This window comes from Ruegeria sp. K7 (genome assembly GCF_056531785.1).
Genome location: NZ_JBQFMJ010000011.1, coordinates 54,493 through 167,395, shown reverse-complemented (window position 1 = coordinate 167,395; position 112,903 = coordinate 54,493). Strand labels below are relative to the sequence as shown.

Below are 112,903 nucleotides of genomic sequence, written 5' to 3'. Positions count from 1 at the left end.
AGCATCAGAAACTCAAGAACCGACGCCATGAAATCCGGCTCGCCAGCGCGGGCGCGCAGATCGCCGACCGATGCACCGGTCGAACCCAGAAACACCGGTAGAAGTTCCTCGTTACCGACAAGCCAAGTCAGCACATTCAGCGCCAAAGTTTCCGCCGAATTGCCGGAGATTGCCATATTCAAGCCTCGGATCAGAACTTGGAAAGGGTTTGTTAACCAGACTCATAAACACTTTGGCAGCACATGCAATCAACGGTGAACGAAAATGTCCGTGCAAGGAACTATCCTTGTCCTAGACGGGGCCTCGACCAATCGCATCATGCTGAAGGTTCAGCTGACTGCGGCATGGTATCACGTCGTTCAGGGTGAGAAGCTTGAGGGGCTGACACCCCTATTGCGCCGTGTGCGGCCGGATCTGGTGCTGACGGCGCTCGCGCTGGCAGATGGAACCGCCGCAGATGTAAAGCGGTTGATTCAGAACATTCCGGATCTTGGAGACATCCCCGTGGTTGCCATCGCCCCGCAGAATGACAAGGCGGCCCGACTTGAGGCGCTGTCTGCCGGGCTGGACGACGTACTGGCCCATCCGTTCAAGGACAATTTTCTGATGGCGCGGGTTCGCAGCCTGCTGCGCATGCACGCGGACGTGCAGGACCTTCAGTTCAAGGAAGATACGCTTCCCATCGGCTTTGCCGAACCTCCCGCCACATTGATCGCACCAACCGCGCCATCGCGGGTCGCAATTCTGGCCCCGTCCCACCGCATAGGTGCGTCGTGGTGCCGGGCTCTGCAGCAGCAGACGCATCATTGCCTTTCCAAACACACCCAATCCAACCTGAAAGACATCCTGTCAGGGCCTGTTCCGGATGCAATTGTCGTGGACCTGAACACCGCGCCCTCTTCCCTCAACGTTCTGGCAGACCTGAGATCGCGCAGCGCCACACGACACACCGTCCTGATCGGCGTTCTGGACAAAGAACACGCGCCCAATGCAGCCGAAGCGCTGGATCGTGGGGCCGACGCAGTTTGCCTGGGCGACTTCTGCGCACGTGAGATTGCGCTGCGACTGGACAGTCTGATTGCCCGCAAGTCCCGCACCGATCAGATGCGCGCCTCATTGCGTCGCGGACTTGCTGACTCATGGGTCGACCCGCTGACAGGTCTAAACAACCGCCGGTTTGCGATGCAGGCCGTTGGCCATATCGTCCGGCAATCCCGGCACACCGGCCGTGGGTGCGCTCTGATGCTGGCCGACCTTGATCGCTTCAAGGCAATCAATGACCGGTATGGTCATGCCGCCGGAGATCATGTTCTGACCGAAGCGGCCAGACGCATGCGAAACGCGCTTGGCCCCCGCGGCTTTGTCGCCCGTTTCGGAGGTGAGGAGTTTATGATCGGGGTGCCTGACGCGACCAATGCGCAGGCATTGAACCTGGCAGATGCGATGTGCAGATCGATCCGCGAAAGGCCCTTTTCGCTGCCGGACCAGAACGGGTTCACCCAAGTCACGACCAGCATTGGCCTGAACGTGTTTCGGCCCCCTTACCCGCAATATCAAACCGAACACGCGCTTCTGGACAGTTTGATCAAATCCGCAGACAAAGCTCTTTATGCTGCGAAAAAAGCCGGTCGCAACCAGATCAGCACCCGGCAAAGCGCGGCGTAACACCGGTTTCAGCGCGCTTTAGTCCTTTTTCTTGTGCCAATGCCGACCGCGTTTTGTCACCTCGTCCAGCCGGTCGGCATACACTGCCCGTTCTGCATCGCTCATTGCGATGACACGCGCCAGCCACTGCCCTTGCAGGGCACCCTGCAATTTCGCCGAAGCCCGCGCCTGCTGCGTCAGCAAAACCTCGACGGCGGCCGGATCGAATGGCACGGTTCGCAAGGCCTGGCTGAGAGCTGCGAAATCCTTTGACCTGTGCTGCGATCCCTCTTTGCGCAAACCGGACAGGTCCGACCGCATCGCAGTTCGCTCTGATTTGGGCAATGCCCGGTAAAGGGCCGATCCGAACCCCGGCGGCGCCTTGGCATGATCGCTGCCCTTGACCCTCATGAAGGTCCCCAAAGCGACACCGACAATCAGCAAGTTAAGGGCCAGGGACGCAGCCAGAAGTATCGGCATCCAACGGCGTTTTGGCTTGGGTGTTTCGCTCATTCCGTATCCTCCAGGAACACTGCATCCAGGTCCGCCACTTCATAGGTTGCGTCCTGCGAGAACAGATACGTCGCCGGGTCCGGCAGAAAGGCCGGAGCCGAGAACCCGATCCAGACACCCGCCGCACTGGCCGCGACCAGCCCGCCAAGGCCCTGCCAACCACCGATACCGTCCAGAAGGCGTTGCCACGTGCTGCGCTCCGGCGGGACAGGTTTGGCAAGCCGATCCAGTCGAACTTGTTCTGCGTCCGTCATAATCCGAACCGCCAGATCGTCCGGCAGGTGTCGACGCCCGGCTCTGGCCTGCGCAAACAGTTGATTCAGCTCGGTATCATCATCAGCCATCGTCATACCCCAGTTCGTCCCGACGCCCGGCAAGATATCCCGCCAAGGCGCGTTTTCCGCGTGCCGTCAGGCTTTCGACCGCTTCTACAGATATGCCCATGATCCCGGCAATCTCGGGGTTGGGCAGCTCTTCGATATGCCGCATTACAACTGCCTGTCGCTGCCGTTCGGGCAGATGAGACAGGGCGGATTGCAGCGCGTCTTTTCGGGCCTCGTCCTGCATGCGTTCAACCACGCTTGCGCTGGCATCCTCGGGATCGACACCTTCGGCCAGCCTGTCAGGCTGTTTCTTGCGGCGCAAGTCAACGCACAGGTTCAGGACCACGCGATACAGCCACGTTGAAACCTTTGCCTGCCCCGGCATCCAATCCGGCGCCATCTGCCAAAGGCGCATCATCGCGTCCTGCGTGACATCTTCGGCTTCGGCTCGGTTGCCCAGCATCCGCAGGGCGACGGAAAAACAGCGCGGGCCAAGCCGGTCGGTCAAAACACGCGCCGCCGCTGCGTCGCCGGCGGCAAACCGCTCCAGCAACGCATCGTCACCGATTGCGTCCGCGGCGCAAGTCCCGCCGCGAACGTCTTGCGTTGAGGAGGTCAGATCCTCCATCCCGCATCAGCTGTCGTCAGAGTCTGCCTTGCCACGCTTCTTGTGGTGCCGACCCATTCTGCCTTTTGCATCCGCAAATTCCTGCTCCGAGATCGTTCCGTCATCATTCGCATCGATCCGGTCAAACATCTTGTCAGCCCGGCGCGGTTTCGGCAACTCATCCGTGGTCAGGAAACCATCGTTATTGGCATCGTGTTCTTCAAACATACTTGCAATGCGGTCGCTGGTCTTTTTCTGCACTGCCGCCTGCATCTCTTCGACGCTCAACTGGCCGTCCCCGTTGGCATCCGCATCGGTAAATCGCTGATTGCGATGGGCCAGCATTTCGTCTTTCGTAACCTGCCCGTCACCATTCGCATCCAGTTCCTGAAACGACACCGGTTCCCGGTTTTTCGACCCTGCGGCCAAAGCCGTTGTGCCTGTAATCGCAACTGCCGCAACAACAATTGCCGAAATGAACTTTGCGCTGTGCATGTCGTGTTTCCTTTTTTCGCGCGACCCCATTGCCGCTGCTTATGGTCTTAAAACGGGACAGCCGCAGATTTCCGTCGCAGGAAACCAAAAAATTTTTCAGACCATTTTTCGCCGGATGCGGTCATTGCGACGCACCCCCCTTTCAAGCAGACCCAAAGATGCGCAATATATGCGACATTCGAATGCGCGAGTTTTCATCATGACGGATCATACGATCGACACCACAACTCCTCAGGATCGTGAGACCTGGCCCGCACTGGTCAAAGGCTTTCGTTGCCGTTGCCCGAAATGCGGACAAGGCAAGCTGCTGCACAGCTACCTCAAGGTCAACGACAACTGCAGCAATTGCGGGCAGGAACTGCACCACCACCGGGCGGATGACGGCCCTGCATACCTGACCATTCTGATTGTAGGCCACTTGCTCGCGCCCGCGCTGCACGTCTCATATGTGCACTGGCGCCCTGATCCGCTGACGATGGCCCTGGTTTTCGCCATTGGCTGTACGGTTCTGACCCTTGCCTTGCTGCCCAGGATGAAGGGGGCCGTCGTGGCCTATCAGTGGGCGCGGCGGATGCATGGGTTCGAACGGGCCCGGTGACGGACAGGCATGACCACAGACAAAACTGCAATTCGCAACGCGGCAACCGTAATTGTCCTGCGGGACAGAATGACCGAGCCGTCAATTCTGATGGGCCAGCGTGGGGCCAAAGCGGCTTTCATGCCAAACAAGTTCGTTTTTCCTGGCGGTGCAGTCGATGCCGCGGATGGTGATGTTCCGCTTGCCACGCCGCTGACTTCAAAGTGCCACGGCCGTCTGGCCGAGCGGGCAGAGACAAATTTGCAGAATGCGCTGGCTTCCGCCGCGATCCGCGAGTTGTGGGAAGAAACCGGCCTGATCCTGGGGCAACCGGGCACCTGGCCGGGAGACATCCCTGAAGACTGGCAGGGCTTTGCCGAGATGGGTTTTCGGCCCTCTGCGCAAGGCCTGCAGTTCGTGTTTCGCGCACTGACGCCGCCGGGCCGCCCCCGTCGCTTTGATGCGCGGTTCTTTCTGGTTGATGCCGATGAGGTACAAGGCGATCTGGACGATTTCAGCCATGCCTCGGACGAGCTGTCGCACCTGCAATGGGTCAGGCTGGATCAGGCGCGTGATTTTGACCTGCCCTTCATCACCGAAGTTGTTCTGGCCGAGATCGCTGCACGGGTCGCGGACACATCACCCCCGGCCTCTGTGCCGTTTTTCCTGAACAATGAAGAGGCCAGCCTGTTTCTGCGTCTCAAGGGCTATCCCATGCCCGAAGCAGACTGACCCCTCCGCTTATTTCATCCGGCTGATGACAACGGTAACTTCGGGCTTTTTCCCGATCTCAGTTTTTGTGCTCTGACGTACGATCCGTCGCATCGCTTCTTCCAGCTTGTCATCATCGCGCAGGGTTTTGGCCTCGGCCCGCATCAGGAACTGGTTCAGATCCTCCTCCAGCACCTCGACCAGCGCCGCGCGTGACGACCCAAGCTCCGGCAGGCCCATGGTGTCACACCAGGGCTCGCCCAGCGGTTCATCTTCTTCATCCAGAATAACCGTCACAGTCACGTGGCCATTCAGCGCCATGCGAATCCGGTCTCGCACAACCCCATCCAGCGCGCCAATCTTGACGGTTCCGTCCAGATAGGTTCGACCGGTTTCCACGTAGTCCGCAACCTCGGGCGTATCCCCGGTCAAGTCCAGCATGGTCCCGTTCACGGCCAGCATACCGGTTCGGCCGCCCGCCTCGGCCAGTTTCGCATGTTCGCGCAGATGCCGGTGTTCACCGTGCATCGGGATGACCATCTTTGGGTTCATCAACTCGTGCACCCGCTCAAGGTCAGGGCGGTTGGCGTGGCCTGAAACGTGATACAGACCCGAACTGTCGTCCACCACGTCCACGCCCTTTTCGCTCAGCTGGTTCATGATGAAAATCACCCCCCGCTCGTTGCCGGGAATGGTTTTGGAGGAAAACAGAAACAGGTCGCCGTCTTTCAACTCAAGTCCGCGATACTTGCCACGCGCCAGCTGTGCGCTTGCGGCGCGGCGTTCACCCTGGCTGCCGGTCACGATCAGCATCAGGTTCTGACGCGGCATATCCACCGCCTCTTCGGCGCTGACGACGCGGGGAAAGTCCGAAAGGATGCCGGTTTCCGTCGCGGCCTCGATCATGCGGCGCATGGCGCGCCCCAGCAGAACAACAGACCGGCCGGCCCGTTGACCGGCCTCGGCCAGGGTTTTGACCCGCGCGACGTTTGAGGCGAATGTGGTCGCGACGACCATTCCGTCGGCCTCTTCGAACAGTCGTGTGATTTCGGGCCCGACTTCACTTTCCGAGCGTCCAGGATGGGACGAGAACACGTTTGTACTGTCACAGACCAGCGCCTTGACGCCGGGATTGGCTACTTCGGCCCACAGATCGGGATCGAAGGCTTCGCCGACAACAGGGTTGGCATCCAGTTTGAAATCGCCCGTATGCACGATCCGGCCAGCCGGGGTGTCGATCACAAGCGCCGCACTTTCGGGGATGGAGTGTGAGACCGGCAAAAATCCGACCGTAAACGGACCCACCTGAATCTGTTCGGGCCAGGCAGACGCTGTGCGCACCGCGTCCTCCGGATGGCCGTATTCCTCCATCTTGCGGCGCGCGATATTGGCGGTGAAGACCCGCGCATAGATCGGCGCGTTCAGCGCGTCATAACAATGCGCAACCGCGCCGACATGGTCTTCGTGCGCGTGGGTCACAAATACCGCGTCCAGCCGGTCCGCACGTTCCCGCAGCCATGAGATATCGGCATGGATCAGGTCAACGCCCGGGGTGGTATCCATATCCGGAAACGTCACGCCCAGATCCACAAGGATCAGCCGTTCCTGTCCCGGTTTGCCATACCCGTAGACATAGGAGTTCATGCCAATCTCGCCCGCGCCGCCCAGCGGCAAATAGATCAATCTTTCGCTGCTCATGCCGAGCCGTTTTCCTTGTTGTAGCGATGTATCACGGTCAGACCGTGCATCGTCAGATCATCCTCGATTGCGTCGAACCCCACGTCGGCCTGATCGAACAGAGGCGCAAGCCCACCGGTTCCAACGACTTTCATCGGCATTCCGTATTCAGCCTTGATCCGGGAAATCAGCCCTTCGATCAATCCGGAATAGCCCCAATACACGCCGGACTGGATACAGCCAACCGTATTTGTCCCGATCACTTTTTCCGGACGTGTTATGTCGATATGCGGCAATGCCGCCGCGCCCTGATGCAATGCCTCAAGACTCAGGTTCACACCGGGGGCGATGATGCCGCCGACATAGGCACCATCTGCGGCCACCACGTCGAAATTGGTCGCAGTGCCGAAGTCCACCACAACGACATTGCCGCCATGCCGATCAAAGGCACCGACGGCATTCGCCAGCCTGTCCGGCCCCGGAACCGTCCCCTCATCCACGCGTGGGGGCACGGGCAGCAGACAGTCCGGCCGGCCCACGACCAGCGGGCGGCAATCAAAGAAACGGTCCGCAAAAACCCGCAGGTTGAACACCACACGCGGTACGGTCGAAGCGATGATGACATCGGTGATTTCCGCTTCGATCCCATAGTGTTTCACCAAGGTCGAGTACCAGGTGAAATACGCATCAGCCGTACGGGCGTGATGGGTCGATGTGCGCAGGGTGCACAGGAACTTCTCGCCATCCCAGATCGAGAAAACGGTATTCGTGTTGCCGCAGTCGATAGCCAGAAGCATGTACGCCTCCCTCAGAAAAACACATCGGCCGCAGGAATGCTCACCCGGCCTTTCGCGGTGTTTAAGACAAGGTTTCCTGTCGCGTCTACAGTTTCGAAGGTTCCAACCGTTTCTGACGCTGCGGTCCGGGCGGTAATAACCTCGCCCAACCGGGCCGCACGGGACAGCCATGCCTTTCGGATCGGATCAAACCCAAATGTGGCGAACTGCGTCTCGTACCGCGCATAGGCAGAGGCAAGTTCCGTCAGGAAATCTTCGGGCGACACCTGCGCCCCTGTTTCCGACAACAACGATACGGGCCGAACAGCGCCCGGTTCGACCATATCCACCCCCGGAGCTTCGGCCAGGTTGACGCCAATACCGATCGCCAGGTGCGACACCTCGCGCCCGTGGCCGGTGCTTTCCAGCAATATGCCGGCCAGTTTACCGCCGTTCAGCAGAACGTCATTGGGCCATTTCAACGACAAACCGGTCGCCCGGCCTGAAACAGCGACGCATGCATCGAACAGGGCCAGAGCAGCCACAAAGCTCCGCAGGGCGGATTGTTCCGGGTTGCCGTGTGGGCGCATCAGCAAGGTCGCCGCCAGATTACCTTTCGGATTGGCCCAAACCCGTCCCCGTCTGCCCCGCGCCGCCGTCTGGCGATGGGCCATGATCCAGACAGGTCCCTGCGCAGTCGGAGCGATCCGGGCCGCTTCGTTCAGGGTGCTGTCCACCTCCTGCACAACATGCAGGCCGTATCCGGCGGGCCACCCGCTCATGTCAAAAAGGCCCGGTCACAAGACCGAGCCTCCTGAATGTTGCGAAAGGGAAGATCAGTTGACAAGTGTCGCCGCCGCAGCCGCAGCCGCCCCCTCGATCCCGAACTGGTAGAACACGCCGATCAGCATGAGTGCCGCCGACCCTATCAGAGCGACCCACAGAACCGGTGTGGAATGTGTCTCGATCGGTTCTTCATTCTCTTCACCGAAGTACATGTAGAACACGATCCGCAGATAATAGAAGGCACCAATGACCGAAGCGATGGCCGACACAATGACCAACCCGGTCAACCCCGCGCCGACACCGGCCTGCCAGACGCCGAACTTGGCGAAGAAGCCCAGCATCGGCGGCACCCCGGCCAGGCTGAACATCAGGATCAGAACGGCCAGTGCCTTGCCCGGATCACGCTTGGAGTATTGCCTCAGAGCGTCAATGTCGGTGACCGGTTTGCCGTCACGCTCCATCATCAGGATGAAGGCAAACGTGCCGATGTTCATGGTCACGTAGATCGCCAGATACATCAGCATCGCCTTGACGCCCATTTCCGTGCCTGCAGCCAGGCCGATCATCGCATAACCCATATGGGCGATTGATGAAAACGCCATCAGTCGCTTGATGTTGCGTTGTCCAATCGCGGCAACCGCACCCAACAGCATCGACAGGACCGAAAGCAGCACGATCACCTGCTGCCAGTCTTTCACCACACCACCAAAGGCGTCGTGCATCAGTCGGGCAAACAGCGCCATAGCGGCCACTTTCGGAGCGGTGGCAAAGAAGGCCGTAATCGGCGTGGGCGACCCTTCGTAAACGTCCGGTGTCCACATGTGGAACGGCACGGCCGACACTTTGAACGCAAGCCCCGAGATCAGGAAGATCAGACCGAACAGAAGGCCAATCGAGACATCGCCGTGGTGAACCGTCTGGATAATGCCCGAGAACAGCGTGGTGCCGGTGAAACCATAGACCAGCGACGCACCGTAGAGCAGCAAGCCCGAACTCAGCGCGCCCAGAACGAAGTATTTCAGACCGGCTTCGGTCGACTTTGCACTGTCACGACGCAGGGCGGCCACCACATAAAGCGACAGCGATTGCAGTTCCAATCCCATGTAAAGGGACATCAGGTCGCCGGCACTGACCATCATCATCATGCCAACAGCGGCCAGGGCCACCAGCAAGGGATATTCAAACCGCAGCAGACCGCGGCGGGTCATGTAATCCTGGCTCATCACCAGAACGGCAGCGGCCGACAACAGGATTGCAACCTTGGCAAAGCGCGAGAACCCGTCATCCACGAACATGCCGTTGAACGCGACATTGGTGCCGTCGCCATTTGTGGCAATCCAGAAGGACAGCAGCGCCATCAGACCTGCCGTCGCCCAGACCAGAACCGGCGCCAGCCCGTCTTTCGTCGTATAGACAGCCCCGATCAGAGCAGCCATCGCATACACGGCCAGAACGATTTCCGGCAGGATTATTGTCAGATCAGCCTGGATCATGTCTCCAAAGCTCCCTTAATGCGAGGCGGCCGTCTGGGTCGCGGCCTCAGCCGCGGCCAGAGCCGTGTCATAGTTCGAAATCAATGCAGCGGTCGATTGGCCGATCACATCTGTTACCAGTGACGGGTAGACACCCAGCAGGATGGTCATCACGATCAGCGGCGCAAAGATCAGCCGCTCGCGCGAGCTCATGTCCGTCATTGCCTTCAGGCTTTCCTTGATCAGGTCGCCAAAGACAACACGGCGATACAGCCACAGCGCATATCCGGCCGAGAAGATTACACCGCTTGCGGCGACCGCAGTCACCCAGGTGTTGACCTGAAACGCCCCCATCAGGGTCAGGAATTCGCCAATGAACCCGGAGGTGCCCGGCAAGCCGACATTGGCCATGGTGAACAGCATGAAAACCAGCGCATAGGCGGGCATCCGGATCACCAGACCTCCGTACGCTTCGATGTCGCGGGTGTGCATCCGGTCATAGATCACACCAACGCACAGGAAGAGCGCCGCCGAGATGAACCCGTGGCTGAGCATCTGGAAGATCGCGCCGTCAATACCCTGCTGGTTCGCCGCGAAAATCCCCATAGTCACAAAGCCCATGTGCGCGACGGACGAATAGGCGATCAGCTTCTTCATGTCCTCCTGCACCAGCGCGACCAGCGAGGTGTAGACAACCGCGATGGCCGACATCCACAGCACCAGATCGGTCATCACCGCCGAGCCCACGGGGAACATCGGCAGGCTGAACCGCAGGAAACCGTAGCCACCCATCTTCAGCAGGATCGCCGCCAGCACGACCGAGCCCGCAGTCGGGGCCTGCACGTGCGCGTCCGGCAGCCAAGTGTGGACCGGCCACATCGGCATCTTCACGGCAAACGATGCAAAGAACGCCAGGAACATCAGCGTCTGCATTCCGCCGACAATGTAGATGCCCAGAACGCTGAACCCTTCGGACGAGAACTGATGCGTCATCAGCGCCTCGATATCCGTGGTGCCAGCATCCGAATACATCGCCACCATCGCCACCAGCATCAGCACCGAGCCGAGGAAGGTGTAGAGGAAGAACTTGAAGCTGGCGTAGATGCGATCCTTGCCGCCCCAGATGCCGATGATCAGGAACATCGGGATCAGACCTGCCTCGAAGAACAGGTAGAACAGCACCAGATCCAGCGCCATGAACACGCCCAGCATCAGGGTTTCCAGCATCAGGAAGGCAACCATGTATTCCTTGACGCGGGTCGTCACATTCCAGCTGGCCAGAATGGTCAGCGGCATGATGAAGGTGGTCAGCAGCACGAACAACACGCTGATGCCATCCACGCCCATCTTGTATTTCAGGCCCATCAGCCATTCACCCTCTTCCACCATCTGGAAGCCGGTGTTGGACGGATCAAAGCCGGTATAAATGCCGATCGACACCAGGAAGGTGACAGTGGTCGCCAGCAGTGCGATCCATTTCGCATTGCGCTGTGCCGCGGCATCATCGCCTTGCAGGAACAGTGCCAGAATACCGGCCGCCGCTGCGGGGATGAAGGTGACGATGGAGAGGATGTTATCCATTAGTGTGAGCCCCCGCCAATCGACATCCAAGTGATCAGGGCTGCGATGCCCAGTACCATCCAGAAGGCGTAAGTAAAGATGTACCCCGTCTGCGCCTTGCCTGCGAGGCGGGTAAAGAAGGGAACTACGCCCATGGCAACCCCATTCAGAAAGCCGTCAATCGTGTTGCCGTCACCGCGTTTCCACAGGAACCGCCCCAAAGCCACGGTGGGCTTGACGAAGATCGCGTCGTAGATCTCGTCAAAGTACCATTTGTTCAGCAGGAACAGGTACAGCGGACGCTGGTTCGCAGCCAGTCGCGCGGGCAGCGAGGTGTTCACGATGTAGAACCAGTACGCCACGACAAAGCCCAGCAACATCGCAACGAAGGGCGAAACCTTGACCCATTTCGGCGCCGCATGTGCATCGTCCAGAACGTGATTGTCCGGTGCGATATACAAGGCGCCCTCACCTGGTTCTCCGGCAAAGACATAGTGGTGGTCGCCGCCTTTTGCGTCCTTGTCACCATGAGCGGCATCTTCGCCATGCGCTTCATCCGCGTGCGCTGTATCCGCGTGAGCTTCTCCAGCTTCGTCACCGTGATGCTCCTCGGCGGTACCATCAGCCACATGCTCGGAATGCGTTTCGGCGTCGTGACCTTCCGCATGCTCCGAGGCTTCGGCCACGGGGATGCCGTAGAACTTGCCGACCTTGTCGGTATGCCCAAAGAAGGGGCTGTACCAGAGCATCCCGGCAAAAACCGCACCAAGTGACAGAACCCCAAGCGGCACCAGCATTGTCATCGGGCTTTCATGCGCGTGATCATGCGTATGCTTGTCGCCGCGCGGGTCGCCATAGAAGGTCAGGAAGATCAGACGCCAGCTGTAGAACGAGGTGAACATCGCCGCAATAACCAGCATCCAGAAGGCATAACCCGTACCGCCCGCATAGGCGCTTTCAATGATGGCATCCTTGGACAGGAAGCCGGCAAAGCCGAATGTCGTCAGCGGGATGCCCACGCCGGTAATGGCCAGCGTACCAATCATCATCGCCCAGAAGGTATAGGGAATCTTTTTCCGCAGACCGCCGTATTCCGTCATCTCCTGCTCGTGATGCATCGCGTGGATCACCGAACCGGCCCCAAGGAACAGCAGCGCCTTGAAGAAAGCGTGCGTCAGCAGGTGGAACATCGCAGCGGAATACATGCCGACACCAGCGGCCACGAACATATAGCCCAGCTGCGAACAGGTCGAATAGGCGATAACGCGTTTGATGTCGGTCTGCACCAGACCCACGGTCGCCGCAAAGAATGCGGTCGAGGCCCCAAGGAAGGTGATGAACCCGGTCGCACCCGGCGCGAACTCCATCAGCGGCGACATGCGGCAGACCAGGAACACACCCGCCGTCACCATGGTCGCGGCATGGATCAGCGCCGACACCGGCGTCGGGCCTTCCATCGCGTCCGGCAACCAGGTGTGCAGGATCAACTGCGCCGACTTGCCCATCGCGCCGATGAACAGCAGGACACAGATCACTTCGATTGCAGTCCATTCACCCCACAGGAAATGCAGCTTTTCTTCGGCCAAAGCCGGAGCTGATGCAAAGATGTCCGAGAAGTTGATGCTGTCGGTCAGGAAAAACAGCGCGAAAATCCCCAGCGCAAAGCCAAAGTCACCCACTCGGTTGACGATAAAGGCTTTCATCGCGGCCGCATTGGCGCTGGATTTGCGATAATAGAACCCGATCAGCAGATAGGATGCGACGCCCACGCCTTCCCAGCCAAAGAACATCTGAACCAGATTGTCCGCCGTCACCAGCATCAGCATGGCGAAGGTAAAGAACGACAGATAAGCAAAGAAACGCGGCTTATAGCTTTCACCCTCGCGCCATTGCGGATCGTGATCCATGTAGCCAAAGGAATAGAGGTGCACGAGCGCCGAAACCGTCGTCACCACGATCAGCATGATCGCGGTCAACCGGTCCAGACGGATGGCCCAGCTTGTCGACAGAGAGCCGCTCTCGATCCAGCGCATGATCTCGATCTGCTGGGTCACACCGTCAAAGGTGAAGAAAACAATCCACGACAGCAGACAGGCCAGAAACAGCAGGCCCGTGGCGGTCCACATGGCGGCTTTTTCGCCAATGAACTTCCAGCCGAACCCGCAGAGCAGCGCGCCCACCAGCGGGGCAAAGAGGATGGTGGTTTCCATATTCCCTTACCCCTTCATCATATTGACGTCTTCAACCGCGATGGTGCCGCGGTTGCGGAAGAAGCAGACCAGAATGGCCAGCCCGATCGCCGCCTCGGCCGCCGCAACGGTCAGAACGAACAGCGTAAATACCTGCCCAACCAAATCGCCGAGGAAGCTGGAAAACGCCACAAGGTTGATATTCACCGCCAGCAGCATCAGTTCGATGCTCATCAGCAGGATGATGACGTTCTTGCGGTTCAGGAAGAGACCGAAGATGCCGATGACGAACAGCGTCGCCGCGACCGTAAGATAGTGTTCAAGTCCGATCATCGTCTTAAAGCCCCTGCCCCGGTTTCACGTCCTTCAACTCCATCGCCTTGGCCGGGTCGCGCATCATCTGGCCGACGATGTCCTGACGCTTGATGTCCTGACGGTGGCGCAGGGTCAGCACGATGGCGCCGATCATGGCCACCAGCAGGATCAGGCCCGCCAATTGGAACAGAAGGAAGTATTGATCATAAAGAATGACGCCCAGCGCCTCGGTGTTGTGACGGTCTGTCGGAACCGGCTGTGCCAGATTGGCCTCAACGCCTTGCGCGCTGTCCCAGGCCCCGAACGCCATGACGAACTGCATCAGAATGACCAGACCGATCAGCAGGGCCAGCGGCATATAGCGCGCCATCTCGGCCTTCAGCTCGGCAAAGTCCACGTCCAGCATCATCACCACGAAGAGGAACAGAACCGCGACTGCGCCCACATAGACGATGATCAGCAGCATTGCCACGAACTCGGCCCCCAGCAGCACGAACAGCCCCGCCGAGGACAGGAAGGACAGGATCAGCCACAGCACCGAGTGCACCGGCTGGCGGCTGATTACCGTGAACAGCCCACCGGTGATGGCGCTTATGGCAAACAGATAGAAGGCAAAGACGGTCATTGATCCTCATCCTCGTTATCGCCCATGACCTCTTGCGCCAGATCCAGCGCGCGGGTCATGGCCGGGATGCCGGCAAAGACCGACATCTGGCCGATCGTTTCCACGATCTCTTGTTTCTTTGCGCCCGCTTCCAGCGCGTGACGGACGGTTTGACGCACCGCCGAGTCCGCCTGAGCGCCCTGACAGGTCAGCCCGGCCAGCGTCAGCAGCAGGCGGGTTTTGGCATCCAGACCGTCCTTGTTGACGGCATTGCCGAACATCATCTCCATGACTTCTTTGGGCATGGTCGGCCACAGCGCCTCGAATCCCTTGGGCGAGAAACTCTCCATCGCCGGGTTCATCGCCTTGGCCATGTCCTGAGCCTGCTTCATCATCAGCTCGAACGGATTTGTCGGGCTGTCAGTCATCGGTACGGCGCGTCCATTTCCAGGTTGCGGGCGATCTCGGCTTCCCAGCGTTCACCGTTATCCAGCAGCTTTTCCTTGTCGTAGAACAGCTCTTCCCGGGTTTCCGTGGCGAATTCGAAGTTCGGGCCTTCGACGATTGCATCGACCGGGCAGGCCTCTTGGCAGAAGCCGCAATAGATGCACTTGGTCATGTCGATGTCATAGCGTGTCGTGCGGCGGCTGCCGTCCTCGCGCGGTTCGGCATCGATGGTGATGGCTTGCGCCGGACAGATCGCTTCACACAGTTTGCAGGCGATGCAGCGTTCCTCGCCATTCGGATAACGGCGCAGGGCATGCTCACCGCGGAAACGTGGGGACAGAGGGCCCTTTTCATGCGGGTAATTCAGGGTGGCCTTGGGGGCGAAGAAGTACTTCAGCCCCAGTTTCATACCGACCCAGAAATCCTGCAGCAGGAAATACTTGGCAGCGCGGGTGTAGTCGATGTTTGTCATATCAGCCTCCTACGCTCCAACGGGCGAATGCACCCCAGAACCAGTCGAATTTCGCCGCAAAAGCCACGAAGACCACCCAAGCCAGTGAGAACGGCAGGAACACTTTCCAGCCCAGCCGCATCAGCTGGTCATAGCGGTAGCGGGGCGTGATGGCCTTGACCATCGCGAAGATGAAGAAGAAGAACGCCATCTTGGCGACCATCCACAACACGCCGTCCGGAAGACCCGGGATCGGGGACAGCCAGCCGCCGAAGAACAGCAGCGAAGTCAGCGCGCACATCAGGAAGATGGCGATGTACTCTCCCGCCATGAACAGCAGGAAGGGCGTGGCCGAGTATTCGACCTGATAGCCGGCAACCAGTTCCGATTCCGCCTCGGGCAGGTCGAAGGGCGGGCGGTTGGTTTCGGCCAGCGCCGAGATAAAGAACAGGAACACCATCGGGAAATGCGGCAGCCAGTACCAGCTGAAGAAGCCGAACGAGCCATCCTGCGCCCGAACGATATCACCGAAATTCATCGAACCGGTCGAAATGATGATGCCGATAATTATTAGGCCGATCGAGACCTCATAGGAGATCATCTGCGCGGCGGACCGCAGCGAGCCCAGGAATGGGTACTTTGAGTTCGACGCCCAACCGCCCATGATCACACCGTAAACTTCCAGCGAGGACACGGCGAAGACATAGAGGATGGCGACGTTGATATCCGACAGAACCCAGCCATCGTTGAACGGGATCACGGCCCAGGCGATCATTGCCAGAACGAAGGACGTCAGCGGCGCAAGGATGAAAACCGTGCGGTCAGCGCCTGCCGGGATCACGACCTCTTTCACCACATACTTCAGCGCGTCCGCCACCGATTGCAGAAGGCCATAGACGCCGACCACGTTGGGGCCGCGGCGCATCTGGACAGCAGCCCAGATCTTGCGGTCGCCGTAGACAAGGAACAACAGCGAAATCATCACAAAGGCAACGACTGCAAGCACTTGCGCCAGAATGATGATGGCTATTCCGCCTGGGGTGTTAAAGAAATCAGCCATTGGTCCTCACACCGTGGGTATTCCGTTTTCCGCGAACGATGCAAAGGCCACGTGCCTGCGCAAACTGCGGCTGGGTCGGCGCGTTGGTGTAAACAGCATCCGCCGCCCATGCGCCACCCTTAATCTTGGGTTTCACACACAAATCAGGCGCAGCATACTGCCACCCGGCAGTCGCGTTTGCCCGCGATATGAAACAGCTCTGGTTCATTCCGCCGCGATCTTCTCGGCCTTGCGTGCCTGCGCCTGCGCCGACAGTTCGGCCATCAGCTGCGAGGCCCGCGCAATCGGGTTGGTCAGGTAGAAATCCTTGACCGCGTTGCGGAAGGTCGCCGTGCCCAACGGGCCGGCATCCAGCGGCTGAACTTCATTTTCGACCACCTGATCAATCTGGGCCAGGTGCGGAACCGCTTCGACAAGCGCGGTGCGCAGTTGCGCCAGCGAGTCGTAGGGCAAAGTTGCGCCCAACTCAGCCGACAAGGCCCGCAGGATCGCCCAGTTCTCTTTCGCCTCACCGGGCGCGAACCCGGCGCGCATGGCCAGTTGCGGGCGGCCTTCGGTGTTCACGAACAAGCCGTTTTCCTCGGTATAAGCGGCACCCGGCAGGATCACGTCGGCGCGATGCGCGCCGCGATCACCATGGCTGCCCTGATAGATCACGAAGGCGCCCTCACCGATCTCGACCTCGTCCGCGCCGAGGTTGTAGATCACGTCCGCCGCTGAAACGGCATCCATGCCACTTTCGTTGGTCGCATCCACATCCATCGCACCTACGCGCGAGGCGGCGGTATGCAGAACGATCAGACCGCTTTCCGTGTTTGCAGCAATGGTTTGTGCGGCGGCCAGAACGGCGGCGCCGTCCGCCTCTTGCAACGCACCTTGGCCAACAATGACCAGCGAGCGTTTGCCCTTGATCGTATCGTCGCCACCCATGTCCACAACCTTTTGCAGCGCCGTGCGGTCATCACCCACATGGTGATACTCATAGGTCAGGTCCACAGCGGGACCTACCAGTGCAACCTCGGCCCCGTGCGCCCAGGCCCTGCGGATCCGGGCGTTCAGAACCGGAGCCTCGTCACGCGGGTTTGTGCCGATCAGCAGAATGCGTTCGGCGGCGTCAATATCCTCGATCGCCGCAGTCCCGGCATAGGCCGCACGATTGCCCGCAGGCAGTTTGGCCCCGTCGGTGCGGCATTCAACAACACCACCCTGCCCTTCGATCATCTGTTTCAGAGCAAACGCAGCCTCGACCGGAGCCAGATCACCGACGATCCCAGCCGGTTTCTCGGCCCCTTTCAGCGCCTCGGCGGCCTTGGTCAGCGCCTCAGACCAAGAGGCCCGGCGCAGCTTGCCGTTCTCGCGCACATAAGGCTTGTCCAGACGCTGACGGCGCAGGCCGTCCCAGACGAAGCGGGTCTTATCGCTGATCCATTCCTCGTTCACGCCATCATGGTTGCGCGGCAGGAAACGCATCACTTCGCGCCCCTTGGTATCGACGCGGATGTTCGAACCCAGAGCGTCCATCACGTCGACGCTTTCGGTCTTGGTCAGTTCCCACGGACGCGCGGTAAAGGCGTACGGCTTCGACGTCAGCGCCCCGACCGGGCACAGATCGATAATGTTGCCCTGCAGGTTCGAATTCAGCGTCTGGTTCAGGTACGACGTGATCTCGGCATCCTCACCACGTCCGGTCTGGCCCATCTGGGTGATCCCGGCGACTTCGGTGGTGAAGCGTACGCAGCGGGTACAACTGATGCAGCGCGTCATCGCGGTGCCGACCAGCGGTCCAAGATCCAGATCATCCACCGCCCGCTTGGCTTCCTTGAAGCGCGTGCCCGACAGACCATAAGCCATCGCCTGATCCTGCAGATCACACTCACCACCCTGATCGCAGATCGGGCAATCCAGCGGGTGGTTGATCAGCAGGAACTCCATCACCCCTTCGCGGGCCTTCTTGACCATGGGCGAGTTCGTCTTGACCACCGGCGGCTGTCCTTCCGGCCCCGGGCGCAGATCGCGCACCTGCATCGCGCAGGAAGCCGCAGGTTTGGGCGGGCCGCCAACAACCTCGACCAGACACATCCGGCAGTTTCCGGCAATCGACAGGCGCTCGTGATAGCAGAAGCGCGGCACTTCGACTCCGACCTGTTCACAGGCCTGGATCAGGGTCATCGCACCATCGACTTCGATATCCTGCCCGTCGATATTGATCTTGCGGAGGTCAGACATTCTCTAGTTCGCCCTCAAATACACGCCAATGGCGCTGTTTCTTTCGATTTCCGTCTGCCCCAGTGAGCAGAAGGACTTGGGGTTGTCATAAGACACACCGTTCTGGGACAGATACGCCTCGCCCTTGGCGCGCATCCGGTCCTTTTCGGAATCCGAGTCCACATAGGCGCGGATTTCCTGATCCGAGTACCCCAGTTTGTTCGCTTTGGATCGCAATCCCCACATCACTCCGATCGCCTTCATCCGGCGCCCGCTGATCGACGGGCAGTATTCCGAAATCTCGTTTGCGATGGCGATGTAGTAGAGTTCGTTGTCGATCTCTTTGACATCCCTCAAAGGCGGCTTGGCCTCTGCCATTATCGGGAAGGTTAACACTGAAATCAGGGCAACTGCCTTCGCGCCGGGCATGACCCTTCCGTTCGGTTTGGAAGGTCCACAACGAAGTTTTCTCCGGGCGCTATGCAATAGCTGCCCGGTCAATCCGCCGCGATATGCAAAACCCTGCTTCATGGTCTCTGGCAGGTTCCTGCAAATGTCAGTTTGTCATCCGCGATCCGCAGATTCTGGGGTTCCGTATCAGGTCCGACTTTCCAGGCGATTCTGGACGATCCGAAGTTCTGAATACAGAACTTGGTACCTTCATAACGGCCGGCTTCGAGCGCGCCGTCCAACGACGCGGAAACACCTTTCACGGTCACGGTGAACTCGGCCGGCATGGCCTTTTTGTTTACCGCTTTCGCCTTGGCCCGGAAGGATTTGCCATCGAACGTGACCCGGTCATCCGGAGGTTTGACGAGGCCGCATGCCGTCACAAGCGACAAAGCCGCAACCGCCACTGTCAGCATCGATGCAGCCCTTGGCTTGCGGGTCGTATTTTCGCGTGCACCTGTCGACATCAGAACGCCGCCACCAATGCCATGAGACCGGTAAGGAACATGCAGGCCCATGCCACGACGTACAGCACGGAACGCAAACCGCTGTTGGGTTTGCCGACGCCGCGAATATGGACGAACAACATGATCAGTCTGGCAACCAATGCCACCGATGCAAAAAGGTTGACCCAGAACGGGCTTACACCCATCAAAATTGCGGCCACTGTAACAGCCAGAAACGCGGGCAGCGTCTCGGTACCATTCAGATAGGCCCGGTTCAGGCGGTAAGCCTTGTCCGAATAATCCTGATCCGGTGTCGCCCCCGGAGCCAGCCCTTTTCCCTGTTTGGCCAGCGCGGTGAACGGTGACAGAAACAGAACAACCAGGGTGAAAATCACCAATGCGGCGATTGCGTGGGAATATTCGGCATAGATTTCCATTGAGTTCACTCCGCAGCCATCGCACCCATGCGGCCCGATTTCTGAGCCTTGATGCGATCCTCGATTTCTTCACGGAAGTTGCGGATCAGGCCCTGGATCGGCCAGGCTGCCGCGTCGCCAAGGGCGCAGATCGTGTGGCCTTCGACCTGTTTGGTCACGTCGAACAGCATATCGATCTCTTCCAGTTCCGCCTCGCCTCGGACCAGGCGGTCCATGACGCGCATCATCCAGCCGGTACCTTCGCGGCAGGGCGTGCACTGACCGCAGCTTTCGTGCTTGTAAAACTTTGACAGACGCCAGATCGCCTTGATGATGTCGGTGGACTTGTCCATCACGATCACGGCCGCCGTGCCCAGGCCAGATCCCAGATCGTTGCGCAGGTGATCGAAATCCATGATCGCATCGCGCATGTTCTCACCGCGCACGCAGGGAACGGACGAACCGCCCGGGATCACCGCCAGAAGATTGTCCCAACCGCCGCGAATACCACCGCAATGGGTTTCGATCAGCTGTTCGAACGGGATCGACATGGCCTCTTCAACCACGCAGGGGTTGTTCACATGGCCAGAGATCGCAAACAGCTTGGTGCCCGCGTTGTTCTGGCGGCCGAAGCCCGCGAACCAGTCGGCCCCACGGCGCAGTATCGTCGGCACCACAGCAATCGATTCCACGTTGTTCACCGTGGTCGGACAGCCGTAAAGACCCGCACCTGCCGGGAACGGAGGTTTCATCCGCGGCATACCCTTCTTGCCCTCAAGGCTTTCGATCAGGGCGGTTTCCTCGCCGCAGATATAGGCGCCGGCACCGTGATGCAGGAACAGGTCGAAATCCCAGCCCGAACCAGCGGCGTTCTTTCCCAGCAAGCCAGCGTCATAGGCCTCATCAATCGCCGCCTGCAGCGCCTCACGCTCGCGGATATATTCACCACGCAGGTAGATGTAGCAGGTGTGCGCGTTCATCGCGAAAGACGCGATCAGGCACCCTTCGATCAGCGTATGCGGATCATGGCGCATGATCTCGCGGTCCTTGCATGTGCCGGGCTCGGATTCATCCGCATTCACAACCAGATAGGCCGGGCGCCCATCGCTTTCCTTTGGCATGAACGACCATTTCAGACCGGTTGGGAAACCCGCACCACCACGACCACGCAGGCCCGAGTCCTTCATGGTCTGGATGATCCAGTCGCGCCCCTTCTCGATCAGGCCAGCGGTGCCGTCCCAATGCCCCCGGGCCTGCGCGCCTTTCAGCGTGCGCTCATGCATCCCGTAGATGTTGGTAAAGATCCTGTCCTGATCCTTCAGCATCATTCGTTACCTTCAGCTGTCCTGACGCATGCGCCAGAGTTGAAAAATGTTCACGCCCGCATAGATGAAAGCCGCCAACGCAGCAAAATCAAACAGCAGCGCGTGTCGCGCCGTCAATCCCAACGCGGGGCCGACAAACAAGTTCATGGCAAGCCAAATCGTCATCGTCACTGCGATGACGATACCGATATGTCGGCCCTTTCGGGCTATGGCCTGTTCTTTGTCCTTGTCCATCACACATTGATGCCCCGGATGGGCACCGGCTATCACTCTTCGTATGTGCCGTCTTTCTTGGCACGTTTCGCAAACTCGGTTTCTTCACCAGCCGCCAGCTTGCCCGCCTGCTCGATCCAGCCATCCCGTTCGATCCGGCCCTTGAACTTCAAACGCGCGTCGACCCAAGCCACCTGATCAGGCGTCCAGGCGGCGATCTGGTCAAAGTGGTAGAATCCCAGCTCGTTCAGCGTTTGCTCCAGCTTCGGCCCAACGCCTTTCAGCAGCTTGAGATCATCTGCCTTGCCATCCCGCGCAGCCGATAGCGTTTCAGGCGCATTTTCCTTGGCCTTCGCCTCAGCCGCTTGTTTCACTGCAGGCTTAGCCGGCGCAGGTGCTTTGGGAGGGTTCGGAGCCGCCTTGGTCGCAGCAGCCTTGCCATCCTTGCCCAGCCAGGGCGTCAGGATCGGCACTTCGGTTCCGTCGATCCGCTTGACTGTATCACCCAGATCCGTCGCCAATGCGACGCTGGCGTTATACTGCGTTCTGCCACTGTCATACTCGGTCAGGCTGGTCAGCCCTATCAGGGGTTCCGCCGCATAGCGCCCGTTCTGCGGACCCGGTGTCGGCACTTTGCCCGCCGCCAGATCGTCAATGATCTGGCCAAAGCTCTCGGCGGTCAGATCCTCATAGTAATCCTTGCCGATCTGCGCCATCGGAGCATTGGTGCAGGAGCCGAGGCATTCGACCTCTTCCCAGCTCAGCTTGCCATCGGCGGACAGTTTATGCGGCTTGGCGGCGATCTTTTCTTTGCAGACCGCAATCAGATCTTCGGCCCCGCAGATCATGCACGACGTCGTGCCGCAGACCTGAATGTGCGCAACTGATCCAACCGGTTGTAGCTGGAACATGAAGTAGAAAGACGCAACCTCAAGAACGCGGATATAGGCCATACCCAGCATGTCGGCGACGGATTCAATCGCCGGACGGCTCAGCCAGCCCTCTTGTTCCTGCGCACGCCACAGCAGCGGGATCACCGCGCTGGCCTGACGCCCCTCGGGGTATTTTGTGATCTGCGCTTCGGCCCATTGCTGGTTCGCAGCAGTGAAGGCAAAGCTTTCGGGTTGTTCGGGGTGAAGACGGCGAAGCATTAGCGGTCAATCTCTCCAAATACGACGTCCATAGTGCCAATGATGGCGGCGACGTCGGCCAGTTGATGGCCCTTGGCAACGTGGTCCATGGCTTGCAGGTGCAGATAACCCGGAGCGCGCAGCTTGGCGCGGTAGGGTTTGTTGGTGCCGTCGGCGACCAGATAAACGCCGAACTCACCCTTGGGGGCTTCGACTGCAGCGTAGACCTCGCCGGCGGGGACGTGGAAACCTTCGGTATACAGTTTGAAGTGATGGATCAGACTCTCCATCGAGGTCTTCATGTCCGAGCGTTTCGGCGGGGTGATCTTGCCGCGCGCCAGAACATCGCCGGGGCAATCACGGATTTTCGAGATGGCCTGACGGATGATGTGTAGCGACTGGCGCATCTCTTCCATGCGGCAGAGATAACGGTCATAGCAGTCGCCGTTCTTGCCAACAGGGATCTGGAACTCGAACTCGTCGTAGCATTCATAGGGCTGCGCGCGGCGCAGGTCCCAAGCGAGGCCCGATCCGCGCACCATCACGCCCGAGAAACCGTATTTCTGGATGTCATCCTCGGTCACGACACCAATATCGGCGTTGCGCTGTTTGAAGATGCGGTTTTCGGTCAGCAGGCCGTCAATGTCATCGAGAACTGAGGGGAACTCATGGCTCCACGCTTCGATATCGTCCAGCAATTCCGGCGGCAGATCCTGATGTACACCGCCGGGGCGGAAATAGGCGGCGTGCAGGCGGGCGCCACAGGCACGCTCATAGAACACCATCAGCTTTTCGCGCTCTTCAAAGCCCCACAGCGGCGGGGTCAGCGCGCCAACATCCATCGCCTGAGTGGTCACGTTCAGCAGGTGGTTCAGGATGCGCCCGATCTCGGAATACAGAACCCGGATCAGCGAGCCGCGACGCGGCACTTCCACACCGGTCAGCTTTTCGATGGCCAGACACCAGGCGTGCTCCTGGTTCATTGGGGCCACATAGTCCAGACGGTCGAAATACGGCAGGTTCTGCAGATACGTCCGGCTTTCCATCAGCTTTTCGGTGCCACGGTGCAGCAGGCCGATATGCGGGTCGCAGCGTTCGACGATCTCGCCGTCGAGCTCAAGCACCAAACGCAGAACTCCATGCGCCGCAGGGTGTTGCGGGCCGAAGTTGATGTTGAAGTTGCGGATCTTCTGTTCTCCGCTCAGCGCGTCCGTGCTGCCGTCATCGTATCTTGAGCCGTCCATCAACGCCCTCGTTTCTTCTTTTTCGCCTCAGCCCGGACCCGGACCTTTTCGGCTTCGGCCGCTTTCGCTGCAGCCCCCGCAAGCAGGACGCCCAAGGCGCCCAAAACGATCAGTTCGCCCATCATGTCAGCGTCGCTCCATCTCTTGCAGCTTCATGGCCATCATCCACAAAAGGACAATGACCACCGGCGAAATCACACAAGCGAACGCCCAGTTCTTGTTGATCCCGAAATGCGGCAACAGCTTGGTCATCGGAATGACCGTTGCAACCACCACGATAATCCAGATCAAGAACTCCATGATTACGTCTCCTGTTTTTCGTCCCCTGGCAGAATGTAGTTCGCACCTTCCCATGGGGACATGAAATCGAATTGACGATATTCCTGAACCAGCGACACGGGTTCGTAGACCACGCGCTTATGCGCCTCGTCGTACCGCACCTCGGTATAGCCGGTGGTCGGAAAATCCTTGCGCAGCGGATAGCCGCGGAAGCCATAGTCGGTCAGGATACGCCGCAGGTCCGGATGGCCCGAGAACAGGATGCCGAACATGTCGAACACCTCACGCTCGAACCAGTTGGCCGAGGGGTGAACGCCCACGATCGAGGGCACCATGTCTTCCTCGCGGATCGAGACCCGCAGGCGGATGCGCTGATTCTGGTACATCGACAGGAAGTGGTACACCACGTCGAAGCGCTTGGCCCGTTCCGGGTAGTCCACACCGGTGATGTCCACCAGCGTCGAAAACTTGCAGTTCGGATCGGACGTCAGGAATTCGACAAATTCCACAAGGTTCGACGGGGCCACATCAACGTTCAGCTCGCCGTGGGTGACATCCCAGGACAAAACACAATCGGCCCGTTTCAGCTCTAACTGCGTGCCGAGTTCCTTGAGTGCTTCGCTCATCAGCTCTCTCCTCAGCGTACGATGGTACCGGTGCGGCGGATTTTGCGCTGCAACTGCATCAGACCGTAAAGCAGGGCCTCAGCCGTCGGAGGGCAGCCCGGTACGTAGATGTCCACAGGAACAATCCGGTCACAGCCGCGAACAACAGAATAGGAATAGTGATAGTACCCACCGCCATTGGCGCAGGACCCCATCGAGATAACGTAACGCGGTTCCGGCATCTGGTCATACACCTTGCGCAGCGCCGGTGCCATCTTGTTGGTCAGCGTCCCCGCGACGATCATTACGTCGGACTGACGCGGAGAGGCGCGCGGAGCAATGCCAAACCGTTCGGCATCGTAGCGCGGCATCGACGTGTGCATCATCTCAACCGCGCAGCAGGCCAGACCGAATGTCATCCAGTGCAGCGACCCGGTACGCGCCCAGTTGATGATGTCTTCGCTCGAGGTCAGCAGGAAGCCCTTGTCCTGCAGCTCGGCATTGAGGGCCTGGGTGGCGACTTCCTTGTCGGCGCCAGCGGTGTTTGCGCCCGTCATCACTCCCATTCCAGGGCCCCCTTCTTCCATTCATAGGCAAAGCCGATCGTCAGCACCGCCAAGAATACCATCATGGACCAGAAACCCACATCGCTGATGTCGCGGAAGCCCACGGCCCACGGAAACAGGAAGGCGATTTCCAGATCGAAGATGATGAAGAGAATCGAGACCAGATAGAATCGGACGTCGAATTTCATCCGCGCATCGTCGAAGGCATTGAAGCCACATTCATATGCGCTGACTTTTTCAGGATCAGGATTGCGAACAGCAAGCACCACAGCCGCAAGAATAAGGACTATTCCAAGGCCTACGGCGACGGCCAGAAACACCAGGATCGGGAGATACTCCCGCAACAGCTCTTCCACGAGTGGCTCCTTTCCTGCGCGTCCGGTCCCGGGCGCGCCGTCAATTGGCGTGTTGACTGGACATTCTCTATCCGCGCGGGGTCAGAGGGTCAACCAAGCACAGGCGGCGAATGCCGTATTAATCTGCATGCCTGACCCCGATACACCGCCCGGATTTCGCTTTATCCAACAAACGGGAAGATGCTGCTAAACCTTACTATTCCATGCAGGTTTTCGTTTCTCGAAGAACGCACTGATTCCCTCTTGCGCCTCTTGTGTTTCCCACCTTTGGACCAGAGCGTTGATCGTGTGATCAATCACGGCATCGTCGATTTTCGGGCCCAACGCCTGAACAAGGCTTTTGGCGGACGCGACAGCCCCGGGCGCGCAGGACAGATAAGGTTCCACATGGGCTTCCACCGCGTCCTCCAGACCTTCGGCGGGCACAGTCTCAGCCAGCAGCCCAAGATCCACAGCCTCGCTCGCATCAAACAGGCGCGCGGACATGAAGACACGGCGCGCTCGCGCTTCGCCCATGCGAGCAACGACGTATGGCCCGATCGTTGCCGGGATCAGACCAAGGCGGGTTTCCGTCAGGCCCATCTTCAGGCTGTTCACACCGATCGCAATATCGCAGACGGCCGCCATGCCCACACCGCCCCCGAACGCGTTGCCCTGCAAGGCGCCAATCAACGGCTTGGGCAGGGTATTCAGGGCGTTCAGCATTTCGGCCAGCTTGCGTGCTTCGGTGAACCGTGTGGCGGGATCCGCTGCCATCTGGTCCTGCATCCAACCAAGGTCGCCCCCGGCGCAAAAGCTCTTTCCTGCCCCGGTCAGAACAACCAAGCGCACGTTTTCATCCTTGCCCAGCGCCGCTGCCGCGTTGGTCAGTTCCGCAATCATTTGCGCCGACATTGCGTTGTGCTTTTCGGGGCGGTTCAGGGTCAACCTGGCGACACCACGCTGATCAACTGCAATATCGATCGTTTCAAACATCGTTTTTCTCCTGTGGGTCTTCACGGATCGCAGCCGCCAACAAGGTCGCCGCCTCGGCCGGATCTGTCTGCGCTGTGTCGATCCTGATATCGGGATTTGGAAACGGGTCGTAACTGCGCATCTCAACAGCCTGCCAGGTCGGCGGTGACCAATTGGGCAACTCGACTGTGCGATGTTCGACACGTTTTTGATGTTCGGTCTTGTCTGAGCACCAGAATTCCACATCAAGATGCCGCGCCCGGGCTTTCCCCGACACACCGCGCCAAGCGTTTCGTGTCAGGCTGATCGGGTTCACACAATCGGCTATCACATCAAACCCCTGCTGCAAGGCACCAGTGGCAACGGCTTGTGCTGCGGCATAGCCGCCATCTGCAAGATCATCGACCTTCATATGCGACGACCGCATGGCGGTTTCGATCTGATCAATCCAAAGCCACAACGCACCTGTCCGCTCCGCAACCATTCGGGCAATTGTCGTTTTGCCAACACCCGGCAAACCGGACAGACACATCAAAACCGGCACTCAGGTGCCCCGCATCGAACGGGCCATCTCCGCCGCTTCCTGCAGGATCGCGGCGTCCAGACCCGTGTCATAGCCCAACCGTTCAAGATGCGCCGCAACCGCCTCGGTCGCCACGTTCCCCGCCGCCCCCGGCGCGTATGGGCAGCCGCCCAAACCGCCGACCGCCGCATCGAAGACACGCACCCCGAGTGCCAGAGCGGCATCGATATTATCCATCGCCCGGCCATTCGTGTCATGAAAATGCCCCGCCAACCTTGTGACCGGCACCTGCTCGCGAACAGCAAGGATCATGCGCGCGATCTTGTCGGGCGTGCCCTGCCCGATGGTATCGCCCAATGAAATCTCATAGCAGCCGTGCGAAAACAGCACATCAGCCACTTCGGCGACTTTCTCCGGCGCTGTCGGTCCGTCATAGGGGCAGTCGGTCACGCAGGAAATATACCCGCGCACCGGCAAGTCGATATGCCGCGCTTCCTCCAGAATCGGCTCGAACCGCGCGATGGATTCCGCAATAGACGCATTGATGTTTGCCTTCGAAAACCCTTCGGATGCCGACGCGAATATAGCGATTTCGTCAGCATGTGCGGCAATAGCATCCTCATAACCGCGCATATTCGGCGTCAAGGCAGCGTAGCGAACGCCAGCCGCGCGGGTAATGCCTGCCAAAACCGCTGCACTGTCTGCCATTTGCGGCACCCATTTCGGCGACACAAAACTCGCAACTTCGATGCGATTGAAGCCGGCATCGCTCAGGCGATTCACCAGCGCCACTTTCTCGGCCACGGGGATCTGGCGCTGTTCATTCTGCAGACCGTCCCGGGGCCCGACCTCAAAGATTTCGACTCTGTCACCCATTCCTGCGCCTCTCCTGTGTTGTTCCGATCAACGGCTGAACCTGCCCCGACAATGGCATGCGATGCATCACAGGGATAGGCTACTCCTCTTCCAGCCGAACAAGCGCGGCACCGGCTTCGACCTGCGATCCGGGTGCGGCCAGAACTTCGGCAACGATGCCGTCGCGTGCGGCCAGCAAGGCGTGCTCCATTTTCATCGCTTCCAGAATGGCCAAGCGGTCGCCCTCCGATACGGACTGACCAGCCTCGGCGAACACGGCCTTGACCAGACCGGGCATGGGCGCCTCGATCACGTTTGTGTTGCCGGATGCTGTCGTATCGCGATCCAGCGGATCGATTAGTTCAAACGCGTGGCCGTAATCGTCAAAAACCGTGATGACGGCTCCGTTGATGGCAACGCGAGGCATGGGCTGACCGTCCAGACGCCAGAGGCCATCGCGCCGCCGTGCCTCGATCTGTTTCTGGTTTACATACCACAGTTGCCGGTCACGCCCATCGACCTGCACGTCCAGATCGATGACATCGCCCCGGTGCTGCAGGTGGACCGCACGACGCAGCGGCTCCCACAGCGTGAAACCGGTCTCGTGATCCGTGTTGACAAGGCCCAGGGCCGCCATAGCGGCGGCCACGGAATGTCCGGCAGAGGGTTCTGTTTCCGAAGTCAGCCTCGAAAGTTCCCGGCCAATCAACCCAGTATCCACATCACCTGCGGCAAATCCTGCATGCCGTGTCAGCGCGCCCAGAAATGCAAGGTTCGTGACCGTTCCAGCGACCTCGGTTTGCTGCAACGCACGGTGCAATTGCTCCAGCGCCGCCGATCGGGTTGGTCCATGTACTATGACCTTGGCAATCATCGGATCGTACCACGGGCTGATTATGTCACCGGCACGCACACCACTGTCGGCGCGGCAATCATCTGGAAACCGAAGATGAGAAAGCTGTCCGGTCGCGGGCAGAAACCCTTTTGGTACGTCTTCAGCATAAAGCCGCGCCTCGAAGGCATGCCCGCTGATCGACAGATCTTCTTGACCGGCGGGCAGCCTTTCCCCGGACGCGACCCGCAATTGCCATTCGACCAGATCAACGCCAGTGATCGCTTCGGTCACGGGATGTTCAACCTGCAACCGTGTGTTCATTTCCATGAACCAGAACCGGTTCGGGCGCAGCCCCTCCGAGGCATCTACAATGAACTCAACGGTTCCTGCGCCCTTGTAGCCGATCGCTTCGGCGGCCCGGACACCTGCCTGCCCCATCGCCTCGCGCATCTCGGACGTCATCCCCGGCGCTGGCGCTTCCTCGATGACCTTCTGATGGCGCCGCTGTAACGAGCAGTCCCTTTCGAACAAATGCACGGCATGGGTTCCGTCGCCGAACACCTGCACCTCGATATGGCGGGGTTTGGCGACGAATTTCTCGACCAGAACCGCGTCATTGCCAAACGCCGTCCTAGCCTCGCTGCGCGCGCTGTCCAGCGCGGCGTCGAAGTCCTGCGGCTTTTCGACCAAGCGCATGCCTTTGCCGCCGCCACCGGCAACCGCTTTGATAAGAACCGGGTAGCCAATGGTATCCGCAGCCCCGGCAAGGTGTTCCGGGTCCTGGTTTTCGCCGTGATAGCCGGGAACAACCGGCACACCGGCCTCCTCCATCAGAACCTTCGCGGCATCCTTCAATCCCATCTTGCGGATCGCATCGGCGGACGGTCCTATGAACGTCAGGCCGGCAGCTTCGACTGCATCCACGAAATCGGGGTTTTCGGACAGGAATCCATAGCCGGGATGGATCGCTTGCGCGCCGGTTTTTAACGCCGCCTCGATGATCACGTTCCCTTTAAGGTAGCTGTCCGCAGGGGCCGCGCCACCGATATGCACAGCCTCATCGGCCATTTGGACGTGCTTGGACCCGATATCGGCGTCCGAATAGACGGCAACGCAGGAAACGCCCAGCTTTTGCGCAGTTTCCATAACTCGGCAGGCAATCTCACCCCGGTTGGCAATCAGAATTTTAGTGAACACAAGCCCAGTTCCTCTCTGAACAAAAATCCCTCGACGAAGGATTTCTTCCCAAGAATTTTCGCAGAAACTTCTCTGCCATCACATCCTGAACACGCCGAAGCGCGTCTCCTCGATCGGGGCATTCAACGCAGCGCTCAGCGAGAGGGCCAGCACATCGCGGCTTTTGCGCGGGTCGATGATGCCGTCGTCCCACAACCGCGCCGAGGCATAGAGCGGATGCGACTGCTCCTCGAACATGTCCAGCGTGGGCCGCTTGAATTCCGCTTCTTCTTCAGCCGACCATGTGCCGCCCTGCCGTTCGATCCCGTCGCGCTTGACCGTGGCCAGAACACCCGCCGCCTGTTCGCCACCCATGACCGAGATGCGCGAGTTCGGCCAGGTCCAAAGGAAGCGTGGCTGGTAGGCGCGGCCCGCCATGCCATAGTTCCCGGCCCCGAACGAGCCACCGACAAGCATCGTAATCTTCGGAACCGAGGTCGTCGCCACTGCCGTCACCATCTTGGCCCCGTGCCGTGCGATGCCTTCGTTCTCGTATTTCCGCCCGACCATGAAGCCGGTGATGTTTTGCAGGAAAACCAGAGGGATTTTGCGTTGTGAACAGAGTTCAACGAAATGCGCGCCCTTCTGGGCTGCCTCTGAAAACAGCACCCCGTTATTGGCGATGATCCCGACGGGGCAGCCTTTGACATGGGCGAACCCTGTCACCAGCGTTTCCCCGAACCGCGGTTTGAACTCGTCAAAGCGCGAGCCATCCACCAGCCGCGCGATTACCTCGCGGATGTCATAGGGCGTGCGCAGATCGGCGGGGACCACCCCCAGAATCTCTTCAGGATCATAAGCGGGGTCCTCCGGGTTCGCCCAATCCACGGTCTGCGGCTTGCGCAGGTTCAGCGATGCGACGGCCCGGCGCGCCAGCGCCAGCGCATGGGCATCATCCTCGGCCAGATAGTCGGCTACGCCGGACAGGCGTGTATGAACGTCACCACCGCCCAGATCCTCGGAACTGACCACCTCACCCGTTGCGGCCTTGACCAGAGGCGGCCCGGCCAGAAAGATCGTCCCCTGCTCTTTCACGATGATCGTTACGTCCGACATCGCAGGCACATAAGCGCCACCCGCCGTGCACGACCCCATGACCACCGCAATCTGAGGGATCCCCTTCGCGCTCATCCGCGCCTGATTGTAGAAGATGCGACCAAAGTGGTCGCGGTCGGGAAAGACCTCATCCTGATTGGGCAGGTTCGCGCCGCCACTGTCGACCAGATAGATGCAGGGCAGATGATTTTCCTCGGCGATCTCCTGCGCGCGAAGGTGTTTCTTGACCGTCATCGGGTAGTATGTGCCGCCCTTCACGGTGGCGTCGTTACACACCACCATGACCTCGCGTCCCTGCACCCGGCCTATGCCCGCAATGGCCCCGGCAGACGGCGCGGCATCTCCGTACATGCCATGGGCCGCCGTTGCACCGATTTCAAGGAACGGAGAGCCCGGATCGAGCAAGTTCGCCACCCGGCGGCGCGGCAGCATCTTACCCCGGGATTCATGCCGTGCACGGGACTTTTCACCGCCCCCCATACGGGCCGCTTCCGCAGCAGCGGAGATTTGTGCCAATGCCTCGAGATGAGCAGCGCGATTTTGTTTGAAGCCCTCGGAGGTGGGCATGGCTTTGGATGTGAGTTTCATACCTTGACCTCTAATTTCAGCATTTGATTACTCAGCGGCATTGCAACAAAGACCACATAAATCAGAAAGGGAATGAATTTGGCGACGCCCGATGAAACGAAAGGTGCCATTGACGTTATACTGTCTGCTAGCACATCTAGTATTCCCTGAGAAATTAGGAAGAAAATCGGGACAAACATCAAGATAAGTGAAACCAAGAAAAAGCTCAGTGCGTTACCAAGCCTAACTCTTAGAACGCTGTTACAGTTCGCGCATTTACCTGCGGGCAAATGGCCTTCAACAATATCAACACTCCCCGCAAGCATCCAAGACACCCATAGCGGAAGCGGTTCACAACAATTCGGGCACTTTAGGCCAGCCAGTCGTCGAAAAAGCCCAATCAATTGTTTGTTTCCTCTGCAGCCAAGTGCTTCAACTCTTTCCGAATAACCTTCCCCGTCACCGTCATTGGCAATTCTTCCAAAAACGCCACCTCGCGCGGATAGGAGTAATGCGCCAGACGGTCTTTGACCCAATCCTGCAACTCGGCCCCCGACGCCTCGGCGCCGGGTTTCAGCACGACATAAGCCTTGACGATCTCGGTCCGCAGCGGGTCAGGCTTGCCGACTACGCCCACGGTCGCTACCGCCGGATGGGTCAGCAGGCAGTCTTCGATCTCGGCGGGGCCAATACGGTAGCCAGCCGAAGTGATCACGTCATCTTCGCGGCCGACAAAACGCAGGTATTCCCCCTCCCACACGCCGCGGTCGCCAGTGATCAGCCAATCGCCGCGAAACTTCTCGGTCGTGGCCTGGGGCCGGTTCCAGTACTCCAGCATCATTGAGGCCGACCCCTGCCTGATCGCTACGTCGCCTTCCTCGTCCGTCGGAACACCATACTCGTCAATCACCGCGACCTCATACCCCGGCACCGGTTTGCCGATGCATCCGGGACGGACCGGATAGTCCTCGGCGCAGGAAGACACGACCATGTTGCATTCGGTCTGACCGTAGAATTCGTTGATGGTCAGGCCAAACGCCTTTTCCCCCCAGGCCAGCATTTCCGCGCCCAAAGGCTCTCCTCCCGAGGCGACAGAGCGCAGGCCGGGAATGCTCTGATCCGCCGCTTTCAGCATCCGCAGCGCGGTCGGCGGGAAGAAGACGTTCCGTACTCCACCCCGCGAAATCACGTCGGCGCACCCTTCGGGCGAAAACTTCTCAAGCCGCGCGGCAACCACCGGAATTCCCAATGCCAACCCCGGCATCAACACGTCGAACAGTCCGCCAATCCAGGCCCAGTCCGCAGGTGTCCAAAGGCAATCACCGTCCCGCAGATGATTGTGGCTTATCGACACGCCCGGCAGATGGCCGGTCAACACCCGATGCCCGTGCAAAGCCCCTTTCGGAGTCCCTGTTGTACCAGACGTATAGATTAGAACCGCAGGGTCTTCGGGGCCCGTGTCGGCAAAAGGCACCGGATCACCTAGTTCTCCGATCTGGTGTGCCAGCAAAGGTTCGGCCAGATCGCCCAGCAGCGCGGCCCCTTCGGCGTCGGTCAGCACAATCCGCGCCCCGGAATCCCCGACTCGCGAAGACAGAGCATCGCGGCGGAACAGCTTGAACAGCGGCACTGAAATGGCACCGATTTTCCAGATTGCCAGATGTGCCGCAGCGCACCAGACAGACTGCCCCAGCAACACACCAACCCTGTCCCCGGTCCGCACCCGGCGCAACAGCGCCCGCGCCAAACCGTCCGCCAGAGCGCTGAGTTGCCCGTATGTCACGGATGAGGTTTCTTCTCCGGTCAGATCCAGCAACGCCAATTTGTCCGGGGCCTGCGCCAAGCACTGCTGGGCCATGTTCAATTGCGCCGGACAATCCCAGCTGTGATCGGCGCGCAAACCCGGTATGACCTCAGTGGGACGCATGAGTTTTTTCCATTATTTTACTGCGCCTTACCGCCGCTACCTCATTTGGCATTTCGACACGAATTTGACTCAGATCAGAGTCCGCCAGCCTTTGATCCGGCACCACTGCCTCATCAACATAACCAAAGGCATGAATATGACCAAGAAACTCGCCGCTTTGACCTTGTCTACTGCACTGGTTGCGCTGGCCGCGCCGGCTTTTGCACAATCGCAAGGGGACTGGACCGTGGGTATCGGTGTCGGCTACCTCGACCCGAAATCCGACAATGGCACTCTGGCCACGCTGGATGCCGAAGTCGGGTCCAGCACCCGCCCGATCTTTACCGCCGAGTACTTCGTCCGCGACAATCTTGGTATCGAACTTCTGGCCGCAACCCCGTTCAGCCACACCATCGCGCTGGGTGGCATTGATGCCGCCAGCACCAAGCAACTGCCGCCGACCCTGTCCCTTAACTATCACTTCCCGACCAACAGCGCCTGGAAGCCCTATGTTGGTGCCGGTTTGAACTACACGATCTTCTTTGACGAAAAATCCGCCTTGGGCGATCTCGACATCGACAACTCCTTTGGCGTCTCGCTGCAGGCCGGCCTGGACTACATGGTCACCGAACAAGGCTCGGTGCGGCTGAACGTGCGCTGGTTCGACATCGACTCGGACGTCACGCTGGACGGCGCCAAAATCGGCAAAGCCGAAATCGATCCGTGGCTGGTCGGTGTGTCCTACGTCCATCGCTTCTGATCCGTTCGCAATCCCGCCCCGCTGGTCCACTGGCCTGCGGGGCGAATTATCTCAGAGCATCTTGTTCATCATTTCGCGCCCGATCAGCATCCGACGGATTTCGCTGGTCCCGGCACCAATCTCCATCAGCTTTGCATCCCGGAAGATGCGACTGACCGCAGCGTCGGACAGGAACCCGGCCCCGCCCATTGCCTGAACCGCCTGATGAGCCTGCGTCATGGCCTGCTCCGACGCATAGAGGCAGCAAGCCGCCGCGTCCTGACGGGTCACGTCGCCCCGGTCACAGGCCTTTGCGACCTCGTAGATATAAGCTCTGGCCGAGTTCATCGCGGTGTACATATCGGCGATCTTGCCCTGCATCAGCTGAAAGGTACCGATTGGTTTGCCAAACTGCTTGCGCTCGGCCAGATAAGGCATGACCTCATCCAGACAGGCCGCCATGATACCGGTTCCAATCCCCGCAAGAACGACGCGTTCGTAATCCAACCCGGACATCAGCACCGAAACGCCTTTGCCCTCCTCGCCCAGAACATTCTCGAAGGGCACTTCGACATCTTCGAAGATCAGTTCGGCGGTATTCGACCCGCGCATCCCCAGCTTGTCGAAATGGGGTGAGGTCGAAAACCCGGTCATCTCCTTTTCGATCAGAAAGGCGGTGATGCCCTTGGACCCTGCGTCCGGATCAGTCTTGGCGTAGACAACCAGCGTATCGGCATCCGGGCCGTTGGTGATCCAGTATTTGTTGCCATTCAGCCGATAATGATCGTTCCGTTTCTCGGCCCGCAGCTTCATCGACACAACATCGGATCCGGCCGAAGGTTCGGACATCGCCAACGCGCCGACATGCTCACCGGAAATCAGGCGTGGCAGGTATTTCTGTTTCTGCTCGGCGTTGCCGTTCAGCTTGATCTGGTTCACACACAGGTTCGAATGGGCGCCGTAAGACAAAGACACCGAAGCGGACGCGCGAGCGATTTCCTCGACCGCGACCGTGTGCGCCAGATAGGACATTCCGGCTCCGCCGTATTCCTCGGGCACGGTAATGCCCAGCAGGCCCAGTTCCCCCATTTCCGTCCACAGATCATTCGGAAACGCGTTCGAGGAATCGATCTCGGCGGCCATCGGTTTGACCCGCTCCTGCGCCCAGCGATGCACCATATCGCGCAGGGCATTCACATCTTCGCCCAGATCAAATTGCATTGTTGCGGTGAACATCCGGGGCCTCCCTTGCCGGTTTAATGAACAGTTGTTCAATAACGACATACCAGCTTGCATCCGGCCGGTCAACGTTACGGTTTCACGATCTGCCAAAACGAAAAAACCGCCGCCCGTTGGCAGGCGGCGGTTTCTTTGAGAAATCAAGCGTGCGCCGCAGGCGCACTCAATCGGATTGCGCCTGATAGACTGCACCGACTTCGGATCGGATAATCCGCGCAATGACGCGACAGTCTTCAAGCGAAAACGTCAAAGGCACCCGCATATCCATGATGCCGGCCAGGATACGGTCACTCGCTGGCATCCGGGTGCTTTCCGCATAGCGCCAGCTGTCATAGCGCGAGGTAAAACCGGCCGGTTCCGCCCCGCCAAACCACTTCAACTCCACCCCTCGCGCGGCACAGCGGGCAATGACCTCTGCGATGCGGTCAGGGGGCCAGTCCAGCAGCAGAAACTGGATCGAAGACCCGACATAGGTCTCGGCCTCCGGGCGTTCGACAATCGTCAACCCGGGCGTTTGGCGCAAACCTGCCTCAACTTCTCTGTAACGTTCGTTCCAGCGCTGCACCTGACGGTCGAGATCCCGCAGTTGCGGGCGCAGAATCGCGGCCCGCAGATTATCCATGCGGCCAGAAACGTTGGGCGTGGTGTATTTGATGCGCTCGAAAACCTCTGACCCCGGAGCGGCCAGATGCCGCTCATACAGCATGTAGGATCCCGACAGCATCGTGGCCTTGGCGGCCAGTTCCTCATCATTGGTGATCAGCAGCCCGCCTTCACCGGAATTGACATGCTTGTAGGTCTGACAGGAATAGCACCCGATGGCGCCCTGACGGCCCGACAATTGCCCCCGCCATGCCGCACCCATCGTGTGGGCGCAGTCCTCGATCACCGTGACACCGGCCGCATCACACATCTGCATCAGCCGGTCCATGTCGCACAGATGTCCGCGCATATGGCTTAGCATCAGAACGCGTGCCTGACCCAACTTTCCTTCCAGATCGTCCAGATCGATCGTCAGGCTTTCCGTCACCCCGACAAACACCGGGCGGGCACCGACCGAGGCGATTGACCCCGGCACCGGAGCCAGCGTGAAGGCATTCGTCAGAACCGGATCACCCGGCTGAACCCCGACGGCCCGTAAGGCGGTCGCCAGCGCATACCCCCCCGAGGACACGGCGAGACAGTATTTCGCACCGGTCTGCGCGGCAAATTCCTGTTCCAGCAACGCAGTCTCACCCAGTTCCCCGGGCACCACGTTATAGCGATGCAGCCGACCGTGCCGGAGGACGGCCAGTGCGGCTTCGATTGCGTCTTCGGGGATGGGTTCCTGCTGCGTGAAGCTGCCAGAGAATGTTTCGGTCATGTGACTGTTCTGATCCTGCAAAAGGTTCCGGTCAAGAGCTTACGCCGTCACGCCAATCAGGTCATTCACGACGTCGGGCAGATCATTGAAATGATGCAGCAGGGCGTCCGGTTCCAACGCGGCCATATCTTCGCCGGAAGGCCCGAACGTCACCAGGACCGACGGCACCCCGGCGGCGCGTGCCGTGTTGTGGTCGGTATCCGAGTCCCCAATCAGAACGCACAGGTCGGGGTGCCCGCCCGCGCGGCGCGCGGCCTCGCGCAGTGGTTCGGGATCGGGCTTTCGCACCGCAAGCGTATCGGCCCCAACCAGCGAGGCGAAACGATCCCGCACCCCAAGACGCATCAAAAGCAGATCGGCCAGAGCCTCGGGTTTGTTGGTGCAGATACCCACACCGTACCCTGTGGTTTTCAACGTATCGACTGCCTCAAGCGCGCCGGGGTAGAATTTGGTGTGGATGTCAATGGCTTCCGAATAGGCCTCGAGCAGAATTGGATAATACGCCAGCACTGTTGCCTCGTCATACGCTCCGACCCGTTTCAGCCCGTGGCTCAGCATCATGCGTCCGCCACGCAAGGCAACACCGGCGTCCTGTTCCCGCGTCAGAACATCGCCATGCCCCATTTCACGAAAACAATGATTTGCCGCCGCCAGCAAATCGCCTGAAGTATCCGCCAAAGTGCCGTCCAGATCGAAGATGACCGTACGCATTTTGCCTCCTTGCTCGGCAGAAACCCGCCATGAGATGTTGCAAACGGCAATCTTGTTTGATGGGCGAACCGCTTGCGCCTTTGAAACCAGCGGATAAAACGGACGACAACAAAACACAAAGAGAAAACGATTTCATGACCACTGCCCTTGTCATCCTCGCCGCCGGAAAAGGCACCAGGATGAATTCGGAGATACCAAAAGTTCTGCATCCCATCGCGCAGGCCCCGATGCTGGTTCACGCCATGCGCGCAGGCGCAATTCTGTCCCCCGAACGCACTGTCATCGTCACCGGGCACGGGTCCGAGGCGGTCGCCAAAGCCGCGCGGGCCGAGGATGAAGACGTGCATATCGCCGTGCAGGAGGATCAACTGGGCACCGCCCACGCGGTCGCGCAGGCACGCGGCGCGTTGGACGGGTTTTCCGGCGATATCGTGGTTCTGTATGGCGACACACCCTTTCTGCAACCGGACACTCTGGAACGGATGGTAGCCGCGCGGGCCGAGAACGATCTTGTCATTCTGGGGTTCGAGGCGGCCGATCCCGCCCGTTATGGCCGACTGGTCATGAAGGGCGACACGCTGGAACGGATCGTTGAATTCAAGGACGCCTCCGAGGAAGAGCGCGCGATCACCTTCTGCAATTCGGGCCTTTTGGCCTGCGATGCTCAGACACTGTTCTCGCTGATCGACGCGGTCGGGAATGGCAATGCATCCGGCGAGTACTACCTAACCGATGTTGTTGAAATCGCGGGAAATCGCGGACTGAAGGTCACCGCTGTTGCCTGTGATGAGGCCCAGACGCTGGGCGTCAATTCCCGCGCCGATCTGGCGGCGGCAGATGCCGTTTTTCAAACCCGCGCTCGTGCGGAACTGATGGATCTGGGCGTCACGCTGATGGACCCGCAGACCGTGTACCTGGCTGCTGACACAGTGATCGGGCGCGATACCGTGATTGAACCAAATGTGGTTTTTGGCCCCGGCGTTACCGTGGAAAGCGGCGCAACGATCCGCGCCTTTTCGCATCTTGAAGGGTGCCATGTCAGCCGCGGTGCCATCGTCGGCCCCTATGCCCGCCTGCGTCCGGGCGCCGAATTGGCCGAAGATGCGCGGATCGGTAATTTCGTCGAAATCAAGAATGCCGAAATCGGTGAAGGCGCAAAGGTCAATCACCTCAGCTATGTCGGCGATGCCTCGGTCGGGGCCAGAACCAATATCGGCGCAGGAACCATCACCTGCAACTATGACGGCGTCATGAAGCACCGAACAACGATTGGTGACGATGTCTTCATCGGCTCCAACACTATGTTGGTGGCACCGGTCACGCTGGGCGACGGCGCAATGACGGCGACCGGCACGGTGGTCACTAGGAATGTCGATCCCGACGCACTGGCCGTGGCTCGTTCACGCCAGGAAAACAAACCGGGTTATGCGCGTAAATTGTTTGAAATGTTAAAGGCGAAGAAGGCTCGCCGCGACAAAGGAGCCTAGATTATGTGTGGTATTGTTGGCGTACTGGGGCAGCACGAAGCCGCCCCTATTCTGGTCGAGGCGCTGAAGCGGCTGGAATATCGGGGCTATGACAGTGCTGGGATTGCAACGGTCAACAACGGCGCGCTGGGGCGTCGGCGGGCCGTTGGAAAGCTGGTCAACCTAAGCGATCTGCTGGTGCACGACCCATTGCCCGGCAAATCGGGTATCGGCCACACCCGCTGGGCCACGCATGGCGCGCCTTCGGTCACCAACGCCCATCCGCACAGGGCGGGCCCGGTGGCCGTTGTCCATAACGGCATCGTCGAAAACTACCGCGAATTGCGTGCGGAGCTGGCAGAAAACGGGATCGATTTCCAGACCGAAACCGATACTGAAACCGTCGCCCTGATGACCGAACACTACATGAAAACCGGTCTGAACGCGGTTCAAGCCGCCTTTAAAACGATCGACCGGCTGGAAGGTGCCTTTGCCCTAGCATTCCTGTTCGATGGAGAGGATGACCTGATCATTGCCGCCCGCAAAGGCTCTCCGCTGGCGATTGGTCATGGCGATGGCGAGATGTTCGTTGGCTCGGACGCCATTGCGCTGGCCCCGCTGACAGACAGGATCACATATCTCGAGGAAGGCGACCGCGTCGTCCTGACCCGCACGTCGCTGGAAATCCGCAATGAAAAGGGTGACCTGGCCAACCGGGAAACGCGCCGGATCAAACTGGATCACACCCGAACCGACAAGGGCGGGCACAAACATTATATGGCCAAGGAAATCGCCGAACAGCCGATCGTGGTGGCCGAGGCGATCCGGTCCTATCTGCCGACAGGTGGCGACCGGGTCGTGTTGCCCGATGCGGATCTGGATTTCACGAAACTGGATCGGCTGACCATGGTGGCCTGCGGCACAGCCTTCTATGCCTGCCTGACCGCAAAATACTGGTTCGAACAACTGGCCAAAATGCCGGTCGAAGTCGATATCGCCAGCGAGTTCCGCTACCGCGAACCACCGATCACTGATCGGACACTGGCCCTGTTCGTCAGTCAGTCAGGCGAAACGGCCGACACACTGGCCGCGCTGCGCTATTGCGAGGGCAAGGCGGACAAGATCGTTTCGGTTGTCAATGTCCCCGAAAGCTCGATTGCCCGCGAAAGTGACATTGCCCTGCCGATCCACGCCGGCGTGGAAATCGGCGTGGCATCGACGAAGGCGTTCACGTGTCAGTTGAGCGTGTTGCTGATGCTTGCGCTCAAAGCTGCCGCCGATCGGGGCACGCTCAGCGACGAAGAACTGGCCGATCACGCCGCAGCTTTGCGCGGTCTGCCCACAATCCTGAACGCGGCGCTGGATCAAAGCCAAGCCATCCGCAAATCCGCTCAGCGCCTGTCCGAGGCGCGCGACGTGTTGTTTCTGGGCCGGGGGCTGATGTATCCACTGGCCATGGAGGGGGCGCTAAAGCTCAAGGAAATCAGCTATATCCATGCGGAAGGTTATGCCTCGGGTGAATTGAAACACGGGCCCATCGCCCTGATCGACAAGCATATGCCGGTGGTTGTCATGGCCCCGCGCGACGCCGTTTTCGACAAGACAGTTTCGAACATGCAGGAGGTCATGGCGCGCAAGGGCAAGGTCATTCTCATCTCGGACGATGACGGCATTACCGACGCGGAAGACGGCGTCTGGAACACGATCCGCATGCCGCATGTCCATACAAGCCTGGCGCCAATCCTGTATTCGGTGCCGGCCCAGTTGCTGGCCTATCACACCGCTGTCGCAAAGGGCACGGATGTGGATCAGCCGCGCAACCTGGCCAAATCCGTAACGGTGGAGTGAACAATGTCCAAACAATTCCCGGAACTGGACGCCGCCCAACGCAAGTTCATCGAAGACCAGCACATGTTCTTCGTTGGCACCGCAGGGCCTGAAGGTCGCGTCAATATCTCGCCCAAGGGCATGGATTCATTACGTGTTCTTGGGCCCAACCGGATCGTCTGGATGAACCTGACCGGCAGTGGCAACGAAACCGCCGGTCATTTGCTGCAGACCAATCGCATGACGCTGATGTGGTGTTCCTTCACCACGCGCCCGCTGATCCTGCGCACCTATGGCACTGCACATACCCTGCACGTCGGCGACGATGGCTGGGACGAACTGGCCGCCCTGTTCCCCACTCATCGCAGCGCGCGGCAGATCTATGACCTCAGCCTCGACATGGTGCAAACATCCTGTGGCTACGCGGTTCCGTTCATGGAATTCCAATCGGACCGCGACACGATGCAAAAGTGGGTCGACGGAAAATCCGACGAGGACATCCGTGCCTATTGGGTCGACAAGAACCACTCCACGATTGACGGCCACCCCACCCGTGCCTTGGAAAAGGGCGGCGATGCCGGATAGCTATCTCAACCAGATCAAGGCTCATGCCGACCCCGAGCGCGCAGACCAGATTGCGGCCTATCACAAGGTCGAGCGTCCTTATCTGGGGGTTGCCAATCCGGTTTTGAACGACCTCACCAAGTCGTGGCGGCAAGAGCTGGATGTTTCTGATCGCGTAGAAGTGGCGGACGCTCTGTGGCAGAGCAACATTCACGAGGCTCGTCTTGCTGCTGCCAAACTGCTGACGCAGGCCCGTATCCGGCCAGATCAGGCGGTCTGGGAACTGCTGCACAGCTGGTTGCCGGATTTTGACGCCTGGGCGGTGGCCGATCACGCCTGCATGGCAATGCAAAAGCGCCTTACAGCAGACCCCGAACGGCTGGATCAGGTGGAGCTCTGGACCACCTCAGACCACATGTGGACCCGCAGGGCTGCTCTGGTCGCCACCCTGCCCTGGACCAAGCAAAACCACCCCAAACCCGACGATCTGCAACGCCGCGACCGTATTCTGGGTTGGGCTGCGGGTTATGTTCCCGATCGTGACTGGTTCATTCAGAAATCTGTCGCCTGGTGGCTGCGCGAACTGTCCAAACACGATCCGTCCCGCGTCATTGCGTTTCTGTCCGCGCATGGCAGCCAGATGAAGCCGTTTGCCCGCCGCGAGGCCGGAAAATACCTGAAAGATCAGTTGGAATAGACTTCAAGTTCGACCAGAGCGTCGAGCGGCAACAAAAGTGCCCGCATTGCATCCAGCGACAGACGGCTGCCCCCGCTTTCAGGTCCCGGTGCCGGAACCAGCGCAATATAGGCCTGCGCCCCCGTACTTGGGACCAGAACACGGCCCGTAAACTCGGTCTCGACCAAAGGGGTTTCCATCCAGCGTCCCGGCGTCGTGGGATCACCCAGCGCGGCGACGGTCGTTCTGGCGCCGATCCAACCAGCCGCAGTGGCCGCAACAGGTTCCGGTTCGACCGCGTCCCCGGCAGTCGCAGCATCCTGTTCGGCAGCGCCATCGCCACCGCCAAAAACCCGGTCCGTCGTTGACCGAACCGCGTCACATCCCGCCAGCAAAGCGCAAAACACCAAAACCGCATATCTCATGGCCACAACCTATCGATCTGTGCCCATCTATGCCAGCGCAAAGGAAACTTCACCCTTGTCGCGGGCAGGCCGCAGCTTTACCTATGTCGCATGACAGCTCCTCTTATCGACCCGTTTGCGCGCGCCATCACCTATCTCCGTGTTTCCGTCACGGATCGCTGCGATTTCCGCTGCGTCTATTGCATGTCCGAAAACATGACGTTCCTGCCCAAGAAGGACCTGCTGACTCTCGAGGAGCTGGATCGCATGTGTTCGACATTTGTCCGGCTGGGCGTCGAAAAGCTGCGCATAACCGGCGGGGAACCACTGGTGCGCCGTAACATCATGAGCTTTTTCAACGCCATGACCCGGCATCTGGACAGCGGCGCGCTGAAAGAGCTGACACTGACAACCAACGGATCACAGCTAAACCGTTTTTCCGAGGATCTGTATGCCGCGGGCGTGCGCAGGATCAACGTGTCGCTGGATACGCTGGATGACGAAAAATTCGCCCGCATCACCCGTTGGGGACGCCTGAAACAAGTGCTGAACGGCATTGATGCCGCACAAAAAGCCGGATTGCGGATCAAGATCAATGCCGTGGCTCTGAAAGGCTTCAACGAGGAAGAACTGCCGCGCATCACGCAATGGTGCACCGAGCGTGACATGGACCTGACCTGGATCGAGGTCATGCCGATGGGGGACATCGGCAACGAAGATCGTCTGGATCAGTACTGGTCACTCAAGGATGTACGGGCCGAATACGAAAACCAATACCGGGTCACCGATCTGGCCGAGCGGACCGGCGGCCCTGCGCGCTACGTCCGGCTCGAGGAAACGGGGCAGAAGATCGGCTTCATCACGCCGCTCAGCCACAATTTCTGCGAAAGCTGCAACCGCGTGCGGCTGACCTGTACGGGCGAGCTGTACATGTGCCTGGGCCAGGAAGACATGGCCGATCTGCGCGATCCGCTGCGGGATCATCCGGATACGGAACAACCGCTCGAAGACGCGATCCGCGCTGCGATCAACCTCAAACCCAAGGGGCATGATTTCGACTATTCCCGTCAGGCGGTAGATGGCCGGATGAGCCGCCACATGAGCCACACAGGCGGCTGACATGCCGCGCCGGAACGGCCAGACACTGCTTTATCGATTGTATTGCGGCCTGACCTCAATTGCCGCACCGCTTGTCTGGCGTACCGTGCGCAACAAGCTGCAGGCTGCAGGGGTTCCCCAGGCACGGCAACAGGAACGCCTCGGCCACGCAAGCCAGCCCCGTCCAGATGGCCGCCTGGTCTGGTTTCACGCCGCCAGCGTCGGAGAAAGCCTGTCCGTTCTCAGCCTGATCAATCGGCTTGCGGAAAAGCTGCCAGATGCGCATTTCCTGATCACATCCGGCACTCCGACCTCGGCGGCCCTTATCGAAAAGCGCCTTCCGCCCAGAACGCGCCACCAGTACCCGCCGCTGGACACCGGCGGCCCCGTCGGACGGTTTCTCGCCCATTGGAAGCCCGATGCCGGGATCTTCGTCGAAAGCGAAATCTGGCCGCACCTGATTGTCGAGGCCTCGCACCTGGGAATGCCGCTTGCCCTGCTCAATGCCCGACTGTCGGATAAATCGGTCGCTGGCTGGAAAAAGCGTCCGCGAACAGCACGGTTCATCCTTGAACAGTTTCGCTTGTTTTTGACTCAGAACGACAAGGCGGCGGCCAACCTGCTGGCCATGGGGGCCCAAGCTGACCGGGTCAAGCCCGGGACCAACCTCAAGTCGATGTCCGACCCCCTGCCCGTGAACAAGGAAACGCTGACCAGCATCCGCAGCCAGATTGCCGGGCGGCCGGTCTGGATCGCCAGTTCCACCCACGCCGGAGAAGAGGAAATCGTGCTGGCGGCCCACGCGCAATTGCTGGAAAGCTGGCCCGACCTGCTACTCCTGCTGATCCCCCGCCATCCTGAACGGCGCGAAGATGTCGGTACATTGATCCAGCAGGCCGGCCTTTCCATGTCGCTGCGCTCTGCCGACATGCCAATCACGGCAGACACGCAGGTCTACGTCGCCGATACCCTCGGCGAAACTGGAACCTGGTATGCCTTGTGTCCGATCGTATTTTTGGGCGGCTCGCTCAAGGAAATCGGCGGTCACAATCCGTTTGAACCGGCACAGGCCGGCGCGGCCGTCATTACCGGGCCGGGGTATTTCAACTTTGCCGAAACATTTGCGCCTCTGATCGAAAGTGGCGGCACAATCGAGGTGCGGACAGCACAAGACCTTGCCACCGCCGTCGCCACTTGGCTGAGCGACAAAGTGGCATTAGCGGAAGCCCAAAGCGCCGTGAAAACCTGCGTGAACACTCAAAAATCGGCGCTGGACGACGTCACAGATACACTCTGCACGTATCTTTCTCTCACGTGATCGCCCGTGGGGTCCACGCTTCATCTGGCTAAAAATATCCCGGGGGAGGCGCGCCATAGGCGCGACGGGGGCAGTGCCCCCATCGCCTTTGCCGTCAGGCGGCCGGCATCCTTTGCTCGACAATCTCGGCCCACCAACTGCATCCTGCCGGAATGGCCTCATCATTGAAGTTGTATTGCGGGTGATGCACCATCGCCGTGTCGCCGTTGCCAACCAGAATATAAGCGCCCGGACGTTCTTCCAGCATAAAGGCAAAATCCTCGCCGCCCATGACCAGAGGTGCCTCCTCGCAAGCGCCTGAGACTGAACGCGCCACGTCCGCCGCAAAATCGGTCTGCTCGTCGCTGTTCACCATAACCGGATAGCCCCGGATATAGGTCACATCAGCGTTCCCACCGTAAGTCGCGGCAACGCCGTTGCAGATTTCGTTGATCCGGCGCTCAGCCAGATCCCGCATAGCATTGCTCATGGTGCGCACGGTTCCCTTGATCTGAACCGTCTGAGGGATCACGTTGAAAGCCTTGGAGGAGGTTTCGAACGAGGTTACGGATACCACAATCTGATCGACCGGATCGGCATTACGCGAAGCGATGGTCTGCAACGCCAAAACTGCATTGGCGGCGAGGACGGTCGTATCAACAGTTTCATGTGGTTTGGCCGCGTGGCCGCCAAGGCCTTCGAACGTGATGTCGAACTGGTCAGTAGCTGCAAAGAACGCACCCGGACGGATCGCAAACGACCCTACGGGCTTACCAGGCCAGTTGTGCATTCCATAGACTTCCTGAATATTCCAGCGATCCATCATGCCATCTTCGCACATCTCGCGCCCGCCGCCGCCGCCTTCTTCGGCAGGTTGGAAGATGACCACAACCGTTCCATCGAAATTGCGGGTTTCAGCCAGATATTTTGCGGCCCCCAACAACATCGCCGTATGCCCGTCATGGCCACAGGCATGCATGGCACCCGGAGTTTTCGATGCATAGTCCAGCCCGGTCGCCTCATGGATCGGTAGCGCATCCATATCCGCCCGAAGTCCGATGACCTTGCCTTTGGTATCCGACTTGCCCTTGATCACGCCAACAACGCCGGTTCGCCCGATGCCGGTTACAATCTCGTCACAGCCGAATTCCTTCAGCTTGTCGGCGACCACCGCGCTGGTGCGATGCGTTTCGAACAGTATTTCCGGATTTTCATGAAGATCCCGTCGCCAAGCGGTGATTTCTTCCTGCATCTCGGCAAGGCGGTTCTTGATAGGCATGTCATTCTCCCCTGTGTGTCATGCGACAGGCATTCGTCGTTCCACCACTTCCGCGTACCAACTGCAGCCCGCGGGTATGGCTTCGTCATCAAAGTTATATTCAGGATGGTGGCACATGGCGGTGTCCCCATTGCCAACAAAGATGTAGGCGCCCGGCCGTTCTTCAAGCATGTAGGCGAAATCTTCCGACGGCATGATCGGATCGACGCTATCATTCACCTTGCCGGCAACAGCCGCCGCAGCTTCGGCAGCATAGCCTGTTTCCGCATCGGTATTGACAGTCGCCGGGTACCCCGGCGTCCAGATCACTTTTGCCGTTGCACCAAAGGCCGAGGCCGTGTCCTCGGCGATCCGGCGCACCCGCTCTTCCGCGATGGCGCGATACTCGGGATCCAGCGTTCGCACCGTGCCCTGCAGCCGCACCGTGTGCGCGATCACGTTTGACGCAACGCTATCAGTCACGAAGGTACCGACCGTCAGCACCACACGCTTGATCGGATCGACGGTGCGCGACACAACCGACTGCAAAGCCACGACTATATGAGATGCGACAAGTGTTGTGTCCACCGCATCATGCGGCGCGGCGGCGTGCCCGCCCTTGCCCGTCACAACAATCTCGAACTCGTCGGACGAGGCCAGCAAGGCACCAGGTCGAATGGCGAACTCTCCCACCGGAAGACCCGGCATATTGTGCATGCCGTATACTTCCTGAATGCCCCATCGTTCCATCAGGCTATCCTGACACATCGCCAATCCGCCCGCGCCGCCTTCTTCGGCGGGCTGGAAAATCAGAACAACGGTCCCATCAAAATTCCGGGTCTCAGCCAGATACTGTGCCGCCCCCAGCAGCATCGAGGTATGGCCGTCATGCCCGCAGGCATGCATCTTGCCCGGCACGGTCGAGGCATAGTCGAGCCCGGTTGCCTCTTCGATGGGCAGCGCATCCATATCGGCGCGCAGACCCACGACACGACCCTTCGTGTCGGTCCGCCCCCGGATCACGCCAACAACGCCTGTTTTGCCGATACCGGGCGTAATCTCATCCACGCCAAACGCTTTCAGGCGCTCTGTTACAAAGGCGGCCGTTTCGTGGACGTCATACATCAATTCTGGATTGGCATGCAGATGGCGGCGCCATTTGGTGATCTCGCCATGCATTTCGGCTAGCCTGTTTTTGACGGGCATTTTCATCCTCCTGTGACAAGAGTTTCAATATCGACCAAGTGGCCACAAATCTCAGGCGCCGAGCTTGTTTACCAGCCGCTCCATAAATCTGTGACCTTCATTGAACTGTGCAATCGTTATGAACTCGTTCGGCTGATGGGCCTGTGCAATATCGCCGGGGCCGCAAATAACCGCTGAATAGCCCGCTTCCTGAAACTGCCCCGCTTCAGTCCCGTAGCTGACAACATGCGAGGCATTGTCCCCCGTCAGGGATCGCACCAAGGCCTCGGCCTCTCCATCAGGTTCGGGCACCAGCGCCGGTACTGCAAAATCCTCGGCCACGTCGATGCGCGCTTCCGGGTGGACCTGCTGCATCCGGGCTTCGATCTGCCGCACCTGCTTCAGATAGTCCGTTCTCCAGTGCGATGCCTGTTCACCGGGCACCACTCGGAAGTCCATCATGAACCGGCAGTCCTTTGCAGTGATATTGTGCGCCGTGCCCCCTTCGATCATCCCGACATGGCAAGTGGTCCAGGGCGGGTCGAAAATCGCGGCGACATCACTCGGTTCGGCTGCCATATTCTCGGCATTACGATCGTTGGCCCAATCGATCAGCGGCGCCGCCGACATGATCGCGTTGACCCCGGTATGCATGATCGAGCTGTGGACCTCAAACCCGACAACATGTGTATCATACCCGAAGCTGCCTTTGTGGCCCGTGACGGCCTGCATCATCGACGGCTCGCCCACGATCACCGCGGATCCTTTGGGCAGAAACTCCTGCATGGCTTCGATCATCGGCGGGGCTCCGGTGCAGCCAACCTCCTCATCAAAGCTCAGCGCCAGTTGCAGAGGTCGTTTGAGATCCGCGTATTGCGCCTCGACCAATGCCCAGATGGCCAGTGCGTCAAAGCCCTTCATGTCGCAGGTTCCGCGTCCGAAATATTTGCCGTCTCTTTCAACAACAGTGAAAGGGTCGCTGTCCCATGGCTGCCCGTCAACGGGCACGACATCGGTATGGCCGGACAGGACAACCGCCCCTTCCTGCCAGGGGCCAACATGGGCCAGCAGGGCGGCTTTGTGAGGCTGGTTCGGATCGGGCCAGCGATGCGACGTGATGCCGTGGCTGGCCAAGTAAGCTTCGACCCAGTCCACCAGAGGCAGGTTGGTCTCACGGCTCACCGTCGGGAACGAGATCAGGCGCGTCATGATCTCAAGCGGCGTCAGGCGGTGCGGCATGGGGATCAGTAACCGCTATCCGTGGTTAGGACGAAGTGACCCGGCTCGACCTCGCGGTATTCTGAAGGTTCGGGTTTATAGCCGATTGGATGAATTGGCGACGGGATCGGCTTGAAATTCAGATCCTTTTCCGATTTCCGCTGGTTCGGATCGGCAATCGGAACAGCCTTCATCAGCGCCTGAGTATAGGCGTGCTGCGGGTTCTCGAACACCCGGGCACGCGGGCCAAGTTCGACAATGCGGCCCAGATACATGACGCCGACATGGTGGCTGACCCGCTCGACCACGGCCATGTCGTGGCTGATGAACAGATAGCTGAGGCCAAGTTCCGACTGAAGCTCCATCATCAGGTTCAGAACCTGCGCCTGGACCGATACGTCAAGCGCCGATACCGCCTCGTCCGCGACGATCAGTTTGGGGTTCAGCGCCAGCGCTCGGGCAATCGCGATCCGCTGCCGCTGACCACCCGACATCTCGTGCGGGAAACGACGCATGAAGCTGCGCGGCAACTGTACCTTGTCGAACAGTTGCGCCACACGGTCCTGCAACTCCGAGCCGGACGCGACACCGTAGTTGCGCATCGGTTCGGCCACCTGATCGATCAGCTGCATCTGCGGATTGAGCGAGGCGAACGGGTCCTGAAAGATCATCTGCATATCCAGCCGCGCTTTGCGCAGACCCGCAGAATCCAGTTTCATGATATCAAGGCCATCCAGATTGACCTCACCTGCCATCGGCTCGACCAGCCGCAGGATCGACCGACCCGCCGAAGATTTGCCGCACCCTGATTCGCCCACAAGGCTCAGCGTCTGGCCCTTGTTCAGGGTGAACGAAACGTCTTCGACCGCGTGCACATTGGAAATCGTGCGGCGCAGCAGCCCACCCTTGACGGGGAACCGGGTGGTCAGGTTCTTGACGGACAGCAGAACTTCTTCAGTGCCAGGGATTGGCGCGATGTTCTGCCCTTCGACACCCAGCAGCTTCATCGGTTCCGGGGCCGATTTTCCCTGCATTTCGCCCAGTTTCGGAACAGCGGCCAGCAGCGCCTTGGTGTAGTCGTGCTGCGGATTCTCAAAGATCTCCTTGACCGTGCCCTCTTCGACCTTGTTGCCGCGGAACATGACCACGACGCGGTCGGCCATCTGCGCCACAACCGCCATGTCATGCGTAATGAACATCACCGCCGTGCCGGTTTCCCGCTTGAGCCGGTCCATCAGTGCGAGGATCTCGGCCTGAATGGTCACGTCCAGCGCTGTGGTGGGTTCATCCGCGATCAGCAGGCGCGGCTCGCAGGCCATGGCCATGGCGATCACCACCCGCTGGCGCATGCCGCCGGACAATTCGTGCGGGTATTGCTTCAGTCGCCGTTCGGGTTCTGGAATGCGGACCTGACGCAGCAGTTCCAGCGCGCGGTCCTCGGCCTGCGATTTGGACAGGTTCTTGTGGATCCGCAACCCTTCGGTCAACTGCCGGCCAACGGTAAAAACGGGGTTCAGCGCTGTCATCGGCTCCTGAAAGATCATTCCGATCTCGTTGCCGCGAATCTGTTTCATCAGATTCTGATCGGCCCCAGACAGGTCCATTTCGGTCTTGTCGCGCCGGTCAAACAGCAGTTGCCCACCCGCGATCTCACCGCCGCCGAATTCCACCAGCCGCATCAGCGACAGAGACGAGACGGATTTCCCCGACCCCGATTCACCAACGATACATACGGTTTCGCCGGGATTGACCGAAAACGAGACATCTTCGACCCCGACCACCGGACCATCCTTGGTCTGAAATTCGACCCTGAGATTCTTAATCTGGGCAATAGGCTGATCCAGCACGCGCACGCTCCCCTTGGCGGCTTGTTATTTTTGAATGCCAAACGCTAAGGCGGCAGGAAGGGAAAAGTCAAACGCATTGCAGGTTTTCCTTAAGGCAAGGCTTGCAATTTTCCAAAACTCTGTTTCGATACGCCGCGTAACCGTTTTTGGGAGATGGCGGAATTCGCGAAGCGTGGCTTGCATACATGTTTCTTTTCAGCGCCTTACAATCCCACACGGCAACGCCAAACCCGCAGGCCTTGCGGAGATAATCGAGACACGAATGTGTCCAACATGGAGTGTATGATGAAAATCAAAACCCTTTTGCTTGGTGCGATTGCAAGCACGGCGATGGCCCCGATGGCCTTTGCCGAGCGCGGATCGGACGGCAATGTCAGCATCATCTACTGGCAGGCACCGTCGATCCTGAACCCGTTCCTTTCAGGTGGCACCAAGGATGTGGAGTCGGCCTCGCTGGTGATCGAACCGCTCGCCCGCTACGACCAGGACGGCAACATGGTGCCTTATCTGGCATCGGAAATTCCAACCGTTGAAAACGGCGGTGTCAGCGAAGATCTGACCTCGATCACCTGGAAAATCGCACCGGGAATCACCTGGTCGGATGGTAGTCCGTTCACTTCTGCGGACGTGAAATTCACAGCTGACTACTGCATGCACCCCGAAGGTGGCTGCGCGCAGGTGACCAAATTCGAAGGTGTCACATCGGTCGAAGCCGTGGACGACCTGACCGTAAAGGTCACGTTCGATGCACCGACCCCGTTCCCCTATGGTCCGTTTGTCGGCGGCGAAAGCCCGATCATTCAGGCCGCACAGTTTGCCGACTGCCTGGGCGCGAAAGCCCCCGAATGCACCGAGCAGAACTTTAACCCGATCGGCACCGGCCCGTTTGTCGTCACCGAGTTCAAGCCGAACGACGTGATCACCATGAAGGCCAACGACAACTACCGTGATCCGGCAAAACCTGCCTTTGCGACGCTGACCTTCAAAGGAGGCGGTGACGCAACTGCGGCGGGCCGCGCGGTGATGGAAACCGGCGAGTTTGACTATGCCTGGAACCTGCAGCTGGCACCCGAGGTGATCCAGCAGATGCAGGAAGGCGGCAAGGGCACTCCGGTCGCAGGCTTCGGCCCGCTGGTCGAGCGCATCATGCTGAACCAGACCAACCCGTCGCCCGATCTGCCGGAAGGCGAGCGTTCGACTGCTGCGCATCCGCACCCGTTCCTGCAGGATCCTGCGGTTTACAAGGCGATGTCTCTGGCAATCGACCGTCCGCTGCTGGTGGAAATCGGCTATGGCCAGGCCGGTCAGGTCACCTGTAACTGGGTTCCGGCCCCGGCTGCCGTGAATTCGGACACCTTTTCCTGTGACACGCAGGACATCGAAGGTGCGAAGAAACTGCTGGATGACGCGGGTATCGTAGACTCTGATGGCGACGGCGTGCGTGAAAAAGACGGCGTTCCGCTGAAGATCGTCTACCAGACCTCGACCAACGCCGTCCGTCAGGACTTCCAGGCGCTGATCAAGGAATGGTGGAGCCAGATCGGTATCGAAACCGAGCTGCGCAACATCAACGCGTCGGTCTTCTTCGGCGGTGACCCGGGTTCGCCCGACACCTTCCAGAAGTTCTATGCGGACGTTGAAATGTACGCCAACACCTTCAACGGCACCGACCCCCAGTCCTATCTGGGCAACGGCTTGTGCGACAAGGCTCCCAAGCCGGAATCGCAGTGGCAGGGTGAAAACATCAGCCGCTTCTGCAACGAAGAATTCGACAAGCTGCATGGTCAGCTGGCCGAAACCGCCGGTGCGGAAGAGCGTGCGAAAATCGCCCGTCGTCTGAACGACATCATGGTTGAAAACGGCGGTATGATCCCGCTGGTGCACCGTGGCCGTCTGTCGGCGCACGCAAACACCCTGGGTGGCGTGATCCTGAATGTTTGGGACAGCGAGCTGTGGAATGCAGCAGACTGGTACCGCAAGACCGGATCCTAAACATCAAGTTGCAAAGCTGCGCCCCGATCTGTATCGGGGCGCGGTCATTTGCACACCACTCCAACAAGAAGACGCACAATAAAGGCGCCTTTTGATGCTCAACTTCACCATCAGACGACTGATTCTGGCCGTTCCGACGCTCCTGTTCATCAGTCTCGTCATCTTCCTGCTGCTTGAACTCGCACCCGGCGATCCCATGGCGCAGGTTCCGCTTACCGTCCCCCCCGAAGTCAAAGAGAAGATGCGCGAGGCGCTTGGCCTCGGGCAGCCGATGCATATCCGGTTCTGGAAATGGATCGTGCAGTTCTTCTGGATTGAACCGCAGGTGCTGATCGACTCGATGTTCGGCACGACCTTCTCCGAAGGCGATCTGCGTGTGATTTCGTGGCAGACCCGCTCGCCCGTCATGGACATCGTCGTTCAGCGTATCCCGCAGACCCTGTGGGTCGTCGGCACCGCTTATGTGGTCGCCATCCTTATCGCGCTGCCCATCGGCATCTATTCCGCATACCGCCAGTATTCCTGGTTCGATCAGATGGGTACATTCGTGTCGATGGTCGGCTTCTCGGTCCCGCCTTTCTTCTCGGGCGTGCTGGTGATCGTGATCTTCTCGGTCCAACTTGGCTGGTTCCCGTCAATCTATGACACAACACATGTGGTCGACAGCTGGGACAGTTTTGTCGTGCAGCTGAAGCAGATGATCATGCCTGTCATGGTTCTGGCGCTTCAGATCACAGCACAACTCAGCCGGTTCATGCGCGCCTCGATGCTGGATAACCTCAACCAGGACTACGTCCGCACCGCCCGCGCCAAGGGCCTTAGCGAATACACCGTCGTGATGGTCCACGTGCTGCGCAATTCGATGATTCCGGTTGTCACCGTGATTGCTCTGGGCATTCCCGCCATCTTCGGCGGCGCCATCATTACCGAGCAGGTCTTCAAGGTGAACGGCATCGGCCAATTGCTGATCGGGGCCATTCAGGCCAATGACCTGCCGATGGTGCAGACGTTGACCTTCATCTTCGCCGTCCTGATCGTGCTGTTCAACCTGATCGCAGACGTCCTGTATGGCATTCTGGACCCGAGGATTCGCTATGACTGATCATGATCGCACGGATTCTCTGGTTCCTGACGAAGGGCTTGCCCCGGCCTCGACCGCCCTGCCAACGGCGGACGTGCTGGAGGAACTGGCCACCCCGCCCCGCAGTCAGTGGCGCGATGTCTGGGATCAGTTCAAGACCCACAAGGGCGCGATGATCGGGGCCATCCTGTTTATCTTCATCGTGGCCGGCGTCTACATTGGTCCTTATCTGTGGAGCATCGACCCGACACAGATCGACATCCGGTCCCGCAATCAGGGGCCAAGCTGGTCGCACCCGTTTGGAACAGACCAGTTGGGCCGTGACATTCTGGCCCGTATGATGTCAGGCGGGCAAACCTCGGTCTCTGTGGGCATCACCGCGATGTTGCTGGCGTTGTTCCTGGGATCTTTCATCGGCGTTCTGGCCGGGTTCTTCAAACGGCTGGACGGGCCGTTGATGCGCCTGACCGATCTGTTCCTCGCCCTGCCCCTGCTGCCATTGCTTCTGGTCATGATGCTGCTGTTCCGCGAACCGCTGTCGGCGGCATTCGGGCTGGAGCGCGGGATCTTCATTCTGATCGTCGCTGCAATCGGCGTCACGTCATGGATGCCGACAGCACGGATCGTGCGCGGAGATGTTTTGGCGATCAAGGAGCGGGAGTTCGTTCTGGCCGCACGCTCGATCGGGACAAGCAACGGACAGATCATCACACGGCACATCCTGCCTAATGTACTGTCCCCGATCATGGTCTCCGCCACGCTGGGCATCGCCACCGCGATCATCACCGAAAGCGCACTGTCGTTCCTAGGTCTGGGCTTTCCGCCGGACTTCCCGACCTGGGGCCGGTTGCTGTTTGACGGTGTCGACTATCTGCAGCAATACCCTGAGCGCGTGTTCTGGCCCGGTCTTGCGATCTCGCTGACGGTGCTAAGCGTCAACTATCTGGGTGACGGTCTGCGCGACGCTCTGGACCCGCGTATTCGCGGACGTTGAACCAAGTCAGCCGGCGCGTTTCAGCGCGCCGGCCAACACGACGATCAGTACCGCCAGCGGTATCAGCACCGAAAACGCCATTCTCAGGCCAAACAATTCGGCCAGAAACCCGATCAATGGCGGCCCGATCAGCAACCCGCCATATCCAAGCGTTGCAACACTGGCAATTGCCTGTCCGGGGGGCACCAGCGGGTCATTCGCGGCACGACTGAATGCCAGAGGCATGATGACGGCATAACCGATCCCCATCAAAGCAAAGCCGAACAAAGCCAGCGAGGTCGCCGCAGCGGATACCACGCAAAACACCCCGATGGCCGCACAGACACCGCCGAATCTTGCGATACTGACCGGCCCGAACCGGGCTATGAACACACCACCCGCCAGTCTGAGCGCAACCATCGCGACCGAAAACACCGCATAACCCAACGCTGCAACACCTTCGGTCGCTTCCGTGACATCGCGCAGGTAGACCGCGCTCCAGTCCGCGACCGCTCCCTCGCCCAACGCACCACACAGGGCCGCAATTCCAACAAGAACCAAAGCACCGGACGGCCATGCAAAAACGGCGCCGCCCGCGCTTTCCGACAGTTTTGACGTCCAGCGCACCCATGACAGAGCAAGCGCAAACCCTACGACAATCCCACCCGCCAGCAGGAAATGAGTGATCACGGTCAGCCCCATCTGGACCGCAATGTAACCGCTGAGCGCCCCCAGCCCAGCCCCAAGGCTCCACATCGCGTGAAACGAGGACATGACGGGTTTATCATAAGTCTGCTCTACCTCGGCCGCCCAGGCGTTCATCGCCACGTCCATCGACCCGTGGAAGGCTCCGAAGATGAACAGAAAAACAGCCAGCGCCCAGAAACCGCCTGCCAGAGCCAGAAGGATCAGCGAAAGCGTGTAGAGAACGGCAATCACACGCGTGATAACGACAGCTCCGAAACGGTCGGTCAGACGCCCCGTCACTGGAAATGAACACACCGCCCCTGCCGCCATGAACAGCAAGCCATAACCCAACGCCTCGTGCGTCAGCTCCAGCCTGTCACGCACCGCGGGGATGCGCGATGCCCAGATGCCGAACAAGGCACCGTTCAGGATGAACATGGCCGCGACGGCGCGCCATGCGACCACAATTCCGATCACGAAAAACCCCTCTTGCCGGGCAAACCTGCCAGCCCCGTTCTACAGGCCTGATGGATTTTGGCAAACGTGATCTAGGACAGCCGCTTGCGGATATGGCGAACACCGACCCAAACGCCTGCGACAACCGGCAATGTCACGGCGGCCGTCAGCATCCCCTTGCTGATGCCCGCGCTCGTCAGCGGATACAAAAGATAGCTGACCAAAGACACCGCATAATAGCTGATTGCAACAACCGACAAACCTTCTACCGTGTGCTGAAGTCGCAAGGCCAGATCCGCGCGACGATCCATGCTTTCCAGCAGCGCCTGGTTCTGCGCACTTCGTTCCACATCCACCCGTGTCCGCAGCAGGTCGCCGGCGCGGATAGCCCGGTCCGACAAGGCTTGCAGGCGGCGCTCGGCCGACTTTACGGTGCGCATAGCCGGGTCATAGCGGCGCATCATGAAATCGGCAAAAGACTGGCCGCCCTCGAACCGTTCCTCACGCAGGATTTCGATCCGTTGGTTGACGATGGCTTCATAGGCGCCCGACGCTCCAAAGCGGAAAGAGGATTGGGCCGACAGGGTTTCCAGTTCGATCGACGTGGACAGCAGTTGCGGCAACAACTCATCCGGCTTGGACGAACTGACAGTCATCTGCCTCATCAACTCCGTCAGCTTCCCGTCCAGTTCGCCTATTCGCGGCATCAGCTGTTTCACCCGTGCAAAGCCCAGCATGGACATTGCCTTATAGGTCTCGATTTCACACAGACGCTGAATGATACGGCCAGTCCGGCGCTGATTGGTCCCGTCACGGACAAAAACGGCAAAGCGCATATGACCCGCCGGGTCGATGCGAAAATCGCTGGCGCAAATGGCGGCGTCATCCAAAACGCGGGCCACCGCCAGGCTTTCCGGTTCGAACCAATCCGCAAGCATCGGCTTCACGGAGTCATAATCTTTGCATTCCACCACCCGCAGCATCGCCGAGGTTACGCGCTGACCGGGGCTTGCCATCAGCCAGTCGGGCGGAAAAATTTCGAAGTCCGCCGGATTGAACGGGCGGTCACTGACATTCTGCGCAATGGCCGTATACGTGACGAATTCAGCGTGCTGCTCCCATTTGAGCCAGTGACGCCCGATCTGTCCGGCATAATGCGTGGCCCCGGGTTGCGGATGCGGTGCTCCGTGGCGGTTCAGCAGATCCGTCAGATGCGCAACATCTTCATCACGATCCCGCGCTGCCGCCGCAACGGGCTTCTTGATGGCCAGAAACACCACCGTACAGGGCGTTTTCGCCACCGGAAACGGGCGCGCGTGCAATTCATTGGCCAGCGCATAGCGCAGCGGATGATCCTGGATGGGCGTCATTCTTAGCTCCCTGACTCCAGGCCACTATACCCCGCATTCAAAATACATCAATTATTGTTTTATTTCATATACTTACATGAATACCACCGCATACAGTGGCGCTATCCTATTGATTTGGCTGCCAGAGCTCGACCGGATTGCCTTCAGGGTCGCAAATACGAGCGAACTTCCCGACCTCACTGTCCCACTCATCGCGGGTTTCGACCTGGATGCCTGCTGCCTCAAGCTGCGCGATTAACGCTGCCAGATCATCGACGCGGAAGTTGATCATCCACTGTTGCTCTGACCGGCCGAAATATTCGGTCTCCTGGTCGAAAGGCGCAAACACCGTGTACCCCTCGCGCTGTTTCCAGGGGACAGGATCGTAGTGATTGACCCCAAGATGTGTCTCGTACCACGCGGACAACGCTTTCGGATTACGCGCGCGGAAAAACACACCGCCGATGCCGTTCACCTTTTCCATCAACGCCTCCTGTCAACAACCTGGCCCGCCCAGCCTAGCACGCCCCGCCTGCTTCATCTGACCAAAAATATCATGGAGGTCAGGAGGCAAAGCCTCCTGCATACAAAAAAAGAAAAGGGCGCCGTCTGGCGCCCTTTGCAATTTTGATACAGCCTGCCGATCAGTCGATCATGGGCAGCAGCTTGTCCAGGCTCGCCTTGGCGTCGCCATAGAACATGCGGGTGTTTTCCTTGAAGAACAGCGGGTTTTCGATACCCGAATAGCCAGTACCCTGACCACGCTTGGACACGAACACCTGCTTGGCCTTCCAGCATTCCAGAACCGGCATACCGGCGATGGGGCTGTTGGGATCCTCCTGCGCCGCAGGGTTCACGATGTCGTTCGAGCCGATCACGATGGCCACATCCGTATCCGGGAAGTCATCGTTGATCTCGTCCATTTCCAGAACAATATCATACGGCACTTTCGCTTCGGCCAGCAGAACGTTCATATGGCCCGGCAGACGACCGGCTACGGGGTGGATCGCAAAACGCACCTCTTTGCCCTTGGCGCGCAGCTTGCGGACCAGTTCGGAAACGGACTGCTGCGCCTGCGCCACGGCCATCCCGTAACCCGGGATGATGATCACGCTGTCAGCGTCGTTCAGCGCGGCCGCAACGCCATCTGCGTCAATCGCCACCTGCTCGCCTTCAACAGCCATCTGCTCGCCCTGAGGACCGCCAAAACCGCCCAGGATTACGCTGACAAAGTGACGGTTCATCGCCTTACACATGATATAGGACAGGATCGCACCGGACGAGCCCACCAGCGCACCGACCACGATCAGCAGGTCGTTGCCCAGCGAGAAGCCGATCGCCGCAGCGGCCCAGCCCGAGTAGCTGTTCAGCATCGACACAACCACCGGCATGTCAGCGCCTCCGATGCCCATGATCAGGTGGTAACCGATGAACAGCGCCGCCAGCGTCATCAGGATCAGCGGGAACAGGCCACCCGACGAGGTGTACCAGATCAGGCAGATCAGCGAGAGACCGGCAGCCGCCGCGTTCAGCGCATGACCGCCGGGCAGTTTGGTTGCGGCGCTCGTCACCTTACCCGCCAGCTTGCCATAGGCGACAACCGAACCGGTAAAGGTAATCGCACCGATGAAGATGCCGAGGTACAATTCGACATGCAGGATTGCCAGTTCCGCCGCGGTCTTCTTGGCGATCAGCTTGGCAAATGCGCCCAGATCGGAAAGATCCGCCTGAGACGCACTGTCGGCAATCGCCATCACCTGCGCCACGTTACCGATTTCGAAATGAGCGTTGAAGCCGACGAACACAGCCGCCAGACCCACCAGCGAGTGCATAGCCGCGACAAGCTGCGGCATCTCGGTCATCTGCACGCGCTGCGCCACGTACTGGCCGATGAAACCACCACCGGCTATCAGCAGCAGCGACAGCAGCCACAGTCCCGAACCGGGACCAACCAGCGTGGCGAAGACCGCCAGCGCCATACCGACGATGCCATACCAGACCGCGCGCTTGGCGCTTTCCTGGTTCGACAGACCGCCGAGCGAAAGGATGAACAAAACAGCCGCAACGACATAGGCAGCAGTAGTGAAGCCAAATTCCATGTGCCCGGCCTCCTTAAGATTTCTGGAACATGGCAAGCATGCGCCGGGTTACGAGGAAGCCACCGAAGATGTTGATCCCGGCCATGAAGACGGACAGCGCCGCCAGCAGAATGACCAGGAACGATCCTGATCCGATCTGCATCAAGGCCCCAACGATGATGATCGACGAGATCGCGTTGGTGATCGCCATCAGCGGAGTGTGCAAGCTGTGCGAAACATTCCAGATCACCTGGAAGCCCACAAAGATCGCCAGCACAAAGACGATGAAGTGCTGCATGAAACTGGCCGGAGCGATCAGCCCCACCAGCAACATCAGCGCGCCGCCCACACCCAACAGGGTAAACTGCTGCTTGGTCTGCGCCTTGAAGGCCGCAATCTCCTGCGCCTTCTTCTCTTCCGGGGTCAGTTCCTTGACTTCCGGTTTCTTCTGCGCCGCAATCGCCTGCACTTTGGGCGGCGGCGGCGGGAAGGTAATCTCGCCCTCGAATGTCACAGTCGAGCCGCGAATCACGTCATCTTCCATGTCATGATTAATCTGACCGTCCTTTTCGGGCGTCAGGTCGGTCATCATGTGACGGATGTTGGTCGCATACAAAGACGAGGACTGTGCTGCCATCCGGCTGGGGAAGTCGGTGTAGCCGATGATGGTCACGCCATTGTCGGTCACGATCTTCTCGTCCGCCACGGTCAGCTTGCAGTTGCCGCCCTTTTCCGCCGCCAGATCGACAATGACCGAGCCGGGCTTCATGCTTTCGACCATGTCTTTGGTCCAAAGCTCGGGCGCTTCGCGGTTCGGGATCAGCGCGGTGGTGATGACGATGTCCATTTCCGGCGCAAGTTCACGGAATTTGGCCAACTGCGCATTGCGGAACTCTTCGGACTGGACCGAAGCATAGCCACCGGTGGCCGCGCCGTCTTGTTGGTCTTCTTCAAAGTCCAGATAGACGAATTCAGCACCCATGGACTCGACCTGCTCGGCCACTTCCGGGCGCACGTCGAACGCATAGGTGATCGCGCCCAGCGAGGTCGAGGTCCCGATGGCCGCCAGACCGGCCACACCGGCGCCAACGATCAGCACCTTTGCAGGCGGCACTTTACCCGCCGCCGTCACCTGACCGGTGAAAAAGCGACCAAAGTTGTTGCCCGCCTCGATCACGGCGCGGTAACCCGCGATATTGGCCATCGACGACAATGCGTCCATCTTCTGCGCGCGCGAAATACGCGGAACCATTTCCATGGCGATCACGTTTGCGCCCTTGGATTTGGCCAGTTCCATGCCTTCTTCGTTGCCCGCAGGGTTGAAGAACGAGATCAGCGTCTTGCCCTTGGTCAGCCGCTTCAATTCCACATCGGTCGGTTGGCGCACCTTGGCGACAATATCGGCCGCCTTCCAAAGCGCCGCCGCGGTCTTGACCACCTCGACACCCGCAGCCTCATAGGCCGCATCCGAGAACCCGGCAGCGGCACCCGCGCCCTTCTCGATCAGGCACTCATAGCCCAGCTTCTGCAATTGCACGGCAGAGTCCGGCGTCATCGCAACCCGGTTCTCTCCGTCCAGTCTTTCCTTCGGTGTGCCTATTTTCACCGGTGCTATCCCCCTAATTTTGACTCAATCTGAGCAGGTGGTCGGTATTGTTTGATAAGCAAACATGTATCCTGCGCAACATTATTTCGCAAGCGCAGCATTTTTGACGTTGGATCATCGCCGCAACCCACTCATATCCACCGCCGTGTTTCCCGTTCATAGCGGGCAAAATCGGCGCGGAATGTCCGGCGCAGGCGGTCTTCTTCCGGCAGGATAAAACGGCGTTCCAGGACCCAGACAAAGACCGGCACCAAAACCAGCGAAAGCACTGCATCAAAACGCAGAATCAGACCGGCCAGGATCAGAACATCCCCCAGATAAATCGGATTGCGGCTGCGCTTGTAGATGCCCGATCGCACCATCGCGGTTGGTGTTTCGTGCGGACTAACGGTGGTTTTGTGGCGGCGGAATTCGACGATGGCCAACACGGCCAGAAGGATGCCCCCTCCGATCAGGATGCCACTCAAAAGATCGGTCAGGCCGCTTTCCAGCGACAGATCCAACGACAGATGACGTCCCTGCAACCACGCGAGCACGGCGAATCCCAAAAGCCAGACGGGTGGTACATCGATCCGTTGCACGCACATTTCCTGTGATTGACGACACGCGCGATCATGTCGCTTCTGAACGACGTCCTACCGCTTTCGGGCCAAAATGGCAAAGCTCAGGATGTCGCATCGATGGACAGGCGGTTTCCGATCAGATAGGCCCGTGGAAACACTGATCCGAAGCACAATAAGATGAGCCCTGAATGACCGATTTTGCCGCAACCAAAGCCATGTTCGACCTGCCTGAGGGCGTGATTTATCTGGATGGCAATTCGCTCGGTCCCTTGCCCAAGGCGGCGGGCGCACGTGTGCAGGACATGATGGCCAACGAATGGGGGCAAATGCTGATCACCGGCTGGAACAAGGCAGGCTGGATGGGAATGCCGACCGGGCTGGGTGATCGTATCGGGCGGCTGATCGGGGCCGAACCCGGCAGCGTTGTGGTCGGCGACACATTGTCGATCAAGGTATATCAGGCCGTGGCGTCCGCGCTGGAGCTGTGCCCCAACCGCAAGGTTGTTCTGTCGGACAACGGAAACTTCCCCTCGGACCTTTACATGGCGGATGGGCTTCTGCGCTCACTCGGACCGGATTATGAATTGCGTGTGGTCGCCCCCGAGGACGTGGCCGCGAACATTACCGAAGACGTTGCCGTTCTGATGCTGACGGAAGTGGACTACCGCTCGGGACGCATGCACGACATGAAGGCGCTGACGGAACAGGCGCATTCGAACGGCACAGTTACGGTCTGGGACCTGGCCCATTCTGCGGGCGCAATCCCCGTTGACCTGTCGGGCTGCAACGCAGATTTTGCAGTGGGCTGCACATACAAATACCTCAACGGTGGTCCGGGCGCGCCAGCCTTTATCTATGTCGCACCACGTCTGGCTGACAGCGTCAGGCCCGCACTGTCCGGCTGGCTGGGTCACGAAGCGCCATTTGCCTTTGATCTGGATTACCGTCCGGGCAGCGGGATCGAAAGAATGCGGGTCGGCACCCCCCCGGTCATTCAGATGAGCGCGCTTGCATCAGCAATGGATGTCTGGGATCTGGCAGACATGAACGACGTGCGCGCCAAGTCCATCGAACTGACCGAGCTTTTCGTTGCGCGCGTCGAAGCCACCTGCCCTGGTCTGCATCTGGCCAGCCCGCGAGATCCGAACCTGCGCGGCAGTCAGGTCTCATTCCACTTCACCGAGGGCTATGCCGCGATGCAGGCCCTGATCGCGCACGGCGTGATCGGAGATTTCCGGGCCCCGGACATAATGCGCTTTGGCTTCACGCCGCTTTATATCGATGAACAGGATGTCGAACGCGCGGTCAAAATCCTTGCAGATATCATGCAGAACAGATTGTGGGATGCGCCGGAATACAAAATTCGCCAGCGCGTCACCTGACCTCAAGCCCGGCGCCGAACAGGTCAGCCACCTGGCCTACCTGTTGTTCGTAAACCTCGGCACCCGCTCCGGTCAGTTTCAATCCCTTGAGCGTCGCTGAAATGGTCCGGCCGGTTTCAACGGCGTCCGCGAACAACCGAACGCGCCCAGCTTGTTGTTGGTGTGACAGCCAGTCTGCGTAAAGCCCCGCCAGCATGGCCTCCCCCTCCGAGATGATCTCGGAAGACATGGACTTGGTGTTGTCCAGCAGTTCAAGCCCGTGCGGCAGCGCCAGAATGGCTGCCATTCCTTCGGTCTGCGCCCGTATTGCTCGCTTCAACACGTCCGGCACGGAACCGGGCGACGCCAGCGCGGCAGCAACCGCTGCGCTTTTTTCCGCATAGTAGAGTTCGGTCAGCTTTCTGACGATCGCTTCTTTGTTCTTGTAGTGCAGATACACGGCCGGTCGGGACATCCCCGCGCCCCGCGCTATGTCGTCCATTGATGTCTTGCGAAATCCGTACGTAGCAAATGCCTGAAAGGCCGAGTCCAGGATCGCTTTTTGCCGTATATCGCCAACTGCTTCTGTCATGCTCAAATTCGTGACATTTTTTGTTTATTTTGTCAATTGACATCCTGACACTTTTCAACAATTGTGTCAGAAACCGCGACAGCTACGAGAGGTGCGCCATGGCGACCGCCCTTAAGATCAATGGAAAGCAGCATCAGATTGACCTGCCCGATGACGTCCCCCTGCTTTGGGTCTTGCGGGATGAGGTCGGCCTGACCGGGACCAAATTCGGCTGTGGCGTGGCAGCCTGCGGGGCCTGCACCGTCCATATTGATGGCGAGGCGGTACGCTCGTGCCAGGTTGCGCTATCGGACGTTTGGGGTGACGTGACCACAATAGAAGGTATCGGCACCCCGGACGCGATGGCGACCATACAGCAGGCCTGGGTCGATCATCAGGTCGCGCAATGCGGTTATTGCCAGTCAGGCCAGATCATGCAGGCCGCTGCGCTGCTGGCGGAAAACCCCGTCCCAAGCGACAGCGATATCGACGAGGCGATGCAGGGCAACCTGTGCCGCTGTGGCACCTATCCCCGCATTCGCGCCGCGATTCACGATGCGGCGTCCAAGATAAACGAGGCGTAAACTATGGCATCTGTTGGTAAAATCCTCCGCCGCACGTTCCTGATCGGTTCAGCCGCAATTGTCGGCGGCGTGGCGTTCGGCGCCTACTATGTCAGCCGCCCGGTCGCCAATCCGCTCAAACCTGGCAAAGGCGAGGCGGCGCTGAACCCGTTCGTTCTGATCGACCAGAACGGCGTTACCCTCTTTGCACCCCGCGCCGAGATGGGGCAGAGCGTGAAAACCACCTGGGCCGCACTGATCGCGGAAGAACTGGACGTGGATCTGGACCAGATCACCGTCCTGCACGGCCCGGCGGCGCAAGCCTATTACAACACGGCCATGATCGGTGAAGGCTTGCCGAACAAGGGCTACGACATCTCTGATTTCCAGCACAATCTGGGTGAAGCTTTGGGCGGGATCGGCAAAGTGCTCAGCCTGCATGTGACTGGCGGCTCGACCTCGATGAAGGACGGGTTCGAGCGGATGCGGGAAGCCGGCGCCTCGGCCCGCGAAACGCTGAAACAGGCTGCCGCCGACCGTCTGGGCGTGGACCGCAGTACCCTGAAAACGGCCTCGGGCCATGTGATTGCCCCGAATGGCGACAAGATACCCTACACCGAACTGGCCGAAGATGTGGCCAAGCTCCACCCGATCGAGGCACCGCTGCGTGACCCCTCGGAATGGCGTTACCTTGGCCAGACCCAACCGCGTCTGGACATGGCCGAAAAGGCAACCGGCACCGCCGAATTCGCAATTGATGTACGCCTGCCCGGAATGAAGTTCGCCTCGGTCCGCATGAACCCGAAACTGGGTGGCCAGATGAACGGCTTTGACGACACCGCCGCGAAGTCAATGCCTGGGGTCGAGAAAATCGTCGATCTGGGCACTGGCGTTGCTGTGATTGCCACCAATACATGGCTGGCCAATCAGGCAGTCGAAGCCATTGACGTGGATTGGGGCGACGCGCCCTATCCGCCCGGGACAGAGGCAATCTTTGCCAGGATCAGCGAGGCGTTCGAGAACGACCCGAACTCGACCATGCGCGATGACGGCGACGTCAGCACTCTGCCGGACGGCGCCACCGAGATATCCGCGGAATACACCGTGCCTTATCTGGCCCACGCGACAATGGAACCGATGACGGCCGCCGCGCTGTTTTCCGGCAACAAACTGGAATTCTGGGGCGGCAATCAGGCCCCGACCTTCATGCAGATCAAAATTGCCGAGGCGGCCAATCTCGAAACCGATGCTGTTGAGGTTCATACCACCTATCTGGGCGGGGGCTATGGCCGTCGGCTGGAGTTTGACTTTGGGGTCATCGCCACAAAAATCGCCTTGGCCATGCCGAACACGCCGGTTCTGACGACCTGGAGCCGGGAAGAGGACATGCGCCACGACTTCTATCGTCCCGGCGCAATAGCCCGGATGCGCGGTGCGGTCAAAGACGCTCAGGCGGTCCTGATTGACGGTCGGGTCGCCTCGCAATCCTGCACACATCAGGCCGTGTCTCGCGTGACCGGGTTCGCCGGCGGCGGCCCCGACAAGGTACTTGTCGAAGGGCTGTTCAACCAGCCATATGCCGTGCCGAACTATCGCATCAGCGGCCACATCGCCGATCTGGATATTCCCGTCGGCTTCTGGCGTTCGGTCGGCAACAGCCACAACGGGTTCTTCCACGAAACTTTCATGGATGAAATGGCCCATGCCGCCGGCCGCGACCCGCTGGAATTCCGGCTGGAGCTGATGAAGAACGAACACGCGCCATCGGCCGGGTGTCTGGAAGCGGTGCGCGACATGTCGGGCTGGACCGGCCAGACCCCGGACGGAGTTGGCCGCGGGGTCGCCTTCACCTACAGCTTCGGCACTCCGGTAGCGCAAGTGATCGAAGTCGTTGACGAAGACGGCAGCATCCGCATCAGCAAGGCTTGGATTGCCTGCGATATGGGCATTGCGCTGGACCCCGATAACATCAAGGCGCAGATGTTCGGCGGCATGATGTACGGCCTGTCAGCGGCCTGCTTTGGTGCAATAACCTTTGCCGATGGCGAGGTCGAGCAGTTCAACTTCCCCGACTATGACGCCATGCGTATGCACACGGCCCCGGAAGTCGAAGTGCGCGTACTGGAAACCAACCGTCACCTGGGCGGCGCAGGAGAACCCGGCACGCCGCCATCAATGCCGGCACTGGGCAACGCGCTTTTTGACCTGACCGGAGAACGCGCTCGGTCTCTGCCGCTGATCAATCAGTTCAATCTGGTGGTTTGATGCAACCCGACCGGTCCCGTTTTGCGGGGCCGGCGCAAGTCACGCGGTTTGTTGAAACAGTCCAGCTTCCGATCCAGTCGCCCAGGCCCGCACCGCCGCTCCAAATGCTTCGAACAATGGCCGTGACACAGGATCATTCACAGCATCCCATTCCGGATGCCACTGTACGGACAGGGTAAATCCCGGGGCGTCTTTGACATAGATCGCCTCGGGCGTGCCGTCCGGTGCATGGCCGTCGATTTCGATCCTGTGGCCGACTGTCTTGATCCCCTGCCCGTGCAACGTGTTGGTCATCACCTCGGTCGCGCCCATCAGGCGGTGGAACACACCACCCTCGGCCAGTGTCACAACATGGCGCAGGGCGAATTTCTCTTCCAACGTACCGTCGGGCGGCATCCGGTGGTTCATGCGCCCGGGCAGATCACGGATTTCGGGGTATAGCGTCCCGCCCAATGCCACGTTGACTTCCTGAAACCCACGGCAAATTCCAAAAAACGGCTGACCTCGCTCAACACAGGCCCGGACCAGTGGCAAAGTTATCGCATCGCGCGCCCGGTCGAATTCCCCATGCGCTTCAGTGGCCAGTTCGCCATACTCCTCCGGGTGAACATTGGGGCGCCCACCTGTCAGCAGGAAGCCGTCGCAGACCTCAAGCAGTTCATCGACGGATACATATCTGGGGTCTGCCGGGATCAGCATCGGCAGGCAGCCCGAAACATTCGCCACCGCATCGGAATTCATCGTACCGCCGGCATGCGTCGGGTATTGATCGTTCATCAGATACGAGTTTCCGATGATACCAACCACGGGTCGTGACATTGTTGTTTTCCAAAACGTTTCCAGATCTAGCTGAAAACTATCGGCGGCAGATGAGACGTGCAATAGCACACACCCTGCATCTCAGCGCAAGCTCCTGTTCACAAGTGCACAATTTTTCCCAATTTTCGATCAATATTCAGGAAATTGTTCCAGCAAGATCACTAGAAGCGGGAAGGAGTTCCAAATAGCGGTTCTTCAGTCTCCACACCGGCCACGACATAACGTTGCGTGTCAGATCTCGCCCGTCAGACCTGCGGCTTCGATGCCAGCCAGGGCCGCCGCCGCGTCGTTGTCCGACGTATCGCCCGTCACCCCAACCGCACCAATCACGGCACCCTTTTTGTCGCGCAGCAGGACGCCACCCGGAACAGGCACGACCTGACCGCCATAAACGCCATTTACCGCCGCCATGAAATAGGCCTGAGCCTCGGCGCGCTGCATCTGCGCAGTACCCGCCATGCCCAACATGACCGCCCCATAAGCCTTGCCGTGCGCTATTCCAAAGCGCCCCGGGGCCGCGCCGTCCTCACGCTCGAATGCGATGACGTGACCGCCGGCATCCAACACAACCACCGAGAGTGGCTTCAACTCCATCTCATGCGCTTTTTCCAACGACTTTCGAATGATGGTGCGCGCCTTGCGCAAGGAAATAGCCATCCCTGATCCCTTTCATCTGGCCCAAAGTATCCTCGGGGGAGCGCGAGGGGGCAGACAGCCCCCTCGTTCCCGCCCGTGCAGCTCAACCCAAACTGGCTTTCTTTTCCAGCCGCCGTGCATGCAAAACCGGCTCGGTATAGCCCGAGGGCTGCACCCGCCCCTTGAAAACCAGATCGCAAGCCGCCTGAAAGGCGATACCATCAAAACCGGGCGCCATTGGAGAATATTCCGGATCATTCGCATTCTGGCGATCGACCACGGCCGCCATCTTGCGCATTGCGGCCATCACCTGACCTTCGTCCATCACATCATGGTGCAGCCAGTTGGCCAGCGCTTGCGAGGAAATCCGGCAGGTCGCGCGGTCCTCCATCAGGCCGATGTCATGAATGTCCGGCACTTTCGAGCATCCGACACCCTGATCGACCCACCGCACAACATAACCCAGAATGCCTTGCGCGTTGTTCTCGACCTCACGAGTGATTTCCTCTTCGCTCAGGTTGCGCCCGCCCAGCAGGGGCACGGTCAGCAGATCCTCAAGCGTGCCGCGCGCGCCGCCGGCCGCCAGTTCGTCCTGACGGGCCAGAACATCAACCTTGTGATAGTGGGTCGCGTGCAGTGTAGCGGCGGTTGGGGAAGGCACCCAGGCACAAGTCGCGCCGGATTTCGGGTGGCCGATCTTTTGGTCCAGCATGTCGCCCATCCGGTCGGGCATCGCCCACATGCCCTTTCCGATCTGAGCCTTGCCCTTCAGGCCGCAGGCCAGACCGATATCAACGTTGCGATCCTCATAGGACGCTATCCAGGGCGTGTTCTTGATGTCGCCTTTCGGCAGCATCGGGCCGGCCTCCATCGAGGTGTGAATCTCGTCCCCGGTGCGGTCCAGAAAGCCGGTATTGATAAAGGCCACCCGCGATTTTGCAGCGCGGATACATTCCTTTAGGTTGACCGACGTGCGGCGCTCCTCATCCATGATACCCAGTTTCACGGTGTTTCGCGGCAAGCCCAGAATATCCTCGACCATGTCGAAAATTTCGACCGAGAACGCCACTTCTTCCGGCCCGTGCATCTTGGGCTTGACCACGTAAACCGACCCTGCGACCGAGTTGCCCCCCTCGCGCCGCAGATCGTGCATCGCGATCAGCGTGGTGCAAAGCGCATCCATCAACCCCTCGCCGATCTCATTACCCTCGCCATCCAGAACGGCGGGGTTGGTCATCAGATGGCCGACGTTTCGGATCAACATCAGCGAGCGGCCCTTCAGCGCCGCGGTTTCGCCGCCAACGGCGGTGTATTCAACGTCGCCAGCCAGCTTTCGGGTGAATGTCCGGCCACCTTTCGAAACCTCTTCGGTCAGGTCGCCCTTCATCAGACCCAGCCAGTTGCTGTAGGCAACAACCTTGTCGGCGGCATCCACGCAAGCCACCGAATCTTCGCAGTCCATGATAGTGGACAGCGCCGATTCCAGGCGCACATCAGCGATGCCTGCGGGGTCGGAGGCACCAATATTGCTGGACGGGTCGATCATGATCTGCACGTGAAGACCGTTATTCTTCAGTACCACGAACTCAGGCTTGTCAGCGGAACCGCCAAAGCCAACGAAACCTGCGGGATCGGCCAGTGCGGGCACCAGCGCACCGCCTTCGGCGCTCAGGTCCGAAACGTCGTACCACGAGCCATTTTCCAGCGGCACTGCGTCATCCAGAAATGCCTTGGCCCACGCGATCACGCGGGCACCCCGAGCGGTATCGTATCCTTTACCCACGGGCAGATCGCCCATCGCGTCGGTGCCATAAAGCGCATCATACAGGCTGCCCCATCGCGCGTTGGCGGCGTTCAGCGCAAAGCGGGCGTTGGTGATTGGCACCACCAGCTGAGGCCCGGGTGTCAGAGCAATCTCCGGATCGACCCTGGCGGTTTCGATCTGAAAATCGGTACCTTCCTCGACAAGGTATCCAATCTCTCGCAGGAAAGCCTGATACGCGGCGGCATCATGATCCTGCCCTGTTCGGGCCAGATGCCAGCCGTCGACCCGGCCTTGGATCTCGGCCCGTTTTGCCAGCAACGCTTTGTTCTTCGGCCCCAGCTCCTGAACCATCCGGGACAGGCCTGACCAAAAATCCTCGGATGAAACGCCCGTTCCGGGCAGCGCCCGGTTTTCGATGAAATCTGCCAGTTCAACGGCGATCTGCAAACCGTTCCGGGCTTCTCTACTGCTCATATTCGACATCTCCCGCAATTGTACGCCACTGTATGCCGGCTTCAATTAGAGCGGAAGTTTCCGATAGGCAACATATTCGCCATCGCTTTTCGGCGGACCTGCCGGATTGGCGTGGCGTCAGCACGCAGGAGAAGCACGCCGGATTTACGTGCCCGGCACCGCTTGCAGCGCATCGCCGCAACCCATAACGTCGCGCCAGACATGAACCGATGCGAGGCCCCCGATGCGCGACGCCGCCCCCACCATAATCTATCTGAAAGACTACACGCCCTTCGGCTATCTGGTGGACAGTGTGCATCTGACCTTTGATCTGGCCGAACACGCCACGCGCGTCACATCGCGCATCGCGTTCCACCCCAATCCCCAAGCAACGGACCGAACCTTTTTCCTGCACGGCGAGGATCTGAAACTGATCCGCGCCGCCATTGATGGCGCGGACATCGCGCCACAGGTCACCGACAAGGGCCTGACTGCGGATGCACCGGATGCGCCGTTCGTGTGGGAGGCCGAAGTCGAGATTGACCCGGGCAACAACACCGCGCTTGAGGGGCTTTACATGTCGAACGGCATGTACTGCACGCAGTGCGAGGCCGAGGGGTTCCGCAAGATCACTTTCTACCCCGACCGCCCGGACGTGATGTCGACCTTCACCGTGCGGATCAATGGCGACCTGCCCGTGCTTCTGTCCAATGGCAACCCTACGGCCAAAGGCGAAGGCTGGGCCGAATGGACCGACCCATGGCCCAAACCCGCCTATCTGTTCGCACTGGTCGCGGGCGACCTGATCGCCCATCCCGACCGGTTCACCACCATGTCGGGCCGGGACGTGGACCTGAACCTTTGGGTTCGTCCGGGCGACGAGGGCAAATGCGCCTTTGGCATGGAAGCGCTGAAGAAGTCGATGAAATGGGACGAAGATGTCTATGGCCGCGAATACGATCTGGATGTGTTCAACATCGTGGCCGTCGATGATTTCAACATGGGCGCGATGGAGAACAAGGGGCTGAACATCTTCAACTCCTCCGCCGTGCTGGCCAGCCCCGAAACTTCGACCGACGCCAATTTCGAACGGATCGAAGCGATCATCGCGCATGAGTACTTCCACAACTGGACCGGCAACCGGATCACCTGCCGCGACTGGTTCCAATTGTGCCTGAAAGAGGGTCTGACCGTCTTCCGCGATGCGCAGTTTACGTCCGACATGCGCTCGGCCCCGGTCAAGCGCATCCACGACGCCATAGACCTGCGCGCACGGCAATTCCCCGAGGATAACGGGCCGCTATCGCACCCCGTCCGGCCCGAAAGCTTTCAGGAGATCAACAACTTCTACACCGCGACCGTCTACGAAAAAGGCGCCGAGGTGATCGGAATGCTGAAGCGGCTGGTAGGGGATGAAGCCTATTCCAAGGCGCTCGACCTTTATTTCGATCGCCATGACGGGCAGGCCTGCACCATAGAGGACTGGATCCAGGTGTTCGAGGATACCGCTGGCCGCGACCTGAGCCAGTTCAAGCGCTGGTACAGCCAGTCGGGAACCCCGCGGGTGGCCGTAACAGAGGACTGGGCCGATGGCACCTATACGCTGACCCTCAGCCAGCGGACAGAACCCACACCGGGTCAGACCGAGAAGTTGCCGCAAGTGATCCCCGTTGCTGTTGGCCTTTTGGGGCCGAACGGCGACGAGGTGCGCGCAACTGAAATGCTGGAATTAACGGAAGCGGAACAGAGCTTTGCCTTTACCGGTCTGGCTGCCAAGCCAACACCGTCGATCCTGCGTGATTTCTCGGCGCCAGTGATCCTGGAGCACGATCAGACCAATGCCGAACGCGCTTTCCTGCTGGCCCATGACACCGACCCGTTCAACCGCTGGCAGGCCGGACGCTCATTGGCGCAGGACACACTGCTGCGCATGATATCCGAAGACGCCACCCCGGACTCCGATTATCTGGACGGGTTGCTGGCCGTGCTGCGCAACCGGGATCTTGATCCGGCTTACCGCGCCCTGATGCTGGGACTGCCAACGCAATCGGAACTCGCTGCCGCCTTGTTCGACCGTGGTGAAACACCAGATCCAATGGCGATCTGGAGCGCGGTCGAGACATTGCGGCAAGCCACAGCGCAACATGTGCAGGACCTGCTGCCCCGCCTGCACAGCGAAGCCCTGGTTCAGGCCCCCTACAGCCCAGACGCGGAGCAATCCGGCAAACGCGCACTGGGCAGCGCCGCTCTGTCGCTGACTTCGCGCCTGGACGGCGGTGCCAAGGCAGTAGAAGAGTATGGCGCAGCCAACAACATGACCCTTCAACTCTCGGCCCTGGCTTGTCTGTTGCGGGCCGGAAAAGGTGAGACGGAACTGGCCGGATTTTACACGCAGTGGCAGCACGACCGGCTGGTCGTGGACAAATGGTTTGGCCTGCAGGTCGCGATGGCCGCGCCCGATGCGGTGCCAGACACCGCGCACAATCTGACCGAACATGCCGATTTCAACTGGAAGAATCCCAACAGGTTCCGCGCAGTAATGGGCGCGCTGGCAATGAACCACGCCGGGTTCCATCAGGCCGACGGCGCAGGTTATGCCCTGCTGGCGGACTGGCTGATCCGGCTTGACCCGGTCAACCCGCAGACCACCGCGCGCATGTGCTCGGCCTTCCAGACATGGAAGCGGTATGACGGTGACCGTCAGGCCCTGATGCGCGCACAACTGACACGCATCCAGGATACCCCAAACCTGTCGCGGGACACCGGGGAAATGGTGTCACGCATACTCGACGCATGACGCCCTTTACCTTCACCCGGCAAAACCGCGCGCCCCGCGCTGTACTGATCCTGATCGGCGTCTTTGCGGGGCTGATATCGCTCGTGATCTTTTTCAACGCCGCACTATGGCTGGTCGGGGTGCTGGCGCTTGCCACGCTGCCGGCCATCTGGGACATCGTGAAAGACACCAGCGCCGGGCTGACGCTGGACCGGGATTGCCTCAGGTGGCATTCGGGCGGGCGCGAAGGTGAAATCGACCTGAACAAGATCGATTTTTTCCGCTTCGACACACGTTGGGACTTCTCGGTTCGCGTCTCTTTAATGTTGAGATCAGGCAAGCGTATCCGGCTGCCGGATGAGTCGGTCCCGCCGCACCGGGCCTTTGAAAACACTTTGGAAAACGCCGGCTTTCGGGTCGAACGGCATCATTTTACAGTTTTCTGAAACGATGAGCCGCCACTGACCGGATTGACCCGGGATTCTGAAGTGTTTCAGGCAATTTACTTGAACTGACGCTGAATTACGGCCAGACTTCCGCTGTAAGTTACGTTTTTTGTTACAGTTCCGAGTTTCGCCATGTTCAGGTCATTCAGGGCTCATCTTGCCCGTTTCACAAATCCTTCCCGGCAAATTGCGCCGCCAAACAAGGTGGCAGCAGATGCTGTTGCCGCCGTTCTGCCTGATCAGGGGCAGCTTAACATTCCCGTTGCACAACTAAACGCTGGCGACTTCGTGGGACGCACCACTATTGAACGCGGCCGTCACCTGGCCCGGCAGGACCGGTGGGAAGATCTGTCCGCGGAAATGCGGGCAGCTGATGCAGTGCGCGACACCGCGCCCGACGGGTTGCCGATTGCTGATTTGCTGGCATTCGGTGCACGCTCGGATGTGGTTCTGGCCGCTGAACATGCATTGTCGGACGGCAAGGCCCTGTCAGACTATGATCTGCTAGGAGGCGTCGCCGATCTGGAAGACGTGATGCAGGAACACTCCGGCAACCCGATGATAGCCCTGATCGTTGCACTGGCACATATCGATCTTGCCTGGGCATGGCGGGGAACGGCGCTGGATGCGACCTTGCCACCGCTGCACCGGTCGCGCTGCGCAGCGCATTTTGACCGGGCGGCGGCTATTCTGCCCAAGTGCAAGACCGCATTGCCAGACAGCCCGTTGGTCGCTGCGGCAGGCTGCGCCCTGCTGGCCGGTCAACGCCGCACGTCCGTTCGGGTAGCGGACGAGTACGAGCGGCTGATCGCGCTGGACCCCGAAAACCAGCGCCACATGCGCGCCATGGGCAGCCATCTGCTGCCGCGCTGGTTTGGCAGCTATGAAGAGCTTGAGGTTCAGGCCCTGCGCAACGCCGCCAGAACGCAAAAAATATGGGGCGCCGGGGGATATACCTGGGTCCAATTCGATGCGATTGCCTTGGATGAGGAAGCCTGCGCTCGGGTCGACATCGAGTACTTCCTGGAGGGGCTGCAAGACATCTTGGAGCGTCGTCCGGATCAGCAGACCATCAACATGCTGTCGGCCTATTGCGCCATTACCGTGCAAAACGGCGTGGGCCTGAACGAAAATGCCGATCTTGTCCGCTCGCAACTGCGCGAGGCGGCAAACTGGCTGATCCGCGATCATCTGACCGAACTGCATCCGCTAATCTGGGCGCATGCGGCCGCCGGGTTCAACAACTCGGTCCGCGTTCCTTCGCCCGAGCGGTTCGCTGCGCGCGGACACCGGGACGCACTGCGGGCCATCGCCGATCTGTTTCGCGAGGAACTCAACAGCGGCAAGGACGTGACATTTACCTCGTCGGGCCTGCAACTTTCACGGAACTGAACCGGCAAAAGACTGGAAATCACAGCCATTCCCCCTTGCTCCTCTGACGTGCCGGGCCTAATACGCTGGCCTAGACTTTCTGCGGATATGAGGCGCGCCATGCTCGACCTGACATACGAAATGCCCAAACCCAAGACCATTGCCGGGGCCAAGCACGACTGGGAACTGGTAATCGGGATGGAAGTGCATGCGCAGGTCTCGTCCAATGCCAAACTGTTTTCGGGCGCGTCGACAAAATTCGGGGCTGAACCGAACGCAAACGTTGCTTTCGTGGACGCGGCAATGCCGGGCATGCTGCCGGTGATCAACGAGTATTGCGTGGAACAGGCGGTGCGGACCGGGCTGGGCCTGAAGGCAGACATCAATCTGAAATCGGCCTTTGACCGCAAGAACTATTTCTACCCCGATCTGCCGCAGGGATACCAGATTTCCCAGCTTTATCATCCGATTGTGGGTGAGGGCGAAGTGCTGGTCGAGATGGGTGACGGCACCGCACGCAAGGTGCGGATCGAACGTATCCACATGGAGCAGGACGCGGGCAAATCGATCCACGACATGGACCCGCATATGTCCTTCGTCGATCTGAACCGGACCGGCGTTTGCCTGATGGAAATCGTGTCGCGTCCCGACATCCGTGGCCCCGAAGAAGCCGCCGCCTATATCGCCAAGCTGCGCCAGATCATGCGCTATCTGGGTACCTGCGACGGCAACATGCAGAACGGCAACCTGCGGGCAGACGTAAACGTCTCGATCTGCTTGCCAGGTGCGTATGAGAAGTATCAGGAAACACAGGACTTCTCGCATCTGGGCACGCGGTGCGAGATCAAGAACATGAACTCGATGCGCTTTATCCAGCAGGCGATTGAGGTCGAAGCCCGCCGTCAGATCGCAATTGTTGAGGCCGGTGGCAAGATCGATCAGGAAACCCGCCTGTATGACCCGGACAAGGGTGAGACCCGCTCGATGCGGTCCAAGGAAGAAGCGCATGATTACCGCTATTTCCCGGACCCCGACCTGCTGCCGCTTGAGATCGAGCAGGCGTGGGTGGACGATATAGCCGCCAACCTTCCGGAACTTCCGGACGGCAAAAAAGCGCGCTTTATCAGCGAGTTCGGGCTGACAGATTATGACGCTTCGGTCCTGACTGCCGAGGTGGAATCGGCGGCGTATTTCGAAGAAGTCGCCAAGGGACGCAGCGGTAAACTGGCCGCGAACTGGGTCATCAACGAGCTGTTCGGCCGATTGAAGAAAGAAGATCACGACATCACCGAGTCGCCGGTTTCTCCAGCGCAGCTGGGCGGTATCATCGACCTGATTTCGTCGGATGCCATCTCGGGCAAAATCGCCAAGGACCTGTTTGAAATCGTCTATACCGAAGGCGGTGACCCGGCACAGATTGTCGAAGAACGCGGCATGAAACAGGTGACGGATACCGGCGCGATTGAAACGGCTCTGGACCAGATCATCGCCGCTAACCCGGCGCAGGTCGAGAAGGCCAAAGTGAACCCCAAACTGGCCGGATGGTTTGTCGGTCAGGTGATGAAGGCGACCGGTGGCAAGGCCAACCCGAAGGCCGTCAACGAATTGGTCAGCAAAAAGCTGGGTTCGTAAATCTTCGGGTTTGCACGTCGCGCACGGCCCACGGTGTGCATTTTGAACATAACGAAAAGTTAACCGCTCAGCCCCGATTTCGGGCTGAGCATCTGCTTGACTCCCCGCCGGATTGCACCCTTTCTTCCGGGCAAGAGAGGTGAGGTAACATGCAGAAAAGATTTGATCAGGAACTCGAGGACCGGCTGGTCCGGTATGCGGCGATCGACAGTCAGAGCGATGAGACGTCGCCCTCGACCCCAAGTTCGGACATCCAGCTGAACATGCTGAACCTGCTACGCCAGGAACTGACCGAAATCGGCGCGCAGGATGTTGAATTAACAGGTGACAGCGTTGTTGTCGCCACTATCCCCGGAACTGTTCCCGGCCCCACGATCGGGTTTCTGGCCCATGTCGACACCGCCCCGCAGTTCAATGCCGCCGGCGTCAAGCCGCGCGTGATCAAGGGGTACAATGGTGGCGAAATCACCTTTCCCGACGACCCCAATCTGGTCCTGTCGCCGGAGGAGCACCCCTATCTCGCCGAAAAGATCGGGCACGATCTGATTACTGCATCGGGCACCACGTTGCTGGGCGCGGATGACAAGGCGGGTGTCTCGATCCTGATGACCATGGCGCGGCATCTGATTGAAAACCCTGATATTCCGCACGGGCCGATCCGCATCGCGTTTACCCCCGATGAAGAGATCGGGCGCGGTGTTACCGAACAACTACCCAAGGATCTGGGCGCTGATTTCGCATACACTCTGGATGGTCAGGAAGTTGGCGAAATCGAATATGAGAGCTTTTCGGCCGATCGTGCCGTGATCCGGATCGAGGGCGTCTCGATCCACCCCGGGCTGGCGAAGGGAAAAATGGTCAACGCAGCCCATCTGGCAACTAAGATCGTGCAGACTTTGCCGCAGGCGACGATGACGCCCGAGGTTACAGATGACCGCGAAGGGTTCATTCATATCACCGATATGAATGGCGGATCCTCCGAGATGGAGATCAAGCTGATCCTGCGCGACTTCGAGCTGGACGCATTGCAGGCGCAGGGCGATCTGGTGCGGCAGGTCTGCGCCGCAGTGCAAGCCACGGAGCCACGCGCGGTGATCGAGTGCGAGATTTATCCGCAGTACCGCAACATGCGCTATTGGCTGGAAAAGGACATGACCCCGGTTGATCTGGCCCGCGACGCCTGCCGCGACATGGGGATCGAGCCTGTATCTGTTCCGATCCGGGGCGGCACTGACGGGTCGCGCCTGACCGAGTTCGGCACCCCATGCCCCAATATCTTTACCGGGATGCAGTGCATTCACGGCCCGCTGGAATGGATTTCGGTGCAGGACATGGCCGTCGCGACCGAGTTGTGCCTGTCCGTGGCGACCAGGGCAGCGCAGAAACCGGGCAACAGTGGCGGCTAAAATCCGACATCGGGTCGACGTCTCTTTCGCCCGGCGGTCAACGTGATAACCTGTCCGCCACAGGCATTTCAGGAACGGTTGATGCAACGCTACGAATACAAGGTTGTCCCCGCCCCGCAAAAAGGCACCAAGGCCAAGGGCGTGAAAACGCCCGAGGGGCGGTTTGCCAATTCGGTTGAACAATTGCTGAACCAGATGGGTCAGGACGGCTGGGAATACCAGCGCGCCGAGTTGCTGCCCAGCGAGGAACGCTTGGGCCTGACCGGATCAACGACCCACTGGCGCAATGTGTTGGTGTTCCGCCGCGCGGTCGAGGCTGAGTTCGCCCCGGTTCCCGTCCCGAGCCCGACAGAAACGCCCGAAGGCGTTCCGCTGGCCCACCCGATCCCGGGACCGGATATGGTGAAGGCGCCCGAGCCGGATGCGGTTCAGGCTCCGGGACCTATTTCAGCCGAGGTTGATGAGCCGCCCCTGACCTTGCAACCCGGTGAAAAAGCCGACGAAGATTCCAAGTAACAAGCATCAAGACCAGACGGTTCGAATGGTGTGTTTTTGATGGCACGGATTTGACCGACAGGACTGAGACGGTCATCCGATTCAGGGTTCCGGTCGTATCGTTAAGAGATATTTTTTTGACACCCAGAAGGACCACGTGCCGCGATGAAACCCCGCAAAGCTTATCTTTGTCTTTTTGCCGCCATCGCATGCCAGTTCGCGTTGCCCGCCGTCGCACAACAACGGTTAGGCTGGGTCAGCCAGATCGACGGGCTGGCCGCCTATCAGGGCAGCGCCGATCTGGATCAGGGCGGCGACTTCAGCGCGACTCGGTCGTTCCTACGGGCTACGGGTTTGTATAATTTTGACAGCGGTACTTCGCTTGGTGTTTCGGTAAGTTATGGGCAACTGGATTACGATTTCAGCGCAGCGGACAACCAGCCATGGAACGATATCCGCGACATCCGAGTATCAACCCCGCTTCGGTTTCAGGCCGGGCAAAGGGCCAGCGTGTTCGTATCGCCTCAGATCAGATGGGACTACCAAAGAGGTGCCGCATCTTCGGATGGGCGCACATATGGTGTTTTTGCGGGCGTCGCATGGCAGATGAGCGAAAGCTTGACCATCGGCCCGGCATTTGGGGCCTTCTCGCAACTGGAAGATAGCGGTGTGGATGTCTTTCCCGCGTTGTTGGTGGATTGGGACATCAATGATCGCTGGAACTTGAACACCGGATCCGGAATCGGAGCCACGCGAGGACCCGGGCTGACATTGAGCTATGCGGTGAATGAAGATTTCAGCCTCTCGCTTTCGGCACGTTCCGAGAAAATCCGCTTCCGGCTAGACGACAACGGGCTGGCTCCAAGCGGGATTGGTGAAGATCAGAGCATCCCGGTGGTTGCGTCCCTCAGCTATGACCCGAACCCCGGCGTGTCAGTAACCGTCTTTGCAGGGGCCGAGTTCGACGGCCGACTGACGCTGGAGGACGAGAACGGTAACGAAATCAGCCGTCAGAACTATGACACGGCCCCTCTGGTCGGTCTCGCCTTCCGGCTGCGGTTCTAAGCGCAATCAGACACCGATATCCAAAGCCAGCGCATGAATGCGCGGAACCACATCGCCCAGCGCCTTGTGCACGGCACGGTGGCGGGCAACGCGGGATTGGCCTTCGAAGGCTAAGGCGCGGATGCGGACGTTGAAGTGGCTCTCACCCCCGTCCTGATATCCGGCATGGCCCCGGTGGCTTTCGCTGTCATCAACCACTTCAAGCTCGCGCGGGTCAAACGCGGCCTGCAGGCGGGATCGGATTTCTTCGGTCACGCTCATTTTTATGCTCATCGGCAATATTTTTGCCGCCCCCCTCTTCTACTTTCGGCTGCTTAGACTAAACTGCTGCCTCCGAGTCGAAAAGATGTGTTCGTAAGGATCAGAGCATGACGAAATCAGACCCATTCGGATTCGATATGTCCGTTTCCAGCGCCAAGAAAAAGAACCCGCGCGGGCGTCGGGGCATGTCGGGTGCGTCTGAGACCTCGATGCGAATCTGCGATCACGAGGGTTGTGAAGAGGCGGGCAAGTTTCGGGCGCCAAAAGCGCCGGACGTTCTGGATGACTTCTTCTGGTTCTGCCAGCAGCACGTGCGCGAGTATAATCAGAAGTGGAATTTCTTCGACGGCACCACCGAGGCTGAACTGAATGCGCAGCGATCCAAGGACAAGGTGTGGGAGCGTGAGACCAAACCCATGGGCGACCCCGAGGCGCGCGCCTGGGCCCGGCTGGGCATCGAGGATCCCCACCAGGTGCTGGGCGCCAACGGTACACAGAACAAGGGCCGTACATCAGGCGGCGGCGGGCGTCGCCTGCCCCCGACCGAGCGCCGAGCGATCGAGATTCTGGAAGCCAATGACAGCTGGTCAAAGGCCGAGGTGCGCAAGGCGTACAAGAAACTGATCAAGGTGCTGCACCCGGATATGAACGGCGGCGACCGCAGTCAGGAGGAGCAGCTGCAGGAGGTTGTCTGGGCCTGGGATCAAATCAAGGACAGCCGGAACTTCAAATAGACCGGCATCCGGTTGGCCCTGCCGCAAACAATGACGGCGGGACCAGAACGGATCTGGCGCGTCAAACAATCATTCCGGAACGTAGCGCGGATAGGTCGATTTGCTTTGCGCGGCAAAGTCCAGATCAATCTCGACCGTGGCAAAGGGATTGTCAGGGTCGGTGGTGGCCAGCACGTTCCCTTCGGGGTCGATCACCCAAGCCAGACCGCCTGCGTCGGGGGCATCTCCGACAGGGGCCCACAGGTTGGACGACAGGCAATAAGCACCGGAACACACGGCCGAGGCCTGACCGCCGGCCAGCCATTTTTCGACTGAGCCGTGCGGCGTCGCACGCGGGACGCATAACAGGTCGGCACGCGAGGCCGCATAGTGGCGGGCCCATTCAAAGAACCACATCTCGGTACAGATCTGGACGCCGACGCGCATCCCCAGAACACGGGCCAGATCAAAGCTCTTGGGTCCGCGATCATACCAGCTGTGCTCATGATAACCCGGTTCATCCGGCAAATAGTATTTCTCGTGCACCGGCGCTGCGTTGTCGGTTTCAGCGGTCCAGACATAGGCCTGATTGCGGCGACTGCCGGCGGCGTTGACAATCGGGCGGGTTCCCATCGCGCCGCGAACGCCCAGTTTCGAAAGCTGCGAAATCCTGTCGTCATGCGCCGCAACGGAGGCAGCCCAGCGCCCGGCATCCGGCGTTGCGTCATGCGCCAACCAGTCGAAAAAACACATCTCGGGCAGCAGCAAAAAATCTGTTCCGGCAGCTTGGACATGATCGGCCAGACCCGACAGGTACTGGTCCAGTTGTGATGGGCGCGGGTCGAGTTGGCAAACGGTGACTTTCACGGCTGCGGTCCTTGGACATGGTTGATATTGCGGATCAGCATGACTGCACCGGAATTGGCGTAACAGCCAGGGAATGGTATCGTTTCGATAGATCTTTAACGATTTGACAGCCATTTTGACGAAAGCGAACACAAGGCATGGACAATATCGATCGGGAACTGCTGCGCCTTCTGAGCGGGGATGCCCGACGTTCGGCCGCCGAACTGGCACGCGAATTGGGTGTGTCGCGGGCCACAATTCAGAACAGGATCGACAAGCTGAAGGCGAACGGCACGATCGCGCGGTTTACGGTGGAACTTGGGGGCAAGGTTGAAAACGCGCTGGTCGATGCACTTGTGCTTTTGAAGCTGGCACCGGGGGACAGCAGACGGATCATCGACCAACTCAGGAGAATTCCCGAAGTTCAGTCGCTTGGCTCCGTGAACGGTGTGTTCGATCTGGTTCTGGAATTGCGCACCTCCTCGCATCAGCGTCTGGATACGGTCCTGATGGATATCCGCCGCATGCCGATGGTGGCCGAAACCAACAGCTGCATCCGCCTTAATCACTTCAAATGAAGCAAATGCCCGCAGCGAAATACCTGTCCGATGTCGCAGGTGGACAAGCCTAAAGGTCCGATTCGATCGTCTGATCACCGCATGGGCAACGATCACCTTTACGACAAACTTCTGCGCCTTGCGCGCGACGCCTATCGCGGCAATCGTGAATTGACGGCCTTTGCGGCGTTTCCGGATGACGTCGAGCGGCAGCCGATCACGCCATTACACCGCCCCTGCGGTGACGCTCTGCGCAACGAAACCGGTTTGTCATCCCAAAACTATGCCGATCTGCAGGATGCCATCGTTGCCGCCGGTCCGGCGGCTGTCTGGCGCGAAACCTACAAGGGCACCAATATCGGGGACCGGTTCCTGCAAAATTTCGGATGCTATTCCATCATCGGCAAAGGCGGGCCATTCACCTCGCGGCAGTTGTGGCTGTGGATCGTCCATATGCCAGCCGGGCTGTATTATCCATGGCACCATCATCCGGGGGAAGAGGCATATTTGTTCGTGTCCGGGTCGGCTGTTTTCAAGCGGCGGGGATGCTCCGACGAAACCCTGCGCGAAGGCGGTACTGTACTGCATCAAAGCAACCAGCCACACGCGATGGAGACATTGGACGCGCCGGTCCTGTGCCTTGTCGCGTGGCGAAACGGGTTCGACACACCGCCTGTTCTGACGCCTTCGAAGTGATAGCCGTGTGGCTTGATCACGCGCAGGGTTCCGGCCAGAGGCTTCGGTTTTCTGGCGCATCGGGCTTGGGCAAACCGGGTGTGGGGCAACTCCTCGCTTGAAAGCGCTTCGGGACTGAGGCAGTAGGTCGTGACCCGCCGCTTTTGAAAGGCTGAGATGCTATTCAGTTCCGTTTGTGTTTGTTTTTCTGCCTCTGAGCCTTCTTGGGTTCTACGCAGCCGCAAGACTGCGCAATGCGGATGTGAAACTCTTGTGGATCGCGGCTTGTTCGCTGTTTTTCTATGCCTATTGGCGGCTGGATTACCTGCCAATTCTCTTGGGATCGGTCTGCGTCAACTTTCTTGTGGCCCGGGCCATTCGGCACAAGATGGCGGCGCAGGGGCAGGACGGCGCGGCGCGGGGGCTGCTTGTCGCGGGCATACTGTTCAACCTTGGTCTGCTTGGGTTCTTCAAATACCTTGGATTTGCCGTCGGTATCCTGAATGACGTCACGGGGTCCTTCATCCAGCCGCTGAGCATCGCGTTGCCGCTGGCGATCTCCTTTTTCACTTTTCAGCAAATCGCATTTCTGGTGGACAGCTACAAGCGGATCGCGCGGCCGACGCGGTTTCTGAACTACCTGGTGTTTGTCACCTTCTTCCCGCAGCTCATCGCGGGACCCATCGTGCATCACCATGAGATGATGCCGCAGTTCAAATCGCCTTCGATCGGGATCTTGCGATGGAAAAACCTGTATGTCGGGATAGTGATCTTTGGCATCGGGCTGTTCAAGAAACTGGTCATCGCAGATCAACTGGCGGTCTATGCAGATCAGGGTTTTGCCGATTACGCCAACCTGACCGTTCTGGACGCCTGGATTGCGACATTGTCCTACACCTTCCAGCTGTATTTCGACTTCAGCGGTTATACAGATATGGCCATCGGTGCAGCGCGGATGTTCGGCATCCGCCTGCCGCAGAACTTTAACTCGCCCTAGAAATCCCTGTCGGTTCAGGATTTCTGGCGCAGGTGGCACATGACGCTGTCGAGTTTTCTGCGCGACTATGTCTATATCCCGCTGGGCGGCGGCTGCCGGTCGTCCGCGCGGGTGTCGGCAAACCTGTTTACAACCTTTCTGCTTGGCGGTATCTGGCACGGCGCAGGCTGGACCTTTGTGATCTGGGGTGCCGTTCACGGCGCTGTTCTGGTGGCCGAGCGCTATCTGGCCCGGCTGAAGGTCCGCCTGCCGAATCCGGCCCGCTGGGCAATTACCTTTTTGATCGTGCATTGCGCCTGGGTCTATTTCCGGGCCGACAGCGTGGCGCAGGCCAACAGCATTCTTCGAACAATGTTTGGCCAGGGTGCATCGAACTCCGGTAGCAGCCATGTGGTGATCATCGACAGCGACACTGCGGCGGTTGCCATTCTTGCCGCGTTCTTCGTGGCGCTGGCCCTGCCCAACACGAACCAGTTTGTGCGCAACCTCAACCCGCAATGGAAAACCGTTTTCGCCGGAATGGCCTTTGGCACCGCCTGTACGGCGATGCTGGCCACGCGCAGCGACGTTTTCCTTTATTTCAACTTCTGAGGAACGGGCCGGATGATGTACCGCAATCGTTTCCTTCTGGTCAGCGCCATCGCGGCGGTTGTGTTCCTGTTTCTGCCCATCACCACTCTGTTGGCGCGCCTGCAGGTGCAGGACGGGCCGCTTGTGCCGGAGGACCCTCGCGCATTATGGTCCGTGAACAATGCCGAAGGCATGCTGGCGCTGGGGTTGTGGTCCTGCTGCGGCGTCTCACTTAACACCGATCAGGTGGTGATCGGGCAATCGGGCTATCTGTTTCTGGGCAACGGTCACAATCGTGTGCTCGACAGAACGTCGGGCCGGAAGATGCCCGATGCCAGAGATGTTGCGGGCTGGGCGGATCATCTGCGGCAGTTCTCGGACGGGCTGCAGGCGCGGGGTTCGGATTTCCTGCTTGTGATCGCGCCGAACAAGCATACGATCTATCCGGAATTTCTGCCGCCCGAAGTGGCACCAGCGGACATTACCGGCACGGACATGTTTATTGAGGCCGCGCGTGAACAAAATCTGCCGCTGCTGGATTTGCGCACCCTGATGACGGGACTGAAGGCCACCGCTCAGGCCTACCTGAAAACCGATACGCATTGGACAAACCTGGGGGCCGCGCGAAGGTATGAAGCGACTTTGGAGGCCCTTGGGCCCGACTATGATCCGATTGCCTACACGGCAGAGGAACTGGAACACACATCGGGTGATCTGGCCAATCTGCTGAAAGTTCGGGATTTGCTGGGCCACCGCCATGAAACGGACTATGCAATCGGATTTGAGAATTTGGTGGTCTGCGCAGGTGCAACTCCGTTCATCGGAATCGTACCTGACATCTGTACGGCAGAAGCCGGCGACGGAGGGGGTTTTGAGACGACATTTGCGCCTGCCGCCATAAATCCCGGCACCGCGTTGCTAATCTGCGATTCATTCTGCGAGGCGAACATCGCGCTTTATCGCCGCACGTTCCGGATCGTTCACAAGGTACAATGGCAGGATCTTTTAGATCGAGACATGGCGGGACAGATCGATCGCCTGCAGCCCGATGTGGTCATTATCCAACTTGTCGAACGAAACTTGTTCGAGCCTCGCCTGCACCTGCAATAGGTTGAAAGGCCCGCCGGATACGGGCCGCCGGATTGCGATACCCACGATTTATGGTCAGTTTCAAAGAAACATCCGGCCAGCTAAAGGAACGGGCGGCTTTCCCTTGCCCTTGTCCGCAATATGTTGCACCACACACGGGTTCAAACCCGGAGAGCGGGGCAAAGGATAAGGACAAGGCGCATGGCTGACGGATCGATCGATATCAACGCAAAACCAACCGAAGACATCTCGGTCCGTGACGTATTTGGAATTGACAGCAATATGGCGGTCAAGGGGTTCGCCGAGCGCAGCGACCGCGTTCCGGTGATCGACCCGACCTACAAGTTCGACCCCGAAACCACGCTGGCGATCCTGGCGGGTTTTTCGCACAATCGCCGCGTGATGATCCAAGGTTATCACGGCACCGGGAAATCGACCCATATCGAACAGGTCGCCGCGCGTCTGAACTGGCCTGCCGTACGTGTGAACCTGGACAGCCACATCAGCCGGATCGACCTGATCGGCAAGGACGCGATCAAGCTGCGCGACGGCAAACAGGTGACCGAATTCCACGAAGGCATCCTGCCCTGGGCGCTGCGCAACCCCGTCGCCATTGTCTTCGACGAATATGATGCGGGCCGTGCCGACGTGATGTTCGTGATCCAGCGTGTTCTGGAACATGACGGCAAGCTGACCCTGCTGGACCAGAACGAGATCATCACACCGAACCCGAACTTCCGCCTGTTCGCGACCGCCAACACCGTGGGTCTTGGCGATACCACCGGCCTTTATCACGGCACGCAACAGATCAACCAGGCGCAGATGGATCGCTGGTCGCTGGTTTCGACCCTGAACTATCTGAGCCATGATGCCGAAACGATGATCGTGCTGTCAAAGGCACCGCACTACAACACCGCCGAGGGCCGCAAGACCGTCAGCCAGATGGTGACCGTTGCTGACCTAACCCGGACGGCCTTCATGAATGGCGATCTGTCCACGGTGATGAGCCCGCGGACCGTGATCAACTGGGCCCAGAACGCTGAGATTTTCCGCAATGTGGGTTACGCTTTCCGCCTGTCATTCCTGAACAAGTGCGATGAGTTGGAGCGCCAGACCGTGGCCGAGTTCTATCAGCGCTGTTTCGACGAGGAACTGCCCGAGAGCGCGGCGAGTGCGAGCCTGGGGTAAGCACCTGAACTGCGCCCGTTTCGGGCGCAATGCCTCCGGCGGGGATATTTTTGGCCAGATGAAGGCGGATCCGTTATTGTTTTCCAGGCCGGGCTGGTCACTTTGATGAGGGCTTAAGGACATGGCACAGAAGAACGACAACCCCGCCGATCCTTTCAAGAAGGCCTTGGCCGAGGCCACCAAGGTGATGGCCGACGATCCCGAGCTTTCGGTCAGCTATACGGTCGACCCGTCGGGCCTGTCCGGCGAATCGATGCGATTGCCGCAGGTCTCTCGTCGCATGACACGGGAAGAGGTGTTGCTGGCGCGCGGCACGGCGGATGCTCTGGCGCTGCAGCGGCGGTATCATGACGATGCGACCCATGCGCGTTATGCGCCTCCGGGCGATATGGCGCGGGATCTTTATGAGGCGATGGAAGTTGCCCGTTGTGAAGCGATGGGCGCACGGGACATGCCCGGGACTGCCAGCAATATCGATGTCAAGATCAGCCACGAGGCGATCCGGCGCGGATATGACCAGTGCAAACAGCCTGCAGATGCGCCGCTTGCAGTGGCCGCGGGCTATCTGATCCGGCATCTGGCGACCGGGCGGGATCTGCCGCCGGCGGCCGAGAACATCATGAACCTTTGGCGCGGGTTCATCGAAGAACAGGCGGGTGGCGTGCTGGAGAACCTTGAAGAGGTTCTGTCGGACCAGGCGGAATTCGCAAGGTTTGCTCGTCAGATGATCAAGGATCTGGGCTATGGCGACCAGCTGGGCGAGGACCCGGACGAGCTGGACGACGAGCAGGAAGATCAGGCCGAAGACGACGCCGAGGAACAGCCCGACCCCGACAGCACCGGGCAGGACGATCAGGACGAGCAGGACGCCGACGCCACCCCCGAACAGACGCAGGAAGAGCAGCAGGATCAGTCTCAGGCGCAGGTCTCGATGGACGAGATGGCCGAGGATGAGATGGGCGAAGAGGCCGAGATGCCCGATGGCGAGGCCCCACTGGAGCCGCCTGCCCCGCCGCCCGCGTCTGAAGCGGATCCCGACTACAAGGTTTACCTGAGCACCCATGACGAGGAGATCGCCGCCGAGGATCTCGCGGAACCGGCCGAGTTGGAGCGGCTGCGGGCCTATCTGGATCAGCAGCTGGAGCCTTTGAAAGGGGCGGTTTCGCGCCTGGCCAACAAGCTGCAGCGCCGGTTGCAGGCGCAGCAGAACCGGTCTTGGGAGTTTGACCGCGAGGAAGGCATTCTGGACGCGGGCCGTCTGGCGCGGGTGGTGGCGAACCCCACGACGCCGCTAAGCTTCAAGGTCGAGAAGGATACCGAGTTCCGCGACACCGTGGTGACGCTGCTTTTGGACAATTCGGGCTCGATGCGCGGGCGTCCAATCTCAATCGCGGCCATCTGTGCCGATGTTCTGGCGCGGACGCTGGAGCGCTGCAACGTCAAGGTCGAAATTCTGGGCTTTACCACACGGGCATGGAAAGGCGGTCAGGCGCGTGAGGCCTGGCTGAACGATGGACGCCCACAGCAACCCGGCCGTCTGAACGACCTGCGCCACATCATCTACAAAGGTGCGGACGCCCCTTGGCGTCGTGCACGACCTAATTTGGGTCTGATGATGAAAGAAGGCCTATTGAAGGAAAACATCGACGGCGAAGCCCTGGAATGGGCACATCGCCGGATGCTGGCGCGGCGCGAACAGCGCAAAATCCTGATGGTGATTTCGGACGGTGCGCCGGTTGATGATTCAACTCTGAGCGTTAACCCTGCGAATTATCTGGAAAAACACCTGCGTGACGTGATTGCGATGGTGGAAAAACGCAAGATGGTCGAGTTGCTGGCCATCGGTATCGGCCATGACGTGACCCGGTACTATGACCGGGCCGTAACTATCACGGATGTCGAGCAGTTGGCAGGTGCCATGACCGAGCAGCTGGCGGCTCTGTTCGACAGCGACCCGCGGGCGCGGGCTCGGGTCATGGGCATGAAGCGGGCCAGCTAGATCCGTTGACGTCGCCCTGCCGGGTGGCATAGCATCCCAAGAAACCAGCCCCAGATTGACGATCCGGCTGTCGGAGCAATTCGGGGCTGGGTATTAATGTGCCCGTGGCGAACGGCCTTGTGGTGCAATAACGCGATATCGAAGGGTGGCATCATCCGAAGCTCCTGTTTGTTGCCTCTAATTTGGCAACGGCGCTGCCCTCTCGCTTGAAGACAATCCTGAGAAACCCCCGAGAAACCTTTGGGAATGCCATTGAACCTTGTGGCCCCAATCGAAACGGAGTGTATTCAGCCCATGCGCTATGAGTTTGCAGATTGTATTCTGGACGTTGACCGCCACGTGCTGTTGCGCGGGGGCGAAGCGGTTCCGGTTGAACCTCAGGTCTTTGATCTGCTGGAGTTACTGGTTGAAAGCCCCGGCAAGCTGGTTGCACGCGAAGAGATCATCGAGCGGGTCTGGCATGGTCGGTTTGTCTCGGAATCGACCATAAGCGCCCGCATCGCTGCAGCACGCAAGGCAGTAGGCGATGATGGCAAGACGCAACGGATCATCCGGACAATTGTGCGGCGTGGCCTGCAGATGGCGGCTGAAGTCAGCCGTGATTCAGAGCCTGCACAAAACGGCGAACATCGAACCCAGCGGCTAAGATATGCCCGGGGACATGACGGTCAGGCGATTGCCTTTGCCATGTCCGGAAAAGGCCCTCCGGTTCTGAGGGTCGGTTCCATCGTTTATGATCTTGAGGCAGAGTGGCGGCTGGCTTCAGAGCGGACCTACCTTGAAGCGATGGGCGCAAAGTTCACGATGTTGCGTTACAACAAAAGCCACCAGTCCCATTGGGGCGACCCCTGCCGGGCCAATTACGAAGGGGTTGCTGAAGACATTCTGGCGGTGACGCAGGCCGCAGGATTTGACCGGTTTGCCATTGTCTCGGAATTCGGCGGCGTATTCTCGGCCTTGCAATTCGCCACGAAATATCCCGCGCACGTCAGCAGGCTGGCGATTGTTGGCGGCTGGGCAGAAGGGCGCGATCATCGTGAAGGTGTGGCGGGGCTGGATTCGATCCGCAACCTGATCATCGAAGGCTGGAAAGACCCCGGGAGCGGTTATGCGGTTGGCTCGCTACTGAGCTACTTTCCCGAGGGACCTTTGGAAACCGTGCGCGAAATTGTGAACGAGATGCAGACGCTCTATTCCGTCGAGCAGAAACTGTATCAGCGCGACAGCGGAAACACCGCGTCGGTTCTGCATCTTTTGCCGCAAGTGCAATGCCCGACGTTGGTCCTGCATGGGCGCAACAGCGCCGTCCACCCCTTGTCCGAGGCGCGAAAACTGGCAGCCGGTATTCCCGACGCTTCGCTTGTCATTCTGGAAACCGCCAATCACATTCCTCTGCCGGGAAACGACGTTTACGACTCTTATATCGAGACGCTGAAAGGCTTTCTGGGCGCAACCGAATAGTGTCGTCGCGATGTGCTGGACATTTGCCGCCGCGCGCCCCACTTTTCGCCGCACCAAGACATAAGCAAGAGGCCCCCATGTTCCAGACATTCGAAGTGACCGCCCGCCCGGAACAGGGACCGCCCAGGCTGGCGGCCTTGCGCGGCGAGATGGCTCAGGAAGGGCTGGACGGATTTCTGATTCCCCGCGCGGATGCGCATCAAGGGGAGTACGTTGCGCCGCGCGATGAGCGTCTGGCCTGGTTGACCGGGTTCACCGGATCGGCCGGGTTCTGTGCCGCGCTGACAGACGTGGCGGGTGTATTCATCGACGGGCGCTATCGCACGCAGGTCAAGGCGCAGGTTGCGGATGTGTATACTCCGGTTCCCTGGCCCGATATCGGGTTGGCCGCCTGGCTGAAAGAACAGCTGCCACAGGGCGGCAAGGTCGGGTTTGACCCCTGGCTGCATGCTGTGGGTCAGATCACGAGCACGCAGAAGGATCTTCAAGGCAGCGGTATCGAACTGGTCCCCTGTCCGAACCTGGTGGACCGGATCTGGGCGGACCAGCCTGCGCCACCGATGAACCCGGTTAGCGCGCACCCGATTGAATTCGCGGGTGAATCCGCCGAAAGCAAGATCAGCCGCCTGGCCGAAGCGCTGCAAAAGGCGGGACATGCGGCTGCGGTGATCACGCTGCCGGACTCGATCATGTGGCTGCTGAACATCCGGGGATCGGATATCGGGTACAACCCGGTGGCGCACGGGTTTGCGATTCTGCATGCCGATGGCGGAGTGGACCTGTTCATGGCCGCCAAAAAGCTGTCCGATGTTGCCGATCATTTGGGGCCGCGGGTGCGCCAGCACGAACCGGATGTGTTTTTGCAGGCCATAAGCGGGCTGGCTGGTTCGGTGCAGGTCGATCCGGCGACACTGCCGCAGATTGTTGCGGACGCTCTGGGCGACAGGATGGCCGAGGGGGGCGACCCCTGCGCCCTGCCCAAAGCGTGCAAGAACGTTGCGGAAATCGCGGGCAGCGCCGAGGCCCATCTGCGCGATGCGGTTGCGGTGATCGAAACGCTGTGCTGGTTGGACGCGCAGCCCCCAGGCAGCCTGACCGAAACGCAGGTCGTCACGCGGCTAGAGGAAAACCGACGGCAGGACACGGCACTGCGGGATATCTCGTTCGACACCATTGCGGGCACCGGGCCAAACGGCGCGGTCATGCATTACCGGGTGACGACCGAGACAGACAGCCTGTTGAAGGATGGCCATATTCTGGTTCTGGACAGCGGAGGGCAATATCTGGACGGCACCACGGACATCACCCGAACCGTTGCGATCGGCACCGCCGGTGACGAGGAAAGCGCCTGCTTCACGCGCGTGTTGAAAGGCATGATTGCCATGTCCATGCTACGCTGGCCCGTCGGGCTGTCCGGGCGCGACATCGAATGTGTGGCGCGCGCGCCGCTGTGGTCCGCGGGGCAGGATTTTAACCACGGCGTGGGCCACGGCGTCGGTGCCTATCTGAGCGTGCACGAAGGCCCGCAGCGTCTGTCGAAGGTCAGCCATGTTGCGCTGGAACCCGGTATGATCCTGTCAAATGAGCCGGGGTACTACCGGGAAGGTGCCTTTGGTATCCGGATCGAGAATCTGGTGGTTGTGGAAGAAGCCCCCTCGCTGCCCGGTGGTGATACCGAACGGGCGATGCTGAACTGGCGCACGCTGACCTTTGTGCCCATTGACCGCCGGTTGATCGTCGCCGACATGTTGTCCCCGCAGGAACGGGCATGGCTGAACGAGTATCACCGCGAAGTTGCGGAAAAAATCAGGCCAAGGCTGGGCCATGACGCGCAACTGTGGTTGGATGCCGCAACCGCGCCGGTGTGACATCCGGCTGTTACATAGATTGGGCAGAGGAAAGGCCCTGACGCGACAAAAGAAGGAGCAGACATGACCGACAACATAACAATCCGCAAGGCGCCCGGAAAATGGAGCGTCCGGTCAGGTGGCGCGATTCTGGGCGAAACCACGGGTGCGTTGGAGTTGCTTGAGGGGAATCTGGATCCGGTGATCTATTTCCCACGCTCCGATATCGCGATGGCCTTTCTGGACCAGACGGATAAAGTCACCCACTGCCCGCACAAAGGCGACGCCACGCATTTCTCGATCGTCAACAAATCCTCGACAACCGAAAACGCCGCGTGGAGCTATGAAGACCCGATCCCGGCGGTGGCCGAAATCAAGGGCTATCTGGCGTTCTATCCGCTGGACTCGGTGAAGGTCGAACAGTTGTAGAACCATCCGATGTTGAGAAGTCAGTCGAAGCCGACAGTTGCACCAAGTAATGGCAGGCCGGATCACCCCTCGGCGGGTTGCACGGCCCGCTGATAGAGATGCCATGTTGTGTGGCCAAGGATCGGCAGGGTGAAGATCAGGCCCAGAAACGCCGGGACAAGCGACAACAGCATAGTGACCGAGATAATCGCCGCCCAGCCAAGCATGACCAACGGATTTTCCGTGACGACGCGAATGGACGTGATCATGGCAGAGACAAAATTGGTTTCCCGGTCAAGCAGCATGGGCATGGCGATGACGGTCACCGAGAACAGTACAGCCGACAGAAATGCGCCGACGCAGGTGCCAACGGCCAGGAAAGTCCAGCCCTGCGGTGTGAAGAACACGGTGTTCAGAAACCCGTCGAAATCCGAGAAAGATGCATTCTGTAGGATGATCGCCAGCCATAGACGGACCTGATAAATCCACACCCAGAAAATGAACAGGGTGACAAAGGCCATCCAGCCCATTTCGCGCTTGCGCTGGTTGGCCATGACGGTGAGGATTTCAGACCAGCGGAAACTCTCGTCGTTCTGCATCCGGCGGGACATCTCATACAGCCCGGCGGCAGCAAATGGCGCGACCAGGGGGAAGCCGACGACCGCTGGAATGATCATCCAGATCTTGCCAAGCCAGACCAGGCTCCAGACAAACAGGATGCCGAAGACTGCATAGAAAAGGCCAAAAAAGCCACTCATGAAGGGGCGGGCCAGAAAATCGGAAAAGCCGGCCTTCAGGGACGCGGTGATATCTTCCGCATTGACCTTGTTGATCCTGGGCATGGCCTGCGGCGGCGGCGTCAGATTGTTCGGTGGCGTGGAACCCGCAGTCTTGGATGTCATGACACTCCTCCCAAAGCAGCTGCACCGTTCCGGTCCGCTTTCAAACAAACCCAACGGAGAAACAGACATCCCTCCTCTGCGACCAAGTTTGCATCAGGTGGGGCACAAGGGCAAGAAGCGAGTATTGTGGCCAAGTGTTCGTAGGGTCTGCGGAAAATCAGCAATTTCGCGTCAAGGGTACGCCGGTTCCCAAGGCCTGGGTTATTCGGGAGGGCTATGCGACCGCCCGGAACCCTGCCTTTGTGTTGCCTTTGGGATAGTCGATGTCGGGTGCTGGCAAGCCCAGCCCCCTGCACAAAGGCCCCCAGCCGGAGCCAAGCGGCAGGTCGATAAGCCGTTCCGCAGGCACTTCGTTTCGGACCCAGGCGATCGTGCCCTCGTAAACAGACAGAACATGCGCCTTGTCCTGAATGTTTCCACCGAAAACCCCTTCGGTTATCACGCTGGTTCCCAGACCGCCGACCTCCGTGCCCGTTAGCAGCGCTGTCTGAATCGTATTGGTGAAACTGTTCCACCAGTCTTCGGCAGGCCGGTGGGTCAGCACCACTTTGGCATCCGGGTAGAAGGCCATCGTTTCGCGCCAGTAGGCGGCTGATGGCCAGTCCACGGCGCTGTTGTATCCTTCAAACAGCGAGGGCCAGTCCGGTGTTGCCCCGTTTGCGAAAGCGAGCCAGCGTTCCCGCTGCGTTTCGCTGTCCATGACCTCGTACATGTGGTGCGTCGGTCCGAGCCCAAGGGCTTCAAGCGCCCGCTTGAGGCTTTCCGTTCCTGTCCGTCCAAATCCGGCTCCGATCACTTTCAAAGTCATGTTCATCCTCCGGTCAATTGCAATGCATCCCGTGACGGGTCTGCTTGCCTAAGGATGTCCGGATGTGTCAGATTGAACAATCAGATCAATCCGTTTCATTGCATTGAATTATTCAATTACACGCAGGCAGGGTTCCGATGTCCACAGCGCCAGAAATACTCTCGCTCGATTTCGCGGCGCTTCGTACGCTGAAGCTGGTGTACACGCACCGCTCATTCGCAAAGGCGGCGGCCGAGTTGGGCATGAACCCGTCTTCGGTCAGTTACACGATCGAACGTGTCAGAAAGGCAGCGCAGGATCCCCTGTTCGTCAAACAAGGCGGGGGGATAGCACCTACACACCATTGTCACCGGCTCATGGACCGGGTGGAGCACATGTTGGAAGAAGCCGAGCAGTTTCGCGACGATGAGGCATTCGATCCGAAGCAGTCCGAGGGAGAGATCCGGATCAATATCACCAGCTATGAAACGTTGCTTGTTTTGCCGCAAGTTGTTCGACGGCTCCGGCGCGAAGCACCGGCGATCCGGCTGATCCTGAACTATAACTACGGCCTTGCCAGCGACTTGTTGCTGAGTGGCAGCGCCGATATCTACCTCGGGCCGCAGAAAGTGTCGGACAGCGGGATTTACGGCGAAGAATACCTGAACCGCGAGCAGCATGTCTGTATGATGGATCCGTCACACCCGCTGGCAAAGAAAGAGGTCCTGGGGCTGGACGACATCAAGGAGATGAATTTCGTCCATTTCGAACCGCGCCCCGGCTGGCAGCAGGCGCCGGTTCGCTATGCCGCCGAACAGGGCATCAGCCTGCCACGTTCGATCGTCAGCAGTGATGCGATATCCTTTGGCGAAATCATCGTGGGCACCGACCTGCTGGCCGCGTTGCCGTCACGGATGGCCAACCGGTTCAGGGACAGGCTTGCTCTGCGGCCTTTCGATTTTGACACGGGCATGGCAGAGCATATGTACTGGACCGCTGCAACCGACCGGTCGAAACTGGCACGTTGGGTCCGGTCTGTGATCAAGGAAGAAGCGAGGAAAGCGCCAACCGGCTAAGCGGCTCCCGTTTCAGAAGACGCAGTGCAACGCGTCGGCTTCGGCCTCGCTACGAATGCTCCTCGGCCGCTGTCGCCGCCAGCGCACGGTTATACGCCTTGAGCGCATCTATGTGATAAAGCGCGCCGACCGGGGTTTCGACACCGTTATCTTCGATCAGAACCACCGGAATGCAGGGGATGTCACCGCGGTCGAAATAGGGCATCGCAGCCTCAAGCGTGGCGCTGGCCTGAATGCAGAAGCCCTGTTCAATCAACTCCTGCGCCTCGTCCCTGGTGATCGAGCGCGGATCTCCGAGCGGGCGCATCACGGCACCAGCGCGCAACATGGCCAGCAGGTAGGCCTGCGGCCCCGCGGCCAGATGCACGTTGCGGCGCTCCAGTTGTGTCAGGAAGAAGGACCGGTCCACCAGGCGCGAAGCCAGCGCGGTGGACATCGAAACCGAGACCATCACCGCAAGGCCGATCTGCCAGTCTCCGGTCAGTTCGAACACGATCAGCGTGGTCGAGATGGGTGCCCCCAGAACTGCGGCGGCTACGGCACCCATTCCGGCAAAAGCATAGAGCGTGTGGGTCCCCGATACGTCCGGCAGCAGGCCGGTGGCGATCAAGCCAAAAGCCAGCCCAGTCAGCGCGCCGATCATCAGGGAGGGCGAGAATACGCCGCCCCCCATGCGCCCGCCCATGGTAATGGCGACCGCAACGGTCTTGAGAACGGCAAACAGGATTGCGGTGGTCAGCAGCAGGTCGCCGGTCAGGGCGCGGATCGTGGTCTCGTACCCGACACCGATGATATGTGGGAACCAGATCGCCATCAGCCCCAGCATCGCCCCCGATACCGCCGGCCGCAGCCAGCGCGGCAGAGACAGGCGGGTCTGGATGTGGTTGCCGATATCCTCGGCAAAGAAGATCGAGCGCATCAGCAGCAGCGAGACGAACCCACAGATCAGCCCGAGGATCAGGAACGCGGGCAACTCCACATAGAATTGCAGCGATCCGGGGGTCTCCAGGACAAACTCGGTGACGTCACCATAGGCCAGACGGTTGATAACCGTCCCCGCGACCGAGGCAATAACGATAGGGGCGAAGGCATGGACCGCGAAATGGCGCAGAACCACTTCGAGCGCGAAAAGCGCACCCGCAATGGGCGCGTTGAAGCTGGCCGAGACGGCGGCGGCCACGGCACAGCCCAGCAGGTCGCGACCGGTGATGCCGTCCGCGTGGATGCGGTTGCTGACCCATGTTGAAATGACGCCCGCCATGTGAACCACCGGCCCTTCACGGCCCGTCGAGCCGCCCGAGCTGAGCGTGATGAGCGAGGCGAGGAAAGACGCGATACCGGCCTTGATCTCGACCCTCCCATCAGTGACAGCAGAACCTTCCATTACGTCCGCCACGGACCGGACACGCCCGTCATCGGTGAAAATGTGCAGGATGATACCGACAACAAGGCCACCGATGATCGGCGTGATCAGGATCAGGACCCAGGGCAGCTTTTCCACATGGCTGTGCAGCAGAAGGATATCTTCGGTGTTGTAGATATACGCCTGAAGTGCGGCGATGGCCTTGCGGAATCCCAGCGCCATGAAACCCGCCGCGATACCGATGGCCAGGGCGATGAACCAGAACTGAATCTGGCTGGGTCCCCGGCGGAGCATCACCCGCCATGCATCCTTGATCGCGGCCAGTGCCTGATTGAGCTGATTGCGCAGAACGGTGCGGGTCGACTGGGTCATTTGCCCTCGGAGGTCATCGTTCCCTCATTAGTAAGCCACGGGGCGTCCTTATAAAAGTGGGATAGCGACGGATTGAGAACCGGAAAGCGGCAGATATGTCTCAGGCCTGCAGCAAAGCGCGTGCGGCGGCGCGGGCTTCGTCCGTTATAGTGTCGCCTGCGACCATGCGGGCAATCTCATCCACCCGATCCGGGTCGGCCAGCGGGATGACGGTGGACAGGGTTTGCCCGTCCGCAACCTGTTTCTGCACACGCCAGTGATGCGCGGCCCGCGCGGCCACCTGCGGCGAATGCGTCACGACCAGCACCTGCCCCCCCTGCGCCAGCGCGGCCAGACGGCGGCCAACGGCATCGGCAGTGGCACCGCCAACACCCCGGTCGATTTCATCGAAGATCATCGTGCGGGCGCTGTCATCACCGCTGAGGCAAACCTTGAGCGCCAACAGGAAGCGGCTGAGTTCACCGCCGGATGCGATCTTGTTCAGCGGTCCCGAGGGCGCGCCGGGATTGGTGGCGACGGTGAAGGCCACCGCATCGGTGCCTTCGGGGCCGGGATCGGCTGGTGTGATTTCGGTTCGAAACACCGCGCGTTCCATTTTCAGCGGTGCAAGTTCAGCCATCACGGCCGCGTCGAGTTGCCCCGCCGCATTCTGACGCGTGCTGCTGAGCTGGGCTGCGGCGGCATCGTAGGCGGCCTGCGCGGCCTCGACAGCGGCACGCCTGTCGGCAAGGTCGGCATCTCCGGCGTCCAGCCGGTTCAGACGCTCACGCAGGGTGTCGGCGAAAGCGCCCAGATCGTCAGGCGCGACGTCGTGTTTGCGGGCCAGCGCGCGAATGGCGAACAGGCGTTCTTCGGTCTGTTCCAGTTCTGCCGGGTCGAAATCCAGCGCCTGAAGGCAGGCGTTGACGCCATCCTGCGCTTCGCCCAGTTCAATCATGGCGCGGCCGAGTGCGGCGATGGGCTCTTCAAGCTGGCCGCCGGCATGGTCCGACACACCTTCAAGCCAGCGCACCGCGTCGGCCAAAGCGCCTTCGGCGCCCTCGCCCCCCAACAGGGCAAAGGCACGGGCCACGTCGTCGCGGATCCGTTCGGCCCCCTGCATCATGCGGCGGCGGGCGTCGAGTTCGGCATCTTCACCCGGCTGAGGATCAAGCTGATCCAGTTCCGACACGGCGTGGCGCAGAAACTCTTCTTCGGCGCGCATTGCGGCCAGCGTGCCTTCGGTCTCGGTCAGCGCCTTGCGGGCGCGGGACATCTGTGACCAGGCCGCTCGGACGGCGCTAAGCTGGTTCCCTGCCCCGGCATAGTCGTCCAGCAGAACACGATGCCCGCGCGGGTTCAGCAGGCCGCGGTCATCGTGCTGGCCGTGCAGTTCGATCAATGTCTCGGACAGCGCACGCAGCACCTCTCCCGAGCAGCGGCGGTCATTGACCCAGGCGGTTTTACGGCCCTCGGCCGTGTTGACGCGGCGCAGGATCAGTTCTTCGCCGCCGGGCAGCCCGGCCTCGGCCAGAACGGCATGGGCGGGATGATCGGCGGGCAGTTCAAACTCGGCCAGCACTTCACCCTGCGCAGCCCCCTGCCGCACCAGTTCGGCGCGACCACGCCAGCCCAGAACAAAGCCCAGAGAATCCAGCAGGATCGACTTGCCCGCACCGGTTTCACCGGTCAGCGCATTGAGACCCGGCTGGAAGGTCAGTTCCAGCCGGTCGATGATCAGCATGTCGCGAATATCAAGGGCGCGTAGCATCGGGTCCTACTGTCCCAACCCTATGGTCATGGCGATTACAACCACTGCCCTTTGATCGATTGACGGTAAACCTGGCTGAGCCAGTTGTTGCCACGGCTCTTGAGTTTGAGGCCGCGCGAAGTCAGCAGGGTATAAGCACTGTCGTACCATTCCGAGGACTGGTAGTTGTAGCCCAGGATCGCACCGGCCGACTGCGCCTCATCCACCAGGCCCAACGACAGGTACGCCTCGACCAGACGATACAGCGCTTCGGCAGTGTGCGAGGTGGTCTGAAAATCCTCGACCACAACGCGGAAGCGGTTGATGGCGGCTGCAAAATGATCCTGACGCAGGTAATAGCGTCCGATCTCCATCTCTTTTCCGGCCAGATGGTCGAAGGCGAGATCGAATTTCAGCACCGCAGAGGTGGCGTATTCACTGTCCGGATAGACCTCAATCACCGTGCGCAGCGCCTGCAGCGCCTGAAAGGTCAGGCCCTGGTCGCGGCCCACTTCGTCGATCTGGTCATAGTAGCTGAGCGCCAGCAGATACTGGGCATAGGCGGCATCTTCGTCCGTAGGATAAAAATCGATATAACGCTGAGCTGCCGCCCGGCTTTCTTCATAGTTCTCGTCGGTATGGAACGCGAAGGCCTGCATGATCAGCGACCGTTTGGCCCAGTCAGAATAGGGATAGAGCCGTTCGACTTCCGAGAAATACCACGCCGCGTCGTCAGAACGGTTCTGCGACAGTTCGTATTCACCGCGCGTGTAAATCTGTTCCGGCGTGAAGCCTTCCAGGTTCTGGTCGCGGTCCGCGCCCCTTCTTCCGAAAAGTCCGCCATTGCCGCACGCTGCTAAAGTTGCTGCCAGAAGAATCGCCCCTGCGAACCTGACTGCCGCTTTGCTGCCCACCATTCCGCTCATCCTTGTCGTCTTGCTTAACGGGTTCTGACCCGGATTGTGCCATGGTCTAGCACAGAAAATTCCGGTGCAAAACGTCTTTAACGCTCTCTGTCGGAAATGTCGCCAGTGTTGATCCGCGGCATCTCGCGGACCGCCCAGATCAGGCGACTTCGGGGATTTCCGCCCAGATCAGGCCCTGACCGGGCAGTCGGGCCGCCTGTTCGGGGGTGCACAGCACGGGGCGCACGGCGCCGGGCGTCTCGAACAGCTTGCGCAGCAGCGTGTTGGTCATCGAATGACCGGACTTGTCGCCGGTGAAGTGGCCCAGAATCGGACCGCCTGCCAGATACAGGTCGCCCAGGGCATCCAGCATCTTGTGGCGTACGGCCTCATCCGCGCGGCGGAACCCGCCTGGTGTCAGAACGTCGGTGCCCTGAACAACGACTGCGTTGTCCAGCGTACCACCCAGCGCCAGGCCGTTTTCGCGCATGGCTTCGACATCGGTGCGGCGGCAGAACGTGCGGCAATCGCTGAGTTCGCGCGCGAACGAACCGTTGCGCATATCCAGCGTCTTGGTCTGGTTGCCAATCGCGTCATCTTCGAAATCGATGTGGAAATCGATGAACAGCCCTTTCGCCGGAGCGATCGAGGCGCTTGCGCCCTCGCGAGAGACGGTGACCGGTTTGAGCACTTCGTAAGCCAGAACAGGGCTGGCCTGACGGCGCACGCCCTTGGCCATGATGCCACGCACGAATTCGATGGACGAGCCGTCCATGATCGGAACTTCGGGACCATCAATCTCGACCAGCGCGTTGTGCACGCCGCAACCGGCAAGGGCCGCCATGATGTGTTCAACGGTTGAAACGGAAACGCCGGCCTCGTTCACCAGACGGGTGCAGAGCGGGGTCCGGTCCACCATGTCGTAGATGGCCGGGATCAGCGCATTGCCCAATTCGATATCCGTCCGCTTGAACCAGATGCCGTGACCGGCGGCTGCCGGCTTCAGGACCATCGTCGCAGGCTTGCCGCTGTGCAGCCCGGTGCCTGTAAACGTGACCGATGATTTGAGCGTGTGTTGCAAAACTGACCTCAGTAGGTGATGTCCAGCCTGCTTGGGCTGTGTTGGACACTCAGTTAAGGAAGCTGGCGATAAGGCTCAACTCACTCTTTGCAACCGATTGAAACATGGATGTTACAGATCGGCAAAACCCTGCTTACATTACAATAAGCACTTTATTTTAAACGAAAAAGGGCCGCCAAACGGCGACCCTTTGTCATCATTTTGTTACCGCGATCAGTTGGCCTGACGGCGCAAGAAGGCCGGAATTTCGATACGTTCCTGATCCGGATCTGCCTCTTCATGGGCAGGTGCCGTGGCGTCAGCCTGGCGCATGACCGGCTGTTGGCGGGCCGGTTGAGCGGGTGTATCGGCCGCATGACCGGTCATGCGGTCGATCAGCCTGTTGAAGCCGAAACGGGGCCGGTCATGAGCTTCCGCCCGCTGTGCGGGGGCTGCTTCTTCGACGTCCGCGCGGCTTGCCGCCATGCGCTGTTTTGCCGATGGCACGTTCTGAACAGCTGCCTGCAGTCTCTGCAGGGCCTCGGGGGACGGAGTGCCGGCAGCAGCAGCGCGCGGTGCGACAAAGCTTTCCGGCGCAGGTTCCGCAACCTCGGGCTGCGGTTCAAACTCGGCCACGCGCGGCTGATAGGCGGGCGGCGGCAGGTCATCATCATCCTGTTCCGCCTGCGGCTGGAACTGAGGCTGGGACTGCACCGGCTCGTCAGCCGCTTCGAACAGCGAAGGTTCGGGGTTTACCTCAGCAGGTGCCTGCTGTTCTGCGGCAACGGTCTGCGCTTCTTCCTGCGCCTGCTCTTCCGCGGAAACGGTGCGGGTCAGCGGTGCCGACATCGAACGACGCGCAACCGAAATTTCGGCCTGTTTGTCGGTTGCATCGATCCCGGTGGCCACGACGGACACGCGCATGCCGCCTTCCATCGCGGTATCGAGGGTCGACCCGACGATGATGTTGGCTTCGGGGTCCACTTCCTCGCGGATTCGGTTGGCAGCTTCGTCCAGTTCGAACAGTGTCAGGTCGTGCGAGCCAGTGATGTTGATCAGCACGCCTTTGGCACCCTTAAGGCTGATTTCGTCCAGCAGCGGGTTGGCAATCGCCTTCTCGGCCGCCTGTACCGCGCGATCTTCGCCGGTTGCCTCGCCGGTCCCCATCATCGCTTTGCCCATCTCGTCCATGACGGCGCGAACATCGGCAAAGTCGAGGTTGATCAGGCCCGGACGGACCATCAGGTCGGTCACGCCTTTGACGCCCTGATACAGAACGTCGTCAGCCATCGAGAACGCCTCGGTAAAGGTCGTCTTTTCATTGGCCAGACGGAACAGGTTCTGGTTCGGAATGATGATCAGCGTATCGACAACCTTCTGCAGCGCCTCAACACCGTCTTCGGCCTGACGCATCCGCTTGGCACCTTCGAACTGAAAGGGTTTGGTTACGACGCCGACGGTCAGCACACCCAGCTCGCGCGCGGCCTGCGCGATGATCGGAGCCGCGCCTGTCCCGGTGCCGCCGCCCATTCCAGCAGTGATGAAGCACATATGCGCGCCAGCCAGATGATCGACGATCTGTTCGATGCTTTCTTCGGCGGCGGCTGCGCCAACAGTCGGACGCGCCCCAGCGCCCAGGCCTTCGGTGACTTTCACACCCAGCTGCACCCGCGCCGAGGACTGGCTTTGCTGCAGCGCCTGCGCGTCTGTGTTGGCGACCACGAAATCGACGCCGTCCAGCTGTTTTTCAATCATGTTATTGACGGCATTGCCGCCTGCACCGCCCACGCCAAATACTGTGATCCGAGGCTTCAGTTCGTCGTGCCCGGGCATCGAAAGATTCAATGTCATGCTCTGTCCGCCTGTTCTTATAACCCGCCAAAGCGGTGTTTTTCTTACCTATCCGCCTTTAATTCTACCGGTCATATCCACAAACGTCACGTCAAAAATCGCAGGAATCCACAAAATATGGAGGAAATAAGGCAACCAGAGGCGGTATTTCGCGCGATCCGCCAGATGTTGCGGAGCGGACGCATGGCACCACAACGCATACGCAATTCGTGCCGCCAGCCAGAAGATGCGTCACAATCGGGTCCATTCTTGTTTTGCGGGTACCTGCTCGGGTCCTGCCGCCGGGCCTCTGACGGGCCTTGTGGATATCTTGAGGGATATTCTCGGGCACCGCAAGTCGATTTTTCAACTGACAGGGACACTTGGACAGTTGAGGCTATCCTCGCTTATTCGGCGGACCTCCTGAATTTCACCGCCGACGAAGGTGGCCAGGCGCACCAGCAGGCGGTCGTGGTGCAGAAACGGCCACCAACAGACTGGCACCCCGTCCGTATCATTGTCATAGAGGAAGCAGATCTGCCCGTTTGGCGTGGTGATCTGACCATAGACGCAGCCCAGGCCATTCTCGCGCCAGACCGAGGTATTGCGACTTAAAAACTGCTCTGTTCCCACCAGCTGACCGCTGCGGATCTCATAGAACGTGACCGTCTTGCCGATGACCGCATCCAGAAACGCGTCGGGAGAGATGGCGGTCTGAGCGACCGCGCCGGCGGGCAACAGCAACGGGGCGATCAGCCCCCGAAGCAGCCTTCTACCAGTTGTCACGGAACCAGCGCACGGCGCGTTTGAAGGGGCGCGCCGCGTAGGTGTCGACCGGGATCTCGAAATCCCACCATTCGTCCTGCGGATGGGCGGCGAACAGGCTGAGGCCCACAGCAGACGAAAAGCTCGGCCCTGTGGCCGATTGCGGCAGGCCGTGAACGCGCAAGGGGCGACCAAGGCGGACGCGTTGACCCAGGATACGGGTGGCGAGGCCGTCCAGCCCCATGATCTGGCTGCCGCCGCCGGTCAGGACGATCTGCTGGCTGGGCATGTGTTCGAACCCGGCTGCATCCAGCCGCACACGGACCTCTTCGAGAATTTCCTCGACCCTTGGGCGCATGATTCCGATCAGTTCGGCACGGCTGACGGTGCGACGGTCATGTTCCCAGTCGCCGGTATCGCCACCGATATCGATCAGATCGCGGTCATCGGCCCCTGTGGCATGCACGCCGCCATTGAACGTCTTGATCCGCTCGGCCACTGCCGCTGGAACGCCGAGGCCCATGGAAATGTCCGAGGTCACGTGATCACCACCCATGCGCACGCAATCGGCATAGATCATGTGTTTCTTCATGAAGATCGACACGCTGGTCGTGCCGCCGCCCATGTCGATACAGGCCGCGCCCAGTTCCTGCTCGTCCTCGACCAGCGCCGAGATGCCCGAGACATAGGCTGAATTCGCTATCCCCGCCAATTCCAGGTCGCAACGTTTGATGCACCGCACGATGTTCTGGATCGCCACCGCATCAACGGTCAGCATGTGCATATCGACCGCAAGGCTCTGCCCCATTTGTCCCCGCGGGTCTATCAGGCCGGACCGGTTGTCCAGCGCGAAGTTCACCGGCTGGGCATGCAGAACCTCGCGCCCGGCCCCGTAATCGGGCACGTCGCAGGCGTTCAGCACACGTCCGACCTCGGCTTCGGTCACGAGCTGACCTTCCAGATCGACCTGAGCGTCCAGACCGTAGGAGCGCGGGTTCGCGCCCGAGAAACTGGCGATGACGTGATCAACGCGAATGTCCGCCATCTTCTGTGCCGCCTGCAAGGCAGTGCGGATGGCGCGTTCGGTTTCCTGCATGGCAGTGACTTCGCCGAACTGCACTCCGCGCGAGCGGGTCGTCGCGGCGCCGATGACACGGAACCCGGTCTGCCCGGCCAATGAGCCGATGCTGTTGTCATCGCTCAGCCGGCCAGTGCCGTCAAATCGCAGCACCAGACAGGCGATCTTGGAACTGCCCACGTCCAGAATGGCGATGACGCCCCTTTGCATGGCTTGCCTGCGCATTTGCCGCATGGCCCGCTGGGACTGATAAAGATCGGTCATCATTGTCGCTACTGCCCGCTACTCGTTGTCACTTTTGTGTTCCACCAGTCTTCGCTGGCGGCTTTGGTCATTCGGATGGTCGGACGCTGACCGAGGCGCATGTCGACCACGGCCACGTCGCGTTCCAGAAGGTCCTGTACCTCGTTCACCGCCAATACCCGCTCGAGCGCGCGAACCGGGCGGTCGGTTGGCAGCATGATTCGCTGGCCACGATCCAGGACCAGGTCCCAGCGGCGCTCACCGATGCGCACCAGCCCGCGCACGCGGTCACCGAGGCTGCGCGCCGTGGTCAGGATCCGCAGCGCTTCGCCGACATGCTGATCCGCCCCCTGACCCGCGATCAGCGGCAGATCCGCATGATCCTTGCGCAAGGCGACCTGATCCACATGGGCACCAGTTTCGTCCAACAACTCGATCCCGTCGCGCGTGCGCCAGACGATGACCGGCTGACGCTCGACCACATCGACCTGAAGAATGCCGCCCGGGCGAATGCGGACGGTGGCCGATTTCACCGGGTCCAGTCCGGTTATGGTGTCGCGCATCTGTTCGACATCCAGATCCCAGGAACTGATCGGGAAGTCCAACGGCACGACTTCGCGGATGTCGTCGGACAGGCCCGGCCCCGCACCATCGATGGCCATCAGGTTGACCATGAATTCGGGGCGCTCCTGAACCGAGGTCTTGATGTCGGCGATATAGGCGCTGAGCGCTTCGCGCCGGTCTTCGGACGCAAAATAGAGCCCGACCGCCGCCGCAACAACGCAAACCGGCAGACCCAGACGAACGCTCAGCCGGATGCCCGGTGTCAGCATCCAGCGTTGGAACCGGTAGCTGAGCCGCGACGGCGCGGGATCAGAGCGGCGGGCGTTGCGACCAAAAAAACGGGCGCCGCGCAGTTGCAGTTTCGGCTTGGCCTGAGGGGTCGGCTCGGCAGTGGCGAAATCGGCATCCGGTCCGGCCAGAGGCTTGCTGCGATGGATCACGGGTGCGCGGGTGGCGGTCAACGGTCGCATGAGGCGTCCTCCACCATCCAGGCGCAAAACTGGCCGAAACTCATGCCCAGATGCGCGCCCTGTTCTGGCGCGAGCGAGGTCGGCGTCATGCCGGGCTGGGTATTGGTTTCCAGCAGGAACAGACCATCCGCGCCCCGTGCATCGTCCCAGCGGAAGTCGGTGCGGCTGACGCCCTTGCACCCCAGCACCTTATGAGCGCGCACGGCATAGTCCATGCACATGTCGAAAATGTCAGCCGGAATCTTGGCAGGCAGTTCGTGCGACGAGCCACCGGGCTTGTACTTGGCGTCGTAGTCGTACCAGCCTTCGGTCATGATCTCGGTTACGGTCAGGGCACGGTCGCCCATCACGGTCACGGTCAGTTCGCGCCCCGCCACATATTGCTCGACCATTACCTGATCCGGCATGTCGTCGGACAGTTTCGGGGGACCGTTGGTGCCTTCGTGCACCAGATAGATACCGACGCTGGAGCCTTCGTTGTTGGGTTTGACCACATAAGGCGCAGGCATGACGTGGTCGGCTTCGACCTCATCCTTCGGGGCGATGATGCTTTCTGCGATGGGCAGGCCTTCGACGCGGAACGCTTCCTTGCTGCGCTGCTTGTCCATGGCCAGAGCCGAGGCCAGAACCCCGGAATGCGTATACGGGATACGCATCCATTCCAGCATCCCCTGCACACAGCCATCCTCGCCCCAGCGGCCATGCAGGGCGTTGAAGACCACATCAGGCTTGATATCCAGAAGACGCGCGTAAAGGTCGGGACCAGCGTCCAGTTCGACCACCTCAAAGCCTTCTTCCCTAAGGGCGGCTGCGCATTCGCGCCCGCTGCTGAGCGAGACCTCGCGTTCCTTCGAGGGGCCGCCCATCAATACCGCCACTTTGGGGTTTGTCCTGCTCGACTTACCCACTTCGTGCGCCTCAATGTCCCCGGACCTTATGTGGTGGTCCGTATCTTGTTTATGCCTTTGATCCGCCGCCTGAATTTGCCTGCTATGGTCTGACGGATGGGGCTTTATTCTGTCAGCGGATCACCGACCCGCATGATTTCCCACTCTAGCGTGATGCCGCTTGTTTCGTAAACCTTTTTTCGCACCTCCTCGCCCAGTCCTTCGAGGTCGGCGGCGGTGGCGGTGCCGGTGTTGATCAGGAAATTCGAGTGCTTTGGACTCATCTGCGCCCCGCCACGTGTCGCGCCGCGCATGCCCGCATCATCGATCACTTTCCACGCCTTCAGGTCGTGGACGTCATCGGCCCGGCCTGTGGAGGAGAAACCGGCAGGGTTGCGGAAAGTGGAACCGGCGCTGCGATCCTTGGTGGGCTGTGTCTCGTCGCGCTTTTGCAACTGCGCCGCCATGCGCGCATGAAGGTCATCGGGATCGCCCGGGGGACCTTCGAACGTGGCCGAGACCAGAACCGCGCCTTCGGGCAGGTCTGTCTGGCGGTAGCGGAAGTTCAGTTGGTCGGGCGACAGGTCCACGACATTGCCCTGCCGGGTCACGATGGTGGCCTTGCGCAGTACATCCGCCGTGTAGTTGCCGTAACAGCCTGCGTTCATTCGCACCGCACCGCCGATGGAGCCGGGGATGGTTCGCAGGAAGGTCAGGTCGACCCCCGCATCCGCCGCCTTGCGCGCCACATGCGCGTCCAGTGCCGCCGCGCCTGAGGTAACAGTGTTTCCCTTGACCGAGATGCCGTTGAAGCCGCGCCCCAGCCGGATCACCATGGCCCGCAAGCCGCCGTCGCGGACAATCAGGTTCGAACCGACGCCCATCGGGAACACCGGAACATCCGCCGGCAGGTCGCGCAGGAACGATTGCAGATCTTCAAGGTCGGCTGGCTGGAACAAATAATCCGCCGGTCCTCCGACACGAAGCCATGTGAGGTCGGCCAGCGGACGGGCCTCGGACAGGCGGCCTCGGGTCGCGGGGAGGGTTGTCATTCGGCTGCACGCGCAGCCAGGCTGCGCCCGCCGACCCCGCCCATGATCGCGGCGAATAGAAACGGAAGCACACCGGCGGTCAGCCAGACGAGCGGACCGAATGCCTGCTCTTCTTCGCCCGTTCCAACGCTGGCCAGCATCACGATCAGCACCAGCCCGGCGGCAGACGCCAGCCCAATCAGCCACAACAGACCGCGCAGTCCAATCCAGCGGCCTGCGGTGAACCCTGCGGCGGCACCAAGAACAAGGGAAATGAGCGGCAGATAGGCAAATGTGGTGATCGTCGCCATGGCGGACCTCGTGAAGTTGGCCGGTTATTCGTCAGCCGCCTTCATGCCCTGCATTTTCGCCTTTGTCCAACGGGTCAGGTAAATCACCGGCCAGCGCAGCACCGACATGCCAGCGGCCAGTACGATCAAACCGACCCATGGGCCATTCTGATAGGTCACAAATCCCAGAATCGGGATACCCAACGCAATCAGGACATAGGCGCGGGTCCAGTGATTGTCCTTGCTGGGGATCATCGCCAGCACATTCGCGGCAACCCCCCAGAGAGCGGCGAGAGCAATAGACCAGTTCATTCCATGACCTCCCCGCGCGCCCATTTGCGCCAGTAATAGCGGATCGGGTTGCGGAACATCGAGACAAAACCGCCCAAAGCCAGCAGCGACCAAAGCCAGCCATGTAAGTAGCCCAGCCAAACGATCAGCACCGGCGCACAGATCAGCAAAATGATACCCGGAGGGAATTGCAGCCGCATCGGCAACAACGCCACGATAGTAGCGCAGATCACCCAGAGCGCTGAGAAGATCATCGAATAATCCATTCGCCCCTCCAAGGACGCGCGGAAGCCGCCCGCAGCATATCACACTTTTGGGTTGTGCGCCAAATGAGCGCGAGGGTCAAACAGCTTGTTTTCGCTGCAATCTTTCGGGCAATCCATTGGCCCAGGCGCTGATTGTACCGGCACCGAGGCAGACGACCATGTCGCCTGGACGGGCCTGTTCCCGGACAAGGCGCTCCAGATCGTCCTCGCTCAGGATCGCGCGGGAATGGCGGTGGCCATGGCGGATCAGGCCTTGCACCAGAGCATCGCGCGAGGCGCCTTCAATCGGGTCTTCCCCGGCCGCGAACACCTCGGCGATGGCGACCACGTCGGCGTCGTTGAAGCAGGTGCAGAAGTCATCAAACAGGTTCGACAGGCGGGTATAACGGTGCGGCTGGTGCACGGCGATGACACGGCCGTCGGTGGCCTGACGGGCCGCCTTTAGCACGGCGGCGATTTCAACCGGGTGGTGGCCGTAGTCGTCGATGATGGTGACACCGTCGACTTCCCCGACCTTGGTGAAGCGGCGGTTGACACCACCGAAATTCGCCAGCGCCTCGCGGATTTCCGACGCCTTCATACCCAGATGACGGGCGACAGCCACTGCAGACAAGGCGTTCGAGACGTTGTGGTCGCCCGGCATCGGCAGGGTGCAACCTTCGATCACCTTATCTTCGTATTGCAGGTGGATGTCGAAATGCGCCACACCGCCCTTGTAGGTCAGGTTCACTGCCCGCACGTCCGCCTGCGCGTTGAAACCGTAAGTGCGGACGCGGCGATCGGTGATGCGGCCCACCAGCGCCTGCACTTCGGCATGGTCCGTGCAGCAAACGGCCAGACCGTAGAACGGCAGATTCGTGACGAATTCATAGAACCCGTCGCGCAGTGTGTCGAAATCGCCCCAGTGCTCCATATGCTCGGGGTCGATATTGGTGACGATAGCGATAGTTGCAGGCAGTCGGTTGAACGAGCCATCGGATTCGTCGGCCTCGACCACCATCCATTCGCCCTGCCCCATGCGCGCGTTGGAACCATAGGCATGGATGATGCCGCCATTGATGACGGTCGGGTCAAAGTCGCCCGCCACCATCAGTTCGGCCATCATGGTGGTTGTCGTCGTCTTGCCGTGGGTTCCGGCGATGGCGATGTTGGATTTCAGGCGCATCAGCTCGGCCAGCATGTCGGCGCGGCGGACAACTGGCAGGCCCTGCGCACGGGCTTCGTCCAGTTCGGGATTGCCCGGCTTGATCGCGGTCGAGACAACGACCACAGCGGCGTTCTTCAGGTTCTCGGCGCGCTGACCCACGAATATCTCGGCCCCCAGACCGGCCAGACGATCCGTGATCTTGGACGCTTTCAGGTCAGAGCCCTGCACCCGGTAACCAAGGTTCAGCAACACCTCGGCGATGCCAGACATCCCGATCCCTCCGATCCCGACGAAATGGATCGGCCCTACGTCCTGCGGCAGTTTGGTTGCTGGGGTCATGCGGTCTCCTTCTGCGCCAGATGTTCGACAAGGGCTGTCAGTCGCTCGGTTGCGTCCGGCGCCCCCGCGGACAAGGCGGCACGTGCCATTTTCTGTGCGGCTTCGGGGTTGGTCAGAACCGTGGTGATTTGCTGTGTCAGCGAGGCAACGTCAAGAGCATTTTCGGGGATCATGATCGCCCCACCCGCCTGAACCAGTCCGCGCGCATTGGCGGTCTGGTGGTCCCCTGCCGCGGCAGCAAAGGGGATCAAGATCGAGGGGCGGCCGATCACCGAGATATCGGCGACACTGGATGCGCCCGAACGGCTGATGACCAGTTGGGCATCTGACATGCGGCGGGGCACATCGTCGAAAAAGGGTTGAACATCGGCGCGAATGCCGTGGTCGCTGTAGAACGCGGTGACCCGTTCGCCATCTTCGTCGCGCGCCTGATGAGAGACGCGGATATGGTTGCGGATATCTTCGGGCAGTTCGGCGATGGCTCCTGGCACCATATCGCTTAGGATGCGTGCGCCCTGCGAGCCACCCATCACCAGGATCGACATCGGGTAATCACCCGGCGGGATATACCCTGCGGCGGCCCGTTCCAGAACAGCAGCGCGAACCGGGTTGCCGGTATGGATGCCATGTGCACCTTCGGGCAGATCTGTGGGCCAGACGCCGCAGGCCACTTGTGCAACACGGGTGGCGAACAATTGGTTCACACGGCCCAGTACCCCGTTCTGTTCATGGATCATGCGGGGGATTTTCAGCATCGTCGCCGCACCCAACGCCGGAATCGAAGGATAGCCGCCAAAGCCCACGACCACATCCGGGCGGTCGCGCATCATCTGAAACGCCATCCCCGTCACACCGGCGGCGATCCGGGGCCCGACCATCGCCTTGGCCGCCAAGCCACCACGTGCGAAAGTGGCCGAAGATGCCTCGACAATCTCGGTCGCGTCGGGGAAGGCCCCGGTGTACCGGGCGCCACGGGCATCGGTGGACAGGCGCACGCGCCATCCTTTTTGCAGCATCGCCTCGGCCAGCGCCTGCGCCGGGAACATGTGGCCCCCGGTGCCGCCCGCCGCAATCAGAAGGTAGGGTTTGCTCATCAACCTCGTCCGCGCAGAATATCACCCAGTTCGCCCTGTGGGCGGGTGCGGGTAAACGCCAAAAGCATGCCGACCGCAATGCCGCCTGCAATCAGCGATGAGCCGCCGTAGCTGACGAACGGCAGCGTCATGCCCTTGGCGGGCAACAGGCGCACGGCAACGCCCATGTTGATCATCGCCTGAACGCCGAACATGCAGGCCAGACCGGTTCCGGCCAGACGGATGAACATGTCTCGTTCGCGCATCAGGCGCAGCAGCGACCGCACGACGATCAGTGAGTATAGCGCGATGATGATCAGCACCAGGATCAGGCCGTACTCCTCGGCCGCCACGGCGATGATGAAATCCGTATGCGCGTCGGGCAGCGACCATTTCACCTGCCCCTCACCGACGCCGACACCAAAAAGCCCACCCTCGCGGATGGCGTTGGTGGCATAGCCCAACTGGGTGGTCGGATCGACCTCCTGGTTGAGGAAACCGTCGATACGGCGGGCGAAGTGTTCCGAGTTCGAGTAAGCGAACATGCCGCCCAGAACCACAAATGCGGCCATCCCCACCAGCAACAGCATCGGTGCGCCTGCCACGAAGTACATAACACCCCAACCAAACAGGATCAGGCACGCCTGCCCAAAATCGGGTTGCATCACCAGCATGCCGACAATCGCCATGCACAGCGCGAAAGACCACAACCGCCCCGGCGGGCCGTTGATTTCCTGTGATGCGGCAAGAAGCCATGCAGCCACGACAACAAACCCGGGTTTCAGAAACTCGGACGGCTGCAGCGAGGCAAACCCGAGCGAATACCAGCGCACCGCGCCTTTGCCGAAATCGGTGCCGAAGACGGGCAGAAAGGCCAGCGCCACAAAGGAAGCCAGAAAACCCAGCACCGCCAGACGTCGCACCAATGTCGGCGACATCATCGAGGTCAGCAGCATTGCGATCAACGCCAATCCGCCGAAAAACGCCTGACGTTCGACATAGTGGAACGGGTCGAACCCGTTGCGCCCCGCCAGTGGCGGTGATGAGGCAAGCCCCAGCAAAAGCCCGATGACAAACAGGATCAGAACACAGGACATCGTCCAGCGATCAATCGTGCGCCACCACTTTGGTAGAATCGGTTCGCCGCGCTGGTCCTGGACCGCGCCATACACCATCTCAGTCATGAGATACCGCCACTTTCTGCCTCGTTCACGTCCCGTTTTCGGGATCTGATTGAGAGTCTAACGCGATTTTTGCGTTTGGGCCAGTGGAATGAGGGCGGTCAGCTAAATTCCCATCGCGAGAATGCCAGGGGCTCCGTGCCCCCAAGACTGTGGTGAGGGTGGAACTCAGGCCTCGGAAACCAGCGGCTTGCTGTTTTTCAGATGCCGCTTGACCAGTGTCCGCGTTTGCCCTCCGGTCCGCGGGATGATCCGCGCCATTTCGGGCGCATAGGTTTCGGACATGATCTCGGGAAACAGTTCTGCGATTTCGGCGGTGGCCTCTTCACCTATGCCTTTGAGGGCCTGTGGTCCGGTGAACAGGCTTTCCGACGGCGCCCCTTCGGCAAAAATCACCTCATGTCGATCAAACAGTATGTGGAAATACGTCACCTGCTGGTCGTCTTCTTCGATGGAAATACCAGGCATCCCAACCAGCTCGTGCGCAGGCACCAGAACCTCGGGCTTGGAAAACATTCTGGCCGCGATCGGGGATCGGACCAGCATCCGATGCTGCCTGGACACTCGCAGGTCGTCTTTGGGCAGACCATTCCCAAGCGCACCCCTGGCGATCCGAACCGGCCGCAGCTTTGGCTTGACCCTCAGATCGATGCTGTCCAGTTCGCGCGAACCGATCCAGCGGATTATCTGGGGCCCATTGTCCAGGGTCGTGACCACATCGCCCGGATTCAAGGTCTCGATCCGGCGTGGACCATCAGGCGTCTGGATGCTTGTCCCCTCCACAAAGCAAGGGACAACAGTGTCGACATCGATGTCCGGGCCATTGTCGATAATGGCGGTGATGGTCAGTGTCGTGTTCAGGGGCGGAATGGTCCCGCCGATGAAGCCCAGAAAATACCCGTCCTCGCTGTCGACCCCGATCGAATTTCCATCCCCGTCGAGGTCATAGTCGAAAAGGCCGATCTGGTAGGTATTCGTGCCGTCCGTCACCGAAACGGTGAAATCCCAGAAAATGATCTCTCCGTTCAGGGTCTGGGTCGGGTCGTTGCCGGTCTCGTTTGAGATGTTGTCGCCATCGATAATCGTGGCGTCTGCGCCGTCCTGGATCGTGATCTGGCTGTAGGCCGATATCTGGAACGTGGATCCCACGACACTGGATGAAGCCCCTGCATCGGACAATGTGCTGTCAGACCGAAAGGCACCATATACGTTCGTGGGCATGTGGCCACTCCACCAAATTTATTAACGCAGACAAATAGTCACTTTACCGAAGAATTCGTAGGATTTGAGGCTCGTGCAGGTCAAGTGCCGCCATGGGAAAACTTCGAAGTTGTGACTGGCAGGCAAGTCCTCGTCTTGCTGCCCGCCTGTTGGAAATGCCAAAAACAAGGGAAAATGGGCGTTGGAAAACATCTCGCCCTTGCGGTTGCGGGAAAACCGGGCCATGCGCTTGCACATGACCTTTGACACGATCATCCTTGGTGCCGGAGCCGCCGGCATGATGTGCGCCGCCCACTGTGGCGGGCGTGTTCTGGTGATCGATCACGCCAAGGCAGCCGGAGAAAAAATCCGCATCTCGGGCGGTGGGCGCTGCAACTTTACCAACATGTATGCGGGGCCGCAGAACTTCCTGTCGCGAAACCCCCATTTCTGCAAATCGGCGCTGGCGCGATACACGCAGTGGGATTTTATCGATCTGGTAAACCACCACGGCATCGCCTGGCATGAAAAAACTCTAGGTCAGCTGTTCTGTGACGGGTCGTCAAAGCAGATCATTCAGATGCTGCTGGACGAGATGCAGCGTGCGGGGGCCGAACTGTGGATCCGAACCGAACTGAAGGACCTGCGCAAGGCCGAAGGCGGCTTTGCACTGGATGTCGAGCGTGAAGGTAAACGCCTGAGCCTGACCTGCGCCAATCTGGTGCTGGCCACGGGTGGCAAGTCGATCCCCAAGATGGGTGCGACCGG

General features: G+C 59.9%; 109 protein-coding genes and 1 pseudogene (2 of these 110 running past the window's edge). 35 read left to right on the top strand and 75 right to left on the bottom strand.

What is annotated here, in order from left to right:
• Positions 1-176 carry the 5' portion of a DUF3572 domain-containing protein gene (locus ACR0FE_RS17290; RefSeq protein WP_480914194.1) on the bottom strand. It extends 109 nt beyond the left edge of the window, so the window shows 176 of its 285 coding nt (coding positions 1-176); it begins with the start codon at positions 174-176; the stop codon falls past the left edge of the window.
• 88 nt (positions 177-264) lie between these two features.
• Here ACR0FE_RS17290 and ACR0FE_RS17285 point away from each other — a divergent pair, with 88 nt between their 5' ends.
• A complete protein-coding gene (locus ACR0FE_RS17285; RefSeq protein WP_480914192.1) occupies positions 265-1,665 on the top strand; it encodes a diguanylate cyclase in 1,401 nt (466 codons plus the stop codon).
• Positions 1,666-1,683: 18 nt separating this feature from the next.
• Here the strand turns inward: ACR0FE_RS17285 and ACR0FE_RS17280 are convergent, their stop codons facing one another.
• Genes ACR0FE_RS17280 through ACR0FE_RS17265 form a run of 4 tightly spaced genes read right to left on the bottom strand, consistent with a single transcriptional unit; the run spans position 1,684 to position 3,582 of the window.
• A complete protein-coding gene (locus tag ACR0FE_RS17280; protein WP_170615399.1) occupies positions 1,684-2,157 on the bottom strand; it encodes a periplasmic heavy metal sensor in 474 nt (157 codons plus the stop codon).
• Positions 2,154-2,501, bottom strand: coding sequence for a hypothetical protein (locus ACR0FE_RS17275; RefSeq protein ID WP_480914188.1), 348 nt, complete (start codon positions 2,499-2,501; stop codon positions 2,154-2,156). Before ACR0FE_RS17275 ends, ACR0FE_RS17280 begins: the two co-directional genes overlap by 4 nt.
• Positions 2,494-3,108, bottom strand: coding sequence for an RNA polymerase sigma factor (locus tag ACR0FE_RS17270; RefSeq protein WP_480914185.1), 615 nt, complete (start codon positions 3,106-3,108; stop codon positions 2,494-2,496). The genes ACR0FE_RS17275 and ACR0FE_RS17270 overlap by 8 nt, the downstream gene beginning before the upstream one ends.
• Before the next feature lie 6 nt (positions 3,109-3,114).
• The gene (locus ACR0FE_RS17265; RefSeq protein ID WP_170615393.1) at positions 3,115-3,582 is read right to left on the bottom strand and encodes an EF-hand domain-containing protein; all 468 of its coding nucleotides are present in this window, start codon (positions 3,580-3,582) and stop codon (positions 3,115-3,117) included.
• A gap of 199 nt (positions 3,583-3,781) precedes the next feature.
• Between ACR0FE_RS17265 and ACR0FE_RS17260 the strand changes: the two genes are divergently transcribed.
• Positions 3,782-4,180, top strand: coding sequence for a DUF983 domain-containing protein (locus ACR0FE_RS17260; RefSeq protein WP_480914182.1), 399 nt, complete (start codon positions 3,782-3,784; stop codon positions 4,178-4,180).
• Positions 4,181-4,189: 9 nt separating this feature from the next.
• Positions 4,190-4,891, top strand: a complete 702-nt coding sequence (locus ACR0FE_RS17255; RefSeq protein WP_170615390.1) for an NUDIX hydrolase — start codon at positions 4,190-4,192, stop codon at positions 4,889-4,891.
• A 9-nt stretch (positions 4,892-4,900) separates the two neighbouring features.
• Here ACR0FE_RS17255 and ACR0FE_RS17250 read toward each other — a convergent pair whose 3' ends face one another.
• The 30 genes from ACR0FE_RS17250 to ACR0FE_RS17105 all read right to left on the bottom strand — a co-directional run bounded on the left by ACR0FE_RS17250 (position 4,901) and on the right by ACR0FE_RS17105 (position 33,395).
• Positions 4,901-6,568: a ribonuclease J gene (locus ACR0FE_RS17250; RefSeq protein ID WP_480914179.1), complete on the bottom strand. Its 1,668-nt coding sequence runs from the start codon at positions 6,566-6,568 to the stop codon at positions 4,901-4,903.
• Positions 6,565-7,344: a type III pantothenate kinase gene (locus ACR0FE_RS17245; RefSeq protein ID WP_170615386.1), complete on the bottom strand. Its 780-nt coding sequence runs from the start codon at positions 7,342-7,344 to the stop codon at positions 6,565-6,567. The genes ACR0FE_RS17250 and ACR0FE_RS17245 overlap by 4 nt, the downstream gene beginning before the upstream one ends.
• A gap of 11 nt (positions 7,345-7,355) precedes the next feature.
• Complete coding sequence (locus tag ACR0FE_RS17240; protein ID WP_480914177.1) at positions 7,356-8,105, bottom strand: biotin--[acetyl-CoA-carboxylase] ligase; 750 nt, start codon at positions 8,103-8,105, stop codon at positions 7,356-7,358.
• 54 nt (positions 8,106-8,159) lie between these two features.
• Positions 8,160-9,602 carry an NADH-quinone oxidoreductase subunit NuoN gene (gene nuoN / locus ACR0FE_RS17235; protein WP_480914174.1) on the bottom strand — a complete coding sequence of 481 codons (1,443 nt, stop codon included), beginning with the start codon at positions 9,600-9,602 and terminating at the stop codon, positions 8,160-8,162.
• A 15-nt stretch (positions 9,603-9,617) separates the two neighbouring features.
• Positions 9,618-11,162 (bottom strand): NADH-quinone oxidoreductase subunit M, encoded by a 1,545-nt coding sequence (locus tag ACR0FE_RS17230; RefSeq protein ID WP_170615380.1) that lies wholly within the window; start codon positions 11,160-11,162, stop codon positions 9,618-9,620.
• The gene (gene nuoL / locus ACR0FE_RS17225) at positions 11,162-13,351 is read right to left on the bottom strand and encodes an NADH-quinone oxidoreductase subunit L (protein ID WP_480914171.1); all 2,190 of its coding nucleotides are present in this window, start codon (positions 13,349-13,351) and stop codon (positions 11,162-11,164) included. Before nuoL ends, ACR0FE_RS17230 begins: the two co-directional genes overlap by 1 nt.
• 6 nt (positions 13,352-13,357) lie before the next feature.
• Positions 13,358-13,663: an NADH-quinone oxidoreductase subunit NuoK gene (gene nuoK, locus ACR0FE_RS17220; protein ID WP_005984024.1), complete on the bottom strand. Its 306-nt coding sequence runs from the start codon at positions 13,661-13,663 to the stop codon at positions 13,358-13,360.
• Positions 13,664-13,667: 4 nt separating this feature from the next.
• Positions 13,668-14,270, bottom strand: a complete 603-nt coding sequence (locus ACR0FE_RS17215; RefSeq protein WP_170558473.1) for an NADH-quinone oxidoreductase subunit J — start codon at positions 14,268-14,270, stop codon at positions 13,668-13,670.
• Complete coding sequence (locus tag ACR0FE_RS17210) at positions 14,267-14,677, bottom strand: carboxymuconolactone decarboxylase family protein (RefSeq protein ID WP_480914168.1); 411 nt, start codon at positions 14,675-14,677, stop codon at positions 14,267-14,269. The genes ACR0FE_RS17215 and ACR0FE_RS17210 overlap by 4 nt, the downstream gene beginning before the upstream one ends.
• Positions 14,674-15,168 (bottom strand): NADH-quinone oxidoreductase subunit NuoI, encoded by a 495-nt coding sequence (gene nuoI / locus ACR0FE_RS17205; protein WP_480489566.1) that lies wholly within the window; start codon positions 15,166-15,168, stop codon positions 14,674-14,676. Before nuoI ends, ACR0FE_RS17210 begins: the two co-directional genes overlap by 4 nt.
• 1 nt (position 15,169) lies before the next feature.
• Entirely contained in the window at positions 15,170-16,207 is a 1,038-nt protein-coding gene (gene nuoH / locus ACR0FE_RS17200) for an NADH-quinone oxidoreductase subunit NuoH (protein WP_170615372.1), read from the bottom strand.
• Positions 16,208-16,411: 204 nt separating this feature from the next.
• A complete protein-coding gene (gene nuoG, locus ACR0FE_RS17195) occupies positions 16,412-18,433 on the bottom strand; it encodes an NADH-quinone oxidoreductase subunit NuoG (protein WP_480914165.1) in 2,022 nt (673 codons plus the stop codon).
• Between the two features lie 3 nt (positions 18,434-18,436).
• Positions 18,437-18,841 (bottom strand): DUF5333 domain-containing protein, encoded by a 405-nt coding sequence (locus ACR0FE_RS17190; RefSeq protein WP_480914162.1) that lies wholly within the window; start codon positions 18,839-18,841, stop codon positions 18,437-18,439.
• A 98-nt stretch (positions 18,842-18,939) separates the two neighbouring features.
• Positions 18,940-19,329 carry a hypothetical protein gene (locus ACR0FE_RS17185; RefSeq protein ID WP_480489563.1) on the bottom strand — a complete coding sequence of 130 codons (390 nt, stop codon included), beginning with the start codon at positions 19,327-19,329 and terminating at the stop codon, positions 18,940-18,942.
• Positions 19,329-19,745, bottom strand: coding sequence for an MAPEG family protein (locus ACR0FE_RS17180; protein WP_480914159.1), 417 nt, complete (start codon positions 19,743-19,745; stop codon positions 19,329-19,331). The genes ACR0FE_RS17185 and ACR0FE_RS17180 overlap by 1 nt, the downstream gene beginning before the upstream one ends.
• A gap of 5 nt (positions 19,746-19,750) precedes the next feature.
• A complete protein-coding gene (gene nuoF / locus ACR0FE_RS17175; RefSeq protein ID WP_321254057.1) occupies positions 19,751-21,049 on the bottom strand; it encodes an NADH-quinone oxidoreductase subunit NuoF in 1,299 nt (432 codons plus the stop codon).
• Positions 21,050-21,061: 12 nt separating this feature from the next.
• A complete protein-coding gene (locus ACR0FE_RS17170) occupies positions 21,062-21,283 on the bottom strand; it encodes a DUF5337 domain-containing protein (RefSeq protein WP_170806546.1) in 222 nt (73 codons plus the stop codon).
• 32 nt (positions 21,284-21,315) lie between these two features.
• Positions 21,316-22,413, bottom strand: a complete 1,098-nt coding sequence (gene nuoE / locus ACR0FE_RS17165; RefSeq protein ID WP_170615362.1) for an NADH-quinone oxidoreductase subunit NuoE — start codon at positions 22,411-22,413, stop codon at positions 21,316-21,318.
• Positions 22,413-23,636, bottom strand: coding sequence for an NADH-quinone oxidoreductase subunit D (locus ACR0FE_RS17160; RefSeq protein ID WP_170817060.1), 1,224 nt, complete (start codon positions 23,634-23,636; stop codon positions 22,413-22,415). Before ACR0FE_RS17160 ends, nuoE begins: the two co-directional genes overlap by 1 nt.
• The gene (locus ACR0FE_RS17155; protein WP_475159136.1) at positions 23,636-23,761 is read right to left on the bottom strand and encodes a hypothetical protein; all 126 of its coding nucleotides are present in this window, start codon (positions 23,759-23,761) and stop codon (positions 23,636-23,638) included. Before ACR0FE_RS17155 ends, ACR0FE_RS17160 begins: the two co-directional genes overlap by 1 nt.
• 1 nt (position 23,762) lies before the next feature.
• Positions 23,763-23,936: a hypothetical protein gene (locus ACR0FE_RS17150; protein ID WP_170615358.1), complete on the bottom strand. Its 174-nt coding sequence runs from the start codon at positions 23,934-23,936 to the stop codon at positions 23,763-23,765.
• 2 nt (positions 23,937-23,938) lie between these two features.
• Entirely contained in the window at positions 23,939-24,541 is a 603-nt protein-coding gene (locus ACR0FE_RS17145) for an NADH-quinone oxidoreductase subunit C (protein ID WP_480914156.1), read from the bottom strand.
• An 11-nt stretch (positions 24,542-24,552) separates the two neighbouring features.
• On the bottom strand, positions 24,553-25,086 hold the full coding sequence (locus ACR0FE_RS17140; protein WP_480914153.1) for a NuoB/complex I 20 kDa subunit family protein: 534 nt from the start codon (positions 25,084-25,086) through the stop codon (positions 24,553-24,555).
• Positions 25,077-25,442, bottom strand: a complete 366-nt coding sequence (locus tag ACR0FE_RS17135; RefSeq protein WP_170615352.1) for an NADH-quinone oxidoreductase subunit A — start codon at positions 25,440-25,442, stop codon at positions 25,077-25,079. The genes ACR0FE_RS17140 and ACR0FE_RS17135 overlap by 10 nt, the downstream gene beginning before the upstream one ends.
• Before the next feature lie 186 nt (positions 25,443-25,628).
• A complete protein-coding gene (locus ACR0FE_RS17130) occupies positions 25,629-26,417 on the bottom strand; it encodes a crotonase/enoyl-CoA hydratase family protein (protein ID WP_480914150.1) in 789 nt (262 codons plus the stop codon).
• On the bottom strand, positions 26,410-26,940 hold the full coding sequence (locus ACR0FE_RS17125) for a P-loop nucleotide/nucleoside kinase family protein (RefSeq protein ID WP_480914148.1): 531 nt from the start codon (positions 26,938-26,940) through the stop codon (positions 26,410-26,412). Before ACR0FE_RS17125 ends, ACR0FE_RS17130 begins: the two co-directional genes overlap by 8 nt.
• Complete coding sequence (locus tag ACR0FE_RS17120; protein WP_480812186.1) at positions 26,941-27,795, bottom strand: hydroxymethylglutaryl-CoA lyase; 855 nt, start codon at positions 27,793-27,795, stop codon at positions 26,941-26,943. It abuts the gene before it with no gap.
• A gap of 79 nt (positions 27,796-27,874) precedes the next feature.
• On the bottom strand, positions 27,875-29,806 hold the full coding sequence (locus ACR0FE_RS17115; RefSeq protein WP_480914144.1) for an acetyl/propionyl/methylcrotonyl-CoA carboxylase subunit alpha: 1,932 nt from the start codon (positions 29,804-29,806) through the stop codon (positions 27,875-27,877).
• Positions 29,807-29,884: 78 nt separating this feature from the next.
• The gene (locus ACR0FE_RS17110) at positions 29,885-31,489 is read right to left on the bottom strand and encodes a carboxyl transferase domain-containing protein (RefSeq protein WP_480812188.1); all 1,605 of its coding nucleotides are present in this window, start codon (positions 31,487-31,489) and stop codon (positions 29,885-29,887) included.
• Positions 31,490-31,868: 379 nt separating this feature from the next.
• Positions 31,869-33,395 carry an AMP-binding protein gene (locus ACR0FE_RS17105; protein ID WP_480914141.1) on the bottom strand — a complete coding sequence of 509 codons (1,527 nt, stop codon included), beginning with the start codon at positions 33,393-33,395 and terminating at the stop codon, positions 31,869-31,871.
• Between the two features lie 136 nt (positions 33,396-33,531).
• On the opposite strand from ACR0FE_RS17105, the gene ACR0FE_RS17100 reads away from it, so the two are divergent.
• Entirely contained in the window at positions 33,532-34,134 is a 603-nt protein-coding gene (locus ACR0FE_RS17100; RefSeq protein WP_480914138.1) for an OmpW/AlkL family protein, read from the top strand.
• Positions 34,135-34,185: 51 nt separating this feature from the next.
• Here ACR0FE_RS17100 and ACR0FE_RS17095 read toward each other — a convergent pair whose 3' ends face one another.
• From ACR0FE_RS17095 to ACR0FE_RS17085, 3 genes are all read right to left on the bottom strand, one after another.
• Positions 34,186-35,349 carry an isovaleryl-CoA dehydrogenase gene (locus ACR0FE_RS17095; protein ID WP_480525216.1) on the bottom strand — a complete coding sequence of 388 codons (1,164 nt, stop codon included), beginning with the start codon at positions 35,347-35,349 and terminating at the stop codon, positions 34,186-34,188.
• Between the two features lie 166 nt (positions 35,350-35,515).
• On the bottom strand, positions 35,516-36,715 hold the full coding sequence (locus ACR0FE_RS17090) for a DegT/DnrJ/EryC1/StrS family aminotransferase (protein WP_480914135.1): 1,200 nt from the start codon (positions 36,713-36,715) through the stop codon (positions 35,516-35,518).
• 39 nt (positions 36,716-36,754) lie between these two features.
• Positions 36,755-37,426, bottom strand: a complete 672-nt coding sequence (locus ACR0FE_RS17085) for an HAD-IA family hydrolase (protein ID WP_480908576.1) — start codon at positions 37,424-37,426, stop codon at positions 36,755-36,757.
• Between the two features lie 134 nt (positions 37,427-37,560).
• On the opposite strand from ACR0FE_RS17085, the gene glmU reads away from it, so the two are divergent.
• The 4 genes from glmU to ACR0FE_RS17065 are packed head-to-tail and all read left to right on the top strand — an operon-like array spanning position 37,561 to position 41,980.
• Positions 37,561-38,913: a bifunctional UDP-N-acetylglucosamine diphosphorylase/glucosamine-1-phosphate N-acetyltransferase GlmU gene (glmU, locus tag ACR0FE_RS17080; protein WP_480914132.1), complete on the top strand. Its 1,353-nt coding sequence runs from the start codon at positions 37,561-37,563 to the stop codon at positions 38,911-38,913.
• A gap of 3 nt (positions 38,914-38,916) precedes the next feature.
• Positions 38,917-40,740, top strand: a complete 1,824-nt coding sequence (gene glmS, locus ACR0FE_RS17075; protein WP_480914130.1) for a glutamine--fructose-6-phosphate transaminase (isomerizing) — start codon at positions 38,917-38,919, stop codon at positions 40,738-40,740.
• Between the two features lie 3 nt (positions 40,741-40,743).
• Positions 40,744-41,304 carry a pyridoxamine 5'-phosphate oxidase family protein gene (locus ACR0FE_RS17070; RefSeq protein WP_170615326.1) on the top strand — a complete coding sequence of 187 codons (561 nt, stop codon included), beginning with the start codon at positions 40,744-40,746 and terminating at the stop codon, positions 41,302-41,304.
• Positions 41,294-41,980, top strand: a complete 687-nt coding sequence (locus tag ACR0FE_RS17065) for a DNA alkylation repair protein (RefSeq protein WP_170615324.1) — start codon at positions 41,294-41,296, stop codon at positions 41,978-41,980. Before ACR0FE_RS17070 ends, ACR0FE_RS17065 begins: the two co-directional genes overlap by 11 nt.
• Here the strand turns inward: ACR0FE_RS17065 and ACR0FE_RS17060 are convergent.
• Positions 41,968-42,384 carry a hypothetical protein gene (locus ACR0FE_RS17060; protein ID WP_170615322.1) on the bottom strand — a complete coding sequence of 139 codons (417 nt, stop codon included), beginning with the start codon at positions 42,382-42,384 and terminating at the stop codon, positions 41,968-41,970. The two genes, ACR0FE_RS17065 and ACR0FE_RS17060, sit on opposite strands and share 13 nt — an antisense overlap.
• A gap of 90 nt (positions 42,385-42,474) precedes the next feature.
• Between ACR0FE_RS17060 and moaA the strand changes: the two genes are divergently transcribed.
• Together moaA and ACR0FE_RS17050 are read left to right on the top strand one after the other, a co-directional pair.
• Entirely contained in the window at positions 42,475-43,482 is a 1,008-nt protein-coding gene (gene moaA / locus ACR0FE_RS17055) for a GTP 3',8-cyclase MoaA (protein ID WP_480914127.1), read from the top strand.
• Position 43,483: 1 nt separating this feature from the next.
• Complete coding sequence (locus tag ACR0FE_RS17050; RefSeq protein WP_480914125.1) at positions 43,484-44,779, top strand: 3-deoxy-D-manno-octulosonic acid transferase; 1,296 nt, start codon at positions 43,484-43,486, stop codon at positions 44,777-44,779.
• Positions 44,780-44,873: 94 nt separating this feature from the next.
• On the opposite strand, the gene ACR0FE_RS17045 is transcribed toward ACR0FE_RS17050, so the two are convergent.
• Genes ACR0FE_RS17045 through ACR0FE_RS17030 form a run of 4 tightly spaced genes read right to left on the bottom strand, consistent with a single transcriptional unit; the run spans position 44,874 to position 50,266 of the window.
• Positions 44,874-46,037, bottom strand: coding sequence for a M20 aminoacylase family protein (locus tag ACR0FE_RS17045; protein ID WP_480812199.1), 1,164 nt, complete (start codon positions 46,035-46,037; stop codon positions 44,874-44,876).
• 18 nt (positions 46,038-46,055) lie between these two features.
• On the bottom strand, positions 46,056-47,222 hold the full coding sequence (locus ACR0FE_RS17040) for a M20 aminoacylase family protein (protein ID WP_480914121.1): 1,167 nt from the start codon (positions 47,220-47,222) through the stop codon (positions 46,056-46,058).
• Between the two features lie 51 nt (positions 47,223-47,273).
• Entirely contained in the window at positions 47,274-48,440 is a 1,167-nt protein-coding gene (gene argE, locus ACR0FE_RS17035; RefSeq protein WP_170806570.1) for an acetylornithine deacetylase, read from the bottom strand.
• A 5-nt stretch (positions 48,441-48,445) separates the two neighbouring features.
• Complete coding sequence (locus ACR0FE_RS17030; RefSeq protein WP_170806571.1) at positions 48,446-50,266, bottom strand: ABC transporter ATP-binding protein; 1,821 nt, start codon at positions 50,264-50,266, stop codon at positions 48,446-48,448.
• A 285-nt stretch (positions 50,267-50,551) separates the two neighbouring features.
• Here ACR0FE_RS17030 and ACR0FE_RS17025 point away from each other — a divergent pair, with 285 nt between their 5' ends.
• The 3 genes from ACR0FE_RS17025 (at position 50,552) to ACR0FE_RS17015 (ending at position 54,333) form a co-directional block, all read left to right on the top strand.
• Positions 50,552-52,258, top strand: coding sequence for a peptide ABC transporter substrate-binding protein (locus ACR0FE_RS17025; protein WP_170615308.1), 1,707 nt, complete (start codon positions 50,552-50,554; stop codon positions 52,256-52,258).
• Positions 52,259-52,352: 94 nt separating this feature from the next.
• Positions 52,353-53,360, top strand: a complete 1,008-nt coding sequence (locus ACR0FE_RS17020; RefSeq protein ID WP_170615306.1) for an ABC transporter permease — start codon at positions 52,353-52,355, stop codon at positions 53,358-53,360.
• Positions 53,353-54,333 (top strand): ABC transporter permease, encoded by a 981-nt coding sequence (locus tag ACR0FE_RS17015; RefSeq protein WP_170806572.1) that lies wholly within the window; start codon positions 53,353-53,355, stop codon positions 54,331-54,333. The genes ACR0FE_RS17020 and ACR0FE_RS17015 overlap by 8 nt, the downstream gene beginning before the upstream one ends.
• 6 nt (positions 54,334-54,339) lie before the next feature.
• Here ACR0FE_RS17015 and ACR0FE_RS17010 read toward each other — a convergent pair whose 3' ends face one another.
• The 6 genes from ACR0FE_RS17010 to ACR0FE_RS16985 all read right to left on the bottom strand — a co-directional run bounded on the left by ACR0FE_RS17010 (position 54,340) and on the right by ACR0FE_RS16985 (position 61,069).
• Entirely contained in the window at positions 54,340-55,476 is a 1,137-nt protein-coding gene (locus ACR0FE_RS17010; protein ID WP_480914116.1) for an MFS transporter, read from the bottom strand.
• Between the two features lie 71 nt (positions 55,477-55,547).
• The gene (locus ACR0FE_RS17005) at positions 55,548-56,825 is read right to left on the bottom strand and encodes a DUF3422 family protein (protein ID WP_480914113.1); all 1,278 of its coding nucleotides are present in this window, start codon (positions 56,823-56,825) and stop codon (positions 55,548-55,550) included.
• A gap of 106 nt (positions 56,826-56,931) precedes the next feature.
• Positions 56,932-57,288, bottom strand: a complete 357-nt coding sequence (locus tag ACR0FE_RS17000) for a VOC family protein (RefSeq protein ID WP_480914110.1) — start codon at positions 57,286-57,288, stop codon at positions 56,932-56,934.
• 160 nt (positions 57,289-57,448) lie between these two features.
• Positions 57,449-58,903 carry an NAD(P)(+) transhydrogenase (Re/Si-specific) subunit beta gene (locus ACR0FE_RS16995; protein WP_170615302.1) on the bottom strand — a complete coding sequence of 485 codons (1,455 nt, stop codon included), beginning with the start codon at positions 58,901-58,903 and terminating at the stop codon, positions 57,449-57,451.
• Between the two features lie 13 nt (positions 58,904-58,916).
• Positions 58,917-60,488, bottom strand: a complete 1,572-nt coding sequence (locus tag ACR0FE_RS16990; RefSeq protein WP_170615301.1) for a Re/Si-specific NAD(P)(+) transhydrogenase subunit alpha — start codon at positions 60,486-60,488, stop codon at positions 58,917-58,919.
• Positions 60,489-60,619: 131 nt separating this feature from the next.
• On the bottom strand, positions 60,620-61,069 hold the full coding sequence (locus ACR0FE_RS16985) for a methyltransferase family protein (protein WP_480914107.1): 450 nt from the start codon (positions 61,067-61,069) through the stop codon (positions 60,620-60,622).
• A gap of 170 nt (positions 61,070-61,239) precedes the next feature.
• Here ACR0FE_RS16985 and kynU point away from each other — a divergent pair, with 170 nt between their 5' ends.
• Entirely contained in the window at positions 61,240-62,433 is a 1,194-nt protein-coding gene (kynU, locus tag ACR0FE_RS16980) for a kynureninase (RefSeq protein ID WP_480914105.1), read from the top strand.
• Here the strand turns inward: kynU and ACR0FE_RS16975 are convergent.
• A complete protein-coding gene (locus tag ACR0FE_RS16975) occupies positions 62,426-63,004 on the bottom strand; it encodes a TetR/AcrR family transcriptional regulator (protein ID WP_170615298.1) in 579 nt (192 codons plus the stop codon). The genes kynU and ACR0FE_RS16975 overlap by 8 nt on opposite strands.
• A 98-nt stretch (positions 63,005-63,102) precedes the next feature.
• Here ACR0FE_RS16975 and ACR0FE_RS16970 point away from each other — a divergent pair, with 98 nt between their 5' ends.
• Together ACR0FE_RS16970 and ACR0FE_RS16965 are read left to right on the top strand one after the other, a co-directional pair.
• A complete protein-coding gene (locus ACR0FE_RS16970) occupies positions 63,103-63,567 on the top strand; it encodes a (2Fe-2S)-binding protein (RefSeq protein ID WP_170806577.1) in 465 nt (154 codons plus the stop codon).
• Between the two features lie 3 nt (positions 63,568-63,570).
• Positions 63,571-65,811, top strand: a complete 2,241-nt coding sequence (locus ACR0FE_RS16965; protein ID WP_480914103.1) for a xanthine dehydrogenase family protein molybdopterin-binding subunit — start codon at positions 63,571-63,573, stop codon at positions 65,809-65,811.
• Positions 65,812-65,850: 39 nt separating this feature from the next.
• Here ACR0FE_RS16965 and ACR0FE_RS16960 read toward each other — a convergent pair whose 3' ends face one another.
• The 3 genes from ACR0FE_RS16960 to ACR0FE_RS16950 all read right to left on the bottom strand — a co-directional run bounded on the left by ACR0FE_RS16960 (position 65,851) and on the right by ACR0FE_RS16950 (position 69,505).
• Positions 65,851-66,630, bottom strand: coding sequence for a gamma-glutamyl-gamma-aminobutyrate hydrolase family protein (locus ACR0FE_RS16960; protein WP_170615295.1), 780 nt, complete (start codon positions 66,628-66,630; stop codon positions 65,851-65,853).
• 231 nt (positions 66,631-66,861) lie between these two features.
• A complete protein-coding gene (locus ACR0FE_RS16955) occupies positions 66,862-67,287 on the bottom strand; it encodes a GlcG/HbpS family heme-binding protein (RefSeq protein WP_170615294.1) in 426 nt (141 codons plus the stop codon).
• Between the two features lie 82 nt (positions 67,288-67,369).
• Positions 67,370-69,505, bottom strand: coding sequence for a malate synthase G (locus ACR0FE_RS16950; protein ID WP_480914100.1), 2,136 nt, complete (start codon positions 69,503-69,505; stop codon positions 67,370-67,372).
• A gap of 223 nt (positions 69,506-69,728) precedes the next feature.
• Here ACR0FE_RS16950 and pepN point away from each other — a divergent pair, with 223 nt between their 5' ends.
• The 7 genes from pepN to ACR0FE_RS16915 all read left to right on the top strand — a co-directional run bounded on the left by pepN (position 69,729) and on the right by ACR0FE_RS16915 (position 78,675).
• Positions 69,729-72,281, top strand: a complete 2,553-nt coding sequence (pepN, locus tag ACR0FE_RS16945) for an aminopeptidase N (protein ID WP_480914097.1) — start codon at positions 69,729-69,731, stop codon at positions 72,279-72,281.
• Positions 72,278-72,706, top strand: a complete 429-nt coding sequence (locus ACR0FE_RS16940) for a hypothetical protein (protein WP_480914095.1) — start codon at positions 72,278-72,280, stop codon at positions 72,704-72,706. The genes pepN and ACR0FE_RS16940 overlap by 4 nt, the downstream gene beginning before the upstream one ends.
• A gap of 204 nt (positions 72,707-72,910) precedes the next feature.
• Positions 72,911-74,098 (top strand): hypothetical protein, encoded by a 1,188-nt coding sequence (locus ACR0FE_RS16935; protein ID WP_480914092.1) that lies wholly within the window; start codon positions 72,911-72,913, stop codon positions 74,096-74,098.
• 99 nt (positions 74,099-74,197) lie between these two features.
• Complete coding sequence (gene gatB, locus ACR0FE_RS16930; RefSeq protein WP_480713772.1) at positions 74,198-75,709, top strand: Asp-tRNA(Asn)/Glu-tRNA(Gln) amidotransferase subunit GatB; 1,512 nt, start codon at positions 74,198-74,200, stop codon at positions 75,707-75,709.
• A gap of 149 nt (positions 75,710-75,858) precedes the next feature.
• The gene (pepT, locus tag ACR0FE_RS16925; RefSeq protein ID WP_480914089.1) at positions 75,859-77,115 is read left to right on the top strand and encodes a peptidase T; all 1,257 of its coding nucleotides are present in this window, start codon (positions 75,859-75,861) and stop codon (positions 77,113-77,115) included.
• 81 nt (positions 77,116-77,196) lie between these two features.
• Complete coding sequence (locus ACR0FE_RS16920) at positions 77,197-77,631, top strand: DUF4177 domain-containing protein (protein WP_480914087.1); 435 nt, start codon at positions 77,197-77,199, stop codon at positions 77,629-77,631.
• A 144-nt stretch (positions 77,632-77,775) separates the two neighbouring features.
• A complete protein-coding gene (locus ACR0FE_RS16915) occupies positions 77,776-78,675 on the top strand; it encodes a hypothetical protein (protein ID WP_480812210.1) in 900 nt (299 codons plus the stop codon).
• Positions 78,676-78,681: 6 nt separating this feature from the next.
• On the opposite strand, the gene ACR0FE_RS16910 is transcribed toward ACR0FE_RS16915, so the two are convergent.
• Positions 78,682-78,936 carry a BolA family protein gene (locus tag ACR0FE_RS16910; protein ID WP_480908085.1) on the bottom strand — a complete coding sequence of 85 codons (255 nt, stop codon included), beginning with the start codon at positions 78,934-78,936 and terminating at the stop codon, positions 78,682-78,684.
• 107 nt (positions 78,937-79,043) lie between these two features.
• Between ACR0FE_RS16910 and ACR0FE_RS16905 the strand changes: the two genes are divergently transcribed.
• Positions 79,044-79,670, top strand: a complete 627-nt coding sequence (locus ACR0FE_RS16905) for a J domain-containing protein (RefSeq protein ID WP_170615281.1) — start codon at positions 79,044-79,046, stop codon at positions 79,668-79,670.
• Between the two features lie 69 nt (positions 79,671-79,739).
• Here ACR0FE_RS16905 and ACR0FE_RS16900 read toward each other — a convergent pair whose 3' ends face one another.
• Positions 79,740-80,516: a carbon-nitrogen hydrolase family protein gene (locus ACR0FE_RS16900; protein ID WP_170615279.1), complete on the bottom strand. Its 777-nt coding sequence runs from the start codon at positions 80,514-80,516 to the stop codon at positions 79,740-79,742.
• 137 nt (positions 80,517-80,653) lie between these two features.
• On the opposite strand from ACR0FE_RS16900, the gene ACR0FE_RS16895 reads away from it, so the two are divergent.
• From ACR0FE_RS16895 to ACR0FE_RS16855, 9 genes and pseudogenes are all read left to right on the top strand, one after another.
• Positions 80,654-81,073 carry an Lrp/AsnC family transcriptional regulator gene (locus tag ACR0FE_RS16895; RefSeq protein ID WP_170615277.1) on the top strand — a complete coding sequence of 140 codons (420 nt, stop codon included), beginning with the start codon at positions 80,654-80,656 and terminating at the stop codon, positions 81,071-81,073.
• 81 nt (positions 81,074-81,154) lie between these two features.
• A complete protein-coding gene (locus ACR0FE_RS16890; protein WP_480914083.1) occupies positions 81,155-81,748 on the top strand; it encodes a dimethylsulfonioproprionate lyase family protein in 594 nt (197 codons plus the stop codon).
• Positions 81,749-82,115: 367 nt separating this feature from the next.
• Positions 82,116-83,315: pseudogene (locus ACR0FE_RS16885) on the top strand (MBOAT family O-acyltransferase).
• A gap of 12 nt (positions 83,316-83,327) precedes the next feature.
• Complete coding sequence (locus ACR0FE_RS16880) at positions 83,328-84,404, top strand: alginate O-acetyltransferase AlgX-related protein (RefSeq protein ID WP_480914081.1); 1,077 nt, start codon at positions 83,328-83,330, stop codon at positions 84,402-84,404.
• Between the two features lie 180 nt (positions 84,405-84,584).
• Entirely contained in the window at positions 84,585-85,571 is a 987-nt protein-coding gene (gene cobS, locus ACR0FE_RS16875) for a cobaltochelatase subunit CobS (RefSeq protein WP_170615271.1), read from the top strand.
• Between the two features lie 121 nt (positions 85,572-85,692).
• Entirely contained in the window at positions 85,693-87,570 is a 1,878-nt protein-coding gene (cobT, locus tag ACR0FE_RS16870) for a cobaltochelatase subunit CobT (RefSeq protein WP_170615270.1), read from the top strand.
• 246 nt (positions 87,571-87,816) lie between these two features.
• A complete protein-coding gene (locus tag ACR0FE_RS16865) occupies positions 87,817-89,031 on the top strand; it encodes an alpha/beta hydrolase (RefSeq protein ID WP_480914079.1) in 1,215 nt (404 codons plus the stop codon).
• Positions 89,032-89,108: 77 nt separating this feature from the next.
• Complete coding sequence (locus ACR0FE_RS16860; RefSeq protein ID WP_480914076.1) at positions 89,109-90,899, top strand: aminopeptidase P family protein; 1,791 nt, start codon at positions 89,109-89,111, stop codon at positions 90,897-90,899.
• Positions 90,900-90,962: 63 nt separating this feature from the next.
• A complete protein-coding gene (locus ACR0FE_RS16855) occupies positions 90,963-91,307 on the top strand; it encodes a DUF427 domain-containing protein (protein ID WP_170615264.1) in 345 nt (114 codons plus the stop codon).
• Positions 91,308-91,369: 62 nt separating this feature from the next.
• On the opposite strand, the gene ACR0FE_RS16850 is transcribed toward ACR0FE_RS16855, so the two are convergent.
• Together ACR0FE_RS16850 and ACR0FE_RS16845 are read right to left on the bottom strand one after the other, a co-directional pair.
• Positions 91,370-92,188: a DUF2189 domain-containing protein gene (locus tag ACR0FE_RS16850; protein WP_480914073.1), complete on the bottom strand. Its 819-nt coding sequence runs from the start codon at positions 92,186-92,188 to the stop codon at positions 91,370-91,372.
• A 214-nt stretch (positions 92,189-92,402) separates the two neighbouring features.
• Positions 92,403-92,996 carry a sulfotransferase family protein gene (locus tag ACR0FE_RS16845; protein WP_480914071.1) on the bottom strand — a complete coding sequence of 198 codons (594 nt, stop codon included), beginning with the start codon at positions 92,994-92,996 and terminating at the stop codon, positions 92,403-92,405.
• A 137-nt stretch (positions 92,997-93,133) separates the two neighbouring features.
• On the opposite strand from ACR0FE_RS16845, the gene ACR0FE_RS16840 reads away from it, so the two are divergent.
• Complete coding sequence (locus ACR0FE_RS16840) at positions 93,134-94,051, top strand: LysR family transcriptional regulator (protein ID WP_480914068.1); 918 nt, start codon at positions 93,134-93,136, stop codon at positions 94,049-94,051.
• 49 nt (positions 94,052-94,100) lie between these two features.
• Here the strand turns inward: ACR0FE_RS16840 and ACR0FE_RS16835 are convergent, their stop codons facing one another.
• The 18 genes from ACR0FE_RS16835 to ACR0FE_RS16750 all read right to left on the bottom strand — a co-directional run bounded on the left by ACR0FE_RS16835 (position 94,101) and on the right by ACR0FE_RS16750 (position 112,381).
• Positions 94,101-95,786, bottom strand: a complete 1,686-nt coding sequence (locus tag ACR0FE_RS16835; protein ID WP_170615256.1) for a chloride channel protein — start codon at positions 95,784-95,786, stop codon at positions 94,101-94,103.
• Positions 95,787-95,886: 100 nt separating this feature from the next.
• Positions 95,887-97,536, bottom strand: a complete 1,650-nt coding sequence (gene recN, locus ACR0FE_RS16830; RefSeq protein ID WP_480914065.1) for a DNA repair protein RecN — start codon at positions 97,534-97,536, stop codon at positions 95,887-95,889.
• 35 nt (positions 97,537-97,571) lie between these two features.
• A complete protein-coding gene (locus tag ACR0FE_RS16825; RefSeq protein ID WP_170615252.1) occupies positions 97,572-98,432 on the bottom strand; it encodes an outer membrane protein assembly factor BamD in 861 nt (286 codons plus the stop codon).
• Between the two features lie 148 nt (positions 98,433-98,580).
• Complete coding sequence (lpxC, locus tag ACR0FE_RS16820) at positions 98,581-99,501, bottom strand: UDP-3-O-acyl-N-acetylglucosamine deacetylase (protein ID WP_170615250.1); 921 nt, start codon at positions 99,499-99,501, stop codon at positions 98,581-98,583.
• Between the two features lie 213 nt (positions 99,502-99,714).
• Positions 99,715-101,331 (bottom strand): cell division protein FtsZ, encoded by a 1,617-nt coding sequence (gene ftsZ, locus ACR0FE_RS16815; protein WP_480914061.1) that lies wholly within the window; start codon positions 101,329-101,331, stop codon positions 99,715-99,717.
• A 345-nt stretch (positions 101,332-101,676) separates the two neighbouring features.
• Positions 101,677-102,096, bottom strand: a complete 420-nt coding sequence (locus ACR0FE_RS16810) for a hypothetical protein (RefSeq protein WP_321254133.1) — start codon at positions 102,094-102,096, stop codon at positions 101,677-101,679.
• Complete coding sequence (gene ftsA, locus ACR0FE_RS16805) at positions 102,083-103,417, bottom strand: cell division protein FtsA (RefSeq protein WP_170615246.1); 1,335 nt, start codon at positions 103,415-103,417, stop codon at positions 102,083-102,085. The genes ACR0FE_RS16810 and ftsA overlap by 14 nt, the downstream gene beginning before the upstream one ends.
• An 8-nt stretch (positions 103,418-103,425) precedes the next feature.
• Positions 103,426-104,430: a cell division protein FtsQ/DivIB gene (locus ACR0FE_RS16800; protein WP_480914058.1), complete on the bottom strand. Its 1,005-nt coding sequence runs from the start codon at positions 104,428-104,430 to the stop codon at positions 103,426-103,428.
• The gene (locus ACR0FE_RS16795) at positions 104,418-105,338 is read right to left on the bottom strand and encodes a D-alanine--D-alanine ligase (RefSeq protein WP_480525132.1); all 921 of its coding nucleotides are present in this window, start codon (positions 105,336-105,338) and stop codon (positions 104,418-104,420) included. Before ACR0FE_RS16795 ends, ACR0FE_RS16800 begins: the two co-directional genes overlap by 13 nt.
• A gap of 104 nt (positions 105,339-105,442) precedes the next feature.
• Positions 105,443-106,369, bottom strand: a complete 927-nt coding sequence (murB, locus tag ACR0FE_RS16790) for a UDP-N-acetylmuramate dehydrogenase (RefSeq protein WP_480914055.1) — start codon at positions 106,367-106,369, stop codon at positions 105,443-105,445.
• Entirely contained in the window at positions 106,366-106,659 is a 294-nt protein-coding gene (locus tag ACR0FE_RS16785) for a hypothetical protein (RefSeq protein WP_170615238.1), read from the bottom strand. The genes murB and ACR0FE_RS16785 overlap by 4 nt, the downstream gene beginning before the upstream one ends.
• 24 nt (positions 106,660-106,683) lie before the next feature.
• On the bottom strand, positions 106,684-106,950 hold the full coding sequence (locus ACR0FE_RS16780; protein ID WP_170677935.1) for a DUF2484 family protein: 267 nt from the start codon (positions 106,948-106,950) through the stop codon (positions 106,684-106,686).
• Positions 106,947-107,195 carry a DUF2484 family protein gene (locus ACR0FE_RS16775; RefSeq protein WP_480914052.1) on the bottom strand — a complete coding sequence of 83 codons (249 nt, stop codon included), beginning with the start codon at positions 107,193-107,195 and terminating at the stop codon, positions 106,947-106,949. The genes ACR0FE_RS16780 and ACR0FE_RS16775 overlap by 4 nt, the downstream gene beginning before the upstream one ends.
• Before the next feature lie 76 nt (positions 107,196-107,271).
• Complete coding sequence (murC, locus tag ACR0FE_RS16770) at positions 107,272-108,681, bottom strand: UDP-N-acetylmuramate--L-alanine ligase (protein ID WP_480914051.1); 1,410 nt, start codon at positions 108,679-108,681, stop codon at positions 107,272-107,274.
• Positions 108,678-109,775 (bottom strand): UDP-N-acetylglucosamine--N-acetylmuramyl-(pentapeptide) pyrophosphoryl-undecaprenol N-acetylglucosamine transferase, encoded by a 1,098-nt coding sequence (locus ACR0FE_RS16765; RefSeq protein WP_480914049.1) that lies wholly within the window; start codon positions 109,773-109,775, stop codon positions 108,678-108,680. Before ACR0FE_RS16765 ends, murC begins: the two co-directional genes overlap by 4 nt.
• On the bottom strand, positions 109,775-110,938 hold the full coding sequence (gene ftsW, locus ACR0FE_RS16760) for a putative lipid II flippase FtsW (protein ID WP_170615228.1): 1,164 nt from the start codon (positions 110,936-110,938) through the stop codon (positions 109,775-109,777). The genes ACR0FE_RS16765 and ftsW overlap by 1 nt, the downstream gene beginning before the upstream one ends.
• 165 nt (positions 110,939-111,103) lie before the next feature.
• Positions 111,104-112,156, bottom strand: coding sequence for a Hint domain-containing protein (locus ACR0FE_RS16755; protein ID WP_480914047.1), 1,053 nt, complete (start codon positions 112,154-112,156; stop codon positions 111,104-111,106).
• 21 nt (positions 112,157-112,177) lie between these two features.
• Positions 112,178-112,381 (bottom strand): hypothetical protein, encoded by a 204-nt coding sequence (locus tag ACR0FE_RS16750; RefSeq protein WP_480914045.1) that lies wholly within the window; start codon positions 112,379-112,381, stop codon positions 112,178-112,180.
• A gap of 10 nt (positions 112,382-112,391) precedes the next feature.
• On the opposite strand from ACR0FE_RS16750, the gene ACR0FE_RS16745 reads away from it, so the two are divergent.
• Positions 112,392-112,903, top strand: partial view of a BaiN/RdsA family NAD(P)/FAD-dependent oxidoreductase gene (locus tag ACR0FE_RS16745; protein WP_480914043.1) — the 5' end (the start) only. Its footprint extends 667 nt past the window's final position; the window shows 512 of its 1,179 coding nt (coding positions 1-512); its start codon is at positions 112,392-112,394; its stop codon lies beyond the right edge, outside the window.

Excerpts from the sequence above, each read along its gene's own strand:
- cobS (WP_170615271.1), top strand. The coding sequence starts at position 84,585 with ATGGCTGACGGATCGATCGATATCAACGCAAAACCAACCGAAGACATC.
- ACR0FE_RS16910 (WP_480908085.1), bottom strand. The coding sequence starts at position 78,936 with ATGAGCGTGACCGAAGAAATCCGATCCCGCCTGCAGGCCGCGTTTGAC.
- ACR0FE_RS16775 (WP_480914052.1), bottom strand. The coding sequence starts at position 107,195 with ATGGATTATTCGATGATCTTCTCAGCGCTCTGGGTGATCTGCGCTACT.
- ACR0FE_RS17160 (WP_170817060.1), bottom strand. The coding sequence starts at position 23,636 with ATGGACGGCTCAAGATACGATGACGGCAGCACGGACGCGCTGAGCGGA.
- pepN (WP_480914097.1), top strand. The coding sequence starts at position 69,729 with ATGCGCGACGCCGCCCCCACCATAATCTATCTGAAAGACTACACGCCC.
- ACR0FE_RS16975 (WP_170615298.1), bottom strand. The coding sequence starts at position 63,004 with ATGACAGAAGCAGTTGGCGATATACGGCAAAAAGCGATCCTGGACTCG.
- ACR0FE_RS17260 (WP_480914182.1), top strand. The coding sequence starts at position 3,782 with ATGACGGATCATACGATCGACACCACAACTCCTCAGGATCGTGAGACC.
- ACR0FE_RS17145 (WP_480914156.1), bottom strand. The coding sequence starts at position 24,541 with ATGAGCGAAGCACTCAAGGAACTCGGCACGCAGTTAGAGCTGAAACGG.
- ACR0FE_RS16895 (WP_170615277.1), top strand. The coding sequence starts at position 80,654 with ATGGACAATATCGATCGGGAACTGCTGCGCCTTCTGAGCGGGGATGCC.
- ACR0FE_RS17110 (WP_480812188.1), bottom strand. The coding sequence starts at position 31,489 with ATGAAACTCACATCCAAAGCCATGCCCACCTCCGAGGGCTTCAAACAA.
- ACR0FE_RS17085 (WP_480908576.1), bottom strand. The coding sequence starts at position 37,426 with ATGCGTACGGTCATCTTCGATCTGGACGGCACTTTGGCGGATACTTCA.
- ACR0FE_RS16865 (WP_480914079.1), top strand. The coding sequence starts at position 87,817 with ATGCCATTGAACCTTGTGGCCCCAATCGAAACGGAGTGTATTCAGCCC.
- ACR0FE_RS17105 (WP_480914141.1), bottom strand. The coding sequence starts at position 33,395 with ATGCGTCCCACTGAGGTCATACCGGGTTTGCGCGCCGATCACAGCTGG.
- ACR0FE_RS16845 (WP_480914071.1), bottom strand. The coding sequence starts at position 92,996 with ATGACTTTGAAAGTGATCGGAGCCGGATTTGGACGGACAGGAACGGAA.
- glmS (WP_480914130.1), top strand. The coding sequence starts at position 38,917 with ATGTGTGGTATTGTTGGCGTACTGGGGCAGCACGAAGCCGCCCCTATT.
- ACR0FE_RS16960 (WP_170615295.1), bottom strand. The coding sequence starts at position 66,630 with ATGTCACGACCCGTGGTTGGTATCATCGGAAACTCGTATCTGATGAAC.
- recN (WP_480914065.1), bottom strand. The coding sequence starts at position 97,536 with ATGCTACGCGCCCTTGATATTCGCGACATGCTGATCATCGACCGGCTG.
- ACR0FE_RS17245 (WP_170615386.1), bottom strand. The coding sequence starts at position 7,344 with ATGCTTCTGGCTATCGACTGCGGCAACACGAATACCGTTTTCTCGATC.
- ACR0FE_RS16940 (WP_480914095.1), top strand. The coding sequence starts at position 72,278 with ATGACGCCCTTTACCTTCACCCGGCAAAACCGCGCGCCCCGCGCTGTA.
- ACR0FE_RS16835 (WP_170615256.1), bottom strand. The coding sequence starts at position 95,786 with ATGACCCAGTCGACCCGCACCGTTCTGCGCAATCAGCTCAATCAGGCA.
- ACR0FE_RS17120 (WP_480812186.1), bottom strand. The coding sequence starts at position 27,795 with ATGGGTGACAGAGTCGAAATCTTTGAGGTCGGGCCCCGGGACGGTCTG.
- ACR0FE_RS16890 (WP_480914083.1), top strand. The coding sequence starts at position 81,155 with ATGGGCAACGATCACCTTTACGACAAACTTCTGCGCCTTGCGCGCGAC.
- ACR0FE_RS17285 (WP_480914192.1), top strand. The coding sequence starts at position 265 with ATGTCCGTGCAAGGAACTATCCTTGTCCTAGACGGGGCCTCGACCAAT.
- murB (WP_480914055.1), bottom strand. The coding sequence starts at position 106,369 with ATGACAACCCTCCCCGCGACCCGAGGCCGCCTGTCCGAGGCCCGTCCG.
- ACR0FE_RS17090 (WP_480914135.1), bottom strand. The coding sequence starts at position 36,715 with ATGACCGAAACATTCTCTGGCAGCTTCACGCAGCAGGAACCCATCCCC.
- ACR0FE_RS17050 (WP_480914125.1), top strand. The coding sequence starts at position 43,484 with ATGCCGCGCCGGAACGGCCAGACACTGCTTTATCGATTGTATTGCGGC.
- ACR0FE_RS17130 (WP_480914150.1), bottom strand. The coding sequence starts at position 26,417 with ATGTTTGAAACGATCGATATTGCAGTTGATCAGCGTGGTGTCGCCAGG.
- ACR0FE_RS16765 (WP_480914049.1), bottom strand. The coding sequence starts at position 109,775 with ATGAGCAAACCCTACCTTCTGATTGCGGCGGGCGGCACCGGGGGCCAC.
- ACR0FE_RS17000 (WP_480914110.1), bottom strand. The coding sequence starts at position 57,288 with ATGGAAAAGGTGAACGGCATCGGCGGTGTGTTTTTCCGCGCGCGTAAT.
- ACR0FE_RS17150 (WP_170615358.1), bottom strand. The coding sequence starts at position 23,936 with ATGGAGTTCTTGATCTGGATTATCGTGGTGGTTGCAACGGTCATTCCG.
- ACR0FE_RS16750 (WP_480914045.1), bottom strand. The coding sequence starts at position 112,381 with ATGGCCCGGTTTTCCCGCAACCGCAAGGGCGAGATGTTTTCCAACGCC.
- ACR0FE_RS17265 (WP_170615393.1), bottom strand. The coding sequence starts at position 3,582 with ATGCACAGCGCAAAGTTCATTTCGGCAATTGTTGTTGCGGCAGTTGCG.
- ACR0FE_RS16970 (WP_170806577.1), top strand. The coding sequence starts at position 63,103 with ATGGCGACCGCCCTTAAGATCAATGGAAAGCAGCATCAGATTGACCTG.
- ACR0FE_RS17020 (WP_170615306.1), top strand. The coding sequence starts at position 52,353 with ATGCTCAACTTCACCATCAGACGACTGATTCTGGCCGTTCCGACGCTC.
- ACR0FE_RS16880 (WP_480914081.1), top strand. The coding sequence starts at position 83,328 with ATGATGTACCGCAATCGTTTCCTTCTGGTCAGCGCCATCGCGGCGGTT.
- ACR0FE_RS17005 (WP_480914113.1), bottom strand. The coding sequence starts at position 56,825 with ATGACGCCCATCCAGGATCATCCGCTGCGCTATGCGCTGGCCAATGAA.
- ftsA (WP_170615246.1), bottom strand. The coding sequence starts at position 103,417 with ATGACCGATCTTTATCAGTCCCAGCGGGCCATGCGGCAAATGCGCAGG.
- argE (WP_170806570.1), bottom strand. The coding sequence starts at position 48,440 with ATGCCGCACCGCCTGACGCCGCTTGAGATCATGACGCGCCTGATCTCG.
- ftsW (WP_170615228.1), bottom strand. The coding sequence starts at position 110,938 with ATGACTGAGATGGTGTATGGCGCGGTCCAGGACCAGCGCGGCGAACCG.
- ACR0FE_RS16855 (WP_170615264.1), top strand. The coding sequence starts at position 90,963 with ATGACCGACAACATAACAATCCGCAAGGCGCCCGGAAAATGGAGCGTC.
- ACR0FE_RS17140 (WP_480914153.1), bottom strand. The coding sequence starts at position 25,086 with ATGGGAGTGATGACGGGCGCAAACACCGCTGGCGCCGACAAGGAAGTC.
- murC (WP_480914051.1), bottom strand. The coding sequence starts at position 108,681 with ATGACCCCAGCAACCAAACTGCCGCAGGACGTAGGGCCGATCCATTTC.
- nuoL (WP_480914171.1), bottom strand. The coding sequence starts at position 13,351 with ATGGAAACCACCATCCTCTTTGCCCCGCTGGTGGGCGCGCTGCTCTGC.
- ACR0FE_RS17240 (WP_480914177.1), bottom strand. The coding sequence starts at position 8,105 with ATGAGCGGGTGGCCCGCCGGATACGGCCTGCATGTTGTGCAGGAGGTG.
- ACR0FE_RS17100 (WP_480914138.1), top strand. The coding sequence starts at position 33,532 with ATGACCAAGAAACTCGCCGCTTTGACCTTGTCTACTGCACTGGTTGCG.
- ACR0FE_RS16955 (WP_170615294.1), bottom strand. The coding sequence starts at position 67,287 with ATGGCTATTTCCTTGCGCAAGGCGCGCACCATCATTCGAAAGTCGTTG.
- ACR0FE_RS17210 (WP_480914168.1), bottom strand. The coding sequence starts at position 14,677 with ATGACTGACAGCCCGACAAATCCGTTCGAGCTGATGATGAAGCAGGCT.
- cobT (WP_170615270.1), top strand. The coding sequence starts at position 85,693 with ATGGCACAGAAGAACGACAACCCCGCCGATCCTTTCAAGAAGGCCTTG.
- ACR0FE_RS17070 (WP_170615326.1), top strand. The coding sequence starts at position 40,744 with ATGTCCAAACAATTCCCGGAACTGGACGCCGCCCAACGCAAGTTCATC.
- ACR0FE_RS17255 (WP_170615390.1), top strand. The coding sequence starts at position 4,190 with ATGACCACAGACAAAACTGCAATTCGCAACGCGGCAACCGTAATTGTC.
- ACR0FE_RS16780 (WP_170677935.1), bottom strand. The coding sequence starts at position 106,950 with ATGAACTGGTCTATTGCTCTCGCCGCTCTCTGGGGGGTTGCCGCGAAT.
- ACR0FE_RS17095 (WP_480525216.1), bottom strand. The coding sequence starts at position 35,349 with ATGTTCACCGCAACAATGCAATTTGATCTGGGCGAAGATGTGAATGCC.
- ACR0FE_RS16785 (WP_170615238.1), bottom strand. The coding sequence starts at position 106,659 with ATGGCGACGATCACCACATTTGCCTATCTGCCGCTCATTTCCCTTGTT.
- nuoK (WP_005984024.1), bottom strand. The coding sequence starts at position 13,663 with ATGATCGGACTTGAACACTATCTTACGGTCGCGGCGACGCTGTTCGTC.
- ACR0FE_RS17155 (WP_475159136.1), bottom strand. The coding sequence starts at position 23,761 with ATGATGGGCGAACTGATCGTTTTGGGCGCCTTGGGCGTCCTGCTTGCG.
- ACR0FE_RS16950 (WP_480914100.1), bottom strand. The coding sequence starts at position 69,505 with ATGAGCAGTAGAGAAGCCCGGAACGGTTTGCAGATCGCCGTTGAACTG.
- ACR0FE_RS17215 (WP_170558473.1), bottom strand. The coding sequence starts at position 14,270 with ATGACCGTCTTTGCCTTCTATCTGTTTGCCATAAGCGCCATCACCGGT.
- nuoH (WP_170615372.1), bottom strand. The coding sequence starts at position 16,207 with ATGGCTGATTTCTTTAACACCCCAGGCGGAATAGCCATCATCATTCTG.
- gatB (WP_480713772.1), top strand. The coding sequence starts at position 74,198 with ATGCTCGACCTGACATACGAAATGCCCAAACCCAAGACCATTGCCGGG.
- ACR0FE_RS17230 (WP_170615380.1), bottom strand. The coding sequence starts at position 11,162 with ATGGATAACATCCTCTCCATCGTCACCTTCATCCCCGCAGCGGCGGCC.
- ACR0FE_RS16995 (WP_170615302.1), bottom strand. The coding sequence starts at position 58,903 with ATGGAATTTGGCTTCACTACTGCTGCCTATGTCGTTGCGGCTGTTTTG.
- nuoG (WP_480914165.1), bottom strand. The coding sequence starts at position 18,433 with ATGTCTGACCTCCGCAAGATCAATATCGACGGGCAGGATATCGAAGTC.
- ACR0FE_RS17250 (WP_480914179.1), bottom strand. The coding sequence starts at position 6,568 with ATGAGCAGCGAAAGATTGATCTATTTGCCGCTGGGCGGCGCGGGCGAG.
- nuoE (WP_170615362.1), bottom strand. The coding sequence starts at position 22,413 with ATGCTTCGCCGTCTTCACCCCGAACAACCCGAAAGCTTTGCCTTCACT.
- ACR0FE_RS17275 (WP_480914188.1), bottom strand. The coding sequence starts at position 2,501 with ATGGCTGATGATGATACCGAGCTGAATCAACTGTTTGCGCAGGCCAGA.
- ACR0FE_RS17185 (WP_480489563.1), bottom strand. The coding sequence starts at position 19,329 with ATGTCGACAGGTGCACGCGAAAATACGACCCGCAAGCCAAGGGCTGCA.
- ACR0FE_RS17280 (WP_170615399.1), bottom strand. The coding sequence starts at position 2,157 with ATGAGCGAAACACCCAAGCCAAAACGCCGTTGGATGCCGATACTTCTG.
- nuoF (WP_321254057.1), bottom strand. The coding sequence starts at position 21,049 with ATGCTGAAGGATCAGGACAGGATCTTTACCAACATCTACGGGATGCAT.
- ACR0FE_RS16755 (WP_480914047.1), bottom strand. The coding sequence starts at position 112,156 with ATGCCCACGAACGTATATGGTGCCTTTCGGTCTGACAGCACATTGTCC.
- ACR0FE_RS17270 (WP_480914185.1), bottom strand. The coding sequence starts at position 3,108 with ATGGAGGATCTGACCTCCTCAACGCAAGACGTTCGCGGCGGGACTTGC.
- ACR0FE_RS17170 (WP_170806546.1), bottom strand. The coding sequence starts at position 21,283 with ATGGACAAGGACAAAGAACAGGCCATAGCCCGAAAGGGCCGACATATC.
- nuoI (WP_480489566.1), bottom strand. The coding sequence starts at position 15,168 with ATGACAAACATCGACTACACCCGCGCTGCCAAGTATTTCCTGCTGCAG.
- ftsZ (WP_480914061.1), bottom strand. The coding sequence starts at position 101,331 with ATGACATTGAATCTTTCGATGCCCGGGCACGACGAACTGAAGCCTCGG.
- ACR0FE_RS17180 (WP_480914159.1), bottom strand. The coding sequence starts at position 19,745 with ATGGAAATCTATGCCGAATATTCCCACGCAATCGCCGCATTGGTGATT.
- ACR0FE_RS17065 (WP_170615324.1), top strand. The coding sequence starts at position 41,294 with ATGCCGGATAGCTATCTCAACCAGATCAAGGCTCATGCCGACCCCGAG.
- nuoN (WP_480914174.1), bottom strand. The coding sequence starts at position 9,602 with ATGATCCAGGCTGATCTGACAATAATCCTGCCGGAAATCGTTCTGGCC.
- ACR0FE_RS16915 (WP_480812210.1), top strand. The coding sequence starts at position 77,776 with ATGAAACCCCGCAAAGCTTATCTTTGTCTTTTTGCCGCCATCGCATGC.
- ACR0FE_RS17040 (WP_480914121.1), bottom strand. The coding sequence starts at position 47,222 with ATGCCCGTCAAAAACAGGCTAGCCGAAATGCATGGCGAGATCACCAAA.
- ACR0FE_RS17015 (WP_170806572.1), top strand. The coding sequence starts at position 53,353 with ATGACTGATCATGATCGCACGGATTCTCTGGTTCCTGACGAAGGGCTT.
- kynU (WP_480914105.1), top strand. The coding sequence starts at position 61,240 with ATGACCGATTTTGCCGCAACCAAAGCCATGTTCGACCTGCCTGAGGGC.
- ACR0FE_RS16965 (WP_480914103.1), top strand. The coding sequence starts at position 63,571 with ATGGCATCTGTTGGTAAAATCCTCCGCCGCACGTTCCTGATCGGTTCA.
- ACR0FE_RS16920 (WP_480914087.1), top strand. The coding sequence starts at position 77,197 with ATGCAACGCTACGAATACAAGGTTGTCCCCGCCCCGCAAAAAGGCACC.
- pepT (WP_480914089.1), top strand. The coding sequence starts at position 75,859 with ATGCAGAAAAGATTTGATCAGGAACTCGAGGACCGGCTGGTCCGGTAT.
- ACR0FE_RS16840 (WP_480914068.1), top strand. The coding sequence starts at position 93,134 with ATGTCCACAGCGCCAGAAATACTCTCGCTCGATTTCGCGGCGCTTCGT.
- ACR0FE_RS16905 (WP_170615281.1), top strand. The coding sequence starts at position 79,044 with ATGACGAAATCAGACCCATTCGGATTCGATATGTCCGTTTCCAGCGCC.
- ACR0FE_RS16800 (WP_480914058.1), bottom strand. The coding sequence starts at position 104,430 with ATGCGACCGTTGACCGCCACCCGCGCACCCGTGATCCATCGCAGCAAG.
- ACR0FE_RS16860 (WP_480914076.1), top strand. The coding sequence starts at position 89,109 with ATGTTCCAGACATTCGAAGTGACCGCCCGCCCGGAACAGGGACCGCCC.
- ACR0FE_RS17060 (WP_170615322.1), bottom strand. The coding sequence starts at position 42,384 with ATGAGATATGCGGTTTTGGTGTTTTGCGCTTTGCTGGCGGGATGTGAC.
- ACR0FE_RS17045 (WP_480812199.1), bottom strand. The coding sequence starts at position 46,037 with ATGCCTATCAAGAACCGCCTTGCCGAGATGCAGGAAGAAATCACCGCT.
- ACR0FE_RS17025 (WP_170615308.1), top strand. The coding sequence starts at position 50,552 with ATGAAAATCAAAACCCTTTTGCTTGGTGCGATTGCAAGCACGGCGATG.
- glmU (WP_480914132.1), top strand. The coding sequence starts at position 37,561 with ATGACCACTGCCCTTGTCATCCTCGCCGCCGGAAAAGGCACCAGGATG.
- ACR0FE_RS17190 (WP_480914162.1), bottom strand. The coding sequence starts at position 18,841 with ATGCCCGGCGCGAAGGCAGTTGCCCTGATTTCAGTGTTAACCTTCCCG.
- ACR0FE_RS16850 (WP_480914073.1), bottom strand. The coding sequence starts at position 92,188 with ATGACATCCAAGACTGCGGGTTCCACGCCACCGAACAATCTGACGCCG.
- moaA (WP_480914127.1), top strand. The coding sequence starts at position 42,475 with ATGACAGCTCCTCTTATCGACCCGTTTGCGCGCGCCATCACCTATCTC.
- ACR0FE_RS16825 (WP_170615252.1), bottom strand. The coding sequence starts at position 98,432 with ATGGTGGGCAGCAAAGCGGCAGTCAGGTTCGCAGGGGCGATTCTTCTG.